Source organism: Alteromonas sp. V450, from assembly GCF_001885075.1.
In the GTDB taxonomy this organism is placed as follows: Bacteria; Pseudomonadota; Gammaproteobacteria; order Enterobacterales; family Alteromonadaceae; genus Alteromonas.
On the sequence record NZ_MODU01000004.1, the window covers coordinates 173,015 to 288,357 of the forward strand.

Genomic DNA, 115,343 nt, shown 5'->3' on the forward strand with positions numbered 1-115,343 from the left:
GGGCAGTCAACGAAATGACACTGTCCACCGTAGCGTTCAATAAGCGCTATTTTACTCTGGGCGGTAGACTTAGGCATGACAGCAACAAACGGCACACCAATCATTTTTGCAAAGTAAGCTTCAGACACGGCCGTACTGCCTGATGATGCCTCTACCACAGTCGTTCCTTCTATAATTTTTCCATTACACAGGGCATACAGAAAAAGGGAGCGAGCCAAGCGGTGTTTCAAGCTGCCCGTGGGGTGAGTGCTTTCATCTTTTAGATAGATGTCGATACCTTGAAATGCTATTTGCTCAAGCTTTATCAGGTGGGTGTCTGCAGAGCGCTGATAATCTGCATTAATGGTATTGATCGCTTTTGAAACCCAGCTTTTCATAACACTACTCTCTTTTAATTAAATTTTGGGCAATTACTTAAAAATGCGCGCTGCAGTTAAAGTTCAGGGGGGCTGTCTTCTCTAAACACCGGAAAAAGAATATCAGTACGATATGAGTAATAGATTCTATTATTCCACTATATGGCTATTTTTGTGCAATATAGTTTCGTTAACTGATTAAATTGTGCGGTTATTTTTCAGTATGGTGATGGCGCTGGAGTTTGAGAGATTAAAACTAATCCAAGGTTGTAACGACAAGGGCAAAAAGATAGCCGAAAGGAAGGTAACTTTTGGTAAGGTTCATTGCACCTAACGCTAAACAGACCCTAGCTATTGTTCAGTACAAAAAAGTTCAGGATCCTCATCTATATTGGTATCGTTAGCACAAGACTTCATTAAAAGGTAACCACATGAAAATTAGGGCGCTTTTCTTTGCCTCAGCTATTTTATCCGCGATATGCGTTTCCACGTTGGCTTATTCGAAAGAAGGGCAAATGCTAAAAGTTGCTACATTTAACGTCAGTATGGAAGCCACTAACTATAAAGCGTTGGGCATGAAGCCGAGCGAAAAAGTACTTCAGCATGTTTTGTCTACGGGCGAGCACCCTCAAGTTAAAAATATTGCTGAAATTATTCAGCGTGTTAACCCTGATATTTTATTGCTCAATGAGTTTGATTACATTGCAGATAAACGCAAAGGGGTAGAGGCTTTTATAGAAAACTACCTCAATATTTCGCAACAAGGGCTTGAACCGGTTGACTACCCTTACACGTACGTAGCGCCAGTAAACACCGGCGAACCGACCACCTTCGACTTAGACAACAACGGTAAAGCAGAAGGTTTTGGTGGCGATGCCTATGGGTTTGGATTATATCCAGGACAATACGGCATGGCGCTACTTTCAAAATATCCTATTGATGTGGATAGTATCCGTACCTTTCAGAAATTCAAATGGCACCATATGCCTCATCCCCAAGTACCTATTATTCCTGATGAAAGTGGCAGTGTGGACAATGGCACCCCTTGGTACGATGTAAATGAATGGGAGGCATTGAGGTTAAGCTCGAAGTCTCACTGGGACGTACCAATCAAAGTGGGTGATAAGATAGTACATGTGTTAGCCATGCACCCAACGCCACCGAATTTTGATGGAAACGAAGACAGGAACGGTAAGCGCAATTATGATGAAATAAGGCTGATGGCGGATTACCTTTCTCCTGACAAAGGCGAATATATCTATGATGACACGGGTGAGAAAGTTAGCCTATCAAACAATACGCGCTTTGTGCTTGTAGGCGATTTTAATGCTGCCGATATCGGAGACAAACACAGAGAAGGTGTAATAGAACAGCTTACTGAACACCCGCTTGTCAATAACGACACAATTCCAACAAGCGCAGGTGGCTCGGGTGCATCCGGCGCTGCGTTTAGCAAGCGTTTTACCGCTTATTGGGGCGCCAGAGCAGACTATGTTTTGCCCTCTCGATATGGGGTCGATGTACATGATGCAGGCGTTTTTTGGCCTGCTAAGACAAGTGACCTGTATCGATTAGTTAAAGACCGTGCCGCCAGCTCAGATCATAGGCTAGTCTGGGTAAGCTTGTCGCTAGAACAAGATAAATAAAGACCATTAAACGATTGCCCAGTATTTACTTGTTGTTTTATGTCACTTGGAGTGGCCGCTTCACGCGGCCTTATGTAGCCAAATTTAGTCTAACTGGGATTATCGGTTTTGATCTGACACCGAATTAAATATTGTGAAGTAGGCAACTACCGCTAAATTAGCGATAAACCAAAGGTCTTTAATAACAAACTGCCCTAATCGGTTAACGATGGTGGCACTGTTAAAGGTATCAGGCACAGTAAATAAAAACGTTTGAGTCATCAGAAATACGGATAAACAAGCCATTCCACTCGTAATGATCATTGGCTTGTTCTTAGTGTAAATACCTACGCCCAAAACAAGCGCAAAAAAGACATCAAAACCTCCAATAACATTCGACGCTCCCTGTACACTGAACACAGCATATAGCCACGACATAAACGGCGATGTTTCAACCAGCCCTACAATTGCATTAGCTTCAAACTCAAAAAACTTCATGCCTCCTATCCATAGTAAGACCATGGCTACAGGAGCAAAGTTAAGGTAAGTCAGCTGTTTGTGCGAAAGTTTGTCGCGATAAAACAAGAACAGAAAAAGCGGTAATACTGCAAAGTACTTGATGATGCCTTGACCACTGCCAATAATCGGGAAGCCGCCTAAATCGGCCATCCATCGCGTTGGTGATAACAATGTAAGTAATGGAATGGCCGTAACAAAAATGGCATATAGTGTTACTATTTTTGATGAAACAAGGTTAAAGCGCGCTGCAATGGTCAGTAACGGCAGTAACAGAAACGCGATACCAACAAAGGCACCAAGTTTACTCTCGCTCAGCAAAGCGCCCAACGAGTAAAAGTCAAATGTAGTGATTAACGCACTGGGGTTTGCACCCAGTAAAAACGTTTGGCCAAGAACTGCAAAGCTAAAAGTGAGCAATGCTGTAACCATGTTGTCGGTTTGGTTTAATGTCATAAAGTGTCCGTAACTACTGCTGGTTCTGCGAAGTGTATGTAGAGACCCGCCATGGCATAAATAAAATTTCAAAGATTTTAAAAATGTTCACAGTTAGGTGAGACCCTCACGCGAAGGGTTACCGACACAATGAGAACTTATCTAATAGCCGTTGTCTTAAGTAACTTAGGTCAAAAATAGCGAGGGCTTCAAACACTGCAGCCTTCAAGTAGTCGCGTGTGAAAAGTATCAATAGCAGAGAGATAAATATGAAACAAGCAAGCAGTAGAGCACAGAAGCGTTTTAAGAACTGGTCAATAGTTGGCATGTGTGCAGCCTTGTCTGCTTGTGGTGCTCAGCCTCTAAAACCTATTGATGAGCAAATCGCGAGCGCTGAAAACGTTAAAAAACTAGAGCAAGTTGTTGATACCTCTTTGCCTTTGGTACAGCAGGCCTATTCCATTGAGTCTGAAAAAGTGTGCGATAAACACGGTGGTAACTGGAAGAAAGTAGGCCGACAGCAGGCGTACGCTTGTGTGCTACCAGCAAACGATGCCGGTAATGCGTGTAACGACAGCAGCGAGTGCGACGTGGCTTGTGTTACGGAAAGCAATAATATGGAAGCGGGAGAAAAGGCGCGCGGCGTGTGTTTAGAAAGTACGGACTTATTCGGCTGTAGAGCCTATGTGTCTAACGGCGTTGTGGAGCATACCTTGTGTGTTGACTAAGAGGTTGCTTAGCAAACGAATGTTGAATGAAGCGCACGCCATCGGCAATGCGCTATACAACAAAGCGGGTTAATTAACGTTCGGGAAGTCGAGTCTGTCCACTGCGCTCGCCGTTTCATTGCATTCACCTAATAGGTGAAGCCTATCTTCGTTTTGGTGTGTATCTATCTCGATATAGCCTGTTTGGCAATAATCTGTCTCATTCAATTTTTCATCAAGCAATGTGTAGAGTTGCTCAGTCATTCTATCACTGCTATCAGAAGATTTTTGTGATGAGCCTCCTCGGCTTTCTTGCCCTCCACGGCCGCCACGACCACCACCATCACCGCCTTGACCGCGGCCGCCTCTGCCGCCGCCACCTCTAGCGCCTTCTCGCGGTTTCATTAGAGGAATGCTAAACGCGAAGAGCTTAGTACCATCTTGCTTGATCTGTGTTTCAAAGAATATCTCATCCATGTCTAAAGGTGGCGGCCTATGAGCACACGCACTGACAATTAAAGAAGTTGTAATTATTAAAAGTGTTTTTTTCATTTTATTTTACGCTTATATGAACCACGTCATTTTGAGACTCAAAGGTCTTTTAAGTTGCAGTTGCCAGTGTAAGTTTTACGTAAAGTAATAATGCGCCGTAAAAATGTTTACCGTTTTACCGATGCGCTAATTGTGCAACACTTGCGTATTCATATTTTAAATCACTTATATCAGCAATTTGCTTATTTACAGGGATAGGTTTCATGCTTTCCAACATCATTCGCTTTGCGAAAAACATCGTCGTGTCGTTAATTGCAATCTTTGTGTGTTTTGGTGTGCTCGACTTCTTGTGGCTTGGCGTTATTGCGGATGGCTGGTATCAAAGTGAAATGGCTCCTCTGCTTAGAAGTCAATTTATTACGTGGCCTTGGGTAGTGTTTTATTTAATGTATGGATGCGTAGTGTTTGTACTTGCCGTGGTAGCGAACAGAGAGAAGTCGTTACTTTATGCTGGGATCGATGGCGCGCTTCTAGGGTTGGCCAGTTATGGCGCCTACAACTTAACGGCGTACAGCATTATTGAAGGTTTTACTTTGTTTATCATGTTGATTGATTGGGCGTGGGGTACGTGCCTAACCAGCGCTAGCGCCATGGCCGGCTGGTTAGGGTTTCAACTGGTTAAGGGAAAGAGTAGCGAATAATGCGCTTTAACACGCTACCGTACTGTTTTAAAAAGCCGCCAGTGTTGTAGTGCATGCCGTGTTCTTTGAATACGGCTTCTACCTTTGGGGCCATTTCTCTGTAGCGCTTAGCAGGGATATCTGGGAACAGGTGATGCTCAATTTGAAAGCTTAAATGCCCGGTAAGCACGTGAAACAGGTTTCCGCCCTTAATGTTCGAAGAGCCCAGCGCTTGTCGGTAGTACCATTGCCCTTGGGTTTCATTAACACAGTCTTCTTCTTTAAACGTTTCCACATCACCAGTGAAATGGCCGCAAAAGATAATGGTAGATGTCCATAAATTGCGCAGCAAGTTGGCAACAAGGTTACCTGAAAGTACCCATAAAAATAACGGCCCAGCTAACAAAGGAAATAGTACATAGTCTTTTACTAATTGACGCGCCCCTTTGCTGAAAAAGCGCTTCTTAAGCTCGCTATGGGTAACTTGGTTCTTACGGTTGGCCTTCTTTTTTCCAAAAAAGACCCGTTCAGCGGCCATTTCGTGATACGACACTCCCCACTGAAACATCACGCTAAGTACGATATAAGTTGCAAATTGCCATAGGTTTTTTATACGCCATCTAAAATCGTTAGACAGGCGAAGCAATCCGTAGCCGAAGTCTCTGTCTTTGCCGATAATGTTGGTATAGGTGTGATGCTCGTAATTATGAACACGATTCCAACTCGCACCATCACAGGCAATATCCCACTCATAACCCTTCGAATTGATATGTTTGTCGTTCATCCAATCGTACTGGCCGTGCATCACGTTGTGGCCTATTTCCATATTATCGAGTATTTTAGCCGTAGCTAAACTCAATACACCGGCAACCCAGAGCAGCGGTTGAATGAACCCCAACATTAAAAGTATCCGTCCGCTCCACTCGCAAATTCGCTGAATGAGAATAATACGTCGAATATACGCCGCATCTTCAGCACCCACTTTTCGTTTAATGTCAGCTTTAATTTCATCAAGCTGGGCGGCAAGTAGCTCGTAGTTAGGTTTCTTTTCTGTGCTCATAGCCTCAATTAGTTGAGTATTATGAGTTTCACACTTCGGTAAGTGCGCTTGTTCGATGGCTTCTTCACGGTGTTGTTTGTCTATTGCAACACTGGTGTTCATAGTTGGATCTCCACATCGGTAACGGCTTGTGATACACACAGTTGAATAAGTTGCTCTGCGCTATCTGAAAGTTCGCCAGTACGGGTATCTCTTACCACGCCCCTTTTCTTAACACATTGGCACTGGTGACAAATCCCCATTCCACATCCGTAGGTCACGGGTTGTTTTGCTTGTTGAAGCTGTGAAAGCAGGGTTTGCTGATTGTCGATAGCCAAAGATTGGCCATTGTGAACCAAAGAGAAGGTTTCGTTTTTGGTAAGGCTGGTGTTGCTCACCACAGGAAGCGCAGCGAAGTGCTCGCTCGAAATAGGCGCATTAATCGTTTTTGCATAGCTTTCAACTTGCTCGAACATGGCATGTGGACCACATACTAACCAGTGCGCATCAGCAAAGTAAGACAAATGGGCTTCTACGTCTCCATCTGTTTGCTTAGTTAAAACATCATAGGTGAAGCTTTCACAGCGTTTACTGAAGGCAGATAGCTCGTTAAGCAATACGTGTTCATTGGGCTTGGCAAAATGAAGCAAATGCACCGCTTTTTGATTTATCTGCTTACTGTTAATAGCATCGTCAAGCATGGCAATGAAAGGAGTAATGCCTGAGCCGCCCGCTATCATAAGTAGGGGCTTTTGCGTTTCAGGCCATACAAACTCTCCCATGGGGGCTGAAATATTTACCCATTGATTAGCCACACAGGTATGTAGGTAAGGGGTTAGCGCGCCTCGGGCTTTTACCTTTGTGACCAAGCGAATCTGCTTGTCTCTTTGGTGGCTATTAGCACCACTTGCTATGGTAAATACGCGGGTGGTGAGCCTACCATTTATTTCTACGGTTAATGCGATATGTTGCCCTGCAATATGCGTAGGCCAAGAGCTCTCCGGTCTGAGTAAAACCTCCAACATATCTGCGCTTAGTTTTTTTACTGCCACAACCTTGGCTCTGAAATACCCATCGCGCCACGCGGGTTTAATTTGCTGCATCAATACCTCCCAGTAGCCCTTCCAAGAGCCATGGTGGAGTATGCGATCAGTTAATTTATCGAGTAATAGTTTCAATGTAGAAATCACACCTGTATTTCGTCGGAATATCTTAAATACAAAAAGGATGAAAATGTTTTAGCTTACACTTGTACGCTAAATCAGCGAACAAGTGTAAGCTTAATTTTTTCTGCGTCAAGAGGGGAGGCGGGAAATTTGGGTTAACGTCGTCGAAATGCAACGCTACTTTTGTGAAAAATGCAAAAGTGCTTTGTTAAAAGTACGGGTTCTAACCCAGCTTTAGGGCCTTATATTTACCGTTATCGAAACGTGTAAATTGCAAGATTAAAGTTTAAAGGACCGTATTATGAAACTATTCGAACCCATATCGTTGGCTGGGAAAACGCTGAATAATCGAATTGTTATGCCGCCAATGACCCGTTCCCGCTCAACACAGCCAGGAGATGTGCCCAACGCATTAATGGCTAAATATTACGCACAGCGCGCAAGTGCAGGGCTTATTGTTAGTGAAGGCACGCAAATATCGGCACTAGGTAAAGGATATGCGTGGACACCGGGTATTTATACCAAGGCGCAAATCGATGGCTGGAAGTTGGTAACAGATAAAGTGCATGAAGCGGGTGGTGTGATGTTTGCGCAACTTTGGCACGTGGGCCGCGTATCCCATCCTTCAAATACCGAAGGGCAGCAGCCAATTAGCGCATCGGCAATTCAAGCAAAAGGCGTAAAGGTGTTCGTTGATGAAGGCGGCGACCCTGGCTTTGTTGAATCAGTCATGCCTCGCGAAATGAACATTGAAGATATAAAAGCCGTGGTAGAAGAGTATCGCGCTGCGGCGCGTAATGCCGTAGATGCTGGATTTGATGGTATTGAATTGCATTCGGCTAATGGTTACCTGCTTAACCAGTTTATTGATTCTCAAAGTAATGCAAGAACTGATGAATACGGCGGAAGTGTACAGAACCGTATTCGATTCTTGAAAGAAGTGGTGCAGGCTGTGTCTGAGGAAATTGGCACTGATAAAGTCGGTGTGCGTGTAGCGCCCCTGACAACATTAAACGGGACCGTCGACGACAATCCCGAAGAGACTTATCTTGCGATTGCTTCCATGCTTAATAGTTTCAAGATTGGCTATATGCATATTGCTGAAGCCGACTGGGATGATGCGCCGCAAATGCCAATATCATTTAAGCAGGCGATTCGTGAAGCCTTTAGCGGCTTGCTCATTTACGCCGGAAAGTACGATACAGCGCGTGCGGAAAAAGCGCTGACAGAAGGGTGGGCAGATATGATTGGTTTTGGTCGGCCTTTTGTGGCAAACCCAGATTTACCCTATAGGTTAGCGAACAATGTACCGCTGAATGAGCACAACCCCGATACGTTATTTGGCGGTGCTGAGAAAGGCTATACGGATTACCCGTTTATTAAATAGTTTTATAGTTGATTTGATGTAATAAGACCGCGTTGAGCATTAAAGGGGCATCGCCCCTCTAATGCGTTTTCGCTGACATGATGTTGGTTAACATTAACTGTTAATGCGTTTTTAAGCGCGCTTAGAAGTGACGGTTTCTATATAGCCAAGTAGCGATACCACTTCCCGCAATAAGCATTGAGGTTGCTAGCCATAGTTTTGAAATAGGTGCTCCGTCGGGGCATTGCAGCGCCATGGTTGCGCCGGCTAAATTTTGACAGTCAAACAGTTGCCCCAATGCAAGCACTAGCAAGCCAAGCAATACACCGATAACAGCATAAGACAAATTATTAAACGACATACTTTTCCTTTAGATTTTCCCTTTGACGTTTACAAGGTTTCTACCGTGTCCTAGTGCACACTTATGGAAAGCATGATTGCGTTAGAATAGTGCAATAGGTATTGGCACCGCACGCATGCAACCGTGCATAAGTTTATTCTTATGGCCTTTAATGCCATAACCAATGCTTAGGGTAAGCAGTTGAACTGCAAAAATGTTTACTTCGTCTTTACTGGTTGAAAAGCACACGTTGTGCCAAGTGAATTGAGCTTCGCAATATTTGCGCCAACCCCTATCAAAATTCCTTCAAATTCGGTACTATCCGCGGTCTTAAATTTTTAACGAAATAAGCGGACTATGTTTGAAATAAACCCCGTTATGAATGCGATAAAAGATATCCGCGAGCGCACTGAAGCGCTTAGGGGGTATCTTTGACTTTGATGCAAAGTCAGAGCGTTTAGAAGAAGTTAGCCGAGAGTTAGAAAGTCCTGACGTTTGGAACGAGCCAGACAGAGCGCAGGCCCTTGGCAAAGAAAAAGTGGCCCTGGAGCAAATCGTAGAGACGATCCACAAGCTCGATCAGGGAACTGAAGACGTTGAAGGTCTCGTTGAATTGGCCGTTGAAGCCGAAGATGAAGATACCTTCGTTGAGGCCCAAAGTGAACTTGATGGCTTAATTGAGCAACTAGAAGTGCTTGAGTTTCGTCGCATGTTTTCTGGCCCTAACGACGAAAACGACTGCTATATTGATATTCAGTCAGGCTCTGGTGGTACAGAAGCGCAAGATTGGGCCAATATGCTGCTGCGCATGTATTTGCGTTGGGGCGAAGCGCATGGTTTTAAAACGGAACTTATTGAGGTATCAGACGGTGATGTAGCCGGGATTAAAAGTGCAACTTTGCGTATTCAGGGCGAATATGCATTTGGCTGGCTACGCACAGAAACAGGCGTACACCGCTTAGTACGTAAATCGCCGTTTGACTCGGGCAACCGCCGTCATACGTCGTTTTCATCTGCGTTTGTATACCCTGAAATTGATGACGACATCGATATTGAAATTAACCCGTCTGATCTACGTATAGACACCTATCGCGCATCGGGCGCGGGTGGTCAGCACGTAAACAGAACAGATTCAGCGGTACGTATTACCCATGAACCTACGGGCATTGTGGTGCAGTGTCAGAACGACCGCTCGCAGCACAAAAACAAAGATCAGGCGATGAAGCAGTTAAAAGCCAAACTTTATGAGTTTGAACTGCAAAAACAAAACGCCGAAAAACAAGCGATGGAAGACAGCAAGTCTGATATCGGCTGGGGAAGCCAAATACGCTCTTACGTTTTGGACGACTCTCGCATTAAAGATTTGCGCACCGGCGTGGAAACACGCAACACTCAAGCCGTGCTAGATGGCGACTTGGACAAATTTATTGAAGCCAGCCTGAAATCTGGGCTGTAAACCGAACAACGAAGTGAAAGGTTATGACTGACCAACAAACAGACGATAACAAATTGATTGCAGAGCGCCGTGCTAAGCTAAGCGCTATTCGCGAGCAGTGCCGTGCAAACGGTTTCCCAAACAGCTTCCGTCGCGAAAACTATGCGGATGAGCTTCAAGCTAAGTTCGGTGAATTCGACAAAGAAACGCTACAAGAGCAGGGTAACAAAGTAAGCATCGCTGGCCGTATTATGGCAAAGCGTGGCCCTTTCATGCTGCTTCAAGATATGACTGGTCGTATTCAGGCATATGCAGATAAAGACACGCAAAAAGCCCTTAAAGCAAAATATGGTGCACTAGATATTGGTGACATTATTGGCGTGGCGGGTGACCTGCATAAGTCAGGTAAAGGCGACCTTTACGTGAACATGGAGCGATACGAGTTGCTAACCAAAGCACTTCGTCCATTGCCAGAAAAATTCCACGGTTTGAGTGACCAGGAAACGAAATATCGCCAGCGCTACGTTGATTTGATCACAAGTGAACAAACGCGCAAGACGTTCATGATCCGTAGCAAGATTGTAAACGGTATTCGCAATTACCTTACCGAACGTGACTACCTTGAAGTAGAAACGCCAATGCTACAGGTTATTCCTGGTGGCGCGACGGCGAAGCCGTTTGTGACTCACCACAATGCGTTAGATATCGATATGTACCTGCGTATTGCACCTGAGCTTTACCTTAAGCGCCTAGTGGTTGGTGGTTTTGAGCGTGTATTCGAAATTAACCGTAACTTCCGTAACGAAGGCTTATCAACCCGTCACAACCCAGAGTTTACTATGCTTGAGTTCTACCAAGCGTATGCAGACTACAACGACCTGATGAATCTTACAGAAGATATGCTGCGTACGCTGGCAGAAGATATTCTTGGTACAAGCATTATCAAAAACACAACTAAAGACGCTGAAGGTAACGTGACGTCTGAAGTTGAATACGATTTTGGTAAGCCGTTTGACCGCTTAAGCATGGGCGAAGCTATTCTTAAGTACTGGCCAGAAGCTAACGAAGAAGCTATTCGCGACCCAGAGGCGAACCTTGACGCGCTCAAAGCAATGGCAAAACAGCTTCACATTAAAGAGCCTGAGGTTGATGGTATATGGGGTGCGGGTAAGTATCTTTGCGAAATCTTTGAAGCAACAGCGGAAGAGAAGCTTATCCAACCTACGTTCATTACAGAATATCCGTGGGAAGTATCGCCGCTTGCGCGCCGTAACGACAACAACCCATTCATTACAGACCGCTTCGAGTTCTTTGTAGGTGGACGTGAATTAGCGAATGGCTTTAGCGAGCTTAACGATCCAGAAGATCAAGCGGAACGTTTTGCAAAGCAGGTTGAAGAAAAAGACGCTGGCGACGATGAAGCCATGCACTTTGACGATGATTACATCCGCGCCCTCGAATATGGCTTACCGCCAACAGCGGGTGAAGGTATCGGAATCGACCGTCTAGCTATGCTATTTACCGATAGCTCAACAATTAAAGACGTTATCTTGTTCCCACACATGAAGCCTCAGGCGCCAAAAGACGCGCAAGAAGCGGGTGAACAAGAGTAATCTTAAGCCTAAAATAGCGTGATTTAGGTGCTCGACGCAGTTAACGCTTCAGCGCCTTAACACGCTTTACTAAAAGGGTATTCTCGGGAACGACAATACCCTTTTTTGTTGCCATATCGACAATGTAACCGTTGATGGCGTCTATTTCTGTTTGCCTACCGTGGGCTACATCCTGATGCATACTTGAGTAGTTTTCTCCGGTCGCCTTAGCTACAGACAGCACATTTTCATGAACAGTTTGTGCGTCAACGTTGATACCGCAAGCGTTGGCAACAATACTAAACTCCTCACACAGCGCTTCTCTGACAGATGCAAATTGTGCATCGGCAATATGTTTGTTCTTTATATTATTAAGCGCGGTCAACGGATTGATAACAGCATTGATTGAGAGTTTAGCCCACAATGCTGAAAGAATATCTTGGCGGTATTCAAAGGGGGGGAGAACGCCATTAAGTAGAGTGACGACCTTGTGGCAAGTTGCGGCAGTTATCCCTTTATTGGGAGCGCCAATCTGCGTCTTGCCAAGGCCGGTATAAATTACTTCGTAGTCACCGTTACCTTCATTTTTTTTATAGGCACCATGGCTTGTTGTAGCCACAAGTAAAGGATAATCCTTAGGCAGTATATTTTCTGCAATTTCTAACCCCCCCATGCCATTATGTAGAAGTACGACCGTGGGTTTATTGCGCAGATATGGAAGCCAAGATGTCAGGGCTTCAGCCAGTTGATATACCTTTAATGGGATCACCACAACATCATCGCTACTAGGATAGCATGGGCGTGGTTTGGCGTTAGCGAGCAATAAAGGCTCTCCATTTAACCAATAACCCTTTCGCGGCGCCGAAGAGACGTTTCTGGGGTAGAGCGCGTAGTTAACGCCGTGCTTTTGAGCACCCATTGCAATTAAGCTACCAATGGCGCCACCGCCTACTATATGGAGAGTGGTTTTCAATGCTAGTTCACATCTTTTGATTCATTTGAGCAGGTAAAACGAGAAGGAAGCGTGGGCCAAGCCAAGTGTTCAGGCGATAACATTGACGCAACCCATTCGTCCACTAAATTATTGTCAAATAATTCGCCGCTGGTAGGCAACGCGTTTACTGAAATAACACCGTTAGAAAGCGGAATGATAAGTTTTAACGCATGTAAGTAAAGCCTGTCTGCGCGCGCACCACCGTACAACTCATCACCTAATATAGGTGCGCCAACGCTTTTAAGCGCAACGCGTATTTGATGTGTTTTGCCGCTACGAGGCTTAACAATAAACCCTCGAATTCCTGGTATGGCTGACTGACTGAAAAACTGCGTGATCGCTGGGCTGTCAGTTGTTTTTAATAGAATTCGCTGACCGCCTCGTCGGTTCTTCATATCGCCAATCACACTGCCTTGTTTCTTTTTAGGTTTTTGAGCACTCAGTGCAAGATAATACTTATTTACTTTTCGGCTCGCGAAAAGCTCCCCAATTTCACTTGCAATCGAAGGTTTTTTAGCAAGGCACAGACAGCCCGATGTACCTGTATCTAGTCTGTGGCACAAATGCAGTTTCTCAACGTTCAGCTGTTTTTTTAGTAACGTCACTATTCCTGCACCCGACTGTTCTATCTCGCCGTCGCTAGCAGCACTGTCCTCGTCATGCATAGCCAAGCCTACAGGTTTGTTGACGATAACGAGGTCGCTGTTTTCAAATACTATAGGAATATCTTGCACTAGCTGTTTTCTAACTCAATTATTGCTTCTTCATAGTCAAGTTCCTCAACAGCGTCAATGATAGCGGTTCGTTTTGCATCAGTAAGCGCCAGCGCATCTAACCATTCATCTAACGTTTCCTGAGCGATGAACTCGCTGGCTTTAAGCGCAGTCATAAGCTGCTTTCTTGCGTGTTGTGCAGCCGCCGCATTTGAGGGTTGCGAGGAAGAAGCTACTTCTTCTGTACTATTGACTAGCGAGTCTACTTCACTCAATGTTTGATTTAACACCGATAAAAAAGAGGGATATTCTTCGGCGACTTGCTGTTCATTTCGAAAGCCGCTTTCGATAGGTTTGCTGGCCTCGTGCAGTGCAAATAGTCCCAAATTCCCCGTTACCCCCTTTAGTGTATGCACCAAAGAATAGGCGTCGTTAAACGCATGCTTAGCTACGAGCGCTTGAAGATCTGCATCTAGTGTGCGGTACTCATTTGCAAACTTTCTTAAAAGCTTAAACAAAAGCTCCCTATTACCGCTCAATTGCGACATGCCGAAATCGATATCCAATACTGTTGTTGACTGATTCATGCAAAAGTCCTTATAACCACGATTTTTGTCTTTGTCCGCCGATTTTTAATACGTTGATAGACATGCTGTTTGCAGTGTATTTCAGAAATACACAAATTAATACAATGTTAGCAAAGTCGGGACAAGTAAAGGGATAAAAAGTCTGATAACCTTCGTTACCTTAGTTAAATGAGGCGTGTCATTCCTCTGCCTTAGATTTTAAAGGATTCAACATGTCAGGAAAACTGACCTTTCGAGCGCTGGCTATTGCAGCATTGGCGACAATAATAACCTCTTGCCAAAGTGGAAGTTCGGTGGATAAACCGCTCGCTGAGCAAGCTATGCAGGGGCAGGACGAGGTGACAATACCTCATGAAAAATTTACGCTTGAAAATGGGCTAACCGTCATTCTTCACGACGATAATTCTGACCCTCTTGTGCATGTTGATGTTACTTATCACGTTGGCTCGGCAAGAGAGGAAGTTGGCAAGTCTGGGTTTGCTCACTTTTTTGAGCATATGATGTTTCAAGGTTCAAAGCATGTCGATGATGAGCAGCACTTTAAAATAATTACTGAGGCGGGTGGAAGCCTAAACGGAACGACAAATAGCGATAGAACAAATTACTATCAAACGGTCCCAGCAAATCAACTGGAAAAAGTGTTGTGGTTAGAATCCGATAGAATGGGTTATCTGCTTGAAGCAGTAGACCAAACCAAGTTTGAAAACCAGCGTGAAACCGTTAAAAATGAGCGCTCTCAACGCGTTGATAATCAGCCATATGGCTTACGTACCGAATTGATAGGTGAAGCGCTTTATCCTGAAGGCCACCCATATTCATGGATGACAATTGGCTACGTTGAAGATTTAGATCGCGTTAACGTTAATGATTTAAAAGCTTTTTTTAAGCGTTGGTATGGACCAAACAACGCAGTACTCACAATTGGTGGTGATATTGACGTTGCCCAAACCAAGCAGTGGGTAAAAAAGTATTTCGGTGACATCCCTTCAGGCCCAGAGGTTAAACAGCCTGTACCTAAACCTGTAACATTATCTGAAAATCGTTTTGTTACGTTGGAGGATAATGTTCACTTACCGCTGCTTCAAATTACCTATCCTACGTCTTACGCATTTCATGAAGATGAAGCGCCACTTGACGTACTCGCAGATATTTTGGGAGGTGGAAAAACATCTTTACTCTACAAAAACATGGTAAAGGAAGGGCTTGCTGTACAAGCGGCAGTGTCGCATCCATGCCGAGAACTGGCGTGTGAGTTTCAGATGGTTGCGCTGGCCAACCCTAGCAAAGTAACTTCGCTTGAAGTGTTAAATGCATCATTGGATAAAGCGTTAGAGGAATTTGAAGATAGGGGTGTAACAGCAGATGACTTGATTCGAACTAAAGCACAAATTGAGGCGCGGACGGTATTTGGCTTACAAAGCGTGGCAGGAAAAGTGTCAACGTTAGCCGCAAATCAAACGTTTCATCAGCAACCAGATTTAGTATCGGAAAATATTGCCCGTTACAATAATGTGACCGCTGAAGACGTGATGCGGGTTTACAGAAAGTATATTAAAAACGCAAATAAAGTGACATTGAGCGTTGTCCCTCATGGTCAGGCAAAACTTGCCGCAGCACAACAAAACTTCGATCGGCCCGTACGAAAAATCGACCATGATGCCGATACAGTGGATAAATTGACGAATGAAAATATCGCTTCAAGTTTTGATCGCTCTATCATGCCTGAGGCAGGTGACGTACCGGTAGTAACAGCCCCTGAATTTTGGGAAGCGTCGCTAGAGAACAACATTAAAGTGTTGGGTGTCACAACCAGTGAGACACCTACCGTTACAATAATGCTCGGTATGGATGGTGGTATTTTGTTAGAAGATATGGACAAAGCTGGAACCGCATATCTTACCGCGCTTATGATGAACGAAACCACCAAGCAGTTTGCCAATGAAGCGCTCGCAAATGAACTGGCAAAACTAGGCAGTTCAGTCAGTATCTCGAGTGCTGGGCGCTACACGCAAATCTATGTTTCAACATTAACCAAGAACCTTGACGAAACCCTTGCCATCGTTAAGGAGAAAATGTTTAACCCTGCATTTAAGCAAGAAGATTTCAATCGAATGAAGGAAAGGGTTTTACAAAGCTTGCAGCAGCAAACAAAAACGCCGTCTTACATGGCTCGCAGGGCCAGGGACTTAATACTATTTGGTGCCAACAATCGTGTTAGTCTTCCTGATGAAGGTACGCTGCAGACAGTTCAGAATATTACATTGGAAGATGTTAAACGCTTTTACAAACGTTTTTACAACCCATCAAAAGCTAATATTGTTGTTGTTGGGAACCTGCCAAAAAGTGCTATGCTCGAAAAGATGGCATTTTTAGCGCAATGGCAAGGTATTGAATATTCAACACACGATTATACAGCGTTTCCAACCTATGATGAAAATGCTATTTACCTTGTCGATAACCCAGATGCTGTGCAGTCTATCGTGCATCTTGTATCGCTCAGTTTGCCCTTTGATGCAACGGGTGAACAGTTCAAAGCTCGTCTAATGAACTTCCCACTAGGGGGCGCTTTCAATAGCCGTATAAATTTGAATTTAAGGGAAGATAAAGGCATAACTTATGGGGCAAATAGTGCATTCATTGGTGGGAAAAGCATAGGTTGGTTTGAAGTTAGTACGGATTTAACAGCAGAGAATACGGCTGAAGGTATTACGGAGATATTACGCGAAATAAACGCATATAAAACGAAAGGTATGACCGAAGGCGAGCTTCAATTTCTTCGTAACGCTTATACACTTAGCGATGCCCTTAAATTCGAAACGCCTGGCAGTAAGGCACGTTTTTTACGCCAACTCATAAGCTATGATTTAGATAGAAACTACAGAACTGAACAGTTGCGTATCATTAATCAAATTACTAGCGCTGAGCTAAATAGAATTGCGGATATACATTTGAACCCGGACAAACTGCAGATTATTGTGGTAGGCGATAAAGAAAAGCTATTACCTCAGTTGAACGCGTTATCAATGCCAATTGTCGAGTTGTCAGTAGAGAGCAATACGCGTAAAACGTTAAACTGAAAAATTAAAATTTGTTGAATTAACACTTATGCCCCCCATAACAGGGGGTAATATTGACATAACGGATCACCATTTTGACTGTAGACCCATCCCGTTTTGATGCGCGCATTGCTGCGCTTAAGTCACCTGAGTTTCTCGCTGCGCTAAAAAATATCAAGCGAGGTGTCGAGCGCGAAGCCCTTCGTATAAATCCAAACGGTACGTTGGCACAAACGCCTCACCCTAAACCACTGGGCTCTGCATTAACCCATGATTCAATTACCACAGATTTTTCTGAATCATTGCTAGAGTTTATTACGCCGCCGGAAGATAGTGCTGCAAAAACCATTTCTCAGTTAAAAGATATTCATAAATTCGTTATCGATAATATTGGCGATGAACAAATATGGCCATTGAGCATGCCTTGTTTCATCGATGATGAAGCAGATATTCCTATCGCTTATTTTGGCGAATCAAACGTGGGCAAAATGAAGCGTGTCTATCGAATCGGGCTAAAAAACCGTTACGGTAGTATGATGCAGGCAATTGCAGGCGTGCATTTTAACTTTTCCTTTCCAGATTCCTTCTGGAAGCTGTGGGCAGAGTTAAACGGAAAAGCGCATTCAAACGAGCAAATATCTGCTGACTACTTCGGGTTAATCCGTAATTACCGCAGGCTGTGTTGGCTTATCCCATATCTTTACGGTGCGTCACCAGCACTGTGCGGCTCGTTCTTAAAAGGAAAACAGCACGCATTGCCATTTCAAAAGGTAGGTAAAGGTACGGTATATATGCCGTATGCTACATCGCTGCGGATGAGCGATTTGGGTTACACCAGTGCGGAGCAATCGTCACTTAAGATTTGCTACAATCAGCTGGACAATTACGTAAAACTATTACGCGACGCAATGAACACCCCCTCTTCGCGTTTTAGTCAGTTTGCTGCCGGTGATGAAGGAAACTATCAACAGCTTAGTCGCAATATTATTCAAATTGAAAACGAGTTGTACTCGCCGGTACGTCCTAAGCAACCAACCAAGTCAATGGAAAAGCCAACTGACGCTTTAGTCAGGCGCGGAATTAGCTATATCGAAGTGCGAGCACTTGATGTCAATCCGTTCTCGGCAATAGGAATCTCACAGACCCAGTTTGACTTCTTAGATGTTTTCTTAGTAGCGTGCTTGCTAATGCCAAGTGCAGAGCTTGATGAAGCGCAGCTTAAAGAAGCTAAAGAGAACATGAACAAAGTGGTGCTAGAGGGGCGAAACCCTGATTTGCTGCTGCAAAACAGTGGTAAAGATATTTCACTTCCCCATTGGTGTGAATCGCTATTTGAGTTTTTTGCAAAAGCCGCTGAGTTACTCGACTTGGCCAATGGTACGTCGCGCTATTCGCAAGCGGTGAAAGTCGAAGCTGAAAAAGTGGCAGATCCGGCGCTGACTCCATCAGGTAAACTACTCGCTACCTTGCTAGAAAATGACAAAGATAATGGTGTGTTGGGCTTAGAACTGGCACAAGCTTATCAAGCTGAAATGAAGTCTTTTAAATACACTGATACCGATGCTACTGGATTTGCTGCCCAAGCTGAGGCGTCGTTTGCGGCTCAAAAAGAAATAGAAGCTGCTGATGTGAAAGACTTTGATACATTCATTCGTGATTACTTTTCTGAAGCCCCAGCAAAAAAAAATGCCTGACATAGGTCAGGCATCGAAAGGTTCCAGGGAAACACACATTTTGCTAGAACATTAGTTAAGACAAGTTATGAACCAAAAGTTCAAAAAATTGGTTGTTTTTTTATCAACGCTCATCGTTCTTTTTCCACTGTTTATCGCTGGATGTGCAACTACGCCTCCTAAAGACATCAGTAATCTGTGTGAAATATTCTACGAAAAGGACGATTGGTATGATGCAGCCGCTGATGCCCGAGACAAATGGGGGGTGCCCATACATGTTCCCATGGCGATGATGTATCAAGAAAGCTCTTTTCGTCACGATGCGCTTCCACCGCGTGATTATGTTTTCTTCGGACTTATTCCTTGGGGGCGCGTGAGTTCAGCGTACGGTTATTCACAAGCAAAAACACCTACGTGGTCTGATTACATGAGGGAAACGGATAACGACGGTGCAGATCGCGATGACTTCGAGGACGCTATCGACTTTATGGGCTGGTTTATTTATAAATCTCAGAAAGTGAATGGTGTCTCTAAATGGGATGCTTACGCACAGTATTTAAATTATCACGAAGGTTGGGGAGGCTATAAGCGTCGCAGCTATGACAGAAAGCCGTGGTTAAAGAAAGTGGCATCAAAGGTAAAAGCCCGTTCATTGCGTTATGCCACACAGCTAAAAACCTGTGAAGAAGATCTTCAGAAAGGTTGGTTTATGAAGCTCTTCAGTTGAATTACCTAAAACCAGTAAAAGCGACAATATTGTCGCTTTTTTTGTGCAGGTGAAAATTGAATGGTTACCAATTCGCATAGGTGCTCGCCATCTTAGTGAGCGAGTTTAAAATGTCCGTACTCTTTGTTGTGTCACATTTATTTATAACTACTATATATGCAGTAACGTGCCGTGATTAGAAGCATTCAAAGTCCAGCTGGCGGGAGAGTTAACTATGCAGACTGACAAAAAATAGGGCAGAAATAAAAAAAAGGGATAGACGGGCGTCTATCCCTCAGCGACGCTAAGCCAAGACCGTTTTTTTACCCAACGTCGAACAGGCATTTGTAGATTATTGTAAATGAGAATGATTTGCAATACATTTTTTGGGTTTTTATGCCCATGTCTTTATCTTTGTATTTTTCCTATACTTTTTCAGAGAAGGGAGAAACTAATGAAATCAAACAAGTTCAGTGCACACGGGGAGGTGCAAGCAATATATGTTTCTGAGCTGCAGATCCTTTCTATTAATCTTACCGGGCCTTTTAATCTCGAGTTTATGACAAAGTATGAGCGGGTTGTTGGCGAAACACGAAAACAGATTGATGTTCCCTGCTGGGGAAGTTTGGTTAATGTTTACGGTTTGGCGTTGGCACCAATGGAGGCAACAGACAGAGGCCACGAGATAGTGCAAAAAGCAATGGCGCTTGGACTTGCGGCTACGGCTGTTATTTTACATGAAAGTGAAGGCGCAGCGATGCAAAGAAAGTTTTGGTCACGTATTTATGCTGGCTCTGGCTTACCTTTCGAGTACTTTAGCTCAACACACGAAGCAAATGAGTGGTTAAAAGAGCATATTCTGACAAGTATGCAGTCTCGTGGTTTCACTTCATCGTCGTGGACAACTCCGTAACGTAGCGGTTATAAAACGCGGATTATTGACCTGGATCAAGTTCGCTTATTTATGTCAGAAGGTGCTTTAATAATATTGATCTGGATCACAGGGCGCACTGCAAAACTCCTCTATCTTTTAAGAAGTTCTAGAGGAGATTAATTATGTTGTGGTCAATGATAAAAGACCCCGTCGTTTGGGGATCACTATTAGGTATCGGCATTATCATCGCAATGATGGTGTATTACACTTATTTGTTTATGCACAATAGTGCGGACGATACAAAGTAGGCCGAATTTGTACTTCAGCGCTTATTATTTTGAAGCGGAACGTCAACAAGCACTAATAGCGCTGCTTGGCCACCGTATTCAAGGGGCGCTTGATGAAACGCACGTACATGTGGGTGCTGAACTAAGTAGTGGGGCAGGGCGGCTTTTAAAACGCCCTGACCAAAGCCGTGCATCACACAAACGCAGTCAATCAGGTCTTTTCTTGCCGTGTGAATAAGTGCGGCAAGCTCGGCTTTTGCCATCTCGCGAGTGAGGCCGTGTAAATCTAACGTCATTTCTGGCGAATAGTCGCCGCGGCGCAACTGTTTCAATATATGCGTCGACTCACCTTCCTGGCAAAAGCGCATGGGGCCTTCTTGCGGCAGCGCTGCCTGATACATATCAGAAAAGTCGAAGCTTGCCGCTAATTGCTTGCTGTGTTTTAAGTGTTTACCTTTACCCTGCTGCGACTTTTTAAATAATTCAACTTTCTTATCGGGCTCAACTTTATCTTGTGATAAGAGCGTCACTCCCTGCATTGCATCGGCAAATGAAAAGGTGTCTTCCTCAGTATCCGTAGACGTGTTTCCATTGCGCGCACCTTCCTTTATCGCCTTGTTTGTATGACGATTGGGTTCAGAAAGTTGCTTCTTTAATGCTTTGAGTTCTTTTTTAAAGGTTTTCATCAACGATAGCTTGGGTTAATACACTCGAATTTACCGATTCAAAACGCCTAAATTATAACGAATAGAAAGATTCGGTACGTAGTTAATTATGTGAATCGGTATGAAGTTTGGGTATGATACCAGCTTTAAAATTTTTGATGTACCCAAACGCCATGACCGATAAGTTTTACCTTGAAGAAGCCATTGAAGATCTGCATACCCTGTTAGATATGACACGATGGGCAACCAGCCGTTTTAACGATGCGGCTTTGTATTTTGGTCATGGCACTGACAACGCGTGGGACGAAGCGACAAGCCTAGTTATGCAAGCCTTACATTTGCCTCACCCTATACTAGAGCAAGTGGGCGATAGTGTAATGGCGTCGCGCTTAACGAAAAGCGAGCGAGAGAAGATTGCAGAGCTTGTTTTGAAACGCGTGCAGACGCGCATGCCATTGCCTTACATCACTAATGAAGCATGGTTCTGCGGTATGCCGTTTTACGTAGACGAGCGCGTGCTTATTCCTCGTTCACCGTTTGCTGAACTCATTCAAAACGAATTTGCGCCTTTTGTAGAATCATCGCCAAACACTATTCTCGACATGTGCACAGGCGGTGCGTGTATCGCTATTGCACTTGCTCATGCGTATCCTGAAGCACAGGTGGACGCGGTAGATATTAGCACAGATGCCTTGGAAGTGGCTGACATTAATATTCAGGAGCATGGTCTAAGCCACCGTGTGTATCCAATCCAGTCAGATCTGTTTTCTAGCCTAGAAGGGCAGAAGTACGACCTGATAGTGTCTAATCCGCCTTATGTTGACGCGGAAGACATGGCTGACCTGCCAGAAGAATATCACCACGAGCCTGAGCTTGCCCTTGCAGCAGGTGAAGATGGTTTGGAACTGGTTGATATCATGCTTAAAGAGGCGCCAACTTACCTTAATGATGGCGGTTGGTTATTCGTAGAAGTAGGGAATAGTGAAGTGCATATGAGCGAAAGGTTCCCTGGCTTAGAAGTCATTTGGCTTGAGTTTGAAAATGGCGGCTCAGGTATTTTCGCCGTTCAAAAAGACACATTAGTACAGTATTTTAGTAGTAAGGATTAACAGTTAATTATGTCAGGTAACAGCTTCGGAAAACTTTTCACTGTAACCACGTTTGGTGAAAGCCACGGCATTGCAATTGGCGGTGTGGTAGACGGTTGCCCTCCAGGACTTGAGATCACAGAAGAAGATCTTCAGGTTGATTTAGACAGACGCAAACCAGGCACTTCGCGCTATACCACAGCGCGAAGAGAGGACGATGAAGTACAGATTTTATCTGGCGTATTTGAAGGCAAAACAACCGGCACTAGCATTGGTTTATTGATTAAAAATAAAGATCAGCGAAGCCAAGATTACGGCAATATCAAGGACCGCTTTCGTCCAGGCCACGCTGACTATACCTACGATCAAAAGTACGGTAGCCGTGATTACCGCGGTGGTGGGCGTTCATCAGCCCGTGAAACGGCTATTCGTGTAGCTGCAGGTGGTATTGCGAAAAAGTACCTCAAAGAAGTGCACGGCATTGAAGTGTTAGGCTATTTGTCTCAGCTTGGCCCGGTAACGGTAGATAAAGTTGACCATAGTGTAACTAACACTAACCCGTTCTTCTGCCCAGATGAGTCTAAGTTAGATGCGCTAGACGAGTACATGCGTGACCTTAAAAAATCTGGTGACAGCATTGGCGCAAAAGTATCGGTGGTAGCGAAGAACGTGCCCGTAGGCCTTGGTGAGCCGGTTTTTGATAGGCTAGATGCTGAAATTGCCCACGCCATGATGGGTATTAATGCTGTAAAGGGCGTAGAAATTGGTGACGGTTTTGATGTAATCAACCAAAAAGGCAGTGAGCACCGCGATACATTGACTCCTGACGGCTTCACCTCTAATCATGCAGGTGGCGTGCTAGGCGGTATTTCTACCGGACAGGATATTGAAGTGCACATGGCGCTTAAGCCGACCTCGAGTATTTCGGTGCCGGGTAAAACTATCAATAAAGACAATAAAGAAATTGATATCGTCACCAAAGGTCGCCACGACCCGTGTGTGGGTATTCGTGCTGTTCCAATTGCCGAAGCCATGCTGGCGCTGGTATTGATGGATCATCTGCTGCGTCACCGCGCGCAAAATGCCGGTGTGGTATCGACCACCAAACCTATTGCGGGTCAGGCATAGCGTTTATAATCCTAACGCCGCATTCTAACGACCACCACATTCACGTGGTTTACAAATACGCGCGGCACTAAAAACATGTTGCGCCAATGAATTTTACTATTCGCCACTACCCGTTTTGCGCTAGTGGCGTTTTTGCATATGGAGATGTGAATTGTCACCAAATGGCCTAAACGACGCCAAAAGCACTTCGGCGAGTCCGGCAAGCGGCAAAACCGGTCTTTTTATTCTTGCTATTACCTACTGGCTTTACTTCGGCCAGCTTGGCGTACTTGTGCCTTATTTAGGTATTTTTCTTGATGGACGGGGGTTTTCCTCTGCCGAGATTGGTGAACTCTTTGCGGTTATAACGCTAGCGCGTATTTTAGGCCCTGGCCTGTGGGCTGGCGTGGCCGATAAAACCGGTAATGCCATCGGCGTAATGCGTTTGGGCTGCTTACTTACCGTACTGACTTTTAGTTCGGTATTTTACTTCACCAGTTTTTGGGGGCTTACGCTGGCTTTCGGATTAATGATGATGTTCTGGACTGCGGTGTTGCCTCAGCTTGAAGTTATCACCATGAATACAGTGGCGAAAACCAAGGCCACCTATGGGCAGGTAAGGCTATGGGGGAGCGTTGGCTTTATTTGTTTGACGGTAGGTGTGGGTAAAGCCCTAGATATTTTTTCTACCGATACGCCAGTGCACGCCAGTATTGGCGTACTCGCGTTACTGTTCATCAGTACCTTGTTCATACGTGCACCCAAAGAAGCTGCACCTGAATCGTCTACCGCGGGCAGTATTTGGAAATACGCCAAACAAAAACCTTTTGCCATCTTTATATTCGCTTCAGCGTGTTTGCAAATTAGCTTTGGTGCGTATTACGGATTTTTCGCCCTTTACATGCGCGACCTTGACTACAGCGGCCAACAAACCGGCATCTTTATCGCGCTTGGGGTACTTGCCGAGGTGGGGATATTTCTTATTGCCCGCAGGCTTATTAGTCAGTTTGGCGTATGGAATTTATTGTTCGTGAGCATCGCGCTGACAGGGCTTCGCTGGTATGTCATGGCGGCGTTTGCTGATACCTTTATGGTGATTGTGCTAAGTCAGCTTATTCATGCGTTAAGCTTTGGTTTAACCCATGCAGTATCGGTGCATTTTATCCACCAGTTCCTGCCGAAGGCGTATCAAAGCCGAGGGCAAGCGGTGTACATCAGTATAGCGTTTGGACTGGGCGGCGCATTTGGCAACTACATGGCAGGGCAGCAGTGGCAGCAAGGCACTAACGCCTATGAGACGTTCGTTACTGCAGCCGTTTTTGCAGCAATAGGTGCACTGTCATTGTTATTGTGTTCTAGAAAAGAAATGGAAAGTGCAAAGGCGGCTTAAAATTCGGTCTAAGAGTGACCGCAGGCTTATGCCTGCGGTGCACGTTTACACTCTGATATCACGTCAATACCATCATCACCATTGTCTTGCTCTAAGCGTACATCGAATTTCCAAAGCCTGTGCAGGTGGCGCATAACTTCATCTTTTGAATCGCCTAGCGGAATACCTCGCTGAGGAATATAGCGAAGAGTAAGCGAACGGTCGCCTCGCACATCAACGTTGTGTACCTGAATGTTAGGCTCTAAATTACTCAAATTGTATTGAGCTGACAGCTTCTCTTTAATAATTTGATAACCCATTTCGTCATGAATAGCGCTCACCGCAATAAAGGGTTTGGTGGTGTCATCTTCAAGGGCGAATAACTTAAAGTCCCGAATAACTTTAGGGGATAAAAACTGACTGATAAAACTTTCGTCTTTAAAGTTTTCCATGGCGAAATGCACGGTTTCCAGCCAGTCTTTTCCCGCAATACTTGGAAGATATTTATAGTCTTCTTCGGTGGGGGACTGACATACCCGTTTAATATCCATGAACATGGAAAAGCCTAACGCATACGGATTGATGCCAGAGTAATAAGGGCTGTTGTATTCTGGCTGCATGACAACGCTTGAATGACTGTGCAAAAACTCCATCATGAAGCGGTCGCTGACCAAACCCTCGTCATACATCTCATTGAGAATATGGTAATGCCAAAAACAGGCCCATCCTTCGTTCATCACTTGGGTTTGTTTTTGCGGATAAAAATACTGTGAAACTTTCCGTACAATACGCACAATTTCACGTTGCCAAGGTTCCAGTAAAGGTGCGTTTTTCTCAATAAAATAAAGCAGGTTTTCTTGCGGTTCTTGTGGAAAGCGAATTTTTTCTTTGTGTTTGCTATGCGGGCTATCGGGCAAGGTACGCCAAAGCTCATTCACTTGCGATTGCAGGTAGGCCTCGCGCTCTTCTTGTCTGTTTTTCTCTTCTTGTAACGAAATTTTCTGCGGGCGTTTGTATCGGTCAACGCCGTAATTCATTAGCGCGTGACACGAGTCGAGCATATTTTCGACCTCGTCATAGCCGTACTTCTGTTCACATTTAGCAATGTAGTTTTTAGCAAAGACAAGATAATCGATTATAGAGCTAGCATCAGTCCAGGTTTTAAATAAGTAGTTGCCTTTGAAAAACGAATTGTGGCCATAGCACGCATGAGCCATCACCAGCGCCTGCATAGTAATGGTGTTCTCTTCCATTAAATATGCAATGCAGGGGTCAGAGTTAATGACGATTTCGTAAGCCAGCCCCATTTGTCCACGGCGGTATTGTTGCTCAGTTTGAATAAACTTCTTGCCAAAGCTCCAGTGCGTGTAGTTAAGCGGCATGCCGATGCTGGCGTAAGCATCCATCATCTGCTCTGCGGTGATCACCTCAATTTGATTGGGATAAGTGTCTAACTTAAATTTTTTGGCGATGCGATCGATATGTTGCTCATACTCTTCTATAAGTGGAAACGTCCAGTCGGGCCCATCGCTTAATAAGTGGCGTTTTGATGTTTCAGGCTTGCTTTTTTCTTTTGCCATAGCGTCGGTTGTCATATTAGGCTCCTTGCTGCGCATCTTGTTCAGAGCGTTTGAATAGCTCTCTGAACACAGGGTAGATGTCGGCCTGTGTTTGTATGTGCTTACATACAAAGTTGTCGTGAGTGGCGGCCACTTTCTCGTATTCACGCCACAAACTTTGGTGCTGTCTTTCAGTTATTTCGATATAGGCATAATGACGGGTTGCTGGTAACAACTTAGCGGCAAGTAAGTCACGACATTGCGGCGAGTCATCAGCCCAGTTATCGCCATCTGAAGCCTGCGCCGCATAAATATTCCAATTCCCATCGCTATAGCGTTCTCGCACTACTTCATCCATCAGCTTTAATGCACTTGAAACAATAGTGCCGCCGGTTTCTTGAGAATAGAAAAACTCCTGCTCGTCTACTTCTTTCGCTTGGGTGTGATGGCGAATGTACACCACGTCTACGTTTTCATAGGTTCGCGTTAAGAAGAGATATAGCAAAATATAAAACCGTTTAGCCATGTCTTTGGTGGCTTGGTCCATAGAACCAGATACGTCCATTAAACAAAACATTACGGCTTTGCTTGAGGGAAGCGGACGCTTGTCATAGTTCTTAAAGCGCAAATCGAAAGTATCAATAAAAGGCACGCGGGCTATTTTGGCTTTAAGTGCTTCAATTTCTTCATTTAATGCATTTATGGCTAACGTATTGTCGTGCTTGTCTTCTATAAGCAGTGCAAGTTTTTCTTCAAGCTCTCTCAGTTTCTTTCTATCACTTCCGCTTAAGGCAATACGCCTTGCCACAGAGCCTTTGAGTGAGCGAACAATATCTAAATTACTTGGCACGCCATCGGTCTGATAACCTGCGCGATAGGTTTCGTATTGGGTGACTTTATCAAATTGATTTTTCTTTAGGTTGGGAAGCGCTAAATCTTCAAAAAGTAGGTCTAAATATTCGTCTTTGGATATAGAAAATACGAACTCATCTTGGCCTTCGCCTTCATTGCTAGCGTCGCCTTCGCCTGCGCCCTTGCCACCGCCACCTGGCGGTCTATCTATTTTATCACCCGCTGTGAATTGGTCGTTGCCGGGGTGGACAATATCTCTGCTGCCGCCGCGGCCGGTATGAAAAATCGGTTCAGAAATATCTTTGGCTGGAATGCTAATTTGCTCGCCAGAATCTAAATCGGTAACAGAACGTTTGCCCACTGCATCGGAAACAGCCCGTTTTATCTGCTGTTTGTAGCGCTTAATAAAGCGTTGGCGGTTTACCGTGCTTTTACCTTTGCTGTTTAACCTTCGGTCAATAAAATGCGCCATACACACCTGCTTGTTTTGTTGTGAACTACAAATACCGGTTTTAAAGCGCGCGAGCACGCGCCCTAAAACTACGTAGCTTGAGCGCTAAGACGCTTTGCGTACGCGAAGGTACCATTCACATAGCAACCTGACTTGTTTTTGCGTATATCCCTTCTCGGTCATACGATTTACAAAGTCATCGTGCTTTTTCTGCTCTTCAGCGGAGCCTTTGGTGTTGAACGAAATAACCGGCAGCAAATCTTCTGTGTTAGAAAACATTTTCTTCTCAATCACGGTGCGAAGTTTTTCGTAACTGGTCCATGCTGGGTTTTTGCCGCCGTTATTTGCACGGGCTCTCAAAACAAAGTTGACGATTTCGTTACGGAAATCCTTAGGATTACTGATGCCAGCAGGTTTCTCCGTTTTCTCTAACTCAGCATTCAGCGATGCTCTGTCAAAAAGTTGTCCGGTTTCAGGGTCGCGATACTCTTGGTCTTGGATCCAGAAATCAGCATAGGTGACATAGCGGTCAAACAGATTCTGACCGTATTCAGAATAGGACTCTAAGTAAGCCGTTTGAATCTCTTTACCAATGAACTCCACATAGCGAGGAATTAGGTAACCTTTTAAGAACTCCAAATACTTGTCGGCAGTTTCTTGAGGAAATTGCTCTCGTTCAATTTGACGTTCTAGAACATAAAACAGGTGTACAGGATTTGCCGCCACTTCTTGGTGATCGAAGTTAAACACGCGAGAAAGAATTTTAAAGGCAAAGCGGGTGGACAAACCCTCCATGCCTTCATCAACTCCGGCGTAATCTTTGTACTCCTGATAAGACTTGGCTTTCGGGTCGGTGTCTTTCAGGCTTTCGCCATCGTATACGCGCATTTTAGAAAACATGCTGGAGTTTTCTGGTTCTTTTAAGCGCGACAATACGGTGAATTGTGCCAGACACTCTAATGTATCTGGTGCACAGGGGGCACCATTTAGCTCACTGCTATCCAACAATTTTTTGTAAATCTTAATCTCTTCACGTACTCGTAAACAGTACGGTACTTTGACAATATAAACACGATCTAGGAAGGCCTCGTTATTTTTATTGTTCCTGAACGATTGCCACTCAGATTCGTTTGAGTGTGCAAGTATAAGTCCATCGAAGGGAAGGGCAGAGAAGCCTTCTGTTGGGTTGTAGTTGCCCTCTTGTGTAGCGGTTAGTAGTGGATGCAGCACTTTAATCGGTGCTTTAAACATCTCTACAAATTCCATTAAGCCCTGATTGGCCTTGCACAGTGAGCCTGAATAGCTGTAAGCGTCAGGGTCGTTTTGTGCGTACTGCTCTAGGCGGCGAATGTCTACCTTACCAACGAGTGCAGAAATGTCTTGGTTGTTTTCGTCACCGGGTTCGGTTTTAGCGATACCCACCTGGTCGAGCACTGACGGATAAACGCGAACCACCTTAAACTGGGTAATATCGCCATTGAATTCATGCAGGCGTTTGCGTGCCCACGGAGACATGATGGTTTTTAAGTAGCGCTTAGGAATGCCGTACTCTTTTTGTAAAATGTCGCCATCTTCTTTGACATCAAACAGACAGAATGGATGGTCGTTAACAGGCGAGCCTTTCAGCATGTAAATAGGTACGTGCTGCATCAGTTCTTTAAGTCTCTCTGCCAGAGACGATTTACCGCCACCCACTGGGCCGAGCAAATAGAGAATTTGTTTCTTCTCTTCAAGACCTTGTGCAGCGTGTTTAAGGTAAGAAACGATTTGTTCTATGGCCTCTTCCATGCCATAGAATTCTGAAAAAGCTGGATAACGAGAAATAACGCGGTTTGAGAAAATGCGGCTTAGCGCCGGATCGTTGGCAGTGTCGATTAATTCAGGCTCACCAATAGCTTGTAGCAAACGTTCTGCTGCATTTGCATAAGCGGTTTGATCCTCTTTACAAATTTCAAGGAACTCCCCAATGGTGAACTCTTCTTGTTTTCGCTCTTCATAGCGACTTTGATAGTGTTCAAAAATACCCATGAATACCCCTTAAATACGGAACCCCGTAATTTCAGCTTAGTAGGTATTTGGGAAAACGATAGTAATTATTGTGTATAGTTTTTAATCTTTTCGTCTAATGAAAAATGCAACTTTAATAAGAATTTAGTGTCATTAAAGAGAACTAAAAAGCCCCACTATGAAGTGGGGCTTTTCTATGTGGCGCTTTGCGCTGTTACAGGCGCAAAGCGCTATATTCTCGAGTTCTTGGCTTACGCAAAGTTGCTGTTTGCGAATTCCCAATTTACTAATGCCCAGAAATTTTCTAGGTATTTAGGGCGCGCGTTACGATAATCGATATAATAAGCGTGCTCCCAAAGGTCAACAGTTAGCACTGGCGTTAGATCATCACCAGAGATTGGCGTTTCAGCATTGCTGGTATTTACGATGTCTAGGCTGCCGTCAGCTGTTTTAACTAGCCATGTCCAGCTAGAGCCGAAGTTGTTTACTGCTTTGTCGTTGAACGCTGCTTGGAAGTCTGCAAATGAACCCCATTTTGCGTTGATCGCATCAGCTAGTGCGCCTGTTGGCTCGCCGCCGCCATTTGGACTAAGGCAATGCCAATAGAACGTGTGGTTCCATACTTGTGCTGCATTGTTGAAAACACCGCCTTCAGAAGATTTGATGATTTCTTCTAAGCTTTTGCTTTCCATTTCAGTACCTTCAACTAGGCCGTTAAGCTTAGTTACATAAGTAGCGTGGTGCTTGCCATAGTGATATTCAAGCGTTTCAGCGGAAATATGTGGTTCTAGTGCATTTTGTTCGTATGGTAATGCTGGTAATTCAAAAGCCATGACGGTCTCCATGTTGGTTTAGTTTGTAGTCTAAAGCGCACTTATTTTCGCCTGTTCAATAAGTGCGTTGCAACGTGTTTTTAACGCAATTACTTTAGATGTTTGAGCATATATCAATAGTGGGGACAAAGTCCTATAACTCAATGACAAAATTATGAATTATTTTTCAAAACTCAGTTTGTACAAGCCCAATGTATAAAGTTCTACAGGTAAATAGCAATTCAGTGAACGAAAAGATCAATTTAGCGAAGGGTAACTACTTTGGAATTTGTGATACCCTCTACCTTGATAAATCATTCATGCATTCCCATATTAACGGGAATACATTTTTGTGCTCAGAGGAATCAAATGGATAATACTGAAAATCAATCGACGCTAGATAGAATTAAGCAGCAAATCGAAGAAAATCCCATTTTACTATATATGAAAGGCTCACCTAAACTTCCTAGCTGTGGCTTTTCTTCACAAGCATCACAAGCGTTGATGTCATGTGGCGAACCATTTGCGTATGTAGATATCCTGCAAAACCCTGATATTCGCGCCGAACTGCCGAAATACGCCAACTGGCCAACATTTCCGCAACTTTGGGTAGAAGGTGAGCTTGTGGGCGGTTGCGATATTATTATTGAAATGTTCCAACAGAATGAACTACAGCCGCTTATCAAAGAGACCGCTGCAAAGTACAAAGAAGCAGAATAAATTTCGCTTTCGCGAGTAAAATTGAATATTCGCAGAAACGATTTAAAAGCCGGCTTTTCGCCGGTTTTTTTCATCAGAAACCATCAAAAGTTCCGTGCTTTCATTCCCGTAAAACCTATATAGACAGGTCAGAAATAAAAATCCTCTATGGTCTGAAAAAATATTTTAATTTTGTCAAAAAAGGTTTGTTTTTTAATATCTTGCGTTCTATAAAAAACGTCATCTGACCGCAGATGAGTCAGTGTTGAAGGTATAAAATAACAATCTCTCAGTTCACTTTAACGTGTGTAAAAATCACTAATAGAGCGCGAGAGAAAATCCGGGAAATCACCATGAATACAACCTTGTCTTTATTGACTAAAAACGTGCGTGGCGTATTAGCTGCATCAGCCGCGTTTTCAGTAATGGCCGCTGCACCCGTTTATGCACAAGAAGCAGACGAAAGTGCAAAAGCGGAAGATTTTGAACAAATCGCTGTCGTTGGTTCACGCGCAGCACCACGTTCGGTAGCGGACTCAGCAGTTCCAATCGATATTATTTCTGACGAAGAGTTTAAGCAGCAGGGTGCCACAGATATGGTATCTATGATGCAAACTGTCGTTCCGTCTTTTAACGTAAATGACCAGCCCATCAATGATGCTTCAACGCTTGTGCGTCCAGCCAACCTGCGTGGCATGGCTTCCGACCACACATTAGTACTTGTAAATGGTAAGCGTCGTCACCGCTCTGCGGTTATCACTTTCTTGGGCGGCGGTCTGTCAGACGGGGCTCAAGGGCCTGACATTTCTGTAATTCCAGCAGCCGCACTTAAGCAAGTAGAAGTACTTCGTGATGGCGCAGCAGCGCAATATGGATCAGATGCTATTGCGGGTGTAATTAACTTCGTACTTAATGATGCGTCGGAAGGCGGTACATTCGAAGCTCGTTACGGTTCTTATTACGAAGGTGACGGCGATATGATTCAGCTGTCGGGTAACGTGGGCTTGCCACTGTCTGACAAGGGGTTTATCAACCTGTCAGCAGAGTATCGAACCGCAGATGATACTTCTCGTAGTATACAGCGCGCCGATGCCGCAGACCTTATCGCTGCGGGCAACACAGCAGTAGCAGACCCTGCGCAAATCTGGGGATCGCCAGAAATTAAGCACGACATAAAACTTTTTGCTAACTTGGGTTTAGAGCTTTCCGACAGCGCAGAAGCTTATTTGTTTGGTAACTTTGCAGAGCGTGAAGTTGAGGGTGGTTTCTATTTCCGTAATCCGCATACACGTAGTGGTGTTTATGCGGATCCTGATGGCAATTTGCTCGTAGGTGATTTAACTGGCGATATGTCAGGCAACTGCCCGACCAATATCAATGTTGGTGACAACGTTCTAGAGAACCCAATCTATATCAATCAAGTGCAAAATAACCCGGATTGTTTCGCGTTTAACGAAATTCTGCCAGGTGGTTTCACGCCACGCTTTGGTGGTACGGTCACCGACATGTCTCTTGTATTTGGTACCCAAGGCGAGTTGGACAACGATATTACCTATGATGTAAGTCTGAACCTTGGCCAAAACGAAGTTGATTTTGCCATAAGCAATACAATTAACCCGTCGCTAGGTCCAGAAACGCCATTCGAGTTTAGCCCAGGTCGTTACACTCAATCTGAGCAAACCCTCGATATTGATTTCACAAAACCTTTTGATGTTGGCTTGTATGAGCCACTGTTCGTGGCAACAGGTTTTCAATACCGCAATGAGAGTTATGAGAGCTTTGCAGGTGATACTGCCTCTTATGAAATAGGTCCGCTGGCGACACAAGGCTTTGGCATTGGCTCAAATGGTTTCCCTGGCTTAGCGGCCAATAGCCAAGGTCGTGTGTCCCGCAACAATATCGCGCTGTATATAGATGCAGAAGCATACATCACTGAAAACTTCATGTTAGCGGGTGCGCTACGTTATGAAGATTTCTCTGATTTTGGAGATACAACGAAAGGTAAAATTGCTTTCCGTTGGCAAGCGCTTGAGAACATTGCGTTTCGTGGTGCGTTCTCGACCGGCTTTAAAGCGCCTACACTTGGCCAGAGCAATGTGCGTAACGTTACAACAGCATTTGGTACTGGCGGCCAGCTAATAGACCGTGCAACGCTACCGCCGACTGACCCTGTGTCACAGCTTAAAGGTGGTGAGCAGCTGACTCCTGAAGAGTCAGAAAGTATTACGTTTGGTGTGGTTGCAGATTTCGATAATGGACTATTTATCACTGCCGACTACTATAACATTGAGTTGACAGACCGCATCAGTACAGCGTCGGGAATTGCGTTAACTGAAGATGATATCGCAACGCTTCTTGAGCAAGGCGTTAATGATGCGTCAAGTTTCTCTGAAATAAGCTTTTTCACCAACGATTTTGATACAACAACGGAAGGCCTCGATGTTGTTGCAAACTACGCAATGGATATGATGGGCGGTGAGACTAAATTTTCATTAGCCTACAACTGGACTTCAACAGAAGTAGACAGAGCGTCTGACAATATCTCTGATTTCCGTATTCGCATGTTGGAAGACAACCTACCTGCAGTGCGCTATAGCGCTACGGCTAATCATACTAATGGCGATTGGCGTTTCTTAGCGCGCATGAACTACTTTGGAAGTATCTTCGAAGATCACTTAGATTCAGCGCTGCCTATAGAAAAAGTAGGCTCTGAAATTACGTTTGATTTCGAAGTTGCGTATAACGTTTCAGAACAGTTCACGGTTACGGTTGGTGCGAAAAACGCGTTTGATGAATACCCTGATGAAAACAATACTGATGCAGGTGGCATTACCTATGCGCAGATTGCTGGTTCAGCGTATCCAACAACATCACCAATCGGTATTAATGGTGGTTTTTATTACCTAAGAGGTGTTTACACTTTTTAATCGCTTTTACTAGCGAGACCAACTTTCACAAATGTTTCGAAGTGTAGGGGGAGTGTATGCTCCCCTTTTATTTTTACGCTGTGACGATCAATTAAGTGAAAAGTAGCAATAAAACAGGCATTATTTGCCTACCGTAATTAATTATTAACACGCACTGATTATTATTATGACGAAAAAGTCGACAGTAGCAGAAACCTTCGTAAGATATCGCGCTAAGCTAATGCGTGCGGTGGGTTCTATTGTTGGTGCCGACGACATTGAGGACATCGTCCAAGAAGCTTTTATAAAAAGCTACGAAGCAGAATTAAAACAAGAAATTCAATATGAGCGGACATACATGCTCAAAACAGCGCGTAATTTAGCGCTGAACCATGTTGCGAAAGCAGAAAATAAAAACAAGCAGCCGCTCGATGACATGGACCTTCTGCCCTATGAACTTGTAGGGTACAGTTTAGAGAAAAATGTAGAGAGTAAAGAGCGCTTTATCCATTTTTGCCGAGCGACAGATACACTGTCTGCCGATGTAAAGCGCGTGTTCTTACTCAAGAAAGTGTACGGCATGCGGCAAAAAGAAATTGCAGAGCTCGTGGGACTTAGCGAGAGTACTGTAGAGAAGCATGTCGCAAAAGGATTAATGATGTGCTCCAAATATTTAGCGGAGCTTTCATCGGACAGTGCCCCTTCCAGTGTCACTGCTACCGCGACTCAGGACATAAGTAGTAGTTAACATGAATAATATTCGCCAATTTTCCAGCAAAGAAGATATCCAAGAGCACGCCTGCCTCTGGATAAGCCGCATTGATCGCGGCTTAAACGGTGACGAAAAAGTAGCATTAGACACATGGCTGAGAGAAAGTAATGCGCACCGCCAAGCATTGTTAGATGCTGCCAGTTTGTGGGACGATATGTCGGTGCTCAATGAATTAAGCGGCCTGTTTCCACAACCATCAGCTCGTCATGCTTCTAAAAAGCGTGGCCTAGCCAAAAACGTAGTATGGGGCATGGCCGCCACTTTCTTAGTAATGGCCGTAGCGGTTGGTATTGTTGTACAGCGCACATGGTTAGATAATGCGTCTCAGTTTGCTACTGTGAATCAAAAAGTACAAACAGGCGTAGGTGAGCAAAAAAATGTCACGTTGGCCGATGGTTCGAAACTCCACTTAAACACCAATTCGTTAGTCACAGTAGATTTTTCTTCAACGTCACGAAATATCGTTTTGTTGAAAGGCGAAGCGCATTTCGAAGTAGCGCACGACACAGCGCGTCCTTTTTCTGTCACGGCAGGAAACAACACGGTAACTGCGGTAGGTACAGCGTTTAATCTACAATATGTTGACGACAATGCTTTTGAACTTGTTGTCACTGAAGGAAAAGTGCTAGTTAAAGACCGTTTTAGAGCTACATCATCGAACGAGTCGTTGTTTGGAAAGCGCCCAGTTACGGAAGAAGGGTTGCTGATGTTCGCGGGAGAAAAAGCCACAGTCCTCGGTAAAGTGGAAGCACGTGAAAGCATGTCGCAAAATGAAATCGATGACGATTTAGCCTGGCAGCAGGGGATGATTGTTTTCAAAGGCGAGCCATTGGAGTCTGTACTTATCGAGATTGGCAGATACACGCCGGTGCGTTTTCATATTTCAGATGATAACCTGCGAAAACGCAGAGTTGCGGGCTATTTCAAAGTGGGCGATATAGATGGCTTGCTATCGGCGCTAGAAAGTAGTTTTAGCATCAAACACGAAAAAGTGACCGACACAAGTATTGAGCTAAGCGCAAAGAAAGGTTAAATATTCTTTGAAAGAAAAGCGATGTTCACTAATCGTTATTGGCATCAATATATTTAATGTGACAATATAATTAAAATAATAAGCACATTGATTTTAATCTTGCACGACGGCTATTTTGCGATAATTAAGCAATTGAAAAAAGCGATAAAAAGACTGAATACTTTTGAGTATTCGGTTCGTTTGGTCTTGCATAAAATTGCGTTCAAGCCTCCTTGCTCCTCAATCGTGTCGCCGTTGAACCTCGTCTCAAGCGTCTGCCTGCTTTTGATTACGACGCAATCAATTTTTGCACAAGAGGATGACCGCTCCGCTGTTGACCGCGTGCAGCAGTCAGGGCCCGACGCTTTTAGTTTTTCTATACCTGCACAAAACGCAAATGAAGCGTTAACCGAACTGGCTAAACAAGCTAATACCACACTTCTGTTTCCTTTCGATTTGGCAAAAAAAGTAACGACTAATGCGTTAAGCGGCACTTTTACGTTGAGTGAAGCCCTGGTTCAGCTGCTAAAGGGCACTGAGCTGGCAGTGGTAACCGATGAAAGTGGTACGTTAAGTATTCGGTCTCGCGATTCATTAGTAACGAAGAACATTCAGATTGATACCAAGGAAAAAAAGGCTGAGGAAGGGGCGAATGGACTAGAAAAAATTGCTGTTGTTGGTACGCGCAACACGCCTCGAAGCGCAGTAGATTCAGCCGTTCCATTAGATGTTATTGGTGCTGACTCGTTGAATTCACAAGGCAACAGCGATGTAATATCAATGTTAAGCGTGATGGTTCCTTCACTCAATGTTAATGATCAGCCAATAAACGATGCGAGTAGTTTAGTGAGGCCAGCAAACCTTCGGGGGATGTCATCTGATCACACGTTACTGTTGTTGAATGGTAAACGACGTCACCGCTCTGCCGTTATAACGTTTTTAGGTGGCGGGTTATCAGATGGTGCACAGGGGCCAGATATCTCGGTTATCCCTGCATATGCATTGAAACAGGTAGAGGTGCTTAGGGATGGGGCAGCAGCACAATATGGGTCAGATGCGATAGCCGGTGTAATCAACTTTGCACTTAAAGATGCCCGTGAAGGAGGAAGTGTCGCCCTAAAAGTCGGTGGTTACAGCGAAGGCGATGGTGAACTGTTACAACTTCAGCTCAACAGAGGCTTCGCGATAGGACAACAAGGCTTTTTGAACGCAACCGCGGAATATCGACAACAAAACGGCACGTCGCGCTCTGTGCAGCGTGATGATGCTTCAGACCTCATCGTTCAGGGAAATAGCTTCATTGCTTCACCGGCTCAAATCTGGGGAGCACTTGACGTAAACGAAGACATAAAGCTAGCGCTCAACGCAGGTATTGATATTTCGACAACGTCTCATTTTTATAGCTTTGCGACAGCGGCTAGACGAGAAATAAACGGCGGGTTTTATTTTCGAAATCCACAAACCCGGGAAGGGGTGTTTAGCCGAACCGATCCAAATACCAATGAGCGTCGCCTTATAGTCGCTGACCTAGATGGGATAGATAATGGTATCACCTGCCCGCCAATAACCTTATCGAGCGAAAATGTATTAGAAAACGAAAACTATCTGCTTATCGCTGACAATACGACAGCGCTTGGAGCAAATTGCTTTGCCTTTAATGAATGGTTCCCAGGTGGGTTTACGCCTCGATTTGGTGGGACCATTACGGACGCCTCCATTGCGATGGGATTGAAGTACGAATTACCTCAAGGCTGGGCGATGGACATTAGTACAATGCTTGGGTACAGCGATATAGAATATACTATCTCAAGTACAGTAAACCCTTCGCTCGGCCCACAAACACCCACAGCCTTCTCGCCAGGTGGCGTTTCACAAGTTGAGCGGACCCTGAATTTAGACTTTACCAAACTTATTCAAACCATTTTCGACGACCCAGTGAGTATTGCTGTGGGAGGGGAGTGGCGAAAAGAGACCTATTTCCAAAAAGCGGGTGATGAAGCCTCATATATCGCAGGCCCATTCGCACTTGAGCCTCCAATTGGTTTAAGCCAAGGTTTTTCGATTGGCTCGAATGGTTTTCCAGGCTACCAACCGCAGTCTGCCGGTCACTGGAGTCGCAGTAATTGGGCTTTTTACGCTGATTTGGAATTTTATGTTAACGATGCGTGGCAAATGGGGTTAGCAACACGGTTAGAGCATTTCAGTGACTTCGGATCAACGTTCGATGGTAAGCTCAGCACCCGTTACAAACTCAATGACACGTTTGCTTTGCGGGGCTCGGTAAATACAGGTTTTAAAGCGCCAACCGTGGGGCAAAGCAACGTGATAAACGTAACGACAGCCTATGGCCTTAACGGCTTGGAAGATCAAGCTACGCTGCCGCCAACCGATCTTATCTCGCTTCAGCTTGGCGCTACGCCGCTTACTCCTGAAGAATCTGTAAATTTCAGCGTAGGTGTGGTTATGCAAACCAGCGAGAACTTCTTTGCTACGCTCGATTACTTTAATATCCGTCTTTCTGATCGCATAAGTACAACATCAGCTATTTCTTTAACCGATGACGACGTAAACGCGCTTGTTGCTCAGGGCCGCCCCGATGCGGCTAGATACAATTCAGCTAAATACTTTACTAATGATTTTGACACTAAAACACAAGGTGTCGATTTAGTGGTTAATTACAATTTCGTCTTTAATGACTGGTCAAATGCTTTACTTGTTGCCTATAACTGGACAGACACGCAAGTAGAGCGCGTTACTCTTTACCCAATCAACGGCGAAATTGAACTTCAGCCTAACCTCACTGAGGCGAGAATACGAATGCTGGAAGACAATCTTCCTGCCCATCGAGGCAGCATTACGCTTGAACAATCCAAAGATGAGTGGGTATTTACTTGGCGACTAAATTATTACGGAAAATTTTATGAAGACCACCTTGATGCTTCAGCAGGCCTAGATATTTATGGTAGTGCACTTACTACCTTTGATGCCCAATTAGCTTGGGCCGTATCACCAGACATTCAGCTTACGTTAGGCGCGCAAAACTTATTCGATGCATTGCCGCAGGAAAATCCATTTCGAGGAGAGGTTGGTGCGCTGTATCCTCCGACGTCCCCCGGCGGTATAAATGGTGCGTTCTACTATGCCGGCATAGCATACACGTTTGAATAGCAGACGGTGTTAAGACGTTATTTTAACGAGAACGTAGACCAATCGAGGTCGTAATATACAAAAGCGTAGAGTGATATGTGACTATAGGTATAGAGGAGTTTGGAAAATACTGCTTAGCCTACATCTTTGAAAAGTGATTCATCAATGATGGTTTGGTCGATGATTTGTTGCGCCATATTTATGCACTTACCGCACTGAGAGCCAAGCTCTAAATGTTGACGTAACTCACGCATATTGCCCACGCCGTTTTCTTCAACCGCCGCGCGAATGCTTTTATCAGTAACGCCATAGCACATACAAACAAACATCAAACGTACTCCAAATGAATCTGTAAATGATAATAATTGTTATTCTTCACTTTAGCAAGAAGATAATGACATTTTTCATACACTATTTTCGTAGGGAAAGTGAACAGAGTGGCTGCCTAATTGCCGGTCGTTGGTAGGAGGAGTAAAAAATAACGTTGTTTATCATTGTTATTTCCGCGTTCGTACCTATTTACACGGAAGAATTAATTCAATCAAAGCGGTTACGCAATGTAATTGCTTCTATTATTACAATCCAAAATATAAATGGAGAGACTCATGAGTGTATTAGTTGGCCGTCCAGCCCCTGATTTTACTGCTGCTGCGGTACTTGGTAGTGGTGAAATTGTAGATGCTTTCACCCTAAGCGAAGCTATCAAGGGCAAAAAAGCTGTTGTTTTCTTTTACCCACTAGACTTTACTTTTGTATGCCCATCAGAGCTTATTGCTTTTGATAAACGTTTTGATGAGTTTAAGAAGCGTGGTGTTGAAGTTATCGGCGTTTCAATCGACTCTCAATTTTCACACAATGCGTGGAGAAATACGCCAGTAAACCAAGGTGGCATTGGTCCGGTTAAGTACACTCTTGTTGCTGACGTTAAGCACGATATTTGTCAAGCGTACGATGTTGAGCACCCAGAAGATGGCGTTGCGTTCCGTGGCTCGTTTCTAATCGACGAAGAAGGCATGGTACGTCACCAAGTAATTAACGACCTTCCATTAGGCCGCAACGTTGACGAAATGCTACGCATGGTAGACGCACTAGCATTCCACCAAGAGCATGGCGAAGTATGCCCAGCGGGTTGGACTGAAGGTAAAGCGGGTATGGATGCGTCGCCAGAAGGTGTTGCTAAGTACCTATCTGAAGAAGCAGACAAACTATAAGCTAAACGGCTTAAAGGTTAAAAAAAACAGCGCCTTTTGGCGCTGTTTCTGTTTGGTGGACGAGACAATTATTCTTGATTTTCTACAGGCCATCCGCCCAACGCTTTATAACGGTTTACCATATAACAAAATAGCTCTGTGGTTTTTTGGGCGTCATATAGCGCACTGTGCGCCTCACTTTGGTCAAACGCGATCCCCGCTGCACGGCATGCTTTTACCAAAACCGTTTGGCCTAAGGCGAGGCCAGCAAGGCTGGTGGTGTCAAAAGAAACGAACGGATGAAAAGGCGTGCGTTTTATATTGCAGCGCTCTATTGCGGCATTAACGAAGCTTTGGTCGAATGTAGCGTTGTGGGCGACGATAACAGAACGTTGGCAGTCTGCGTCTTTCTGTGCTTTGCGAATGCCCTTGCACAAATCTTTCATCGCATCGCTTTCTTGAATGGCTCCGCGCAGCGCGCAATTAGGATCAATGCCGTTAAATTCTAACGCGGCTGGCTCTAAGTTAGCACCTTCAAAAGGTTCAATATGATAGTGAAAAGTTTGATCAGGATGAAGTATACCGTTTTCATCCATTTTAACCGTTACCGCTGCTAATTCTAACAGGGCGTCAGTGCCTGCATTAAATCCGGCTGTTTCAACGTCGATAACAACGGGAAAATAACCTCGAAAGCGCTGGCAAAGAAGGGGCGGGTTGGCAGACATAAACACTCTTGTAAGACTTAATTGCGTAAATTGGCTGGTGACGTAAGTGCGTACCAACCTGCGAAGCATATTGCGTTGGTGAATTATCGCAAGGATAACTTTGAGTTGCCAGTTTCAATTTAAAAACGCTACAGTGTGAAAGTAATAAAGAATGATCTTCAAATGGTATAAAGCGCTAAACTTTTCTACAATTTGGACGATACTAAGCATAGAAAGCGCATAGAATTGGATGAATTCATTGGTACGTTTTATTTGAATGCGTTCGATTCATTGCGCTTGGTGAGCGAGAGCGCATTTGCTGCTTTGTTCGTGTTGGTCTGACTTTCGTAATGGTATTGCTATGACGTCAAAATTTAAATTTGTCGCCTTATTGGGCTTGTTGGGTGTGTTTTCATCCCATGCTGCCATGCGGCAATATTCCGCATCGGTGGAAACCTCGATTTGGCGTATTGATACAGACACGCGACTACAATGTACTCTAAATCATGAATTACCAGGCTATGGCGAGGCACTGTTCACGAGCATGGCGTCAAAACAGCTCAATATGGAATTTGAGCTGGATATGCATTTGTTGCCTAACAAATTTGATGTAGCCGCAGTGTACTCTGTTCCGCCTAAATGGATGCCAGGCGTTGCCCCTAAAACCATTGCTGACATGTCTCTTCGTAAACAATACGACGGCGACTTACCGCAAGATGCGGCTTGGACCATGCTATCTGAATTAGAGAAAGGCTTTTGGCCCACTATTTATTATCAAGACTGGTACAATAAATACGACAAAGTCAGTGTAGCATTAAACGCAAGCAACTTTTCAGGGGTATACCAAGACTTTGTTAAGTGCGTTTCAAATTTATTGCCGTTTAGTTTTGAAGACATCGCCTACACCGTGCTGTCATATCAAAACAATAGCACTCAGTTAACTAAATACTCGCAGAAACGGTTAACAATGATAGGCGAGTATTTAAAAGAGGACAGTGAGCTGGAGCTTGTACTTCTTGACGGTTACACCGACAGCTACGGCGGGCGCTACAATAACGAACAGTTGTCTATTCGTCGGGCCAACGAAGTGAAAAGCTATTTGACTACGCTTGGTGTACCTGAAGACAGGATCCAGCTTACGGGTCATGGAGAAAAACGTCATATTGCGCCTAATGACACAAGAGAGAATCGTGCCCAAAACCGGCGAGTGGTAGTACGACTGTCAAAATCTTAGGCGCGAATGAACGCGCCTGATGTACGGAAATAATGCACTGCCGGTTAATGTTGATTATCACGCCACGTTAATACTGGCACTAAGTGATCGGTGAAAACACCGTCAGCATGCACAACATTTTCAAGTAATTCCAATACTTGCTCACCAGTCATACCGCTTGGCAACGCATCCTCACGGTATGTGTAGGGGTGGATTGTTAGCTTATTTTGATGGGCGTATTGAACCCATTTCGCTGCTTTTGTTTCTCCTTTAGTCATTGCTACAACATCGAATAGGTGGCCTAACCAAGGCCCTATGCCGTCGGCATACAATGCAACTTGCTCCATTCCTTCTTGTGTTCGCAACCAGTTGTAATCCGTGTCGCTTTCGCCCCAGTCGTTTTCGCCAATCAGCATTACTACTTTTCCTTTATAGCCAAGGATTTCGCGAATTCGCTTAACTTCGTTAAAATCGAAGCATTGCAGGTAGCTATTGCCGCGCTCTCCACCAAATCCGTAAGTATTCATTGTATCGATAACGATTTTGCTTGAATCGATACCCTCTTTTATGTGAAAAGCGGGGGATTTAACTTCAGGGTAAACGCCTACTGATGCACCGAATTGGCGGTTTAGCTCACTGATTAATTCGAAATGTTCTGCTAATGTAGCTACCTTAAAGTTAGCATTTTTACCGCGATATCTATTTTTAAATACTTGGTTTCCATCACTATCTGCACGTTCGTGAACCTGCAGCTTATGCAGTTCTTCAAGGGTGAAGTCACGGGCGTAAAAGCGTCCGTCATTTCGGTGACGGGTTGGAAAAACATCCTCTACGTTGGTCACTGTTTCTAAGTGGATGTCATGTAGTACAACGGGTATGTCGTCTTTCGTGATAACAACGTCTTGTTCGATAAAGTCAGGGCGCAGAGAAAAAGCAAGCGTTGCTGCCTCAAGGGTGTGCTCGGGCAAATAGCCTGACGCGCCACGATGAGCGATAACGGTAAACTGCATATTATCATTGGCGTTTAGAATATCGCTCGTTGCTGCCGCTTCTCTATTTGAAGCTGTGGCAGGAAAAATAACGCCTGACAGTGCTACAAGCAACGCTAGTAGAATGGGCATCAGCTGAGCTTCTTGTTTTATGCGTGGCTTCTGACTACAGGCTATATCGCCTGTAGATTTACTTTGCTCGTTTTGTGAAAAAATTAAGCAATGACGCTGCATATTATGGCACTCCATGTGGTTTTTATTGGCTGTTTTTCTAAACCGTTTTTTAATGTTCATTTAGGCACTCTATGCGCCAAAAAGCCTGACGTGTAGTAACGTGTTATGTTTTGATTAAAGCGAAATGCTCTTGTTTTGTATAAGCTCTATTGCATAGCCATCAGGGTCGCGAACAAAAGCAATGACCGTGGAGCCGCCTTTTACTGGCCCAGGCTTACGATACACATCTGCGCCGTTTGCTTCTAAGTTTTCACAAAACTGATAGATATCATCGACCTCCACAGCAATATGACCATAAGCATTACCTTTATCGTAGGTGTTGTCGCCCCAATTATAGGTAAGTTCTAATACGGTGCTGTCTGTTTCATCGCCATATCCCACAAAAGCCAACGTATATTCGTACTCTTTATTTTCAGACTGACGAAGAAGGCGCATGCCCATAAGTGTTGTATAAAAATGAAGAGAGGCCTCTAAGTTTTCAACTCGAAGCATGGTGTGAAGCATTCGCATAACAATTTCCCATTTGAGCCATCGGAATTACGTGATGGCACACAGCATTTAAGATTGCATGTTGTATATGACTTTTTGTAAACACAAACAACACGCACTAATGATAATTAGGAAATGTTAACGCTTTAAGACAGTTTTACAATTCTAGTTAAACGTACTATGCGGACTGGTATCAATAGCCCCATAGGCCAATATTATCAATTTTAAGACGTCGAGGTTGGCTCAATAGGTACACCACCATGTTGCCTAAGTCTTCATTTTGAATCAGGCCATTGTCCACTTTCTCTGTTTCTGCTTTCTGAGACTGGATCAGTGCAGGATTTAGGGAATGAACGTGAATACCGTAGGGGCGAACCTCTTCTTGCAACGCTTTTCCAAGCCCCACCATCGCAAATTTTGATGCACAGTAAACGCCTGCATTGGCATAGCCGTTCAATGCCGCCTGTGAGGCGATATTGATAATGTAGCCTTCCTTGTTGTTGATCATGTGAGGCACGACCTCTTTACACAAGAGGAAGGCCCCTTTTACGTTAGTATCCATAACTTCGTCCCAGTCTTCTTCGGACGTTTCCCAAATAAGGGTTTCCTTACCAAAGCCACTGTTATTAATTAGGACGTGTAATTCGCCAAACGTATCTTTGACTTTTCTAACAAAACTGGCGACATCAGCGCTTTTCGATACATCACAGACTTGGCCAATGATATTGCCTGGGAATAGAACGTCGAACTGCTTTATAGTCTGCTTGACCGCAGTTTCAGTGCGCCCACAAATGGCCACGTTCATTCCAGCTTCTAGTAGGAAGCGAGCGAGAGTTTTACCTAGCCCTTTTCCGCCTCCAGTAACTATGGCTGTTTTACCTGCTAACGCATACGTGTCTGTCATAATTTGAACCTATAGCAAAAAAGTAAGGTTAACCCAGCTTTCAAGTGCCTTGAACAAACATACGTATTCAGCTCCTCAAAAAAAAGTTTTGTAAAAAAGTTGTGTTTTGGTTAAAAAATAAACTGAAAACTAGTGGACATTACGCTTAATAACCTGTACCTTTCGCACCGCTCTAGATATGTTATTTGCTTTACCTATTACTGCGCTGTACCTCTTTTTTAAATCCTTCAAATTGAAGTTTTATATAGATATACAACTGCTTTACTAGCTTGGAGATGTCTATAGCTATTCGGTGGTTTTCCACCATCACATCAATTTTTTAAAAGGTTTTTATTATGTCTAATTCTGTAAACGGTACAGTTAAGTGGTTCAACGAAGAAAAAGGTTTTGGTTTCATCACGCCTGAAGCTGGCGGCAAAGACGTATTTGTACACTTCCGTTCAATTGCTTCTGACGGTTTCAAAACGTTGAAAGAAGGCCAAGAAGTTAGCTTCGAAGTTGAACAAGGCCAAAAAGGCCCACAAGCTGCTAACGTAGTAGTTCGATAAGACCTCTAAGCTTATCTAGGGTCATTTTCTTATCTGAAGTGACCTTATAAAAGACGGGCTCTTTCTGAAACTTAGTGTTCACGCAAGAGCCTACTTATCGTTTTTCGATTTCTTTACCCAACCTGCGAGGAATTCAAAACAAACAACATTAATAAAGAAGTATTTACTATGCAATTTCAAGATTCTATCTCTACCTTTAATAGCGCCATGTCAGGTGCGTTAATTTCCAATATCTCCATAAATAAAACAACCGTTGCTTTTAAACATGCGAATACGTATCGGCATGTAGAGCTGCCATCAAGGCAAGAGGCGAAGCGATTTGTTGCCCGGCTTATTCAGGCTCAATAAAACGTAAGCATTTTGGACTAGCAGGGCCGAGGGTAGGCAGAGTACTGATAAGCATTGGCCAGCACGAGATGCACTGACCAATGTTGATGATTACTAACGTGTAACTACTGTTTAGCTTTTAAGTCAACGTCCGAATCGGCAAGCAAATATATACTTGCTGCGTAGGCTGCAATGTTTTGCGCAAGTTCATCGGGGTCAATTTTATCGAGGGTATCATCCGGCGTATGGTGAAGATCAAAGTAATCTCTACCGTTTTGATTTAACCTAATCGTTGGTACGCCTTTCGCTGCTAGCGGAATAATGTCAGGGCCGCCGCCAGCAATGTCTGAACCGCCACGCACTATACCTAGCGGTGATAAAATCTTCGCGATTTCATCGACTAGCACAGTCGCTTCGGGATTCACATTTGACACAAGTTGCCAGATTGTTTGCGCGCCGAAGTCAGACTCTGTGGCCAGTACGTGGTTTCCAAGGTTCTTTTCGTGTTGTTTAGCGTAAGCAAAGGCACCTAATAAGCCCACTTCCTCAGCGCCAAACATGACCACACGAATGGTGCGTTTTGGGCGCTCTGGTAAAGAAGCAATTAACGCAGCGGCTGCCGTGGTAATAGCAACGCCTGCGCCGTCATCAACTGCACCCGTTCCTAAATCCCAGCTGTCTAGGTGACCGCCAATAAGGATAATTTCTTCGGGCTTTTCACTGCCAACTAAATCCAGTATTACGTTGCCGCTGTTTACTTCGCCTTTCCATTTCGATTCAGAGTGAAGCGACAATGACAGCGGTTTACCTAAGTTATGTAGACGTCGTAAATGGTCTGCGTCAGGGTTTGAGATAGCGACTACGGGGATATCTGCCCAATTATCGCCGTCTGAGCTCATCATGCCTGAGTGAGGGAAACGATGAGAGTCTGAGCCTACTGATCGCACGACCAGCGCTTCAGCGCCGCCGCGTTGCGCATGTTGCCAACCAATACGGCGACGTTGGTTCGCTTGACCATAGCCTGCACCTGTTTGGCTTTTAACCATGGCGTCGCCGTCTACAAATGCAATTTTGCCTTTAAGGGCACCATCTTTAACTGCGGTTAGCGCGTGAATATCTCTGAAATAAACGATGTCTGCATTGATCTCGCTTTCAGAAGGCGCCGCGCCGCCAAGGGCTGTACCATAAAGTGGTTGGGCATAAGGCGCCGTGAGTGAAATGTGTAGGTGGCCTCTATCCCAAAATGGCATAGTGAATTCTTCTATGCTGACTTTATCAAAACCCAGGCGCTCACCTAACTCAGCGCCCCAATCCCTAGCTCGTTTTTCAGCTTCAGAGCCGCCTAGGCGAGGGCCAACCTCTGTGGTAAGCGACTCAACGATGCTATAGCCTAAGTCACTTTTCAGGGCTTGTTGCATTAACGCTTCTGCATTTTTCTTTTGCTTGTCAGTAATAGGTGAGGTGTTGGCAAACACGCCAAAGCTGCATGCACTCACTAATGCACCAAACGCCAGTGTTCTAGCGATAGTATTTAATCGGGACATGTGTTCTCCATGGATTATTTTTATATTTCTATTTGATTTGCGCGAGCAAAACGCTAACTCCACCATCATAGCCAATTTGATTGCCCCTTTCGAGGCAAACCACAAGCGTAAGTTGTGTGTTAGTCGCAAAATCGTTTGTGTGAGTAAGTGAATGGAATTAAAAAAAGGAGCGTAATGGCTCCTCTGTAAAGATGTTCTATTTGCGTTTCTTCTTAAGTGCTAACTTTTGCTTTTTCTCTTGCTCTTTCAGCACTTCGTTAATAAAGCTCTTTCTACCAAACTCACGAGTGATAACACACTTGTTTAAGTCGAAACCGCGGGCAGGGCAGTATTCTCTACCGTACAAGATAATCTGTAGATGCAGGTCGTTCCATCTTTCTCTAGGGAACAAGCGTTTTGCGTCACGCTCTGTCTGCTCTACGCTTTTTCCGTTCGATAAACCCCAGCGGTACATTAAACGGTGAATATGAGTATCTACCGGGAAAGCAGGAATGCCAAAGCCTTGAGACATAACCACAGCGGCAGTCTTGTGACCAACGGCAGGCATGGCTTCCAGCGCTTCAAAGTTTGCAGGCACTTCACCGTTGTGTTGTTTAATGATCATGTCAGACAAATGCCAAATGCCTTTTGACTTCATGGGGGATAAACCACAAGGGCGGATAATGTCTTGAATTTCTTCAATACTCATCAATACCATGTCGTAAGGGTTATCTGCACGAGCGAATAGCTTTGGCGTAATCTGATTAACGCGCTCATCGGTACATTGAGCCGACAATAGAACCGCAATGAGTAAGGTATAGGGGTCTTTGTGATCTAAAAAGATAGGAATTTCTGGATAAAGGTCATCTAATATCCGCATTATTTCTTTTACTTTTTCCTGCTTAGAAAGCGGCTTGGCCGGCTTAACTACATCATTCATTTCTCAATACTTTTTTTGTTTTGCATGTTTTAGCGTTTAGCTTTCAGCTGTCACGCGAACCCGTTCAGCTTTCACCGCAGGCGACGTCTGCTTAGCGGCTAACTTCGCATCTATACTGTTTTTGATGGCAATGAGAAGACCCATGCCTAAAAAGGCACCCGGTGGCAAGATCGCAAGCAAAAATGGGGTTTCAGTGTTAAATAGCGAAATAGTCCAGTTTGCGGCAATTGGACCGAACAGCCTATCGGCCCCTGCTAACAACGTACCTGCACCCAATATTTCACGCATACCACCTAAAATAACCAGCACCGCGGTAAAGCCTAGTCCCATCATAAGCCCATCGTAAGCTGAAGCGAGCGGCCCATTTTTCGACGCAAAGGCCTCTGCGCGGCCTATAATGGCACAGTTAGTTACAATCAGCGGAATGAAAATACCTAGTGCTAAATAAAGGTCGTAGGTGTAAGCATTCATTAATAGTTGAACAATGGTAACGAATGCAGCGATGATCATAACAAAAACGGGAATGCGTATTTCGTTTCTAACCACATTTCGAACGAGTGAAACGGTAACGTTACTGCCGATTAATACCAACATGGTAGCGAGGCCTAACCCAAGACCATTGATAAAGGTTGCGGTAACAGCCAATAGCGGGCATAAACCTAACAGTTGGACCAGTGCTGGATTGTTCTTCCAAAGCCCTTGTAAAGACAGGTCGCGAAAGTCAGTCACACTATAGCTCCTCTACACTATGAGGTTGAGCCTCATTTACATTAACGGCATCAATCGTTTCAACAGACTTTGTATTTGCGCAGGTGTTAGGTGCATCGAAAAGCATAGACTGGTTGGCCTGTGCATAGAGCAATGCTTCACGAACTGCACTTACGACCGCTCTTGGCGTGATGGTAGCGCCAGTAAACTGATCAAACTCGCCGCCGTCTTTTTTAACCTGCCACGGCGCCAAATTATCGGGTGAAAAAGACTTTCCACTAAATGTTGTTATCCAGTTGCTTACAGCAAGCTCTATTTTGTCGCCCAACCCAGGGGTTTCTTTGTGTTCGATAACGCGCACACCAAGCACGTTCATAGTGGTTGTTCTAGCTTGTGGCGTGCTTTTGCTATCACTGCTGAGCGGACCAGTGTTTGCACTTTGGAGTACATCGCCGCGACTCGCTGCACTGACTTCAACACCCACAACAATATCAATATCTCCGCTGTATCCATCTGGAGCAGTAGCCTCTAACACTAATGCGCTGGGTCTGCCGTTTAACGTCGCACGATATATTTTGTGGGCTTTTTTGTTGCCAAGTTCAGGTGCATTGACCTCTGTGCAGTTGGCGTAAAGGGCATTGTCGTGGAATTCGCTAGGCACGACTTCATTAAGCACGCTTAGCAGCTTTTGCTGCTTTTGTTGCTCAATTTTGTCTTGGGTACCAAAAAACGTAAGCGCGATTAATGCTGTGGTAACAACGGCAAACGCACCTAACATGAGGCCGTTTTTGGCCAGGCTTTCTTTCATCATTAGTGTTTACCTCGACCTTTAACGTTTTTGCCGTACACGCGAGGACGGGTATAGTAATCAATCAAAGGTACCGCCATGTTCATAATGATAACCGCAAACGCTACAGCATCAGGGTACCCACCAAAGGTACGGATGATTACCACCCAAAAGCCAATTGCCGCACCAAAAATTATGCGGCCTTTTGGTGTTGTTGACGCTGAAACTGGGTCGGTGGCGATAAAAAAGGCGCCTACCATTACTGCACCGTTAAATAAATGAAATAGCGGAGAAGCATAGTAATCTGCATTTACCAGATGAAGCAATGCCGCACAAACAAATACGCTCAGCAGCATGCCGCCTGGGATGTGCCAGTTAATAACGCGGGTTTTCCATAGGTAGAGACCACCGAGTAAATAAGCAAAACTCACTATGCCCCATCCTGCACCGGCGGCTTCGAATATACCGCCATCGAAGATTGGCTTAGCCAATGACTCTGAGTAAGTTACGCCTTGCGTGAGGTCGGTTTTCAATGTGTCTAACGGTGTAGCCATGGTTACACCATCGGCAATGGTTTTGAGTTGAGTGACATCGTATCCACTGGTAGTAAAACCTGTAAAGATGAGTGAAACCGAATCTAAAAAGCTTGGCGTGATGCTAGCGTGAGTCGCGGGAGGCAGCCATAGGCTCATCGCTGCAGGGAATGAAATAAGCAGCACTACGTAAGCAATCATGGCTGGGTTGAAAATATTAAAGCCAAGTCCACCGTAAACTTGTTTAGCTACCGCAATGGCGAAGAAAACGCCTGTCACCGTCATCCACCAAGGCAGGGTAGGTGGAATACTAATAGCAATTAATAAGCCTGTTAAAACCGCACTGTAATCTGTAAGGGTGCGTTCAATAGGGCGCTTTCTTAAATATAAAATAACCCCTTCAATAACGAGTGCACTTACTACCGCAATAACTGCTTGAATCAGCATGCCCCAGCCAAAGAAAAAAGATTGAGCTATCATGCCTGGTATCATGGCGTAAATGACCATGCGCATGACCTGTCCGGTATCGCGTTTAACCCGTTGGTGTGGTGAACTCGATAAACTTAACTTCATTCTGACCCTTTCTCTTGTTCAGCTGCCGCTTTCTTTGCTTTAGCCTTAGCGACTGCAGCGGCAATGCGTGCTCTCTTTTCATCTTGCTCGGTAGGTTGAGAAGAGGTTTGCACACTTGTGGCTTGCGCTGCATTGGGAGACGATTCACTCTGCTCAGATGCTTTACTGCTTTCCTGTTCAGTAGTATCTGTTGACGTCGCTAAATCACCATTACCTTTTTGAGCAAGTTTCTTTGCTTTCGCCTTTGCTACGGCAGCGGCAATGCGTGCTTTTTTCTCATCCGCTGGGCTCAAATTACTATCTGAATCTTCTGCATTAGTACTTAAAGCACTATTGTTTTGATGGCTGACGCTAGAAGTGCTGGCTTCTTTTGGCGAGTTAACGTTTTGCTCCTTAGCGTCAGCTTCACTGGAATGGTTAGACCCGTACTCTTTATGCGAAGCGGCCTTTTTAGCTTTCGCTTTCGCTACCGCCGCCGCGATCCTAGCTTGCTTTTCATCTAGCTGCTCTTTGGACTGACTGTCTGGTTGCTCATCTAATTGAGTTGGCGCGCCTTGCTCTGAAACTGACTTGTCAGGCTGCCCGCCTTCGCTATTTTTAGCTGCTTTTTGCGCTTTAGCCTTAGCGACTGCCGCGGCAATACGCGCTTTTTTCTGCGCTTCAGCGTTTAGCTCTGAATTAGTTTCAGGATCGGGAAGTTCAGCTTGCTTTTCGCCTTGAGAGCCTGCAGGCTTTTCTGCTGAAGATGCCTCAGACTGGCTGGCTTGCGCGGCTTTTTTGGCTTTTGCTCTTGCTATAGCGGCAGCAACTTTAGCTTTTTTCTCATCTTCTGGTGATGATGACTGATTACTTGGCTGGTCTGTGGTTGATGGTTCGGCAGCGCTTTCATCTTGCGTTTCGTTTTGAGCTTGTGCGGCTTTCTTCGCTTTTGCTCTTGCGATTGCTGCAGCAACCTTTGCCTTTTTGTCATCTTCTGGCGATGACGGATGTTCAACTTGCTTATCCGCACTTTCAAGTTGAGCTTCATTCTGGGCTTGTGCGGCTTTCTTGGCCTTTGCTCTTGCAATTGCGGCGGCTACCTGTGCTTTTTTATCATTGGTAGCATTATTTGGTTCGTCGGCATTAGCTGGCTTGCTGTCAGCATTCGCATTGGCCTGCATGGCCGCTTTCTTCGCTTTCGCACGCGCAAGCGCCGCCGCTACTTTGTCTTTAGCTTCAGTTGCGCCAGAATCAACAGCGTTATTTGCATTTTCAGCTGCCACAGCATTTTGCTCTTTGGCTTTGTTGGCAGCTAATCGTGCTTCTTTTGCTTTTCTATGTTTTGCTTCGCGCTCAAGTTTTTCGCGCTCTAAACGCTCTTTACGTGCCTCAAAACGCTGCTTGGCCTTCTCAGCCTTGTTCTTTTCATCACGCTGAATGCGTATTTCAGATTTAGCTTGGCGGTAGTAATGCACCAGTGGGATCTCACTGGGGCAAACGTAAGCACATGCACCGCACTCTATACAGTCGAAAAGGTCGTATTCTTCGGCTTTATCGTATTCTTTTGCTTTGGCGTGCCAAAATATTTGTTGGGGAAGTAATGACGCAGGGCATGCGTCGGCGCATGCGCTACAGCGAATGCAGGGGCGTTCTGCATTGTCGTCTACCAGCTCTTTTTTTGCTGGAACCAGCAAACAGTTTGTGGTTTTAACCACGGGGATTGAAGCGTCTGATAACGTAAAACCCATCATAGGCCCGCCCATAATCACTTTGGGTGCTTTCTGTTTTTTCGGGTTGTAGTTTGCTTCATCCAATAGGTGAGAGACCGGCGTACCCAACAACGCTCTGAAATTGCTAGGTGATTCAACGGCTTCACCAGTTACGGTAACAATGCGTTCTATGAGTGGCTTACCATGTAAAATGGCATCTGCGATAGCATAGCAGGTACCCACGTTAAACATCATCACGCCTACGTCAGCGGGTAATCCGTTTCTTGGCACTTCTCGGCCAGTCAGTACCTGAATCAGCTGTTTTTCGCCGCCGGCAGGGTATTTAGTTTCAACGCTAACAACCCGGTAATCGTGCTTATCCTGACAAGCAATATTAAGTGCCTCAAAAGCTTCGGGCTTGTTGTCTTCAACGGCCACCACAATGGCTTTTGGCCCGATAAGGTGAGTAAGAATGTCTAGACCCTGGCGTATTTGCCAGGCGTGCTCACGCATCAATCGGTCATCAGACGTGATATAGGGTTCACACTCAATGCCGTTGAGAATAAGGAATTCGACGGGTTTGGACGTAGAGGTTTTTATATGGGTAGGAAAACCGGCACCACCCATTCCAGAAATACCAGCTTGGCAAATGGCTTCAATAAGTTTGTTTTTATCAAGCTCGCTGTAGTTAGCGATAGGTGACAGGTCGCACCATGTGTCTTTACCGTCAGGGCGTATTGAAATACACATTTCTGTTAGGCCGCTGGGGTGTGCCACAACATGTGGCGCAATCGCAACAACCTCACCCGAAGTTGGCGCATGGACTGGCACAGAAAAAGGCGATGAGCTTTGCGAAAGAATTTGGCCTTTCAATACGAAATCGCCAACTTCTACGCAGCAAATACCGTCTGAGCCAATGTGCTGTCTTAAAGGAACAATCAATAAATCGGGTAACGACGGTTTCTTTATTACTGATGTATTAGAAAGCGATTTCTTATCGTCGGGATGTACACCACCTGGAAATGAGTACATCTTTCCCGTTTCAAGGGTTTCTATAATTGAATCAAAACTTGGATACATCACAATTACGACACCATTTTGATGGGGATATCACCTTTAGGCGATGATTCAAAATCCCAGTTCCATGAAGAAGTGGTTTGTGCAATTGGTACCATGTCGATACAGTCGACAGGGCAGGGATCTACACATAGGTCGCAGCCCGTACATTCATCAGTTATGACCGTGTGCATATGTTTGGCTGCACCTAGAATGGCGTCTACAGGGCAGGCCTGGATACATTTCGTACAGCCGATGCATTCGTCTTCGCGTATGAACGCAACTTTTTTAACGTCTTCTTCACCGTGAGCTGCATCAAGGGGTTTAGGTTCAACCCCCATCAAGTCTGCGAGTTTTTTAATCGTTGCCTCGCCACCAGGTGGGCACTTATTAATATCGTCACCTTCCGCAATTGCCTCTGCATAAGGCTTGCAGCCCGGGTATCCGCATTGGCCACACTGCGTTTGGGGTAGTACAGCATCAATTTGTTCAACAAGCGGGTCGCCTTCAACTTTAAAACGGATGCTTGCGTAGCCTAAAACGAAACCAAAAATAAGCGCAAGGGCGCCAATGGCAATGACAGCGAATATAATAGCGGTAGATATCGTCATTACACTTTCACCAGTCCACTAAAGCCCATAAATGCGAGAGACATGAGTCCGGCGGTTATCATTGCAATTGACGCACCTTTAAAGGATACAGGTACATCAGCAGCAGCTAAACGCTCACGCATAGCCGCAAATAACACCAGTACCAGAGAGAAACCCACCGCTGCGCCGAAACCATAAATAAGGCTCTGCATGAAATTATGTTGTTCGGTAAGGTTTAATAGCGCTACACCAAGTACTGCGCAATTGGTTGTGATAAGAGGGAGAAATATGCCTAACAGTCTATATAAAGTAGGGCTTGTTTTGTGCACGACCATTTCTGTGAACTGAACTACTACCGCGATAACGAGAATAAAGGCCAGTGTTCTAAGGTAGCCTATGCCAAGTGGAGCAAGTAAATAGGTTTCAACTAAGTAGCTTGACGCTGATGCAAGAGTCAGTACAAATGTGGTGGCCATAGACATACCCATGGCGGTTTCTAATTTTCCAGAAACGCCCATAAACGGACATAAGCCGAGAAATTTAACCAACACAAAGTTGTTAACCAGTACTGTACCAATCAATAGCAGTAAAAATTCAGTCATGAATAACGCAATTCCTTCGAGGAATTTTGACGGACAATGCCCGCGAATTAAAAAGAAAAACAGATTAGGTCTATTATCCCTTTTTAGAACGGGTTTAACAACTTGATTGAATTAGGGTTATTTAATGTCTAAACGCGTTGTTTTAGGAATTAAAATAGAATGATATGGGTGAGGCGATTATGAGCCAACTAAGTGGCTCCCCCTCCCCGACTCGAACGGGGGACCTGCGGATTAACAGTCCGTCGCTCTAACCAACTGAGCTAAGGGGGACCTGTGCTTCAACGGAGGCGAATATTAAAGACGTACTTGGGAACTGTCAACAACATAAATGAAATATTTGTGCTGACTGCGCAAAAAATAGCTTTTTACGGCTTTTATGTTCATTTTGTCGTCAATGCTGAGAAAGTGATGGTTAATAACTGCACATTTTTGCTTTCAAGCAGATAAATTGGCTCACCTTTATTGATTATGTGTGGTGATGTTGCGTGTGGTTTGTATATCCCATATAAAAGAAAATATATAACAAAAAAGAATAAAAAATTACTTCCCAACTGGTAGTATATACAGTGTTTAATAAATCTGTAACCTGTACCTGAGGATTAAAAGGTTAGTCACCACTTACCTGCCGAGAATTTAATCGAGCACAAAATCACGCCGAATATGGTCTAGCGTTAGTTATCCACTAAATCTGTGGATAACTATGTTGATAGCTTAGAATCGCGATGTGTTTTTGTCAGATCAGGTACAGGGCGATCGAAACGGATACCTCGTGCTTTCGATTAATATTCTATTGAATACAAGTGTTTAGGTCTGTTTTTGTGATCGCATTTTAAGATCGAAATAGATCGGTTGAACAAAAAGTAGCTTGTGTGTTAATTCAACGAATGAATAAATGCTATTCAATGAAATCCATCTTATTTGTCAATGATTTACAATTCATTAACAAGGGTGGTGATCTTAAAGCCACTATATTGTAAAACGCATGAGCGTGTATCAGTCGATATAACGTGGCAGTAAAAGTGAAATGTTATAGAAATTAAACTGTCACGCGTTTATTCATTTGTAAGTGATTCTGTACTACCCAAAAAGTATTGCTTTTAAAGAGTTGCGAATAAATGTGTGCGACGTTGGTTTTTTTTGCTAGAAAACACGCAAATTTTTTAGTCCCTCTTATGCTTTGTTTTGTTTATCGAATATGCGTAGCTAATTAACGTGCACTCTTTTACACTTACGCGCCATGGTTGGGGGGATTTCATTTTGCCGGAGCTCAAGTGACAAAAACAAACGCTAAGCCACGTACTTCTGACTTATTGGAAGGAGATATAAGTACTACGTTAAAGCGTATGACTATTCCTATGATATTGGGAATGGTAATGATGATGAGTTTTGGACTTATTGATACCTTTTTCGTGAGCTTGTTGGGCACCGATCCGTTAGCTGCTATTAGCTTTACTTTTCCAGTTACCTTTACCGTTATCAGTTTGAACATTGGTTTAGGTATTGGCACATCAGCAATTATTGGCAAATTGCAGGGCAGCAAAGAAATAACTAAGTCTCAGCATTATGCTACCGGCTCCTTAATGCTGTCTTTTTTGCTGGTGGGAGCGTTAGCAATAATTGGCTTTTTTACCATAGAGCCCGTGTTCAAGTTGCTTAACGCAACCGACAATCTAATGCCATACATTTCTGATTATATGGGGCTGTGGTACTTGTCGAGCATTTTTCTTGCTATGCCGATGGTGGGCAATAGTGTATTGCGTGCCTGTGGCGATACTCGCACACCCAGTATTGTTATGGCGGCGGGAGGCGGCCTAAACGCTTTGCTTGATCCCATTTTTATTTTCGGCCTTGGGCCCATTCCGGCGATGGGAATAAAAGGTGCGGCGCTGGCAACCTTTATAGCGTGGATTGTAGGTGCATTATGGATTCTATATATCTTATCTATTCGCCGAAAGCTTATGTTGCCTCGACTGCTGACACTCGCTGAGCTGCGTGATAGCAGCCGTGAAATCCTAAAAATAGGGCTGCCTGCGGCGGGGGCGAATATGCTGACCCCTGTTGCCGGTGGGGTAATGACTGCCGTCGTTGCTGGATACGGCGCTGAAGCGGTTGCAGCGTGGGGAGTGGGTAACAGAATGGAGTCTATTGCTAGTATTGTCGTGTTAGCCCTATCTATGACATTACCCCCTTTTATTAGCCAAAACGTTGGAGCAGGGCAGGTAGAACGGGTAAAGAAAGCGTATTCGCTCACATTGAAGTTTGTTCTTGTATGGCAGTTCGCTATTTTTCTTGTCATGTGGGCACTGTCTAGCTGGATAGCTGTTGCCTTTGCTAATGAAGCAGAGGTAAGCGTGTTAATACAGCTGTTTTTGATGATTGTGCCGCTGGGTTATGGCATGCAGGGCATAATTATTCTGACCAACTCATCGTTAAACGCCATGCATCGACCCATGACGGCGTTAACGTTGAGTGTCATCCGCTTATTTGTTTTCTTCGTACCTATCAGCGTTACGGCGAGTTTTCTTTTTGAGTTAAAAGGCTTATTTGCAGGAACGGTTATTGCCAATATAGCGATGGCGTGTGTTTCATTAGTTGTTTTTAAGCGTGCAATAACTCAATTTGAACAAGATAAAGAAGCGCCTGAGCACGGCTAACGTTAACGCGGCTAAACAAGGTTACCTGTTTGCACTGTCGATAATTCGACCGCAAGCAAACTATACAGCAACAAGCTACAGAAAAAGTTAAGTAAAGGTTAAGTAAATGAGTAGAGGGTTTGAGCTTCATTCTAAATACAAGCCAGCAGGCGATCAGCCAAAAGCCATAGAAGCTTTGGTGGATGGCCTGGAAAGTGGCCTGGCCGGCCAAACACTACTGGGTGTTACAGGCTCGGGTAAAACCTTTACCATGGCTAATGTCATTAAAGAAGTACAAAGACCAACACTTATTCTTGCGCACAACAAAACCTTAGCGGCTCAGCTTTACGGTGAGATGAAAGAGTTCTTTCCCAATAATGCCGTAGAGTACTTCGTTTCATATTACGATTATTATCAGCCAGAAGCTTATGTACCAAGCACCGATACTTTCATTGAGAAAGACGCGTCAATTAATGATCACATTGAGCAAATGCGACTATCCGCCACTAAAGCTCTAATGGAACGCCGCGACGTTGTAATTGTAGCTAGTGTTTCTGCAATTTATGGCTTAGGTGACCCTGAATCCTATATGAAAATGCTGCTGCATCTTCGTCAGGGCGACACCATGGACCAACGTGATATTTTGCGTCGTCTTGCTGAGTTGCAGTATAAGCGCAACGATCTAGCGTTCGAACGGGGTACATTTCGCGTTCGTGGCGATGTTATAGATATTTTTCCTGCAGATTCTGAAAAGCAGGCCGTAAGGGTTGAGCTGTTTGACGATGAAATAGATAAAATTAGCCTGTTCGATCCGCTAACGGGGGCTGTCGATAAGTCAGTTATTCGAGCAACGGTTTTTCCTAAAACGCATTATGTAACCCCGCGAGAGAAAATTCTCAATGCCATTGAGCATATTAAAGATGAACTAGGCGATCGCAAAAAGCAGCTCCAAGAGGCGAATAAGCTGATTGAAGAGCAGCGTATTTCACAGCGCACTCAGTTCGATATCGAAATGATGATGGAGCTTGGCTATTGTTCGGGGATCGAAAATTACTCTCGCTATCTTTCAGGAAGAGCACCGGGCGAACCACCTCCCACCTTATTGGATTACTTTCCAGCAGACGGTTTGATGTTTATCGATGAATCGCATGTTACTGTTTCTCAAGTAGGGGCTATGTATCGCGGGGATCGCTCTAGAAAAGAGACCTTGGTGGAATTTGGGTTTAGGCTGCCGTCGGCGTTAGATAATCGTCCGCTTAAGTTTGAAGAATTTGAACAGATTTGCCCCCAAACCATCTATGTTTCTGCCACACCGGGTGACTATGAGTTAAAGAAAACTGACGGTGAAATAGTTGAGCAAGTTGTGCGTCCGACAGGTCTTCTAGACCCTGTTATTGAAGTTCGCCCAGTAGCGACTCAGGTTGATGATGTGCTGTCTGAAATACAAAAGCGGGTAGAACTTGACGAACGAGTACTTATTACTACCTTAACCAAGCGTATGGCTGAAGATTTAAGCGAGTATTTAAATGAGCACGGCGTTAAAGTTCGTTACCTGCATTCGGATATCGATACCGTAGAGCGAATTGAAATAATCCGAGACTTGCGGTTGGGTAAATTCGACGTGTTAGTTGGTATTAACCTGTTGCGTGAAGGTTTAGACATGCCGGAAGTGTCGCTGGTGGCGATTTTAGATGCTGATAAAGAAGGCTTCTTGCGCGCAGAACGTTCGTTAATCCAGACTATTGGTAGAGCCGCGCGTCACGTGAATGGTAAAGCTATTTTGTACGCTGACAGTATTACCAAGTCGATGAAAAAAGCGATGGATGAGACTGAACGTCGTCGTGAGAAGCAAATGGCGCATAACGAGGCAAACGGTATTACGCCAATGCGACTCAATAAGCCTATTACCGACATTATGGACTTAGGCGACTCCGCACACCCTGCGTCAGGTAAGGTCAGACTTCGCAAAGTCGAAGAGAAGAAAAAACAGCAGAAAACTGCCAGTGCAACAGAGTTAATGGATCAAATTACCGAGCTTGAAAAGCAGATGTTCGAATATGCTCGCGAGCTAGAATTTGAAAAAGCAGCGTCGTTACGTGACGATATTGAAGCACTTAGAAAGCAAGTTGTCACGCTTTCGTAAGTAGGTAACAAGGGGCTGTTTCTAAACTGAAATGGTCAGGTTTGCCCTTACATGAACCATTGCTATAAATTTGTTGGCGCTATCCACGCTATTCCGACGTATATACATTGTCAAAAGTATTGGTTTTTAAACGCAAAATTGAGACGAAAAGCCGAAAAATCTCGTTGTAATAGCGAGAATTAATGCATATAGTGCTTGATAGAGTATCAATAACTATACCTATAATTCAGGTGCTAATATGCTTAACCGTCTTCAGGAGTCTGATATTAAGCTACTCCGCGTTTTTTACGCGGTGGCCAGTTGTAATGGTTTCACGGCAGCAGAGCCAGTACTGCGCATGCAAAGACCGAATATCAGTGCTGCTATAAAAAAATTAGAAGAACGTTTAGACCTTGTACTTTGTCATCGAGGCCGTGGTGGTTTTCAAATGACAAAAGAGGGAGAGGTCGTTTTCCAAGAAACAAAACGCATTTTTAATGCGTTCGACAACTTTGTATTCAATTTAAAATCTCTTCATGACGACTATTCAGGTCATATTACGCTTGTACTAATGGCGGGGTTGCCGCTTTCAATGCATATGGCGGTTAGTAAAGCTGTCAAAAGTACGATGAAGAAATTTGACGACATACATGTCAATATTCAAACGCGTTTGTACAACGAAGTAGAACACGTAGCGTTATCTGGTGAGTGTCATCTTGTCGTGTCTACTTACGATATGGTTAAACCAGAATCGGTAACTTTTCATCCGGTAGGACACAAAATCGAGGGACGCCTTTATTGCGCTCCTACACATCCGCTTGCAAAGTATCGCGATACTGATTTACCCAGCGATGTCAAAATTGGTGATTATCCAGCAATTGGAATTTCCGGTTTGTCTTCAGCGAATTACATTGAAGAGGAAACGCGATTGTCTATACAGACATTCTCAGACTCATTTGACGCTGCCATGTCGGCCATTATGACGGGTGAATACGTAGGTCTACTTCCTGACTACATGGCAAAAGAACAAGGTGCTGCATTGGGCTTGGTGCCAATTGCTAAGGGAAGTTTGTTTAATTTCACACATGAACTCTTTGTGATGAATGGAAAAAACACCCGTTTAAACCCCGTCTTGCGACATTGTATAAAAGAGCTCAGCTATTTTATTTCTGAAAGTCAAAAATAGATTTATCAACGCACACAGTAAAACAGTACCGCTTGTTTTGGCGTGCTTACAGAAGCACGCGAAACAAGTGTTTTTTTATAGTAACAGGTAGCGGTCAGCGCAACATTTATTCGTACTCTAGTGGGTCGGTAGCTCCGTTTTCTTTAAATGCCTCTAAGCGTTCTTCACACGCACCGCATTTTCCGCACGCTTTTTCTCTGCCGTTGTAACAAGTCCACGTTTGGCCATAATCCAGCCCCATAGACAGGCCATCGGTCAATATAGCGGTTTTGCTGTCGTCGATATAAGGAGTCATAATGGTGACAGGTGTGTAATTCGCGATACCGCACACATCATTCATTTTATGGACAAACTCTGGACGACAATCCGGATAAATAGCGTGGTCACCAGAATGTGCACCGTAGTAAACTTCGTTTGCATCTAAGCTCACAGCATATCCGACGGCCAGTGAAAGCAAAATCATGTTGCGATTTGGAACCACAGTTTGCTTCATGCTTGGCTCTTCGTAGTGGCCTTCTGGAACGTCGATATCTGACGTCAGGGCAGAGCCGCCTATAAGGGTATTTATCGCGCTAATATCAACAATTTTGTGAGGCACATTAAGCGACTTACATACGTTTGCCGCATAATCGAGCTCTTTCTTATGGCGCTGACCGTAATTAAAGCTTAAAGCGTGGACTTTCTTGCCGGCTTTCAGCGCTTTGTGCAGAACAGTGAAGGAGTCCATGCCTCCTGAATATATAACAACAACGTTTTCTGACATAGTTTTCGAAGATTTAAGAAATTATGCCCGAATTTTATGTGATCCTTGGTAAAATCCCAACATACAATCGTAAAAGGGTGTCAAATTGTCTGTAATGTCCACATTAAACATCAATGAGATGTTTGAAACTATTCAAGGTGAAGGTGCTCACACAGGTATTCCTTCTATCTTTGTTCGTCTACAGGGCTGCCCTGTAGGGTGTCCATGGTGTGATACCAAACATACATGGGAAATTAACCCTGAACTCAGTGTGTCGCCCCAAGCGGTGATAACCAAAGGCGAAGAATCTGAAACTTACTTCATTTCAAGTGAAGAGGCGCTGCTAAGCGAGTTCAAGCAACAAGGTTATGTAGCAAAGCATGTGGTTATTACTGGCGGTGAGCCATGTATGTATGATTTACGTCCGCTGACGAGCCTTCTTCACGACAAAGGATATACAACACAGATTGAGACTAGCGGTACCTTTGAAGTGCTTTGCGATGTGCGCACCTACGTGACAGTATCTCCTAAAATAAATATGAAAGGCGGATATGACGTCTTAGTGAGCGCGCTTGAACGAGCCAATGAAATTAAGCATCCCATCGCTATGCAAAAGCATATTGACGAGCTTGATGCGCTTCTTGCTAATGTATCGTCTCTAGATGGGAAACAGGTTTGTTTACAACCAATTAGCCAGCAAAAGAGAGCAACAGAGCTTGCAGTGCGTACTTGTATTGAACGTAACTGGCGGCTATCTTTACAAACACACAAGTACATTGGCATTGAATAATGTCTTCACACATCAAGTTATACTAGGGACAACATAAATGGTGAAAAGAGGGTTTTGGATTTTCATAATGCTTGTGTTTGCGAAGCATGCCAGTGGTGCGCTTTGGACAATCACCTACCCACGTCCCCTTGATGAAACTGATGAAAGGACACAGTACCCTGTTGCGCTTCTCAAGCTGGCCTTGGACAAAACCGGAGTTAACTACGAACTAAAGCCATCAGATAGAATTTTGCTCACGGGTAAAGCAATGCGTCAGCTGCGCGAGAACCGAGAAGTAAACATCGTGTGGAGTATGACTGACAGTCAAAGGGAAAAAGAGTTAACGCCCATACGTATCCCCATTGCAAAAGGCCTTATTGGTTTGCGGGTTTTCGCCGTCAGTACAGATAAAAAATCAAAGTTTGACAATTTACTCTCGCTCAATGACATGCGCAGGTTAGTGCCCATTCAAGGCGAGGAGTGGCCCGACACCAAAATTTTACAGGCAAATGGTTTTAATGTGTTTACGGTTCCAGATTATCGCGAAGCGTATGCGATGATTATTCAAGGGAAAGGGGACTTTTTTCCGCGCTCTGTAATGGAAATAAACGCTGAGTTACAAGCTCAGGGCTCTTCTAAAGGTTTACATCTAGAGGAAAATTTTGCGTTGTATTACCCGACTGCCATGTATTATTTTGTTAGTGCTAGTAACAAAATTCTCGCAAATTTAATAGAAACAGGTCTTAAGAGAGCCATAGACGATGGTTCGTTTGAAGCACTCTTTCAATCTACCTATTCTCCAATATTAGCATCGTTAGACATTGACGAGCGCAAAATCTTTACATTGGAAAATCCTTTACTCCCTATTGAAACGCCTTTAAATAACGAAAAGCTTTGGTACAAGCCCGAATTAGATTAAAAAAACGCGGCTGGCGCCGCGTTTATTGCAAGTTTTACTAAATAAACTACGCTTCTCCAGCGTGAACTCCTTTCATTGAGCGGCCTGAAGGGTCTGCGTTATTTTTAAAGCTCTCGTCCCATTCAAGGGCTTCAGCGGTACTACATGCAATAGATTTACCGCCCGGTACACAGCGGGCTGCGCTTTCTTGCGGGAAATAGCTCTCAAATATCGTGCGGTAGTAGTAGCCTTCTTTGGTGTCTGGCGTATTTACTGGGAAGCGGAACTCCGCTGTTGCTAGCTGCTGGTCGCTAACTTCGTTTTCAACGAAGTCGCGAATTGAGTCGATCCACGAATAACCTACGCCGTCACCAAACTGTTCTTTCTGACGCCATAATACTTCTGCTGGAAGGGTTTCGCCGTTATCAAATGCTTTACGAAGGATCCACTTCTCCATTTTTCCGTCTAGACACATTTTGTCTTGCGGGTTCAAGCGCATGGCTACGTCAATGAAGTTCTTATCTAAGAAAGGAACACGGGCTTCTACACCCCATGCTGACGTGGCCTTGTTAGCACGCGCACAGTCAAACATGTGAAGGCGATCTAACTTTCGAACCGTTTCTTCATGGAATTCCTTGGCGTTTGGCGCTTTATGGAAATACAGGTAACCACCAAAAATTTCATCAGAACCTTCACCCGAAAGCACCATTTTAATGCCCATCGCTTTAATCTTTCGGGTCATTAAGTACATGGGCGTAGCGGCGCGAATTGTCGTTGTGTCGTAGGTTTCCAAGTGGTAGATAACATCACGGATGGCATCTAAACCTTCTTGAATAGTGAAGTGAATTTCATGGTGCACGGTGCCAATCATGTCGGCCACTTTCTTCGCTGCCTTAAGATCTGGAGCACCTTCAAGACCTACTGCAAAACTGTGCAGACGAGGCCACCACGCATCAGTTTTATCTTCATCTTCAACGCGCTTTGCAACATATTGCGCAGCTACAGCTGAAACGAGTGATGAGTCTAAGCCGCCAGATAACAATACGGCGTATGGAACGTCAGACATCATATGAGACTTAACCGCTTTTTCAAAAGCAACACGAAGCTCGTCTAGATCACTTGAGTTGTCTTTAACGTTATCGTATTCCATCCAGTCACGTTTGTAGTACTTGGTGATTTTACCTTCTTTGCTCCACAGATAGTGGCCAGGAGGAAACTCACTAATTGTTTTACATACGCCTGCTAACGCTTTCATTTCAGATGAAACATAGAAGTTACCGTGTTCGTCATAACCCGTGTAAAGCGGAATAATGCCAATGTGGTCACGGGCAATCAGGTAAGCGTCCTGTTCTTCATCATAAAGAATAAACGCGAACATGCCTTCTAGGTCATCAATAAAGTCGATGCCTTTTTGCTGGAATAGAGGAAGGATAACTTCGCAATCTGAACGCGTTTTAAATGGATACGGTTCATCCAACTCAGCAGCTAGCTGCTTGTGATTGTAAATCTCGCCGTTTACAGCAAGGATTTGTTTATCGTTTTGACTGATAAGCGGCTGTGCCCCTGTATCAACGTCGACAATCGCCAATCTTTCGTGACAAAGAATGGTATTGTCATTGTTCCAGATACCCGACCAGTCAGGGCCACGGTGGCGCAAAAGTTTTGATAAATCGAGGGCTTGGGTTCTGAGTTCAGACACATCGGTTTTGATATCAAGGATACCGAAAATACCACACATATAACGGATTCTCTCTGTTCACTTGTTGAAAAAAATAGAAATTTTTCTGTCGGTACTCGCGTACGAGTGGGCGAAGGTTTGTTGTTATTCTTATTCGCGTGCCCCTGAATGTGCCAGTCTGACAGGAAAATGCAAGCACATTATGATGAGAAAATGGAAATTCTTATTCCATTTATATCAAAATAGCCATTTATTAACATTTTTATCCTATTTCAGGCGCATGATCCTTATGGTTACCCGGGAGTATGAGTTTTCCCTAATAGAAAACAGTGGTTCAGCTACTGGTTTCACGGCCTGTAAAATAACAAAAAAGGCCTCATAAAGAGGCCCTCATTTCCCGTAGCGTAATAAAAAAACGGGTTATTCGCTTTTTGCGTTGCGTTGGAATTCGCTCGTTTCATTCCAATTTGGCCAAGCATCAGCGTTAGCAACGCCCACACCCACATCAAACAGCATTTGCGTATCTTGCACAATTCCGCTCAAATCCCAGTCGTCACGATACTGATCGCATACTTGGTGATAGCAGCCCGTAACAATAACGTTCATGCGTTTTCTGTACTTAGCTGTCGCTTCATCTGCTGGCTCGTTACCGCCTTCTGCATAGAGTGCTGGTACACCTTGTTTGGCAAAGCTGAAGTGATCAGAGCGATAATAGTAACCGGCCTCAGGTCTGTCTTCCTGTGTAAGTGTGCGGCCTTGCTTTTCTGCTGCGGCTTTAAGGTAGTCTTCCATTTCCGACTTACCCATGCCCACAACCGCTACGTTCTTTGTTTTACCTAAGACGTTCATTGCGTCCATATTGATGTTAGCAACGGTGTCTTCAATTGGAATAACAGGGTTGCTCGCATAAAATTTACTGCCTAATAACCCTTGCTCTTCCGCAGTAACGACTAAAAACGATACCGAACGTTTAGGCGCTGGTGTAAGCTGAGAATAGGCTTTCGCCATGGCTATCATTGCCGCCGTTCCCGTAGCGTTATCGTGTGCACCGTTATAAATTTGATCGCCTTCTTTGGTTTCGTCCTTACCCAAGTGGTCCCAATGTGCCGTGTAGATAACGTGTTCATCAGGAAGCGCTGAGCCAGGTACCGTGGCAATTACGTTGTTACTTTCTGATTTTTTGAACGAGTTGTTAACCGTAACTGACGCCTTTATGTTCATCGCCTTGTTATAAGGGCCTTGCATGGCTTTGGCTTTTTCTGCGTCAAAATCAAGACCTGCATCTGCAAATACTTTTTTGGCTGCGTCTAGCGTAAGCCAGCCTTCAACGGCAACACGGCTCGCACCCTTATCGGCACTTACAAGGCCGTATTGTGGGCCACTCCAGCTGTTTGCTACAACAGACCAACCGTAAGACGCCGGCGCGGTCTCGTGAACAATAATAGCCCCAGCTGCACCTTGACGGCTCGCTTCTTCATATTTGTAGCTCCAACGGCCGTAATACGTCATCGTTGTGCCCTGAAACTTGCCGCTTTCTGGGTTTTCAAAACCAGGATCATTAATCAAAATAACGGCTGTTTTCCCTGTTAGGTCAAGTCCTTCATAGTCGTTCCAATTGTATTCCGGTGCATTAACACCATAGCCGACAAAAACCAATTCTGAATTTTGTAGCGTAACTTCTTCAACTTCTCTTTTTGAGGAGGCAACCATATCTTCTTTATAAGCAAAGCTATTGTCGCCAATTTTCATGGTCATATCTGGATCAGCAGTAATTTCCATAAGCGCTACTTTTTGTAAAAAGCTATCGCCATTACCGGGCTTGAGTCCTGCTTTAGTGAATTCATTGACCAAGTATTCAATCGTTTTCTTTTCACCTTCAGTTGTCGGTAATCTACCCTCAAACTCATCTGAAGAGAGTATCTTCAAAGGTTCTCGAATATCTGCATCGGAAATACTATTATAAACGTCGTCAAAATTAGATTTTACCGGCATTTCTTTTGACGCCGATTGGCTTTGTGAGGTGCTGTCGTTGTTAGGAGTGCAAGCACTTACGCCTAAAAGGGTAGGTACAATAAGTGGCAAAAACATTTTTTTCATTGTTGGTCTCTGTTTGCTCTACAATACGCCCCCAGTATAGAGAAAACCCCACAACGAACCAATAGTTGATATGCAATCAGACGCTATTCCCTTCTCGAAAGAGTATCTCGAAGGTCACGCAAGCCCTCCGGTTATAAACCTGCTGACTCGTGTAGACTTAATCAATAGCCCATTATTTCCTTCGGTGCCCGATTTGAATAGGGTTTTACGCCGATATTGTGATAACTGGGATGGTCCTGAGTTTAAAGCTCAACGATTATTTTTATCAACGGAAACACGTTACTATGAAACGATCATCCGCCAGGACAACGTTGTGCCAACGAGAGAGAACAACTGGCACGATTTGTTTAATGCGCTAATCTGGGCTCAATTTCCAAAAGCAAAACGGCGCTTGAACGAGCTGCATGTGATAGATATTGAGCAATGCGGGGTGAGCCCTAGGACGCAAAGACGAAATCGCTTAACACATTTTGATGAATGTGGCGTGGTTTTGGCGGTTGAATCGCCATCCAATGATTTGCCTGATGATGAAAAACAGGCCTACATTGCTTTTCAAGAGCGCTTTTTAGCAAAACTTGCTCATCACAAATGGCATGACGTATTTCTAAATGAACGAGAAGTATGGGGAAATAAGGTTACGCCATTTGTTTTTGGTCACGCCAATTTGGAGATGATGCTAAACCCTTTTATAGGGTTAACGGGTAAGTGGTTAGCGGTTGTTGTTCCGTCGGGTTTTTCTGAACTTTCATGGTGGGAGCAACGCAAAGCGGTTGATATGGCTTTAGTAAATAGGATTTCAGCACTTGATGACTTCCTTTGTGCACCAATCCTAAAACCTATACCACTCCTTGGTGTGCCCGGATGGCACCGCGAAGCACAAACGCTTTGTTTTTATAACAATGTTGAGTATTTTCGTCCCGTAAACGCAAAGGCGAAGCCGTCTTTGCAGCTGCCACTTTTTGAATAAAATCAATGATTATCGCCAATAAAAAAGCACCCTATAGGTGCTTTCATTGGGTTTGGTATAAACACTACATCACGAGGAGAATAACGAGCCACAGTGTGTAAATAATCGCGTAGGGTGCTGCGGCAATAATTGCCGATTTTTTACGTGAAAACGATGTCCACTTTGAAATACCTAGGGTGGCGAGTAAGATTCCCCAAAAAAGCTCTAACCTGATTGCCTGAGAAAAGCCATACCATGAAGAGTCCAGTGGTACGCCAAGGATGAAACTGAGAGACGTTGGCGCCATAATTGATGGCGATACTTGATGATCTCCATTGAATAATAGAAGCGCGACACCTACCAGACTGGTCAATACGTATGGCATAGATATCCACCATGCAAACCCATACCAGTCGGTGAATCCGAAAACATGGCTATCGTCAGAACGTGTTGATAAGTTCAAATAAACGGCATAAATCGCATTTATGATGATAAGCACAAAGAAAGCGCCAATCATCTGAGACCATAGTAACGTGTCGCGAGTAAAAAAGGCTCGCATCTGTTCTTCTTCTGCGGGACTCATGTCTCCCTGTGTCGCAATATTGATGTTTGCGAACCACTCAATATCAACAAAGCTTACGTAAAGGTATTGCGAGGCTAGCGTAACCCCCATAACGATAATAAAGGGCATCCAGCTCCAGTTGTTATGCTCTCCTACTGCTTTAAACACGCTGCTAGGTTTGAAAAAGATGTCATTACATGCTTGAAAGGGGTTTGATACAGGTGTGTGCATCCATTGCTCCGCTTTTTTTAGTTAATGTTATTGTAGCGATAGATTACTCAGTCATGTTTTGTATGTACAGAACAAGTTACTGATTAGTTTTTGATGCTATGGCGACCTTTCGGGTGACATATGTAAACGCAAAGAAAAGAGGGAGTTGACATTCCCTCCACGGTGAAATTTAAAGATAAGAGACTTTTAGCAGCGAAAGTACAATGGTGCTGTAGACTATTGAGATAGGAAGTCCGATTTTAATAAAATGCGAAAATTTATAATTCGCTGCATTAAAGACAAGTAAATTAGTTTGATAACCGAAAGGTGAAATAAAACTAGCGCTAGCTGCAAATGCGACTGCCAAGGCGAATGGCATAAGCGGCGCGCCTATTATTTGAACCAACCCGTAGGCAAAAGGGAACATTAGGGCAGCTGCTGCATTGTTGGTTACAAATTCTGTCAACAAAAGTGTTAATAAGTAAATGACCACTAACGCAATAAACCAGTCCGTGCCAGACAATAACGGCATCAATGCGTTCGTTGTGGTATGGATAACACCAGAATTTTCCAGTGCGGTGGCCAAGCTTAACGCACCTACAATTACAACAATCAGATTCAGTGGTAAATTTCGTTTCATCTCCCCATTTGACGTAACGTTTACGCCAATAAGCACAGCGGCTAAGAAAAGCAGCCCTATAGCCAATGAAATGACGTTAGTAGCAGCGAGTAACACTGTAGTAAGAAAGCCGCCGAGGGTTATCCATTCTTGCCTGTTCGTTAAAGGTCGGGCAATTTTCTGCTCTGACAAAATAAAAAAGTTTTTATTTAAATTTTGACGGGTTGCAAAATCAGGCCCGGTGGCAAGAAGTAAAAAGTCTCCTGCCTGAAGCTTTATTTCGCCTAACTTTCCTGACAGTTGCTCTCCGTCGCGGCGAATGGCGACAACGGCGGCATCAAATAGGGCTCTAAAACCAAGTTTTTTTATAGTTTGCCCGATAACTTGCGCGCGATTAGCAACGACCACCTCAGTTAGACTTTCACGCAGCACACCGTCTGTCTCGGCAAACATGCTCAGCCCTTTTATGTGGCTAAGATTATCAAGTTTCTGAACGTTGCCAGAAAAGATCAGTTTGTCATTTTCCAGAATAACTAAGTCAGGCCCAACAGGAGATATCAGATTCCCATTGCGTATCACCTCCACCAAAAAGAGTTCGGGTAAATTGCGTAAGTGGTTTTGCTCTACAGTTTTGCCTATGAGTTCTGAACCTGATTCCACTTCGGCTTCAACCATATACTCGTGATAATTATTACTTTTATTGCCAATGTGGGGCAGCAAAGGAAGTAATAAGAACATGAGTAAACCACAGCTTAAACCCGCTACGGTGCCGTAAAGTGTGAAGTCAAAAAAGTTGAACCCTGGATGCCCATGTTCTTGTAAAAAGCTGTCTACAATTAAGTTGGTAGACGTTCCAATTAAGGTTACTGTACCACCTAAAATAGCAGCATATGAGAGCGGTATCAGCAATCGAGAGGCTGGGTGGTACTGGTTTTGCTTAATGGGCCCAATAAGGCTTGCCACAATAGCAGTATTGTTTAATAGCGCAGATGATATAAAGGTTAGCGAAAACAAGCGCCAATAGGATTGCGTAAAGTTTGCACTGACTAATTTCCTTCCCAAGCGTTTTATAAGCGCTGTTTTATCGATTGCACTACTTACCAAAAGTAACAAAACAAGGGTGATAAGCCCCTTGTTTGTTAAATTTAGTAAGATGTCATCAAGTGACAACTGCTGGGTAACCAGTAATACTAACACCGCACCAGAAAACACAGTGGAAGGGCGCTGATTGGTAAATATCAGCGCGCATATCGTACCGGCAAATACTGCCAGTACGATAAACTGGGTCACATCCATATTGCTCCAGTCCTGCTTAAAGTTTGCTGATATCCACAGAGTTCCAATGCGGGAAGTGCTTGCGTACTAGTGCATTGAATTCAAGTTCGAACTCAGAGAAGTTAGGTGATGTATGCTGTGCATCGCCTGCAATTTCATCAATGATCATACCAGCACCGACCGTACCGTTGCTAAGTCGATCGATTACAATGAATGAACCGGTAGGGCGGTTGCGCTTATACGGGTCGCATGCAACAGGCTGAGTAAACTTAACGTCTACAACACCAATCTCGTTAAGATTAAGGTGCATAGCATCTGTTTCTTCAAGCGTGTTCACATCAATTTGATTATCGATATGAGCAACAACCCCTGGTGTCGATTTAGTCGCAAACTTGAACAAGTATTGCTTGTTCGGCATTAGCGGCTCTTCGCTCATCCACACAAGGTGTGTTTTGAACTGCGTGTTAAGCAATGGCAAGTTATCAGACTTAACAATCATGTCGCCACGAGAGATGTCAATTTCGTCTTCTAACGTTAGCGTTACCGCCTGAGGTACATAAGCACGCTCTTGATCGCCTTCAAAGGTAACGACTTGCTTAATTTTTGATTTCTTGCCAGAAGGAAGTGCCGTTACCTCATCACCTGGTGCAACTTGACCAGATACCACGGTACCCGCAAAGCCACGAAAATCTAGGTTAGGGCGGTTAACGTATTGCACAGGAAAGCGGAAATCTTCCAGGTTGTCGTCTTCACCAATTTCAATGTTTTCCAACATTTCCATTAGTGGCGTACCGTCAAACCAAGGGGTCTTTTCGCTCTTGCCTACTACGTTGTCGCCTTCAAGTGCTGAAATAGGTACGAACTGAATATCAGGAATATCAAGCTGCTCAGCAAATTTCAGGTAGTCTTCCTGAATTTGCTTGTACACTTCTTCTGAATAGTCCATCAAGTCCATTTTGTTGATAGCAACAATAACGTGTTTGATACCTAGAAGAGAAACCAGGAACGAGTGACGTTTCGTTTGAACCTTAACGCCGCCGCGAGCATCAACAAGAATAATAGCGAGGTCGCACGTTGACGCACCGGTTACCATGTTACGGGTGTACTGCTCGTGCCCCGGAGTATCTGCGATAATGAACTTACGCTTGTCAGTAGAAAAGTAGCGGTATGCTACGTCGATAGTAATCCCTTGCTCACGCTCAGACTGAAGACCGTCTACTAGAAGGGCAAGGTCAACTTTCTCGCCGGTAGTGCCCACTTTTTTACTGTCTTTAGTGATAGCTGCAAGTTGGTCTTCATAAATCATTTTTGAATCGTGAAGCAGGCGGCCAATTAGGGTACTTTTACCGTCGTCTACGCTTCCGCATGTAAGGAAACGTAGCATGTCTTTCTTTTCGTGTTGTTCTAGGTAAGACAGAATGTCCTGTCTTAATAATTCGTTTTCATTGTTCATGTTATGCGCTCACAAGGAAAAAGGGGTTTAACACAGACTCTTTTTGGTTGTACGTAAGAGCGTCAGCGTTGTCATCTAATGGATTTTCAGGGTCAAGTACCGTTACGTTCGCGCCAGCCGCTAATGCGACGGCGTGTGCTGCACCGGTATCCCATTCAGATGTTGGGCCTAAACGAGGGTAAAGATGTGCTTCCCCCTCAGCCACTAAGCAAAGCTTTAGTGAGCTGCCCATTGCTACAAGCTCGGTTTCACCTTTAAGCTGTGCTAATAAATTTTGTATTTCAGGGCTTTGGTGAGAGCGGCTGCCGACGATTTTCCACACTTCAGCACCATTGTGCTTGCGCGCAGAAATAGCCGTAAATTCGCCGTTCACTTCGGTCCACGCACCTTCACCAACAATACCTACATAGCTTTTGTTGAGTGCTGGTGCATAAACCACACCCATGGTCGGTTTACCGTTTTCGATAAGTGCAATATTTACCGTAAACTCACCGTTTTTCTTAATAAACTCTTTAGTGCCGTCTAGCGGGTCTACTAGCCAGTACGAAGACCACGTTTTGCGCTCTTCCCATGAAATATCTGCTGACTCTTCAGAAAGAATTGGCAGGTCAGATTCAGCTTCAAGGGCGTTAACAATTACGTTATGTGCGGCAAGGTCAGCTTCTGTTAGCGGGCTGGTATCTTGCTTTTCATAAATGGCGAAGTCTTTCTCGTAAATGGCCATGATCTTATCGCCTGCTTCTTTGGCGATAGCTAACACTTTTTGTGCAAGACTATTTAAAGGCTGTGTCATTACACCAATCCCTTTTCTTGAAGCAAAGCATACAAACGCTCAGCGGTCTGCTCTGCTGGTTCATCCTGATAGGTTAAGTGGACTTCTGGCGCTTCAGGTGCTTCATAGGCTGAATCAATACCAGTGAAGTCCTTAATTTCACCGCTACGCGCTTTCTTGTATAGCCCTTTCGGGTCGCGTTTCTCACACACTTCAAGAGGTGTATCGACAAACACTTCTACAAACTCTCCGTCTTCCATTAAGCCGCGGCAATAATCGCGGTCGACTTTGAAAGGCGAGATAAAAGCGGTAAGTACTATGGTGCCGGCATCGACAAACAGTTTAGCGACTTCGCTAATGCGACGAATGTTCTCAACGCGATCTTTGTCGCTAAAACCTAAGTCGCCACACAGACCGTGACGCACGTTGTCGCCGTCAAGCAGATAGGTGTGCTTGTTCTGCTCGTGAAGCTTTTTCTCAAGCAGGTTGGCTAATGTCGATTTACCAGAGCCGCTTAAACCCGTTAGCCAAAATACGCGAGGCGTTTGACCAAGCTTTTCAGAGCGGGTGGTCTTGTTTACTTCGTGTTTATGCCAAACAACGTTGTCGGTGGCCATTAGAAGTACCCTTCCATTTTCTTCTTCTCCATAGAGCCTGCGCTGTCATGGTCGATAACTCGGCCCTGGCGTTCAGACGTCTTGGTAAGCAGCATTTCTTGAATAACTTCAGGTAGGGTTGCAGCTTCTGACTCTACCGCACCAGTGAGTGGGTAACAGCCAAGTGTACGGAAACGTACAGAGCGCATCTCTGGTACTTCACCTTCTTCTAACGGCATACGGTCGTCGTCAACCATAATAAGAATACCGTCACGCTCAACGACAGGGCGAGGCTTAGAAAGGTAAAGTTGCGGAATATCGATGTTTTCTAGGTAGATGTATTGCCAGATATCTAGCTCAGTCCAGTTAGACATTGGAAATACGCGAATGCTTTCGCCTTTGTTAACTTGAGAGTTATAGATATTCCAAAGCTCTGGGCGCTGGTTTTTAGGGTCCCAGCGATGGTTGCTGTCGCGGAATGAGTAAACACGTTCTTTAGCACGTGATTTTTCTTCGTCGCGTCGAGCGCCACCAAACGCAGCATCAAACTTGTATTTGTTCAATGCTTGCTTAAGCGCTTGAGTTTTCATGATATCAGTATGTTTTGCTGAGCCGTGGCTAAATGGGCCAACGCCAGCTTCTACACCCTCTTCATTGATATGAACAAGCAAATCGAAACCGTGTTTCTTAGCTTGTTCATCACGAAACTTAATCATTTCGCCAAATTTCCACGTGGTATCTACGTGCAATAGTGGGAAAGGAATTTTGCCGGGCGCGAATGCTTTGCGGGCAAGGTGAAGCAGAACAGAAGAGTCTTTTCCTACGGAGTAAAGCATTACTGGGTTTTCAAACTCAGCTGCCACTTCGCGGAAAATTTGAATGCTCTCGGCTTCAAGTTGTTTCAAATGCGTCACAGACGGGATACTAGCAGTCATTTTGAAATCCGAATTTTATGTTATATGCAAAAAAGTTATATGTGGGTTATTTTTCTGCATAGAACGATAACATATTTAAATTCAAATGTAGTATGCAATTTTGCTATTTAAAATGCCTATCTTATTCCATTAAATGAAACTGTGATGCATTTGAAGAATAAGCCAATTTTTTCAAGGGCTATAAAAAGAAAAAAGCTCTGTTTTAAAACCTAAACAGAGCTTTTTTTCATTATTGTTTTGAATGTTTCTTTGCCTACTTGTCCTTTAATTTCATTCGGAAAGCATCGAACGTATCGACTACACCTTCTCTTGGTGTGCCTGATTTACTTAATATCATGATGGTCAAACTTGATAAGATAAATCCAGGTACGATTTCGTACATCCAGTCACCGAGCTTTTGCCCGCCGATTTCGATAGGAAGGTAAATCCACAATAGCACCGTAACTGCACCTACAATCATTCCACCAAGCGCTGCGCGGCGCGTCATTTCGCGCTTAAACAAGCTAAATAAAACGAGCGGTCCAAATGCTGCTCCGAAACCTGCCCAGGCGTTACTTACTAGCGTTAAAATTGTGCTGTCCCTATCATAAGCGAGATAGATTGCAACAAGTGCGACCGCTACTACGCTTACACGGCCTGCAACAACGAGCTCGCCATCAGAAGCGTCGCGACGAAGGAATGCCTGATAAAAGTCACTGGTAAGGGAACTGGACGTCACCAAAAGCTGAGAAGAAATCGTACTCATGATCGCCGCTAAAATTGCCGCCAATAGGAATCCACCAACCAGCGGGTGGAATAAAATTTGAGACAGATAGATAAATACGGTTTCAGGATCGATTTCGTTACCGTTACCTGTCACGTAGGCCAGTCCAAAAAGCCCTGTCATCAATGCACCAATTATCGACACAACCATCCAGCTCATACCGATGTTACGGGCAGTTGGTATATCTTTAACAGAACGTATTGCCATAAAACGCACAATGATATGAGGCTGACCAAAATAACCTAGGCCCCATGACATCAGTGAAACAATGCCAATTACGCTTAGTGCTTCATTGGTAGACGCATCCATAAATGCATCGAAAAGCGCCGGATTAATCGTGTCTAGTGCGTTAATAGAAGCGCCAATCCCACCCAATTCAATAATGACAACGGCAGGAACCATAATAAGTGACACAAACATGATGCAGCCTTGCACGAAGTCGGTCATGCTTACGGCCATGAACCCACCAACTAAGGTGTAGGCTACAACGACACCCGCTGTAACGTATAAGCCCGTTTCGTAAGTTAATCCAAATGAGGTTTCAAATAGCTTTCCACCGGCTACAACGCCTGATGATGTGTAAAGTGTAAAGAAAACAACGATAACCACAGAAGCGATAACTCTTAGCAAGCGAGAGTTATCGGCAAACCGGTTTTCAAAATAGTCGGGGAGAGTAATGGAGTTGTTAGCGACCTCAGTATAAACACGAAGACGCGGAGCAACCAGCATGTAATTGGCAAGTGCCCCGAGTACCAGGCCAACTGCAATCCAGCCTGCAGATAAACCCGAAACATACATCGCACCTGGTAAGCCCATGAGCATCCAGCCACTCATGTCTGATGCGCCTGCCGACAGTGCAGTAACTGCGGGGCCTAATTGGCGGCCGCCAAGCATGTAGCCTTCTACGTTAGTATCTGTCTGCCGATAAGCGAAAAGACCGATCCCCAACATTACAACAAAATACAAATCCAAAGAGATTATCGTGCCAGTTGCCATATACATTCCCTATCTTTTTTCTTTCATGCTAACACCTCTGACACAGACTCTCTATGTCAGTTGGCGACCTTGCACAATTTCTATACGATGGACTGTAAATAAAGTTTTGTAATGATGAATGTTTGTCTCTGTTAATGTTTTGCCGCATTTTGAAAAAAAAACGGCCGCAAGCGGCCGTAACGATGGGTGCTAAATTAGCACTACAGGAGTCTATTTAACTTACATCAAGCTGAAAATTGTATTCGCTCAGTAATAGCTTGTTTCATATCAGATAAATCGGCGTCTTTATTTCCAACAATCATGATATTCGCATGCTGCATTTTAATACTCTGTCCATGAAATTGTTGGTCTTCAAATTCGTTAGGCACCGAAATATCACCCCGTTGAGGAACAACAAACACAGACATTTTTCCCTGAGGCGTATCGACAATAAGATGGAGGCTTCTAACCGTGCTCAAGTGACAGTAATTGGCGACCTCTATACCGTCTAGCATTTCATTGAAACTGCCGCCGAAGCTCGCTAACTTGGCGTTTACCATATTCAAATCAACCGGAAGTAGTGAATGAGCGTGCTCCATTTCCGCATACTGCATGTGCGCTAGTGCCTGTCCGCCAATACTAAGCGGTTGGTGGTACCACATGGTAAGGCCAATGCCTACAGTAAACGCAACCGAAGCCGCCATGGCAAGGTACCAGCGACTTCTGCGCTTGTAGCGATTAAATTCGTCTGTCGACTGTTGCCAAATAAGCTTGCTGGCTAGGTCTTCTGGTACATCAACTTTTAGCGCTTGTTTTAACTGCTTGTCTAACTGCTTTTGCTCATTCCAGAAACTGCGTTTACCTTCGTCCGATTTAGCCGCTTCTAGAACGTCACTGTCAGTCGTGTCTGGATCGGCGTAGATTCGACGCCTAAATTCTAACTCATCCATTTATACGACCTCTCTGTTCATTTTGTTTCTCTAATGCTTCTTTCAACTGGTTTCTCGCTCTAAATAAGCGAGTCATAACCGTGTTTTTGTTGAGTCCTAATTGATTGGCAATTTCTTCACCGCTGAAGCCAAAAATTAGTTGAAGGATGAGTGGCTCGCGATATTCCACACTCAATCCACCTAACAGTCGCTGTAGTTCCCTGTCTTTCAGGTCGCCGTCTGCATGTTGGGTGTCATCTTGTATATGACAATCGTCAATATCAACCGTATCAAATTGCTTACGCTCAAAGCGACGGGCATTTTCACGGCGAAGAATGGTAATTAGCCATGACTTGGCCGCTTTTTCATCATTGAGGGCGTCCAACGAGCGCCAAGCACGCAAAAACGTTTCCTGCACGACATCCTCGGCAATGCTCTGGTCTTTTATAAGCCAGAATGCATAGCGGTAAATGTCGGCGTGGAATGCCTTTACCAGTGCTTCATATCTTTGGTGTTTTGCTTTCATATCCGATAAGACCTGACCATTACCGGATTTATTTCGCCCAAACATAAAAAAATCCAAGAGTTAATTTTTTTTCACTATGGCATAAAAAACGCGTCATTTCGTTAGACGAAAGACGCGTTTCGGCAATAATGCTAGGTGCCGTTGCCCCCGCATGTGCTTAAAACGTTAATAGGCCTGAGTGATCAGAGCATGTAATCAAGCTTTCTAGACATTTTTCTGAGAAGCAATCCAAGCATTAATGTTTTCTTCTAGAATCGACAGTGGAACCGGACCGTATTTGAGCACCTCATCATGGAAGCCTTTCCAATCAAACTTGTCGCCAAGTTCAGCTTGGGCGTATTCTCTAAGCTCCATGATCTTAAGTTTACCAATCATATAGGCTGTAGCCTGACCGGGCATGGCAATATAGCGTTCAATGGCTTTTTGCGCGTCATATTGTGGATTTGGCGTGTTCTCTATGAGGTAGTTCACCGCCTCTTCGCGAGTCCATTTCTTCGCATGAATACCCGTATCCACAACAAGTCTGCATGCTCGCCAAAGCTCCATGGCTAGGCGGCCGAAATCAGAGTAAGGGTCCTTATAAAAGCCCATGTCTTTCGCAAGTTCTTCAGTATAAAGGCCCCAGCCTTCCGTGTATGCGGTAAAGCTCAAGAACTTCTGAAACTGAGGCACACCTTCCAGTTCTTGTGCAATCGCACGCTGCATGTGGTGTCCTGGTATTCCCTCGTGATATGCCAGCGCCTCTAGCTGATAAGTTGGCATCGCTTTCATATCATAAAGATTTGCGTAATAGATTCCTGGGCGGCTGCCATCTTGTGCAGGACTTTGATAAAACGCTTTGCCTGCAGACTGTTCGCGAAATGCTTCAACGCGTTTAACAATCATGGGCGCCTCAGGAAGAATACCAAAGTACTCTGGGATCGCATCTCGCATTTCATCTATGGCTGTTTTCGCCATATCTAAATATTGCTGACGACCTTCATCGTTTGAAGGTAGATAGAATTGCTCGTCTTCCCGCATGAAAACAAAAAACTCTTGAAGCGTGCCGTCAAAATTTACTTGTTTCATGATGTCGCGCATCGCATTGTGTATACGCTCTACATTATCTAAGCCTATTTGATGGACTTCTTCAGCGGAGAGATCTGTAGTCGTAAACCAGTTAAGGCGATTTTGATACCACTCGCCACCATTGGGCAAACGCCATACGCCGTCTCCTTCGGGTGAAATTTCGCGCTGATGAGCGAGTTCTTGGATTAACGTTTCATACGCAGGCAGAACAGAGGTGACTAATGCTGCTTTAGCTTCACCTAATAATGTCGTTTTTTCCGCTTCTGTAATATCAAGGTTGTTCACCTTTGACTGAAAATCTTCCCAGATAGTAGACGGTGTTTCGCTTGAATCAAATGGTGCGCCGGTAATCACATTTTTTGATGCATCAATCATTTGATCATAAGCCCAAGCGGGTGGAAATACGCCGGCTTTTTCGCGAACTTTCATTTGTTCGATAACTTGATCAAAGTACGTACGTACATTGTCTAGTCGTCCAATATACGCCTGAGCATCTTCTTTACTCTTTACACTGTGAATGTTGATAAGGAAACTAGGCACTTGCGTATGTGCGGCACGAAACTGATGCACAATATAACGGTGATGTCTAAATTTATCGTTAGCCAGATCGCGTTCAATGCCCAGTTTATAAAGGCGCAAGCTTAACTTTTCTTGTTCACTTAACTTTGTGGTGTCGAAACTATTAAGCTTTTCAAGACGATTTTTAGCAATGGCAACGCGAGCGTCGGCTTCTTCATCACTGATGTCATCCCATTTATCGTAGTCCCACTTTTTACCGAGGTAACTTTGGAACAGGGGAGAGCGCTTAAGATCCTCTTCAAAAGTACGTTCAAAAAACGCATTCAAGCGCTCAGATTCAGACTGTCCAGCGGGCTGTTCCGTTTTAATAGGCTCTGGCGCTGTGTTAGATGTTTCACTTGCTGGCGAGCAAGCGGTTAACGTAGTAATGGCCAACGCTATCGGCGTTAGCTTCAATAGTGTTTTCTTCATATTATTCCCTGTCGCGTTTAGTTGGTATTTTTATAAGCTAAAGTCTTCAAGGTCGCTAAACCTTTAAGAGGACGATAAGGCCCGTAGCCTCGACTGTTTATTGGATACAAACATTGTTGTAAAGAAACCCTCGCCACCTTTATTTAGTAAGTGCAAGGGCCTTCATTACGTAAATTTCGTTGTATTAGCAAATGAAATGCGTTTTATGAAGCAGGATATAAGTTAGATAACGTGTGTTTGCTTCCAGTGCTTTTCTGCTTCCATTCGTTGCGAGCAAGCTTTATTTCCGATGAAAGTTTTTCTAAAGCCTCCGTCATTTGCTTAGATTGGTGGTTCGCATCAGTTTTTCTGGCTGAGAACCGCAGTGCATAGAGCGCATTAACACTGCCGTTGATCCCTTCAAACTGCGAAAGTTGCGCTTTACCCAAAGTTAATGCGGCTATCCACTGTTTAAGCACGGGCGTAAGTGAGCTTGTGTCTTTTGCCTTTATTACTGACATTAGGTTTTGGAACTGTGCTTTTTCATCCCACTGAGCATAGGCGTGGAGGCGCTGTGCAGAACCGGTTTTGTTAGTGATCCCAGGCCCCATCATCTGAAACTGCTTGAGCTTTCTGTAAGTAAATAGCCATCCCGCAAGTGCAATAACGAACAGCGCAAATAGTGCACCAGTTATCATCCAATTAAGCTGGGTATTTTCGTCAGTATTGACTTTACCTGAAGCGCTGTCTAATGGTTTACCCTCATTGCTAGCACTAGCGTTAGGCTGTGTTGCAGTGGACGGAATATCGTTTTGAATATCTTCACTGCTTGCACTACTGGCTGATGGAGTGTTTAGCATATTCGGAGTATTGGCATTATTTGCGCCAGACGCTGGCGCTACCGTAATTGAACGAGCGGGAATAGTGGCATACTCAGTTTGCTGAGTAAGCGTATTAAACCAAGGGATAGTAATTTCAGGTAAGACAAAGTTACCTGGCTGCGTTGGAATAATAGCCAATGATGTTTGGCGCTGTGAAATTAAGCTCTGGTCTTTTTCAACTGTCGTTGTGTTTGATTGATCTGGATACAGTTTAAAGTTTGGCGGATAAAACTCAGGAATATCCGGAAGCTGCTCTTCCACAACGCCCAGTGCCGTCAGCGTGACAATACGTGTTACGGGCTCGCCGGCTACAAAACTATCACCTTGAGGCCATTCTTCATCCACTCTTACCATTTCAGAAGGCAGCCATGGATAATCAATTCCCTGAGGAATAGGCTTGATATTCACCGTAATATCAGGCCCAACCCGATTAATTTGCTGGGTACGGTTAAAGAAGCCAAAACGTTGGTTAGTATTGGCAGCCATCACTTCGCCAGTGAAGATGGGGCCTCTTAGCGTAAATTCACCAGACGCTTGCGGTACAACAGCAAATTGACGCTCTATAATCTGATACCTTCTACCATTTACGATATCTGTATACTGTCTGTCATCACCAAGTTGAGTAATTTCCGCATTTTGCATTTCTGGCGCTTGTAGACTACCGCGCTCAATATTGCTAGAAAGAAACAGCTTAACCGTGTACAGCAGCTGTTGATTTAAATAAGCCTCTTTCAAGTCGATATCCGTCGTAACAAAATAGTCTCTTGCCACGTTGCTTTGTTCTTGAACCGGAATAACTTTCACCTCAATAGGCTTGGTCGATTTCCCTTCAATGGTTAACGCGGGAATAGTGAACGTGCCCTCCTTGCGAGGAAATAACGTAGTGGTCCAAACGGTAGTGCGCTTGGTGTCGAAATTAATGATTGACGTTTGGCTACTTACCGATGTTCTGCCGACAACAAAATCTTTAAGCAGGGGAGAGCTGTCAAAGGCATCTCTGTCTGCACTGCCGTCTGCAGTAACGGTTAAGCGAATGGCTTCGTCGACCATAACAGGGTTTCTATCGATGGTCGCTTCTACCGAGTTTACATCGGCATAGGTTGCCGCGCTTACTAGTAGAGTTAGTAAAAAAACTATACGTGTAGACTGTAATAAGGCTCTCATCTACCAATCACTCCGGTTTGAAGGCATACGTTGACGCTTACGTTTTTGTGCTTCTAATTGCATTTTTCGTTTCAGTAAGAATGCAGGGTCGTCTGGCACGCGACGCATTAAACTCTCCATTCGCTGAAGCTCTTCTTTTTCTGCGTCGGTAAGCTCGGTTTCTTGACCTTGCATAGCCTGTGCTTCTTGCTCTGCTGGTTGTTCATCTTCTTGTGCTTGCGCGCTGTCACCTTGTTCAGACTCTTCCTGTTCTGCATTTTGCTGCTGAGAGTCTGATGACTCGTTCTGACTGTTCATCTCGGAATCATCAGGCTGTTGTGAGTTATCTCCGCTATTTTGCTGTTCATCGTTAGCTTGGCTTTGGTCAGACTGTTGACCCTCATTATCGTCTTGCTGACCACTCTGGTCGTTTGAACCTTCCTGATTGTTTTGGTCTTCTGATTGCTTATTGTCATCAGAGTTATCAGAGTCATCAGAGTTATCAGAGCTATCTTGGCCATTATTCTGCGAGTCACTCTGTTCGCCATCATCACCCTTTTCGCTTTGGTTTTGCTCCTGATTTTGCTGTTGCTGCTGTTGAAGCAAATCCTCGACAATCTTTTTATTGGTTCTTGCATCGTTAAAGTCGGGGGCTTCATTTAACGCCTGCTCATATTTCTTAATAGCATCTTCAAGCTTGCCGAGTTTTGCCAGTGCATTACCTTGGTTGTAAAGGCTCTCGGGACCAGGAATGCTTTTGAAGGCATTTAATGCACCTTCGTAGTCACCTGATTTATAAAGTGATGATGCTTTCCAAGTGTCGTCATTAAACTGATTAACGGCGTCTTTGTATTTACCTCTTTGGTAGCTGTTTAATGCTTCCTGATTGTCGTTCATAAATGGCGTTTGCCACCATGAAAGTGAGTCGGGTTTGTTTGCCGTCTCCTTTGCGACCTGAGCTCCAGTGACGACCGAAGGCTCAGCATCCTGCAAGGCATGAGCGTTCTTCATCACAGTGGGGCTAATAAGACCAACGAATACAATAAATACTAATCCGCGTTTGAAGGCGAAGGCGGCAAACGGAAGAAGTATAAGCAGCAAGTAAGGGCCAACTTCTTTCCACTGGTCTCCTTGTAAATTACTCTCTTCTTCGTTCTCTTCGCTGTCGCTTTTATCCAGCAGAGATACCGAAGCGAGGGCATTAATGTCGGTGTCGTTGGCTGTAAAAGATTCAAAGCGTCCGCCGCTCGCTTTAACCACACCTTTCACTGCGTCTTCATTTAACTTGGGAATAACGATGCTGCCGGTGAAGTCTTTCAAGAGCTCGCCGCTTTGCTGGCGAATAGGGGCGCCTTCAGATGTCCCAACGGTAAGTGCATTTACTGTAAAAGGAATAGAAGCCACATACTCTTGAAGCTCTTGTTGTTGCTCTAACTCTATGCCATCAGTTATCCAGTAAATCATGCCTGAGTTATATCCGGCATTAGTAAGTAGTTCAGACGCACTTTCTATACCTAGCAGAGGGTCGCTGCCTGGCACGGGCATAATTTCCGGTGACAGGCTTGGGATTAGGGTTGTGATATTTCCTGCGTCTTCGGTTAAGGGGCTAATGACAAACGCATCGCCAGCGTAAGCAACCAAGCCCATTTCACCTTCACCAATAGCGTTAACGAGATCTATGGCTTTATATTTGGCGCGCGTGAGCCGGTCTGGCGTCATATCGGTAGCGCGCATTGAAAGCGACATATCTACAACGATAACGTGCCCTACTTTTAACTGGTAAACCGGCTGCGGCAGGCGTTCCCACGTTGGGCCAGCGAGTGCTATCACACTTACAATCCACACAAAAGCAAGCATCCACATTGGTGGTTTTGTGCCCATTTCACTTTTTCCAATCACCATGTATTGATATAGGTGTGCAGGGATCACAGATTGCCAGCCCGATTGTTTAGCCGTGGTTTTTCTAATTAAAAGCACAAGCAACATCAAGGGAGCGAGCGCGATAAACCATTCGGGGCGTAAAAAATGAAATTGATTTAAGAAGTCGAATTCCATTATTTCGTCTCCCTATTTATTTGAGCTGCTTGGGCCGCTTGTATTGCATTAGCGGAATTCGGGTGCTGCGCGGACAAATTAATTCGTCTTTGTGTGAAGTAGCGAAATGTTGATAAAAGAACCGCGAACAATGCCCATAGTGCTGACAACAGTATCGCCGCACTAAGGGGATAGTAAAACAGTGCGCTTAATGGACGCATTTTACGCGTTTCACCTTCAATAGGCTCAAGGGCGTCAAGTTGTTGATAAATAGCCTGAAGTTCCTGGGCATTTCGAGCCCTAAAATATTGGCCGCCAGTGCTAGTCGCAATGTCGGTTAACATGCCTTCATCAAGTTCTTGCGATGGGTTTATTTGTCGGCTGCCGAAAAAGCTTTGGATCAGCATTTTATCTGCGCCTACGCCAATAGTGTAAACCTTCACACCCTTGCTAATTGCCAACTCTTTAGCCTGCTCGGGTGTAATATTTCCTGCAGTATTTTGCCCATCGGTAAGAAGAATTAAAACGTTGTTAGACTCTTCCCGTTCGTCAAAGCGCTTAACCGCTAAACCTATCGCATCGCCTATGGCCGTTTGTTCGCCAACCAATCCAATGACAGCTTCACTGAGAAGTGTAGAAACCGTATCTCTGTCATAGGTGAGCGGCGCTTGAACGTAGGCGGTATCGGCAAATAAGATAAGGCCAATTCTGTCGCCTACGCGACGTTGAATAAAGTCATAAACCACCGACTTCGTCATGGTTAAACGGTTAACTTGTCGGCCGTTTAGCTGCATGTCATCTATCTTCATACTGCCCGATAAGTCTACCGCTAACATCATTTCCCGACCTTCGTTCGGTATACTAACAGGCTCTCCTAACCATTGAGGGCGCGCGGCAGCCGTTACGAGCAGCAGCCATATCAAGCTACTTATCACTAGCGGAATTTTGGTTTGTTTCAACTGGGTTTGCTCTGACACATCGCCAGGTCGCAAACTTGGAACCCGCAATGCAGCCATGGGCATGTCTTGTGCTTTTTTAGAAAGCAGGCGTACGATAATAGGCAAGGGCAGTACAAAAAAGACCCACCACCAAGCAAAGTTAAGCATGATGCGGCTCCTTGGCTTGTTTATCATGAGAGCTGCCATTGTTTAGACCGCCACCATTCACACCGCCTTTAGCCCCCTTGTTTTTTGGCAGTTTGGCTTTTGAAAGCCACTTTTTTACCGCCCCTTTGCAGGTTTCAAAATCATTTGGGTTGGGGGTGGCTTGATAAACAGTGCTTACTAACAAACCTAAATCACTTTCAAGTTTGCTATCACTACTTTTCAATGCAGAGGTTAAGAACGCTTGCCACTGTTTACCGTATAACCCTGCTACCTGCTGAGTTGGGTAATAGCTCATAGCCGTGCGTTTTAGAATTGAGTTTAACGCCACCGGCCAATTACCTTGTTGTGCTGAAACCGATTCAAGTAAGGCTAGAGCTTGCTTACGCGCCTTGTTATGACGTAGGTGAGCAGTGATCGCTTTATACAGGCAAAATAGAGCAAGTAAGACTACTGCGATAGCGACCCACCATCCCCAATCTAATGGCCAAATGTTGACCTCTGTAGGTACGTGTATGTCGCGCAGTTGAGCAAGTGGGTCTTGCTGCTGAGGGGGCACTGGCATTTGGTTTGCCGGTGGCATCGATTGAGCAGCTGATTTTGTGTAACTAGATAGAAAGTTTGATAAAAAATGGGTTGAAAGAATACTGCTATACATTAATAAAGCTCCAACCGTTGTTCTTGCTGCATACTCTGAAGCTGTTCATCTAAAGGAAGGCCCGCTGAAACGCTGAATCGAGCGATATTGCTTTTGCGCAAGGTGTTGTTTATCGCGCTGTTGTGTTCGCTGCGCCACTTTTGATACTGCTGTTGCTCGGTATTGTCGCCTAACACCCAGCGTTGTTGGTTTTGTCCATCAGACACGCTGACGGTTTGTAATGAAGTGGTTTGTGGCAAGGCGTGTTCTATCGGGTCGTTAATTACGATGGCCCTCACTTCACAGTGTCGTGTTAGGTGACTTAAATGCTGAATAGCTTGGGTACTTAAATGCTGAAAGTCTGACACGAGATAAACCAGGCTCCCCGGCCTTGCTAATCGTCTTGCCCTAGCGCACGCATCGGCAAAAGCTTGTTCGTCTTTGACTTTGTCCGGCTTAGACTGCGCGCTCTGTTCGTGCAATGCCATAAGTTCATGACACACGTGCAGCACGGCTTTTTTTCGGGTAAGCGGTTTAATTTCTTTGTGCTGTTGCTGGTTAAATACCAGTGCGCCAACCTTGTCACCACGAGCGGCAGCAGACCAGCTAATCAATGAAGATACGTGCGCGGCTTGTACTGCTTTAGTAAGCAGTTGCGTGCCAAATGCCATTGAGGGTAGGTAGTCACAGAATAGAAAAACCGGGCGCTCTCGCTCTTCCCGATACACTTTAGTGTGAGTTTTACCCGTGCGCGCAGTAACGCGCCAATCGATAGCGCGAATATCATCACCAGGCTGATAATGACGGGCCTCATCAAACTCCATGCCCCGGCCTTTGTGCTTAGTGAGATAACTCCCTGCAAGTTTAGCTTGTGGCATACGTTTCGGCGCTAGGCTAAAAAGCTTAGCTAACTGCTGATAGCGAAGTAGCTCCGCGGTAGACAGTGACACCCCGTTACTTTGCAGCTTGTCTAGTTGCGCTTGTACATTCACCATAACTTAAGGAACTGCGACAGTTGCAACTATTTTGTCAAGTACGTCGTTAATCGTTACGCCTTCAGCTTCGGCTTGATATGACAGAATAATGCGATGGCGAAGTACGTTGTGCACCACAGCTTGTATATCATCTGGGCCTACAAAATCTCTGCCGCTAAGCCATGCGTGAGCGCGAGCACAGCGATCTAAGCTGATGGTTGCACGTGGGCTTGTTCCCATTGCTATCCATTGGCCTAATTCTGCGTCAAAATTTGCAGGCTGTCGTGTAGCCATAATTAGCTGAACTAAATACTGTTCTAACTCAGGCGCCATATACAAAGACAACGCTTCTTTACGCGATGTGAAAATATCGTCTTGTGTGAGCGTAGGTGGCGTAACAGGTGGTTCTGAAAGCGCTTCACCTCGGGTCAAACGCAATATTTCTAGCTCTGTCTCGGCACCGGGGTAGTCGATATCCACGTGCATTAAGAACCGGTCTAGCTGTGCTTCAGGGAGTGGATAAGTTCCTTCTTGCTCTAGCGGGTTTTGCGTTGCCATTACTAAAAATAGCGGAGGAAGAGGGTAGGTTTTACTGCCCACCGTAATTTGACGTTCTGCCATGGCTTCAAGCAGGGCTGACTGTACTTTCGCAGGTGCACGGTTGATTTCGTCGGCTAGCACTAAGTTGTGAAAAAGCGGCCCTTTCTGAAAAACAAACTCACCGGTCTCGGGACGGTATATGTCTGTTCCGGTTAAATCGGCAGGCAAAAGGTCTGGGGTAAATTGCACGCGATGGAAGTCTCCGTCAATACCGTTAGCAAGTGCATTGATTGCGCGTGTTTTTGCAAGCCCTGGAGGACCTTCTACCAGAAGGTGTCCGTCAGCCAAAAGCGCGATAAGAAGGCTTTTGGTTAACGCATGTTGTCCAATAATTTGCTGATCTAAATAAGCATGTAACTGCTGAAATTGCGCTGCTGCCATATTGCAAAATTTCCGTTTGTGTTCTCGTTATCAGGAAGTGTCATTAAAACGAATGCGCCTATGAATTCTTAAAAAAGTGATCGCTTAGCTAAAAAGTGAACTACTCATCAATACAAATAGCGACTACCCGTCACAATGACACAAAACAGACTTTCATTTCCATATAAGGTTCATTCTATCTTTCTTCAAGTCGTCAAACAGCAATAAAAATAAGATATGTGATGGGGCACTCATCGTGGTGGCGTTAATTCGGTACGGAGTGAAGACGCGAATTCAAGGAGAAAGGCAAACTTTAGTTTCATTTATATTGCCCTTAATCCTGCATTATTTGCTATTTTGTTCATTGTTTGTAAAAATCGGGTTTATTACAGGTCAGACCACTTCGTGAGGTAAGCTCAAACAGAGGGTGGTCATTAATTTAGGTGCATTATGGCAACAAAACAATCAGTTACTACCCGAGAGGGTGATCGCATCGCCATTGTCGCGGGGTTGCGTACTCCGTTTGCGAAGATGGCTACATATTTCCACGGTGTTCCGGCTGTTGATCTAGGTAAAATGGTCGTAAACGAACTTCTCGTTCGCCATGGTGTTCAAAAAGAGTGGGTTGATCAAGTTGTCTACGGTCAGGTAGTGCAAATGCCTGAAGCGCCAAACATTGCGCGCGAGATTGTGCTTGGTACAGGCATGAATATCCATACCGACGCTTACAGCGTATCTCGTGCATGTGCTACAAGCTTTCAGTCAGCGGTAAATATCGCTGAAAGCATGATGGCAGGTACGGTACAGGTGGGTATCGCTGGTGGTGCAGATTCAACGTCAGTGTCACCTATCGGTGTATCGAAGAACCTTGCGCGCGCGCTGGTAGATTTACAGAAAACCAAAACGTTGGGTCAAAAGCTAAACATCTTCAAGCGTTTAAGCCTAAAAGACTTAGCGCCAGTACCTCCTGCAGTCGCTGAGTACTCTACAGGTTTGTCGATGGGGCAAACAGCAGAGCAGATGGCAAAAACACATCAAATTTCTCGCGAAGAGCAAGACAAGCTTGCACATCGCTCGCACAGCCTGGCCGCTGAAAGCTGGGAAGCAGGTAAGCTGTCTAGTGAAGTGATGACTGCTTACGCAGAACCGTACAAAGGAGCGCTTGAGCGCGATAACAACGTACGCTTCGATTCTAAGCTTGAAGGCTACGCGAAACTTCGCCCAGTATTTGATAAAAAATACGGCTCGGTAACAGCGGCAAACGCCACACCGCTTACCGACGGCGCTTCTGCCGTGCTGATGATGACAGAAAGCCGAGCGAAAGAACTAGGCTATACGCCGCTGGGTTACATCAAGAGCTACGCGTTCTCGGCAATCGACGTGTGGGAAGACATGCTAATGGGGCCGTCGTATGCGACACCTATTGCGCTAGACCGCGCAGGCATGACGTTAACTGACTTAACGCTAATTGAAATGCACGAAGCGTTTGCAGCGCAAACCTTGGCAAACGTTAAGATGTTCGCAAGTGACAAGTTCGCTAAAGAGAAACTTGGCCGCGACAAAGCGACGGGCGAAATTGACATGGACAAGTTCAACGTAATGGGTAGTTCAATTGCCTATGGTCACCCGTTTGCTGCAACGGGTACTCGCATGATCACGCAAATGCTTAACGAACTAAATCGTCGTGGCGGTGGTACAGGCTTATTGACAGCATGTGCTGCGGGTGGTCTTGGTGCCGCAATGATTGTGGAGACAGAATAATATGAGTCAGGAACAAGAAATGACAAATGAAGTTCAGCCAACATCAGGCGCATTTACATTAACCAAGCAAGACAATGGTGTTGCTATTCTTAGCATGGACGTACCTGGCGAGAGCATGAATACGCTTAAAGCTGAGTTTGGCGATGAAATTTCTGCCATGCTTGACGATATAGAGCGCGACAGCAGCATCAAAGGTGTAGTACTCACAAGCGGCAAGCCAAGCTCATTTGTAGCGGGTGCCGATATCACCATGCTAGCAGCTTGCAAAACCGCTGAAGACGCCACAACTATCGCCGCTGGCGGCCAAGCTATTTTCGATAGAATTGAAAACATGAAGGCGACCTTTGTTGCGGCTATCCATGGCCCAGCGTTAGGCGGTGGTTTAGAGCTTGCGCTTGCATGTCACTATCGCGTATGTACCGATTCACCTAGTACTCAGGTAGGTCTACCGGAAGTGCAGCTTGGCTTGTTGCCGGGCAGCGGTGGTACACAGCGCCTTCCTCGCTTAATTGGTGTTCAGCAAGCGATGAAGATGATGCTTACTGGTTCACCTGCACGCGCTAAACAAGCTAAAAAGTACGGCATTGTTGATGAAGTGGTGCCACACAGCGTGCTTTTGAAGGTTGCTGAACAGTTTGCGCTTAAACGCAAACCAGAACGTGAAGCGCCGCAAAAGAGCGTTATGGACAAAGTGTTAGAGAAAACCGGCCCAGGCCGAAACATGATGTTCAAAAAAGCGCGGGAAGCGACGTTTGCAAAAACCAAAGGTAATTATCCAGCGCCAGGTTACATTATTGATGTTATTGAAACGGGCATGAACGAAGGGATGAAAGCGGGGCTTAAAGCCGAAGCTGAAGCCTTTGGTAAGCTAGTGATGACGCCGGAATCTTTCCAGTTACGTCAGATTTTCTTCGCTACCACAGAAATGAAGAAAGAAAACGGCGTTGAAGGTGTGAAACCTGAAAAAATGAAGAAAGTAGGTGTACTTGGTGGCGGTTTAATGGGCGGTGGTATTGCCTATGTAACGTCGACCAAAGCAGGTGTACCCGTACGTATTAAAGACGTGCGTGCTGAAGGCATCGCCAACGCGATGAAATATAGCTATGACATCTTAAACAAAAAAGTGAAGAAGCGTTTCATGCGTAACAGCGAAATGCAGAAGCAGTTAGCGCTTCTTACCGGTACGCTTGATTACAGCGGTTACCAGGATGCTGATATCGTGGTTGAGGCGGTTTTCGAAGATTTAGATCTTAAGCAAAAAATGGTGGCGGATATTGAAGAAAACTGCAAAGAAAGCACGATTTTCGCGTCTAACACCTCGTCTATTCCTATTACGCAAATTGCAGCTAAAGCAGCACGTCCTGAAAACGTGATTGGTCTGCATTATTTCTCGCCAGTAGACAAAATGCCTTTGGCCGAAGTTATTGCTCACGACAAAACGTCTGATCAAGTCATCTCATCAACGGTAGAGTTTGCTAAGAAGCAAGGCAAAACGCCGGTTGTTGTTAAAGACGGTGCGGGTTTCTATGTAAACCGTATTTTAGCGCCTTACATGAATGAAGCAGCAAACCTTATTCTTGACGGTGAGCCTATCGAGCATATCGACAAGTCACTGGTTAAGTTTGGCTTCCCTGTAGGCCCAGTGAAACTGCTTGATGAAGTGGGTATTGATGTTGGCACTAAGATCATCCCATTCCTTGTAGAGGCGTTCGGCGAGCGCTTCACTGCGCCTAGTGCTTTCGATAAAGTGCTTGCAGACGGCAGAAAAGGTAAAAAGAACCAGAAAGGGTTTTATTCTTACGAAGGCAAAAAGCCAGGTAAAGAAGTGGACGAGTCAATCTACGAACTACTGGGTCTTTCACCTTCTGCCAAACTAAGCGAAAAGGAAGTAGCGGAACGCTGTGTATTAATGATGCTTAACGAAGCGGCACGCTGTTTAGATGAAGGCGTTATTCGCAATGCACGCGACGGCGACATTGGCGCTATCTTCGGTATTGGCTTCCCTCCATTCTTAGGCGGTCCATTCCGCTATATGGATACGCTAGGAATTAAACATCTTGTTGCTCGTTTAAATCATTATGCTACTGCTGTAGGTGATAAATTCGCACCTGCGGACGTGTTAGTAAACATGGCTGAAAACGATCAAAAGTTTTATAATTAAGTTTATAAAGTGTTAAAAAACCGGGCTCTGCCCGGTTTTTTTATATCTATTACGTATTTTTGCTGGTTTATTATTCTATTTTGGGTAGAATTCGCGGCGTTTTGAGAAGTTGTTGTGTCAAATATTTGGCATATTTATTAAACACTTTCTGTGTATTTATTGTACTTTCGAGTGTTTGGTTTACATTCAACAAATAGCAGGGGAACGAATGTTATCACTGATGCTTTTAAGCGTGTTTTCATCACTTTATTTTTATGTGGAGTCGTTTAAGTGGGGAATGAATGCAAAGAAGTGGGCGATAGCAGGCTTTGTTCTTGGTCCAATTTTGTTGCCCATGTTCTCAATATCACGTCACATCCACTGGCGCAATGCGGTGGGGTTTAACAACCTTTATTTCACGGCGTAGTGAGGACAGGTAGTTAGCGAAACAGGCAAAAAAAAAGAGAGCAATGCTCTCTCTTTGGAAACTGTTTAGCGCTTATTAAAAGCCCCACATACCGAAACCGTTATTACCTGATTTAGGCTTTTCTACGTTAGTTTCAGTCGCTACTTCTTTTTTAGTTTCAGGAGCTTGTTTTGCGCCTTCTTGAGCGTCTGCAACAACTGGAGTGGCTGTAGATAGTACTAGTGCAACTGCGTACTCTTTTAACATTTTAATTTCCTCTGATATTTTTAAACGAACAAACAAAACCGATCGATTAATTATTTGGTAAATCGGCATAGAGGTTATAGCGAGATGTGTGCCAAATATGAAAAATCTATAAAAAACAGTGGCTTATGATTTGTTGAAAGCTAGTGCGCTAAAAAAATGACACTTAAGTCTAATAAACCTTAGTAGTAAGGGAATGAGATTGCCGCTAAGAGGTAAAAAGTGTCAAAATTAGCACGCTAAACAGCAGGACTTAGCATTGCTTCATCATTACCCCAATTATTTATTTATCTAAAGTGTGTTAGCGATAGTGACGAGTAACAAGAAAATTGACGAAGAAATTTTCCAAGCAATCAAGATAAAGCGGGCTAGAACTCAATTTTTAATAATATGCGGATTGGTATTATGGTCGATTTTCTCAGCGCCACGTTTTGTGAAAAAGTATTAAGCTGTAACTATCTCCATGAGCGCTGGCAGGCTCACAAATTAGGCTGATTTAAAATGGTGTGTAATTGATGATTTTCGTTAAGAAGTTTTTCAAAGCGCTCGGCATTTAAGGGGCGGCTATACAAGAACCCTTGTAACATTTCGCAGTCGTAGCGACGTAAAATGTCAAGCTGAGACTCTTCTTCTACACCTTCAGCCACTACTTTAAGCCCTAAGTTGTGGGCAATATTAATTATTGCCGCGACCATATGCCTGTCGACATTACTGTTGGCGATATCGCTAATGAAGGCCCGATCAATTTTTAGCGTGTTGAGCGGGAATCGCTTTAAATAGGCCAAAGAAGAGTAACCTGTTCCGAAGTCGTCAAGCGCCAGATGAATGCCTCTTTCTCGAAGCCTTTTCATCATTTGAAGGGCATTTTCCGGGCTTTCCATCAACGTCCCTTCAGTTATTTCGCACTCTAAATGCAAGGGCGATAACCCCACTTCATTGAGGATAGCGTTAATTCTATCGTCTAAATCAGGTAGCTCGAATTGCTTGGCCGATATATTAACGGCCACTCTGCCGGTAAATAGACCTTCCTGCACCCACCGCTTGGTGTCTAAGCATGCTTTTCGTAAAACTTGTTCGCCAATTTCGATGATTTGCCCTGTTTGCTCCGCCAGTGGAATAAATTGTCCCGGGCTAACAATGCCTTTCGTGGGGTGCACAAAGCGAACTAAGGCCTCCATGCTGGTTAATTTACCTGACGTAATATCTACCTTTGGCTGGTAATAAACAGTGAACAAGTCATCTTTGATCCCTTGCCTAATAAGATTTTCTATTTGCAGTTGTCTAACCGCATTTTGGTTCATTTCGCCACTGAAGAATTGATAGCTATTGCCGCCGTTATTCTTAGCAAAATACATAGCGGTATCTGCATTCTTAAGTAGCTCTTGTGGCGAGTTACCGTCGTCAGGGTAAAACGCGATCCCGACACTTGCGCCCAACACAAATTCTTGTTTATTGATAATAAATGGGCGAGACAATGTATCGAGCAAACTTTGCGCGTGGTGAGTGACAGTGTGAATATCTGCGGTGTCTTCCATTAAAATACTAAACTCATCACCGCCTAGACGATAGCAGGTCGCAATTCGGCCGGTTATGCGCTGTAGGCGCTTTGCTATCTGCTTAATTAAAATATCGCCCGTTTGATGGCCCAATGAATCATTAATCTTTTTGAAATTATCCATATCTAAACACAATAATGCGTGTCTTGTGTCTTTACGGACCAGATTTTGGTGGCTTGCTTGGAAGAATGAACGATTGGGCAACTCAGTCAGAGGGTCGACATTGGCAAGCTTAAGCAGTTCCTTTTCTGTATTTTTTCTCGAAGTAATATCGCTGAATACGCCAACGAAGTGGCTGATTTTACCGTCTTCGTCATACACCGCATCTATATTTAGCTCCATTTCGTAGCGTTCACCGTTTACCCTTACGCTCTCCACTTCCCCAGACCAGTTTCCCTTCGCCTTGAGGGTTTTCTTGATTTCAGCCGTGAAGGCGTCTGGGTATAAATGAAAGTGCATGTAGCTAGCGAGGGCTTGGTCTCTCGTCTCGCCGGTATAACTGCAGTATGCGTTATTTACGCTTATAAACTTAAACAGCGTATTGGTAATAAATACACCTTCCGAAATATTTTCAATTGAGCGCTTAAATAAATTAAGTTGCTCTTCTGCCAGCTTTAAATGTTGAATGTTTTTTAGCGTACCTGTCATCCGAATAGGCTGATTGTTCTGGTCTCGCTCAACCACTTTTCCGCGGTCTAAAATCCAAATCCATTGGTTGTTAAATGTTTTAGCCCTATAGGTTAATTCATAAAACTCATTTTTCCCTTCAAGGTGTTCTCGCAGAGACTGCTTAACCCGTTCAATATCGTTAGGGTGAATATTTGATTGATACGCGCCGGCGGTTCGAATGTCATCTTGTGGAAAGTCAAGCGTGCCCCAGGTGTTCGACCTGTAGACTTGGCCTTTATATACGTCCCAGTCCCATAATTCGTCGCCTGAACTCCAAAGTGTCAGCTTCAAACGTTCTTCAGAGTCTTTAATAACCCGTTGATTCGCCTTGCGCAGCTGATATTGGCGGGCCATAAAGCCAAAAATAGCAAAGGCAACCAGCCCGTAAAAAATAAGTGCCACGGTATGTAGCCAAGGGGGGCGTGCCACGTGAATATCAAGCACTCTGCTTGGAGACCAGGCTTTACCGGGCTCCTTTGCCTGAACTTCAAAAGTATAGTTACCGAACGAAACGTTATTGAATTTGGCGGTGTTTTCTTTCTCTAGAAACGTCCATTCATCATCAAAGCCAGTAAGTTTATATCGATATGCTACCTGCTGAGGATATACTGAATTTACTAAGCCGAAAGAGATGCTAAAACGCGACTCGTCGTAATTAAGCTGCTTTTGCTGCGCGTAGGTAATGTTTTCTGTTGAAAAGTAAGGCTTAAGTCTGTCTTGAGATACCTTCGCGTATGTATGATGGGTGCCGAAAATACTAAATTGGGACAGCTGAGGCTGAAGCGTAGCCTTATTTTGCGTAGATTGCACAGACAGCGATTTAGTAATTTTGTTAAAGCCCCGTGTTCCTCCGAAGTAAATGGTGCCGTCACTGGTTGCTAACACTGCGCCTTCTCCGAGGGAGTTATAGCTTAAGTCAGCATTGAGGATAGTATCTTCTTCGGTTAACGAGGGAAGTCGGATTTGATGCAGACCGGATGTGTCTGAATACCAAATGCTATTATCGATGCCTATGGTGGAGGTGATGTACCCATGCTTGTCGTTTCTAAGCTGTTTGTTTTCAACGTTAAGCGTTTCTTTATTTATTTGAATCACACCGTCGGAGCGCGAGGTTAGCCAGTAAGCATCATGGGTTTCGTAAACGCCATAAACGATAGAGTTAAGGCCTGAATCGCTATCAAGTCGCTTAACAACTTTCTCTTCTGAAAGTGAATATACATAAAGTGTTTTATCATCTCTCAACCACAGTCTATTAAGTCTATCGGTGTAAATCGGTAGCACAGTGTTTGCGATTTGAGAGGAATCAAGAGCGCGAATACGTTTTTCCACATCACTAACAAATACATTTGAATAGTCAACACCAAACGTTCCTTTTTGGTTAAGCCATATCCAAATGTAGTTGTCGTCTTGGTGGATGTTGTCAATGAACTCGCCGTCAAAAAAGCTAGCAACGATTTCCGCTTCGTTTGATTTAACTTTTATGGCCTTGAGGCCGTCTGATGTAGCGAGCCAAATGACATCGTATTTGTCGATGGTAAGATCCCAGAACGTTACGTCAGAACCCACTGAAGCGGGCAAATCAAAAAAGGTTATTTCGCCAGAGGCTTTTTCAAGTTTACCTAGTCCTCTTTGTTGAGACACAATAAACAGGTCTCCAGCAGATGACTCTCCAAAACCCCAAATAGTTGAGTAGTTGTCCTCATGTTTTCTGGGTGAATTATACACAGGTTGAAAGTGCACCTTGGCGTATTCTGGGTGGTATCTGAATGCGCCCTGTCTAAATGTGCCGGCCCATACTACGCCTGAGCGATCTTGAATAACTTTTATAACGATGGCAGCAGGAAGGCCTGTTGCATCGTAGGTATCAGAATTTAAGTGAAGTATTTTTCGCGCTTTATCGTTGCTAAGGGTTTCTACGTCGTTGATAACGTAAAGGCCCGATGTTGAACCTACCCAAAGCTCGTTATCGACGCGTTCTAAAGACAAAACATTAACGGGCTGATTACTTTCTTCAGCATTTATACTGACGTTACCTACTAAGCGTCCGCTAGGCGATATGCCTTTTATTCCGTCGCTGGTCGCCAGCCAATAAACATCATTAATGACTTCGATATCGTGAAGGGCTCTAACGTTTACCAAGATGTTCCAAGGGTTTGGTTCAGAGAGCCTTAGTGTCTTGCCATTCTCCTTGTCGATAACTATCGCACCAAACTCATTCGAGCCGACCCACGTTTTGTCTTTTTCGTCAAAGATGACCTTAATAAGGCTTTCTTCATTAAATAGTTGAGTAACAACAGAAACGACTTCACTTTTTTTATCTAATTTGTAGAGGAATTTTCTGTCTGCAAAAAGAATATGACCATCAGTACTCTCAGATATTGCGGTGATATGTTCAGTCTTAATCACTGAATTTCCACGGTTAAAAACTTTAAAATTGTCAGAGAGAGGTTGGTATTTTGCTAATCCCGCGTGAGTCCCCACCCATAACGTGCCGTCAGAGGATACAAACAATGTTTGAATAAACCCTGCTGGAATAGAGTTAGGGTCGATATCAGAAGGGTGATACTTTTTAATATCTTCGTAGCCCGAGTAACGATTCAGGCCGTTTGAGGTGGCTAGCCAAATATATCCCATACCGTCCTCGACAATGTCTAAGACAGTGGCATCCGATAATCCGTGTCGCTTATTGACTTCAGCAAAGTGAAGATCGGATATTTCAATCGCTTGTGTAGGTCGGAAAAATCCACCTGACAACAGCAACACAACGATCGATATTGAGACTATTAGGGTTGAGCGCACCTATACACCTTAGCAAACGCTATTTATAATTTTTGTATGTCCTAGTAGCATCCCTTACAACTAGCTTCTCAAATATGCCGAATAAAATCTGCGGCTACAAGGACTTTTTAGGATATTCAAAATGATGGAGTATTAAATGAACAAAATTATTACTACTTTGCTTTTGCAGTATCGGCGGCAGATGGTAAATCTTTATAGACTTGGGTGATTTAGTTGTCTGAAGTGTTTAAAGCCCAGACGATGTTGATTTTTGCTGTACGAATTGTGTAGCGGAAGCGCATTGTGGTCGAGGCGCGCCGAATGTGGTTTGGTAATCAAAATAAGTAGGGCAGAACAAGGAACAACACGCTCTAGTAATAAGGAATTTGCTGTTTAAAATCAGATATACTGCTTATCATTCTCTTTTTGCGCATTTCGATACCGTCAAATTTTCCTTTTGAGTACAGTATGAGTTCACCGCAGCGCTCTCGTTTAGCTAACTGATCTGCGTAATGCTGTATATCTTCAAATGTTAAACTTCGAATACATTGCGCTAATAATGTATTTCTATTAAACGCTAAGTCCTGCGTACCCAGACTCACCCATAAGCGCTGTGATTTCATTGACAGTGTGAGGTCCCTTTCCTCCAATTGTTTCACTAAATTTTGCTGTATTGTAGGCCAATAAAAACGATAAAATTCTATCTCATTAAGCTGTTCGTATAAAAACGTCGTCATTGCTTCTAGCAATTGTTTAGGTCCAGCTAGCGGGCTTTGAATGTAAAATGCCATGCCGGGGTGCTGATTGTGAGGAACATAGCCCGTGCCGACTATATATCCTAACTGCTGTTCGGTACGCAGTGCATTAAAAAAAGGTGCCGCTAGCATTTGTTCCAACACCATACACAAGGCAGTGTCGTTTTGACTTGCTGAGGGAGCCTGAAGGTAAAGAACGACAGCCGCATCATCATGCTCGCAATTTACCTCATGATAGAGAGATTCTCCGACAGGGAGCTTCGACACTGCCCGCGATAATGGCGCGCCTCCTTTCCTTGCACACGCCGTTTTTAATGTTTCGCAGAACGTATTCGCTTCGTCACTTGTCCAGTTGCCATGCATGAACGCTTCAACAAAATAGCGTTCAAAAGCGGACTCTTTCAATGCAATTAACTGCGAGTAAGTGACATTTTCTATCACGTCTAAGAGCTCTACGGGCGCCTGTGTGTTGCGCTGGATCAACACGCTCAGTCTTGAAAAAAGCCGATTTGTTGGTTTGTTCAATAGTGAGTTGTGTAAGCTTTGAATCTGAAGTGAACGATGATGTTCAAACGCTTTTAGGTCTGGCGTGTAGTTAAATACGGCATCAAGAAGCTGGCTTGCCAGTAAAGGCTGTTGATTGGTAAAACCGCGAGTGTGAAGCGTGAATCCAGCTTGATGTCCATAGATTCGATAATGAAGGCCAGCTATTTCTGCTCGATAATACTTTGCCTGAAGATAATCATTCAGTGCTCCTAGCCATATGCGCTTCGCTGCTACCGCCGCTAATGAATTCGAAAAGTCTTTTGTATCAAAAGAAATGTAAATGTCACCCTTGGGACTATGAAACTGTTGATCTTGCGCAAACCAGAACCTGAAGTCACCGCTATCCATCAGCTTGTTCGGAACGTTAAACCCAGATTCAGGCAAAACAAGATGATATTCTTTACCTAAATACGGATTGGGTGGAGGGAGCGATAGGGCTTCAATAAATTGAGGTTTACGAAGCTGTTCAACGAACTGACTGTCTAGTTTTTGTACGTCATATTCCGCCGCGTAGAAGGCGCAGACTTTTGTCGTTTTAACGTCTTTCGAAATGATCTTCAGGCGCATATTTTCGGGAGAGAAGTAACCTAATGCACTTTTTAATACATACTCGTCATAGTCACCGATTGTCGAGCGCAAAAGCGGCATTTCTTCAGGCGAAAAAATGAATTGATGCTGCGCGTACTCAGTGACCAAGCTCAAGGCTTTTACATTTTCTTCGTATTCTAATGCTAACGCGTTTAACTGCGCTTTTTCTTGAAACCGCCACTGTTCACTCGTGGCATTTTTTATAAGTGCGATGTAGCTAAACAAGGCCTCTATTATTCTCTCTTTGTTCTCTAATCCTTTTTGAGTAAGCTGAAAGCTCACATTAAAGTCTTTAAATTTATCCCCTTCAATTCCGGAGCCTGCTATTAAATTTAGTGCCCAGTCCTGCTGTTTGAGGTAGGCGAGAAGGCTTCCTTCTCCTTCATCCCCAATGAGGTGGCTGATGTAGTTTAAGGGCTTGGTTTTGTAATTGTTTTGTAATGCAGGGAGTGAAAATGTCACGATCATGCGTTTCGCTGATTGTAACGGATTTATATTAATCTGTATTTGAAGCTGTTCTTGTGTGTAAAGAGGTGGCCAGTTGTCGTCTGCAAGCTCACCCTCGTGCAGAGAGCCAAAACACTGAGCCGCAAGAGCGCGTAGTTGTTCGAAAGGCATTGGGCTAGCTATGCAAAGACACATATTTTTCGCGCAGTAGAATGTGCCGTGCATCTCTCGTAAACGCCCTTTAAGTTGCTCGATACTGTGTTGAGAAAACGTGTCGCTGTTTCCAACTGAAAACTTCGAAAATGGGTGAGCTGGGTTACATGTTTCTTTGTGAATTTGATAGAGTCTGCGCAGATCGTCTTTTCTTTTGAATTCGAATTCTGCGTTGATGCTTTGTATTTCGTTTTGTAGCGCTTCTTTTTTAAATAATGGCTGACGGAGCATATCTGCAAAAGCTGGGAGTGCTTGTGCTAGAGCGTCACCGCGGCAGTTAAAATGATAATTAGCATACTCTGTGCCTGTCCAAGCATTTATGCTTCCGCCTTGCTGCTCTATAAACCCGTTAATAGCATTGGGCTTTGGCAAATGTCTGCTGCCCATAAAAAGCGTATGTTCTAACAGGTGGGCTAAGCCTTGGCAGTCTTTAGGATCGTAAAAGTGCCCAGCACGCACTGCCATAGAGACAAACGATTCATTTGCATTTGGTGTATGGCATAGCAAAATTCGCAAGCCATTTTGAAGCGTTACTTGGCTTGCCGTTTCGAAATTAATAGTGTTACTCACATGTTCTCATTTTTTGTATGAGCACCTTACTTCTTTGGTACCGGTAAAGCTGTAATTTGCAAAACTTTAAATAAAGTACAAATATTTTCAATATTCTCTGTTTAGCGCTAGGCGTAGATACTGCTCTCTGATATCTTTGATACCACGTTATTAATACTATGCGCAATGTCATGTCAGGTCAAAGTAGCAACGACGACATCTACCTTTTTATCATGCGGCACGGTGAAGCCGAGGCGCCACAAATTGATGATAAGCGTAGACAATTAACAACGCTGGGAAGAGAGCAGTCCAAAAAAGCTGCGAGCTGGTTAAGAGAACACTATTGTTCAAGCGGAACCGTCGATTTGGCATTGGTGAGTCCTTATAGCAGAGCGCGTCAAACGCATGATATGGTCTCGCTGGACATCGTTTCTGACAGAATTGAGATTGACGAAGAATTTATTCCAAGTGGTTTGCCCAAAGTAGCAAGCGACTATATAGACGCCATCATTCACAATGCTGTTAATACAAAAAAACCAATCAAGCGTCTACTCGTAGTTAGTCACATGCCATTAGTGAGTTATTTGGTTGATGAGCTTTGTCAATCGTATACGACCAGTCTATTTTCTACTGCTTCAATTGCTGTAATTAAGTATTCCCTCAATGATCATAAAGGCAAATTAATTACGCATTATCAAGGTTTATAATCCCACCGTAGCATAATCGTCATTTGTTCAAATTTTGTGTTAAGTAAGTCGCTGCTTTGCCGATAACCGATTTGAGAGTGTCATCGTTTATTCTATTAAAAGGTTGGGTAATGGACAGTAAATCTATTCCTGAACTCCTTAAGCGCTCGTTGCAATCGCATATGGCGGAAGCAGATTTGCGCGAAGATGAGGAGACGCAGGATATCATTGCAAAGTTGTCTGTATTGTCTGACAAGGTCGCCAAAGCTAAAGCGTTGGCACTGGCTAATCGCGCACAGCGCCTTGCAGATGAAACGAAAGGTTAAGGCTTATTCTAGGTTTGTATCTCTAGGAGGAACGTAGTATTCAGGCATTACGCGAACCGTTTTTATCATATTTTCAGAGATATCAACGATTTCAAGAGGGTAGCCTGCAAGGCGAACGCTCACCTTGTTTTCTGGAATTTCTTCAAGATATTCTAGCAAAAGACCGTTGAGGGTTTTTGGCCCTTCAATCGGTAAATTCCAGTTCATTTCCTTATTGAGTTCTCTAACGTTAGCACTTCCGTCAACCAAAACAGAGCCATCTTGCTGAACGTGGGCTTCTTTACTGTGATCAGGAACCATGCTCGTGGTAAAGTCACCGATAATTTCTTCAAGGATATCCTCAAGAGTTACAAGGCCCATAATGTCGCCGTATTCATCTACAACAAGAGCAATGCGTTCTTTCTCTGCTTGAAACTTATACATCAACGTGTGCAAGGGCGTTGACTCTGGGGTGTAGTATATTTCTCTTACCGCACGCAAGAGGCTAGATTTTGTAAACTGATCTTTTGACAGTAAGCGAAGCGCATCACGCACATGGACAAACCCCACTGCATCGTCAATGCTGTCGCGATACAACAAGACTCTGGTATGTTGTGCATGCGTTAACGCTTTTTGAATTTTTTTCCAATCATCATTAATGTCGATAGCAAAAATTTCGGCCCTTGGTACCATGATGTCTTCGGCGGTAACGCTTTCAAGATCCAGTATACTTACAAGCATATCTTGGTGCTTTTTAGGGATCATAGTGCCTGCCTCGAAAACCACAGTGCGAAGTTCTTCTCGGCTAAGAGAGTCATCACTACCGTTTGCAGGACTAATTCGAAGCAGTGCTAAAATACCATTGGTTATTCCATTTATTGCTGCCACAAAAGGATAAAGTAACGTTAATAGCGGTAGAAGAATAAGTGAACTTGGAAACGCAATTTTTTCTGGATATAGTGCGGCAAGCGTTTTTGGCGTCACTTCTGCAAATATAAGTAGCACAAGGGTCAAACCAAATGTGGCAGCAAACAAGCCCCAATAATCTCCAAACAACCGTATACAAAGAATTGTAGCCAGCGAGGATGCCGCAATATTCACCAGGTTGTTGCCTATGAGGATTAGGCCAATAAGGCGGTCTGGTCGGTCGAGTAGTTTAGCTACGCGAATAGCAGAACGGTTACCTTCACCTTGAAGATGCTTGAGCCGATAACGGTTTATCGACATCATGCCTGTTTCAGAACTAGAAAAATACGCAGAAAGTAATATGAGTACGCCGAGTGCAATGAACAGCGTACTCGTTGATATGTCGTCCAATTAGGGGGCCCTGTTTATAACTAGGCTTCAAATGTATTGATTTGAAGAGCTGGTTTCAAGAGGAAAATGCCTTATCGGTCAATTTAAAGGAAAAACAACCAATGAAAATACAACTCTCGCGCTTTTTCAGTGATTACAATATCAGCTCTCTCACCAACTTACTGCCAAAATAAGCGAGAGAGAGTAATACAACGCCCAACACTGTCATGGCTATTACCTGCTTGCCTCGCCAGCCGCGCAGTTTTTGACCTACAACAAGCGTAAGGAAGACAACGAGCGCTGATGCTGAAAGAACCGTTTTATGTGCATACGTTTTATTTAGCATATCATCTAGGAAAACAAATCCGCTAAGAAGCGAAACCGACAGCAAACACGTTCCTGCGAGTAATAATTTGAAAAGAATATTTTCGACCAGCATAAGGGGCGGAAGTGAGGAGTGAAGCAATGTCGCTCCTTTTTGTTTTAGGCGGTAGGTTATGTACGACATTTGAAGTGCGTATAAAAACGCTATAACCAATGTGCAATATGCAAAAAGAGACAAACTAATATGTACCACTAACCCAGGCTGCAGTTCGATGTGCATTATGTACGATACGGGAATTAAATGCGATGCTAACACGGCCATTGCAGCAAAACCAAAAACAACAGGAAGCAGAATGAGGTTGGGGATCGATCGAGCAAAAATAAGCATTGATACGGTGATGATCCAAGACACCAAAGATAACACATTTGTTATGCTCATATCTTGCCCTGGCGAAACAATTATCACGTTGATTAGAAATGCTATATGCGCCAACGCCCCGATACTTGCCAAAGATAGACCGAGGCGCTTATTCGGGCCGTCTTGATGTACGAATTTGCCAATAAGTACTGCCGCAGCCAATGCGTAGAGTAAAGCAGCAGAAATGGCGAAAAGGGTGTTCATGATGTGTCCTGTAATAGGTTGGTGATGTCTTCACCGACAGAGTCGGTATTGATACTGCAACTTGCGAGTAAATTCAACCATCTCCTTGATTTTGTTTGTTTCACACCCACTTTTAGTGTGGGTATTGACTGGTGGGGACCCAATGAGTGCATCACATGCGCGTCGATAATTGTCTACGTTGCCTCGACAGTTCTTTGCGCAGAAGTTTAAAAATTTAACCGCAATTGTGGGTACGTTACCGTTCGCTTTTACGTTACAATGCGGGCATTACGTCTGAAATAAAAAGAAGTTTCATACTATGTTTGAGAATTTATCAGAACGCTTAGGCCAGACATTACGAAATGTCAGCGGTAAAGGGCGTCTTACTGAAGACAATATTAAAGAAACGCTACGCGAAGTGCGTATGGCGCTACTTGAAGCCGACGTTGCGCTTCCGGTAGTAAAAGCGTTTGTTGCGCAGGTAAAAGAGCGTGCAGTTGGTACCGAAGTTACCAAGAGCCTCAAGCCTGGCCAAGTATTTATTAAAATCGTACAGTCTGAGCTAGAGTCTGTGATGGGGGAGGCGAATGAAAAGCTGAACCTTGCAGCTCAACCTCCAGCTGTTGTGCTTATGGCGGGCTTACAAGGTGCGGGTAAAACCACGTCTGTAGGTAAACTTGCCAAATACTTAACCGAGCGCGAGAAGAAGAAAGTGATGGTAGTGAGTGCCGACGTATACCGTCCGGCCGCCATCAAGCAGCTTGAAACACTCGCCGGTGAAGTGAATGTAGCTTTCCATCCGTCAACGATTTTACAAAAGCCCATTGATATCGTTAACGACGCTATTGTTGAAGCGAAGAAAAATTTCTTTGATGTACTACTTGTAGATACCGCGGGTCGTTTGCATGTCGATAACGACATGATGGACGAAATTAAAGAACTTCACGCTGCAGTTAAGCCAATTGAAACCCTGTTCGTGGTTGACGCTATGACAGGTCAGGACGCTGCGAATACCGCAAAAGCGTTTAACGATGCACTGCCTTTAACGGGTGTCATTCTTACTAAAGCAGATGGTGACGCACGAGGTGGTGCTGCGCTATCGGTTCGTCACATCACAGGTAAACCCATCAAGTTTATCGGTATGGGCGAAAAAGTGGATGCACTTGAGCCTTTCCACCCTGAGCGTATTGCGTCTCGTATCTTAGGTATGGGCGACGTACTTAGCCTTATCGAAGAAGTTGAGCGTAAGGTTGATAAGTCGAAAGCGGAAAAGCTGGCCAAGAAAGTACAGAAAGGAAAAGGCTTCGACCTGCAAGATTTTAAAGATCAGCTCGAGCAAATGAAGAACATGGGCGGCATGATGGGAATGCTTGATAAACTGCCTGGCATGGGCGGTATGTCTGATAAAATTAAAGATCAGGCGAACGACAAGCAGTTCAATCAAATGGAAGCCATCATTAATTCAATGACGCCCGCTGAACGTGCGCGCCCAGATATGATTAAAGGATCGCGTAAGCGCCGTATAGCAGCCGGCTCAGGTACGCAAATTCAAGACGTAAACCGTTTACTTAAGCAGTTTACGCAAATGCAGAAAATGATGAAGAAGATGTCTGGCGGCGGCATGAAGAAGATGATGCGTCAGATGAAAGGCATGATGCCTCCGGGGGGCGGTTTTGGTGGTCCAGGCGGCCCAGGTGGATTCGGCGGTCCTGGCGGATTTGGCGGAGGCGGCGGCTTCCCACCACGTTAAGGTTATCGCATAATTTCATAACGCTAAAAAACCTCAATCGCAGCAATGCATTGAGGTTTTTTTATTTTTTTGCATCCGTTGTCACTCATCAATCGTTTGGCTTGTTGATTAGGACGTGAGCAGTACTTATCGCATTGCGCGGCTAAGCAACGTCTCTTCACTAAACAACAAGTACGGAGATGAAGATGGAATTCAATAAAACATCACAACAAAAATTAAAACTTTCACTATTAGCTTCAGCAATGGTGTTCGCACTTAGTGCCTGCGATGGAGATGACGGAAAAGATGGGGTGAACGGTGCTGATGGTGCAGATGGTGCACCTGGACAAGACGGTGCACCAGGTCAAAATGGATCCCCAGGCTTCGCGTCTGCAACTTTCTTAGTCGCAAATAATGGCGAGAACAACCGCAATACGGTTACTTCGATAGACCAAAACGCAAATGTGTTATCCACGGTAACCACAGGAGCCAATGAGGGGATTGTATTCACGCATAGCGGAAGTCTGGTACAAGCCGGCGACAGTGATTTACCGTTGTTAAGAACGCTTTGTAATTTTGAAGCTCAAGCTGACTATATGATGAGTGCAGGGCACGAGATAACAGGTGCAACTACGGGGCTTGTTAACCCTAAAGGTATCGCTTTTGCTGAAGATGCTGGCTTGGTCATGATTGCTGACTTTAACGGTCAAAAGGTAAGTGTTTTCGGCAGCCAAGCGGCAGGAAATGTAGCCCCTATTGCAGAAATAATGACGTCTGCCAAACCATGGGATTTGGCCTACGACGAACAAAGCGACAGATTGTTTGTGGCACTGACCGATGGAACGCTCTCGGTTTACGATAATATCGCTGGTTCTGATTTTGTGCCCACAGTTATGCGTTCAGTGGTGCCTTCAGATGCAGACGGAAATCAGATATCGATTAATCTGCACGGCATCGTTTACGAGCCCATGTCTAATCGTATGGTGTTATCCGACGTAGGTGACGCTGCTATCGCCGATGATGGTCAAATTTTTGTTTTGGAAAATGTTTCATCAGCTGATGGCGCTGTCGTACCAAGTAGAGTGATTGGCGGCGCATCGACTCAGCTTGGTAATCCAGTAGACATTGTCCTAACGGGTTCAGACCTTCGAGTAGCGGAAAAGTCTAATGACGCAATCTTGGTGTTCTCAAATATATTCAATGGTGCTAGTGGCGATGTTGCGCCAACGCTATCAACACCTTCGGTAAAACCAGAGTCGTTGGCTGAGTTAACTCAGCTGAACGAGATGAAAGATGCATCGGACGATGGCATAACTACCATGCCAATCAAAGGCCTTTCGGTATCGAGCAATCCATCAAACAACGGTGAGACTACCGGGCAAGTAGCACAATACAGCGCTGTACTATCTAGTGAGCTAAGCACCTTTGATGCCGGTATGAGCATCGAGAGTGCCGCTTTTACCGCTAGCGGTGATGGTGTCATCACCTTCGATGATGTTGAAACCTCGACGGGTGGTTTACTTGTGGTTAATCGTCTCAAAGGCTCGAGAGACGGTATGATGTATAGCGATAGTTTCGACCACACGATTGTAGGTAGTGAAACAGGTTTGATTGCGCCTAAGGGTCTAGACATCGCTTCAGAAGCCGGTGTGGTATTCGTGGCAGATGTTAACGAAGCGACTCCCGCCGTTCGCGTGTTTTCGCCTTGTGCGTCGGGCAACGTTGCGCCTTTATTAACACTTGAAGCCGCTAACGGTGCTCGCCCTTGGGATGTGGACTACGACCCATCAACTGATAGTGCGTATTTGGCGTTGACCAATGGGTCGGTTGCTGTGTTTGAAGAGGTTCTGCGTCAAATGGAAAGCGGTGAAACCGTCATTACGGGCGAAGACAGGCTAATTGTTCCTGCAAGTGGTGGGGAAGCATTTGTAGCGCCAACCAATATTCACGGCATAGACTATGATAGCCAAAGCGATAGCTTGGTCATATCTGATGTAGGTAGCGCAGCAGACGCTACCGACGGCAAACTCTATGTAATTCCAGGCGCAGGTAGTGCTGATGGCATAACTGATGTATCCGTGAATATTGCAGGACCGAACTCGATGTTGGGTAATCCGGTAGACTTGATGCTTAGCAATGGTCATGTATATGTTGCTGAAAAATCAAACGGTATGATCCTTCGCTTTGATAACATTTTAAATTCAGCCTCGGGCGATATCTCGCCTACTTTCAGCATGATGTATCCCGCGCCTGAGTCGGTGAATGTGTTAACGATAAAGTAGGAAAGGTAGTGACAATTGGGACGCTTTTAAAGCGTCCCCTTTCTAATAACGAAATCTGCAAATTTAACCCGTTCTTCTTGTTGGCGTAATTTGTCTATTTCGGCGGTAGAGCGGTAAATTCCCCACTTAGGGCGAACAAAGTCATCGCTAGACACCCCTCGCCACATGTCTATATTTGTCTCATTGACGTCGACAACAATTGCGCTATCACGAAGCCGCGTTATTTGCATCATGAAGCTGCCTTCTTCGGCGAATGTGGCTTGTACAAATACTTTCACCCATTCATCGGCAATGTCATTGAAGTTTGTTCGTATCAAATAAACGTCACTCGTACTAGAACCGTTAGTATTAAAGCCCACACTGTGCCTTACTTGAAGTTCTTTACCAGAACTATCTTTTTCAACAGCGGAAAGTGTAATGACTGGCTGATCGTCGTTGCCGTTAGTGTTGTCATCAGTATCGTTTCGCGCTTTAAGCTGAAAGAAATGACTAAACTTACGGGTTAACGACATCTCACTTGAAATGTGGAAATACCACTCAAACTGCATGGTCTCACCCTCAAAGCCAAGCAGGTTATTATCGCTCTTGTCATACGTTTTAATTTCGTTGCGCTGACGGTCGGATTGAACGCCCTTATTGAAATCTTCATCGCGATGGGCCAGAAACACAAAATGTGGTCCCACGATACTATCTGTTTCTTCTAGAATATGTGCTGTATCAGTGTGATCGCCTGCAAATAAATCTGGGGCTTCTATACTCCCTTCGCCTAACACGCGTTCTATTGATGCATAGGTTTCGCTTGCGCTGTCTGTTCCTGTAGCAATAAGCGTTACTTCAGAAGTAACGGTAAATGCTTCTTGCTCAGCGGGGTCTTCATTTTTATCTCCATCACCTTGCGAGTCAGGTAATGGAACCGCTTCAGGCGGCGCCGGGCTTGTGGTGCTACCGCCACATGCAGATATGGCTGTAATCACCAAAGCAATTAAGAAGAAGTACAAAAGCACTTTCAGGGTTTCATGTAGGATGTTTTCGTTTTTATTATTTGAAGACACGGTTTATGCCAATTGTTTTTAATTGGTTAATAAGATGTTTTAAAATTGGTTAACCAGCAAGTGTAAGAAATGATCTGTTGCAAAAATAATGTCGGCGTATCGTTTTTCGATGTGACGTGTGACAAATTCTATTTAGAACAAACGATAGAAATTTTTGACCTCAACAGCACGCTTTATAACCAACAAATGACTGCACATCTGTGCAAATTCGTGAATTCATAATACACTGACGGGCTACATCGTGCGCATGTGCTCGCTTTCTTTTAGGTATGCAACTTTTACCCTATCAAAGCAGGTACAGTTTTGTGCTGTGTGAGCGTTCACCCGGCAGAGTTATTGATACAGGAACACTATGGCAGGCTTAAAACGTATTATTCTTATCGACACGCATTTACCAGGCGTGGTCGAGCTAAAGCTTGATGGACACACCAATATTTGTGGTACCAATGCATCAGGGAAAACCACGCTTCAACGACTTATTCCCGTGTTTTACGGCGAGTATCCTAGCCGCGTGGTACCGGCAACCCGTGACAGCTTTGAACGCTGGTACTTGCCTCGTTTATCTAGCTTTATCATCTATGAATACACGCGTGCCGAAGGTGATCTATGCCAAGCAGTGTTAAGTTCAAACGGTACGGGCGTTAATTATCGTTTAATTGGCAAGCCATTTGAAATCAGTGACTACTTAATAGAGCAAAAGAACGGCAAACACGCCAGTGTAAGCAGCGCCGAGCTTGCACGCGCCATGAAGCGCAACAACATATTGGTTACGAGCTTACTTAATACGAAAGACTTCCGCGCCATCATTCAAAACGATCACGGTGTGCTTAACCAGAGTAACAATGCCCGTGAGCTATTAGGCTACGCCAAAATCTTTAGCCTTTGCGAACCGTCGAAACACATGCGCCACATCGAGAAACTGGCTAAAGCGGTTCACTCGAAAGAAGGCAAGATGGAAACCATCAAGGCCATGATTGCCGCCATTTTAGAAGAGGATGGCGTTACGCCACCTACTTCAGGCTTAAGCCGCCACCGCGTTGATGACTGGATTAAAGAATGTCACTTAATTAAACAATTCGACAAAATTCGCCCTGAGTTTTCTAAACTCGAACAAGCTGACATGGCGCTAACCACAACAGAGCAAGTGCTTGCTAACCTTAAGCATAGCTTCGAGCTTGATAAGACCTACTTGGCTGCGCGGGTTGAAACAACAAAGAATGAACTGGATGAGAATAGCTTCCAGCGCAAACAAACGGACAGCGAGTGGGGTGATACCCGTGATCACCTAAACCAGGTTATTTCATCTGCTCGCGCAGATGTTGAGAAGTTCACCAGTGAACTTGATACGGTTGAGCGTGAATTCGATAAGTGGCAAGACGACAATATTGAGCAGCTTAAAGAAGACGTCGCCAATTTGTCGCAGTGGCAAAATGAAAAGGCCATGGCCGATAGTCGCTATGTACTGCTTACTGAAAAACACCAAGATATTGAGTCGGCCTACAACAAGCGCTTGGCTGAGCTAGGTGAAAAGCTGTCAATCACTTTAGAAGAAATGTCAGCCGCACGCCAAGAAGCCGCAGAGAATAAAGCTGAGCAGCAGCAGAGCGAGCGTGAAGCATTAAGTCGTATTCAGAGCGACTACAATAGCCAGCTAAGCGCGCTTCAGAACGATTACCAAAATAGTTTGAATGAGTTAAAGGTAGCTGAAGCTGAACTGAAAGCTTCACTTAACAATGCAGGCTACAACGAATTTGAACAATCTCAGCTAGATATTCTTGATGCGGCCATAAAAGAAGCATCGATTAATGAAGATGCAGCGCGGGGTGAGCTGCGACAAGCGCAGCAGGCGCACAGCAAATCAGTTGAGTTTCGCAAAGAGTGTTCTAATGCGTTAGATAAAGCGCGCAACGCCTTTCAACAAGAAGAAAAAGCGGTTAACAAAATTAATGCGCTTCTTTACCCTGGCGAAGGCTCGCTACTTGAGTTCTTGCGTGCCAATGTCGATGACTGGGAGTTATCGTTAGGTAAAGTTGTGCGCCCTGAGCTACTAGAGCGCACTGATTTAGCGCCTGTTATGGCAAAAGATGCACAAGGCGACAGCGATACCTTTATGGGCGTTAAGTTAGCACTTACTGAACTTGATACCCCAGACTATGCTTGTACCGAACAAGCCCTTAAGCAGCAACTGCAAGAAGCTGAAATTCGTCAAGCCGCTGCCCTTGCTGCGCAGAACGAATGCGAACAGCGCTTGGCGAAAGCGAACGAAGATGTGCGCAACGCCGAGCTTGTGGTTACCCAAAAAGACAACGCCGTTAAAAGTGCCGAAGCCAGCCGTAAACGCGCACAGCAAGACCGCGATACGGTACTTAGTGAATATCAGCAGGCGCTTTCTGCACGTAAGCAAAAAGCCAAAACTAAGCTTGAAGCGAACCAGCAGTCGCAAAAGCAAGCGAAGGCGCAGTTTGAGCTTAGTCGTGACGAAATCAAAGATCAGCAGCGCGAAGCGGAAACCGAACACAAATTTCACTGGCAGCAGCTCATCGCTGACAGTGAAGCACGTATATCTCAACTTGATAGCGACATGCGTAAGGCGAAAGACAATGCTGCCCAAGACCGCAAAGATATGCAGGATTGGCTAGAAAGCGAATTGAGCAATCGCGGTGTGGATGTTGATGAAATAGGTCTGCTTAAAAAGCAAATCAATAAGCTTAAAGAAGACATTACGCGCACTGAAACCCACCGTCATAAAGTAGCCGACTACGAGCGTTGGTACACTAACGTATTTACCAAGCAAAAAGTGGTATGGCAGGAGGGCTTGTCTAAGTCGCGTAAGCTATTGGGTGAATCTGAGCGTAACTTAGCCAGCAAACAAGCAACCTATAAAGCGAACCGCGAACAGCTTCAAGAGCAGCACGGACAGCTTGAAACTACGCTTAAAACTGCCAGTGAGCACCTGGAACAGGTTAAAACCTTAAGTAAATCTCTGGCCAAGCTTACGCTTCAAGCGGGTGATGAAACGGCTGAAATTAAGCACGACGATGTAAGTATTGGTCAGCGTATCTCAGAAGTGCAAAGCCAGCTTCAAGAGCGCGAAAACTTGCTAAGCGATATTCGCGCCTATGTAGAGCGGTTCGATCAGCTTATTGCCGCGCAAGCGGGCACAGGGCTATCTGATACGTGGGAGCGCGCCCGTGAAGAGTGTGCAACGCTGAACGCCCACGGCGTGAAGAGCTTTGATCACCGCCGTATGGTGTCGCATTTAGCACAGCTTCTAAACGTGATTGTCCCGCAGAAGCTACAGGGCTTGCGTGAGCAAGGCCGTATCTTTGGCGCCGATCTTTCGCAATACTACTTTGTACTTGCCGATATCGATAAACGCATTGTGTCGCAAAGCCGCCGTATTACCCAAGAGGTCGACGGCGACCTTTCTCTTGATGGTGTATCAGACTCGGCTGTTAAAATTCGCTCACGCATTAGTGAACTTGAATTCTGGCCTGAACTTGAGCAATTCAGAAAGCTCTATGAGCACTGGATGGAAGAGGGGGCTAACGAGTTACCAGAGGAAGAGTACGGTCAAAGTATGCGCCGGGTTCTTGATATTCTTGGCCGTGCAGCGCTTACGGGCGGTATTAGCAAGCTACTTGATATCGAACTTCACCTACGTGAAGGTAAAAGTGACCTTGTTATTCGTACCGACCGCCAGCTTAACGAGTCATCAAGCCACGGTATGGCCTACCTAATCTTGTGTAAATTCTTACTCGCTTTCACACGTCTGCTGCGCGGCGATGCCGACGCCACAGTGCATTGGCCTATCGATGAACTAGGTACACTTCACCAAAACAACGTGAAGAAAATCTTTGAAGCGTGTCAAAACAATAATATTAGTGTAGTTGGCGCATTCCCTAACCCTGAATCAGAAGTATTGACGCTGTTTGAAAACCGCTACTTGATAGATAAGGTAACCCGCCAACTGCAGGTGGTTCAGCCCAAAGCAAGCGCTATAGGGGCGCGCATTAAACAGAAAAAAGAAGCAGAAAAGAACGGTGAAGTAGCAGGTGAGGAGACATCAGCATGATGACAGAACAAGGCCGTGTACTGAGTGCACTTTTACAAGGCACGTTTATTTGTCAGGTGACCGATGAAGAGGCGTGGCGTTTTCTTAAATCAAGAGACAATGCTGCTCAGTTAGAACCTCATTTAGCGTTATTAAATCGTACATTATCGACCACCGCTGAAGGTGACGTATTCTTTGCCAGCTTTCTCACCATTGGTGAAAACGAGCGCAAAGTGCTTACACAGCAGTTCCAAGATACAGCATCTAACCTAGTGCCTCTGGTAGAGTGGTTGCTGCTGGTTCAGCAAGCTAATGAATCTGATATGCCCATTACCATGGGTAGCGCGATTCGATTGAACGAGCTGCAAACTACCATTGAAGATACGCCCGCCTATGCTGAGCAGCTAGAAAAAATTTCGCGCTATCGCATGTTTGGCTCTACCAGCGTGAATTTGGATGGTCAGCTAAAGCAGGTGTTTAAACGCTTAACTGAAATGGGTTATCTGATTAAGCCAAACCCAGATAAACAGATTTATTTGGGCACAGGCAAAATTGAACACCTTTACGAAATGCTACGCTTTATTGATGAAACTGAAGCGCTGAGCTTATCTGAGCAGGCGGAGGCCGCTATTTCGCAAGGTAGCTTGATATGAGCCAGGTGTTAATTCAGGCAGGGACTAAATTATTGAACGCATTGGGTCGTCACAGCGACCTCATCATGCAGGCGTACATTAATGGTTCTGTAAAAGAGCGCGATCACAGCCCAAAGGTATTAGAACAGCTTGTTCAACTAGGCGTGTTGTGGCGCCCGGAAGCGCAAAGCGAGCTGCGTTTGAAAAGCGCGGTAAGAACGCTTTTAGAGGGGAGTTTACAAGACGAGCGCAACCGGACTATCAACGCCAATATTGGTGCGTCGCTGGCAAGCCTTAAAACCCTAACCGAGCACTATAAAGAAGCCCTTCACTACAACAAATATAATGAAGCGGCAGCCCACATGGGCGATTTAACCGAGCATGTCTATCAGCTTTCAGAATCGTTGAGTAATAGCGTGCGTGTTATGTTTGGCCGTATTAACAATGAGTTTGGCTACGTGTCTTCGGTTGAAGCTAAAATTCGCGAAAATGAGCTAGCGCAAGGACAGGTAACCGACTTACTTGCCCAGCTTGAGTGTTTCCGCTTCGATGAGTTAAGTGAACTGGCAGGTTCTAACCGTGAACTTCGTCACTTGCTGGTAGTGTCCCTGCAGCAGCGCTTTGCCAAGGCCGCACAGGAGTTATCAGTAGTACAGGCACGCTTATTAGACTTGTTGGGTCGGTTTAGAGAGTTCCAAGGTCGAACACGCTTACTCAAAGGCTTCTTGCTACACATGGAGCAGCAGCCTGATTTTGCGCCAGGCAACTACGCTAACCTGACTAACGTACCTGTTCTGTTTAATCAATCGGACGCGATTATTGCCAATGCAGCGCCTGATGTTAACAACGTTGAGCATGAAGCCGATTATCAGAATATTGTGGCGTCGTTAACCCACGTACACAAACGTCAGACTAAGCACGAAGACACGAAACCGGTCGACATTGATGTGACTGAGCAATCGACCCTGTCGCTTGAGAAAGATCCATTGCAGCAAGCGGTAGAAGCGTATTTCTGTGAAGTTATCGATTCCGGTCAGCCTAAAACGGCGCTGGATTACTTTGAAGAACACGCCTTAGACTTTGACCCTGAAGTGTGGATTTATCAGGTGATCGGGGGGTATCAAGCCTTGAACGATGAAGATAAGCAGTTTTTTGCATTAGAATCCCATGGTAATAACGATAAAGTCTATACGGGTAATTTCTATATAAACGATATCACCTTGGGCTTGCGTTAACGGGTCTTTTTAATTTTTACTATAAGCTACAAATTGGGTCTGGCCCACGTGTACAAAGGTGTGCCAGACTTTTATCCTACTTTAGCGGTTTAAACTCATCCCTCTTTTCTACCTATTAATCACTGGTATTCTAATCAATTTTTTGCCATTTTTTGCGATATGTGACACTTGGAACCTGTTGAAAAAGACCTATAATGCAATAGGTGTTTACACTTATTTAACATTGTGAACTAAAAGCTTCATCGCTGCGTAATGTTACCGTCAATTCTGCGGTCTACATTGTTGGTCCTGTTAAGCCTTGGAACCAAAGTAAAGGTTTACAGGTCCTATTGCAGTTAATCAGCGGCTAAAGTGTTTTCGATGTTTAATAGCGCAATGTAGACACAGAAGATTATCGCTACTGCTAGGATGCAGAGCATGTTGTGGTACTGCCGCGTACAGTACGAAGAGGAAAAGTGTTATGCAATTATCAGAACAACAAAGTTTTAACCAAGCCCTTATCAAGCTTTCAGTTTTACTTTATCAAGTCGACGGAATGGTTACGCTGTCTGAACAAGACTACCTGAATACAATGGTTGAGTCGCTGGACTGGCAAAGTCCGATTTGCCGTGAAGCTTTTCTAAACGATACTATTTATCAAACCCGAAAGGCCATTGACACCGGCGATGCTATTAGTTTCTTACGTAGCTTAAAGCACGATCTGTCGTTCGATGCCGAGAAAACGTTAGAGGTTGCAATGGCGATAACGGGTGTTGATGGCGAGCGAAGCGAGGAAGAAACCGAGCTTCTATCATTACTTACCCATAAATTACTCGCCAAGGCATTAGTTTCGGGCAAAGATACACTGCAATAATTGCTTCTAATTTCCATAAGCCTACACGTTACCCATGCCAAGTATTACTTATAAAGCAGCATATGCATGTGCTGCTTCCCTCGCGCTGTTCTGGCTAAGTGGTTGTCATTCGTCGCACAGTCCGCAGTTCAGCGCCAGTGCACAGGCTTTTCCTGTGGGAGTACAGCCTTTCGATAATTACTTAGGTGACGTTGAAAGTTACCTGCAGGAACATAGAACGTTTATTTCAAACAAAAAAGCCAAAGAATTATTCATGAATATGCCGTTTGAATGCGGCACGCAATTCCGCGATATTGGCGTTTTGCTAGTTCATGGGTTAGGCGACTCACCTTACTTTTTTCGAGATATTGCCAACGCCATGTGCAATGAAGGTATTCACGTAAGAACCATCTTGTTGCCGGGCCACGGCTCAAAACCCGGAGACATGCTAAACGTTACTTATCAGCAGTGGCAGACAGAAACGAATCATCACATACGGCTATTT

General features: G+C 44.6%; 93 protein-coding genes and 1 tRNA gene (2 of these 94 running past the window's edge). 41 read left to right on the forward strand and 53 right to left on the reverse strand.

Annotated elements, in window-relative coordinates; translation table 11 throughout:
- On the reverse strand, positions 1 to 377 hold the 5' end (the start) of the coding sequence (locus BK026_RS00805) for a PLP-dependent cysteine synthase family protein (protein WP_071814093.1). It extends 700 nt beyond the left edge of the window; only the first 377 of its 1,077 coding nucleotides appear in the window; it begins with the start codon at positions 375 to 377; the stop codon falls past the left edge of the window.
- Between the two features lie 410 nt (positions 378 to 787).
- On the opposite strand from BK026_RS00805, the gene BK026_RS00810 reads away from it, so the two are divergent.
- The gene (locus BK026_RS00810) at positions 788 to 2,002 is read left to right on the forward strand and encodes an endonuclease/exonuclease/phosphatase family protein (protein WP_071814094.1); all 1,215 of its coding nucleotides are present in this window, start codon (positions 788 to 790) and stop codon (positions 2,000 to 2,002) included.
- A 99-nt stretch (positions 2,003 to 2,101) separates the two neighbouring features.
- Here BK026_RS00810 and BK026_RS00815 read toward each other — a convergent pair whose 3' ends face one another.
- Entirely contained in the window at positions 2,102 to 2,953 is an 852-nt protein-coding gene (locus BK026_RS00815; protein WP_071814095.1) for a DUF417 family protein, read from the reverse strand.
- Between the two features lie 248 nt (positions 2,954 to 3,201).
- On the opposite strand from BK026_RS00815, the gene BK026_RS00820 reads away from it, so the two are divergent.
- Positions 3,202 to 3,660 (forward strand): hypothetical protein, encoded by a 459-nt coding sequence (locus BK026_RS00820; protein ID WP_071814096.1) that lies wholly within the window; start codon positions 3,202 to 3,204, stop codon positions 3,658 to 3,660.
- A 69-nt stretch (positions 3,661 to 3,729) separates the two neighbouring features.
- On the opposite strand, the gene BK026_RS00825 is transcribed toward BK026_RS00820, so the two are convergent.
- A complete protein-coding gene (locus BK026_RS00825; protein ID WP_256253550.1) occupies positions 3,730 to 4,191 on the reverse strand; it encodes a hypothetical protein in 462 nt (153 codons plus the stop codon).
- A gap of 203 nt (positions 4,192 to 4,394) precedes the next feature.
- Here BK026_RS00825 and BK026_RS00830 point away from each other — a divergent pair, with 203 nt between their 5' ends.
- Entirely contained in the window at positions 4,395 to 4,832 is a 438-nt protein-coding gene (locus tag BK026_RS00830; RefSeq protein ID WP_071814097.1) for a DUF2177 family protein, read from the forward strand.
- Here BK026_RS00830 and BK026_RS00835 read toward each other — a convergent pair.
- Positions 4,810 to 5,871 carry an acyl-CoA desaturase gene (locus tag BK026_RS00835; protein WP_071817414.1) on the reverse strand — a complete coding sequence of 354 codons (1,062 nt, stop codon included), beginning with the start codon at positions 5,869 to 5,871 and terminating at the stop codon, positions 4,810 to 4,812. The two genes, BK026_RS00830 and BK026_RS00835, sit on opposite strands and share 23 nt — an antisense overlap.
- A gap of 98 nt (positions 5,872 to 5,969) precedes the next feature.
- Positions 5,970 to 7,028 carry a flavin reductase family protein gene (locus BK026_RS00840; RefSeq protein ID WP_256253551.1) on the reverse strand — a complete coding sequence of 353 codons (1,059 nt, stop codon included), beginning with the start codon at positions 7,026 to 7,028 and terminating at the stop codon, positions 5,970 to 5,972.
- A gap of 289 nt (positions 7,029 to 7,317) precedes the next feature.
- Between BK026_RS00840 and BK026_RS00845 the strand changes: the two genes are divergently transcribed.
- On the forward strand, positions 7,318 to 8,403 hold the full coding sequence (locus BK026_RS00845; RefSeq protein ID WP_071814099.1) for an alkene reductase: 1,086 nt from the start codon (positions 7,318 to 7,320) through the stop codon (positions 8,401 to 8,403).
- A 121-nt stretch (positions 8,404 to 8,524) separates the two neighbouring features.
- Here BK026_RS00845 and BK026_RS00850 read toward each other — a convergent pair whose 3' ends face one another.
- The gene (locus BK026_RS00850) at positions 8,525 to 8,743 is read right to left on the reverse strand and encodes a hypothetical protein (protein ID WP_071814100.1); all 219 of its coding nucleotides are present in this window, start codon (positions 8,741 to 8,743) and stop codon (positions 8,525 to 8,527) included.
- A gap of 336 nt (positions 8,744 to 9,079) precedes the next feature.
- Here BK026_RS00850 and prfB point away from each other — a divergent pair.
- Both prfB and lysS read left to right on the forward strand, forming a co-directional pair.
- A protein-coding gene (gene prfB / locus BK026_RS00855; protein WP_143142065.1) for a peptide chain release factor 2 occupies positions 9,080 to 10,178 on the forward strand; the annotation gives its coding sequence in 2 pieces (ribosomal slippage) (positions 9,080 to 9,154 and positions 9,156 to 10,178; 1,098 coding nt in all).
- A 23-nt stretch (positions 10,179 to 10,201) separates the two neighbouring features.
- Positions 10,202 to 11,770: a lysine--tRNA ligase gene (gene lysS, locus BK026_RS00860; RefSeq protein ID WP_071814102.1), complete on the forward strand. Its 1,569-nt coding sequence runs from the start codon at positions 10,202 to 10,204 to the stop codon at positions 11,768 to 11,770.
- Between the two features lie 40 nt (positions 11,771 to 11,810).
- Here the strand turns inward: lysS and BK026_RS00865 are convergent, their stop codons facing one another.
- The 3 genes from BK026_RS00865 to BK026_RS00875 are packed head-to-tail and all read right to left on the reverse strand — an operon-like array spanning position 11,811 to position 14,043.
- Positions 11,811 to 12,668: a ketopantoate reductase family protein gene (locus BK026_RS00865; protein WP_071817415.1), complete on the reverse strand. Its 858-nt coding sequence runs from the start codon at positions 12,666 to 12,668 to the stop codon at positions 11,811 to 11,813.
- A 56-nt stretch (positions 12,669 to 12,724) separates the two neighbouring features.
- Positions 12,725 to 13,477, reverse strand: coding sequence for a pseudouridine synthase (locus BK026_RS00870; protein WP_071814103.1), 753 nt, complete (start codon positions 13,475 to 13,477; stop codon positions 12,725 to 12,727).
- The gene (locus BK026_RS00875; protein ID WP_071814104.1) at positions 13,477 to 14,043 is read right to left on the reverse strand and encodes an Hpt domain-containing protein; all 567 of its coding nucleotides are present in this window, start codon (positions 14,041 to 14,043) and stop codon (positions 13,477 to 13,479) included. Before BK026_RS00875 ends, BK026_RS00870 begins: the two co-directional genes overlap by 1 nt.
- 212 nt (positions 14,044 to 14,255) lie before the next feature.
- Between BK026_RS00875 and BK026_RS00880 the strand changes: the two genes are divergently transcribed.
- From BK026_RS00880 to BK026_RS19455, 5 genes are all read left to right on the forward strand, one after another.
- The gene (locus BK026_RS00880; protein WP_071814105.1) at positions 14,256 to 17,120 is read left to right on the forward strand and encodes a pitrilysin family protein; all 2,865 of its coding nucleotides are present in this window, start codon (positions 14,256 to 14,258) and stop codon (positions 17,118 to 17,120) included.
- A gap of 74 nt (positions 17,121 to 17,194) precedes the next feature.
- The gene (gshA, locus tag BK026_RS00885; protein ID WP_083574953.1) at positions 17,195 to 18,793 is read left to right on the forward strand and encodes a glutamate--cysteine ligase; all 1,599 of its coding nucleotides are present in this window, start codon (positions 17,195 to 17,197) and stop codon (positions 18,791 to 18,793) included.
- Positions 18,794 to 18,860: 67 nt separating this feature from the next.
- Positions 18,861 to 19,499: a hypothetical protein gene (locus BK026_RS00890; RefSeq protein ID WP_071814107.1), complete on the forward strand. Its 639-nt coding sequence runs from the start codon at positions 18,861 to 18,863 to the stop codon at positions 19,497 to 19,499.
- Positions 19,500 to 19,932: 433 nt separating this feature from the next.
- A complete protein-coding gene (locus BK026_RS00895; RefSeq protein ID WP_071814108.1) occupies positions 19,933 to 20,391 on the forward strand; it encodes a hypothetical protein in 459 nt (152 codons plus the stop codon).
- Positions 20,392 to 20,534: 143 nt separating this feature from the next.
- Positions 20,535 to 20,660, forward strand: a complete 126-nt coding sequence (locus BK026_RS19455) for a DUF3149 domain-containing protein (protein WP_143142066.1) — start codon at positions 20,535 to 20,537, stop codon at positions 20,658 to 20,660.
- A 14-nt stretch (positions 20,661 to 20,674) separates the two neighbouring features.
- On the opposite strand, the gene smrB is transcribed toward BK026_RS19455, so the two are convergent.
- Positions 20,675 to 21,325, reverse strand: a complete 651-nt coding sequence (gene smrB / locus BK026_RS00900; protein ID WP_071814109.1) for an endonuclease SmrB — start codon at positions 21,323 to 21,325, stop codon at positions 20,675 to 20,677.
- Between the two features lie 152 nt (positions 21,326 to 21,477).
- Here smrB and prmB point away from each other — a divergent pair, with 152 nt between their 5' ends.
- From prmB to BK026_RS00915, 3 genes are all read left to right on the forward strand, one after another.
- Positions 21,478 to 22,413 carry a 50S ribosomal protein L3 N(5)-glutamine methyltransferase gene (gene prmB, locus BK026_RS00905; RefSeq protein ID WP_071817416.1) on the forward strand — a complete coding sequence of 312 codons (936 nt, stop codon included), beginning with the start codon at positions 21,478 to 21,480 and terminating at the stop codon, positions 22,411 to 22,413.
- Positions 22,414 to 22,422: 9 nt separating this feature from the next.
- The gene (gene aroC, locus BK026_RS00910) at positions 22,423 to 23,520 is read left to right on the forward strand and encodes a chorismate synthase (RefSeq protein ID WP_071814110.1); all 1,098 of its coding nucleotides are present in this window, start codon (positions 22,423 to 22,425) and stop codon (positions 23,518 to 23,520) included.
- 151 nt (positions 23,521 to 23,671) lie between these two features.
- Positions 23,672 to 24,889 carry an MFS transporter gene (locus tag BK026_RS00915; RefSeq protein WP_071814111.1) on the forward strand — a complete coding sequence of 406 codons (1,218 nt, stop codon included), beginning with the start codon at positions 23,672 to 23,674 and terminating at the stop codon, positions 24,887 to 24,889.
- Positions 24,890 to 24,915: 26 nt separating this feature from the next.
- Here BK026_RS00915 and BK026_RS00920 read toward each other — a convergent pair whose 3' ends face one another.
- The 4 genes from BK026_RS00920 to sodB all read right to left on the reverse strand — a co-directional run bounded on the left by BK026_RS00920 (position 24,916) and on the right by sodB (position 30,570).
- Positions 24,916 to 26,463, reverse strand: a complete 1,548-nt coding sequence (locus BK026_RS00920; protein WP_071814112.1) for a SpoVR family protein — start codon at positions 26,461 to 26,463, stop codon at positions 24,916 to 24,918.
- Position 26,464: 1 nt separating this feature from the next.
- A complete protein-coding gene (locus BK026_RS00925) occupies positions 26,465 to 27,751 on the reverse strand; it encodes a YeaH/YhbH family protein (protein WP_071817417.1) in 1,287 nt (428 codons plus the stop codon).
- Between the two features lie 84 nt (positions 27,752 to 27,835).
- Entirely contained in the window at positions 27,836 to 29,758 is a 1,923-nt protein-coding gene (locus tag BK026_RS00930) for a PrkA family serine protein kinase (protein WP_071814113.1), read from the reverse strand.
- A gap of 230 nt (positions 29,759 to 29,988) precedes the next feature.
- The gene (sodB, locus tag BK026_RS00935; protein WP_071814114.1) at positions 29,989 to 30,570 is read right to left on the reverse strand and encodes a superoxide dismutase [Fe]; all 582 of its coding nucleotides are present in this window, start codon (positions 30,568 to 30,570) and stop codon (positions 29,989 to 29,991) included.
- A 348-nt stretch (positions 30,571 to 30,918) separates the two neighbouring features.
- Here sodB and BK026_RS00940 point away from each other — a divergent pair, with 348 nt between their 5' ends.
- The 5 genes from BK026_RS00940 (at position 30,919) to BK026_RS00960 (ending at position 39,106) form a co-directional block, all read left to right on the forward strand.
- Positions 30,919 to 31,269: a Grx4 family monothiol glutaredoxin gene (locus tag BK026_RS00940; RefSeq protein ID WP_014948765.1), complete on the forward strand. Its 351-nt coding sequence runs from the start codon at positions 30,919 to 30,921 to the stop codon at positions 31,267 to 31,269.
- 332 nt (positions 31,270 to 31,601) lie between these two features.
- The gene (locus tag BK026_RS00945; protein ID WP_071814115.1) at positions 31,602 to 34,175 is read left to right on the forward strand and encodes a TonB-dependent siderophore receptor; all 2,574 of its coding nucleotides are present in this window, start codon (positions 31,602 to 31,604) and stop codon (positions 34,173 to 34,175) included.
- A gap of 166 nt (positions 34,176 to 34,341) precedes the next feature.
- Positions 34,342 to 34,902, forward strand: coding sequence for an RNA polymerase sigma factor (locus BK026_RS00950; protein WP_143142067.1), 561 nt, complete (start codon positions 34,342 to 34,344; stop codon positions 34,900 to 34,902).
- A gap of 1 nt (position 34,903) precedes the next feature.
- The gene (locus tag BK026_RS00955) at positions 34,904 to 35,959 is read left to right on the forward strand and encodes a FecR family protein (RefSeq protein WP_071814117.1); all 1,056 of its coding nucleotides are present in this window, start codon (positions 34,904 to 34,906) and stop codon (positions 35,957 to 35,959) included.
- Positions 35,960 to 36,280: 321 nt separating this feature from the next.
- A complete protein-coding gene (locus tag BK026_RS00960; RefSeq protein ID WP_256253922.1) occupies positions 36,281 to 39,106 on the forward strand; it encodes a TonB-dependent receptor in 2,826 nt (941 codons plus the stop codon).
- Between the two features lie 113 nt (positions 39,107 to 39,219).
- Here the strand turns inward: BK026_RS00960 and BK026_RS00965 are convergent, their stop codons facing one another.
- The gene (locus BK026_RS00965; RefSeq protein ID WP_025254510.1) at positions 39,220 to 39,414 is read right to left on the reverse strand and encodes a bacterioferritin-associated ferredoxin; all 195 of its coding nucleotides are present in this window, start codon (positions 39,412 to 39,414) and stop codon (positions 39,220 to 39,222) included.
- A 276-nt stretch (positions 39,415 to 39,690) separates the two neighbouring features.
- Here BK026_RS00965 and BK026_RS00970 point away from each other — a divergent pair, with 276 nt between their 5' ends.
- Positions 39,691 to 40,296, forward strand: coding sequence for a peroxiredoxin (locus BK026_RS00970; protein WP_071814118.1), 606 nt, complete (start codon positions 39,691 to 39,693; stop codon positions 40,294 to 40,296).
- A 68-nt stretch (positions 40,297 to 40,364) separates the two neighbouring features.
- Here the strand turns inward: BK026_RS00970 and rnt are convergent, their stop codons facing one another.
- Positions 40,365 to 41,000 (reverse strand): ribonuclease T, encoded by a 636-nt coding sequence (gene rnt, locus BK026_RS00975; RefSeq protein WP_071814119.1) that lies wholly within the window; start codon positions 40,998 to 41,000, stop codon positions 40,365 to 40,367.
- Positions 41,001 to 41,340: 340 nt separating this feature from the next.
- On the opposite strand from rnt, the gene BK026_RS00980 reads away from it, so the two are divergent.
- Positions 41,341 to 42,213: an OmpA family protein gene (locus BK026_RS00980; protein WP_071817419.1), complete on the forward strand. Its 873-nt coding sequence runs from the start codon at positions 41,341 to 41,343 to the stop codon at positions 42,211 to 42,213.
- A gap of 44 nt (positions 42,214 to 42,257) precedes the next feature.
- On the opposite strand, the gene glpQ is transcribed toward BK026_RS00980, so the two are convergent.
- The 3 genes from glpQ to BK026_RS00995 all read right to left on the reverse strand — a co-directional run bounded on the left by glpQ (position 42,258) and on the right by BK026_RS00995 (position 44,808).
- Positions 42,258 to 43,415 (reverse strand): glycerophosphodiester phosphodiesterase, encoded by a 1,158-nt coding sequence (gene glpQ / locus BK026_RS00985; RefSeq protein WP_071817420.1) that lies wholly within the window; start codon positions 43,413 to 43,415, stop codon positions 42,258 to 42,260.
- Positions 43,416 to 43,529: 114 nt separating this feature from the next.
- The gene (gene gloA / locus BK026_RS00990) at positions 43,530 to 43,925 is read right to left on the reverse strand and encodes a lactoylglutathione lyase (RefSeq protein WP_071814120.1); all 396 of its coding nucleotides are present in this window, start codon (positions 43,923 to 43,925) and stop codon (positions 43,530 to 43,532) included.
- Positions 43,926 to 44,097: 172 nt separating this feature from the next.
- Positions 44,098 to 44,808, reverse strand: a complete 711-nt coding sequence (locus BK026_RS00995; protein ID WP_071814121.1) for an SDR family oxidoreductase — start codon at positions 44,806 to 44,808, stop codon at positions 44,098 to 44,100.
- 335 nt (positions 44,809 to 45,143) lie between these two features.
- Between BK026_RS00995 and BK026_RS01000 the strand changes: the two genes are divergently transcribed.
- Both BK026_RS01000 and BK026_RS01005 read left to right on the forward strand, forming a co-directional pair.
- On the forward strand, positions 45,144 to 45,356 hold the full coding sequence (locus BK026_RS01000) for a cold-shock protein (protein ID WP_014948776.1): 213 nt from the start codon (positions 45,144 to 45,146) through the stop codon (positions 45,354 to 45,356).
- 168 nt (positions 45,357 to 45,524) lie between these two features.
- Complete coding sequence (locus BK026_RS01005; RefSeq protein WP_071814122.1) at positions 45,525 to 45,704, forward strand: hypothetical protein; 180 nt, start codon at positions 45,525 to 45,527, stop codon at positions 45,702 to 45,704.
- 104 nt (positions 45,705 to 45,808) lie between these two features.
- Here BK026_RS01005 and BK026_RS01010 read toward each other — a convergent pair whose 3' ends face one another.
- The 9 genes from BK026_RS01010 to BK026_RS01050 form a co-directional block, all read right to left on the reverse strand.
- On the reverse strand, positions 45,809 to 47,227 hold the full coding sequence (locus BK026_RS01010; RefSeq protein WP_071817421.1) for a M20/M25/M40 family metallo-hydrolase: 1,419 nt from the start codon (positions 47,225 to 47,227) through the stop codon (positions 45,809 to 45,811).
- Positions 47,228 to 47,423: 196 nt separating this feature from the next.
- Complete coding sequence (gene nth, locus BK026_RS01015; protein WP_071814123.1) at positions 47,424 to 48,146, reverse strand: endonuclease III; 723 nt, start codon at positions 48,144 to 48,146, stop codon at positions 47,424 to 47,426.
- 36 nt (positions 48,147 to 48,182) lie between these two features.
- The gene (locus tag BK026_RS01020; RefSeq protein ID WP_071814124.1) at positions 48,183 to 48,875 is read right to left on the reverse strand and encodes an electron transport complex subunit E; all 693 of its coding nucleotides are present in this window, start codon (positions 48,873 to 48,875) and stop codon (positions 48,183 to 48,185) included.
- A gap of 1 nt (position 48,876) precedes the next feature.
- Positions 48,877 to 49,665 (reverse strand): RnfABCDGE type electron transport complex subunit G, encoded by a 789-nt coding sequence (locus tag BK026_RS01025; RefSeq protein ID WP_071814125.1) that lies wholly within the window; start codon positions 49,663 to 49,665, stop codon positions 48,877 to 48,879.
- Positions 49,665 to 50,747 (reverse strand): electron transport complex subunit RsxD, encoded by a 1,083-nt coding sequence (rsxD, locus tag BK026_RS01030; RefSeq protein ID WP_071814126.1) that lies wholly within the window; start codon positions 50,745 to 50,747, stop codon positions 49,665 to 49,667. The genes BK026_RS01025 and rsxD overlap by 1 nt, the downstream gene beginning before the upstream one ends.
- Positions 50,744 to 53,515 (reverse strand): electron transport complex subunit RsxC, encoded by a 2,772-nt coding sequence (gene rsxC, locus BK026_RS01035; protein WP_071814127.1) that lies wholly within the window; start codon positions 53,513 to 53,515, stop codon positions 50,744 to 50,746. Before rsxC ends, rsxD begins: the two co-directional genes overlap by 4 nt.
- Before the next feature lie 5 nt (positions 53,516 to 53,520).
- Entirely contained in the window at positions 53,521 to 54,102 is a 582-nt protein-coding gene (rsxB, locus tag BK026_RS01040; RefSeq protein ID WP_071814128.1) for an electron transport complex subunit RsxB, read from the reverse strand.
- Complete coding sequence (rsxA, locus tag BK026_RS01045; protein WP_014975993.1) at positions 54,102 to 54,683, reverse strand: electron transport complex subunit RsxA; 582 nt, start codon at positions 54,681 to 54,683, stop codon at positions 54,102 to 54,104. The genes rsxB and rsxA overlap by 1 nt, the downstream gene beginning before the upstream one ends.
- Positions 54,684 to 54,876: 193 nt before the next feature.
- A tRNA-Asn gene (locus BK026_RS01050) sits at positions 54,877 to 54,953 on the reverse strand.
- A 1,001-nt stretch (positions 54,954 to 55,954) separates the two neighbouring features.
- Between BK026_RS01050 and BK026_RS01055 the strand changes: the two genes are divergently transcribed.
- The 3 genes from BK026_RS01055 (at position 55,955) to BK026_RS01065 (ending at position 60,624) form a co-directional block, all read left to right on the forward strand.
- Entirely contained in the window at positions 55,955 to 57,337 is a 1,383-nt protein-coding gene (locus tag BK026_RS01055; RefSeq protein WP_071817422.1) for an MATE family efflux transporter, read from the forward strand.
- Positions 57,338 to 57,443: 106 nt separating this feature from the next.
- On the forward strand, positions 57,444 to 59,459 hold the full coding sequence (uvrB, locus tag BK026_RS01060; RefSeq protein WP_071814129.1) for an excinuclease ABC subunit UvrB: 2,016 nt from the start codon (positions 57,444 to 57,446) through the stop codon (positions 59,457 to 59,459).
- 238 nt (positions 59,460 to 59,697) lie between these two features.
- Positions 59,698 to 60,624, forward strand: coding sequence for a LysR family transcriptional regulator (locus tag BK026_RS01065; protein WP_071814130.1), 927 nt, complete (start codon positions 59,698 to 59,700; stop codon positions 60,622 to 60,624).
- Between the two features lie 106 nt (positions 60,625 to 60,730).
- On the opposite strand, the gene queC is transcribed toward BK026_RS01065, so the two are convergent.
- Positions 60,731 to 61,387, reverse strand: coding sequence for a 7-cyano-7-deazaguanine synthase QueC (gene queC, locus BK026_RS01070; protein WP_071814131.1), 657 nt, complete (start codon positions 61,385 to 61,387; stop codon positions 60,731 to 60,733).
- A 94-nt stretch (positions 61,388 to 61,481) separates the two neighbouring features.
- Between queC and queE the strand changes: the two genes are divergently transcribed.
- Both queE and BK026_RS01080 read left to right on the forward strand, forming a co-directional pair.
- Positions 61,482 to 62,156, forward strand: a complete 675-nt coding sequence (gene queE / locus BK026_RS01075) for a 7-carboxy-7-deazaguanine synthase QueE (RefSeq protein ID WP_071814132.1) — start codon at positions 61,482 to 61,484, stop codon at positions 62,154 to 62,156.
- A gap of 67 nt (positions 62,157 to 62,223) precedes the next feature.
- Positions 62,224 to 63,054: a transporter substrate-binding domain-containing protein gene (locus tag BK026_RS01080; protein ID WP_256253564.1), complete on the forward strand. Its 831-nt coding sequence runs from the start codon at positions 62,224 to 62,226 to the stop codon at positions 63,052 to 63,054.
- Between the two features lie 46 nt (positions 63,055 to 63,100).
- Here BK026_RS01080 and asnB read toward each other — a convergent pair whose 3' ends face one another.
- On the reverse strand, positions 63,101 to 64,771 hold the full coding sequence (gene asnB, locus BK026_RS01085; protein WP_071814134.1) for an asparagine synthase B: 1,671 nt from the start codon (positions 64,769 to 64,771) through the stop codon (positions 63,101 to 63,103).
- A 360-nt stretch (positions 64,772 to 65,131) separates the two neighbouring features.
- Entirely contained in the window at positions 65,132 to 66,808 is a 1,677-nt protein-coding gene (locus tag BK026_RS01090) for a M28 family metallopeptidase (protein ID WP_071814135.1), read from the reverse strand.
- 70 nt (positions 66,809 to 66,878) lie between these two features.
- Between BK026_RS01090 and BK026_RS01095 the strand changes: the two genes are divergently transcribed.
- On the forward strand, positions 66,879 to 67,775 hold the full coding sequence (locus BK026_RS01095; RefSeq protein ID WP_071814136.1) for a DUF3025 domain-containing protein: 897 nt from the start codon (positions 66,879 to 66,881) through the stop codon (positions 67,773 to 67,775).
- 64 nt (positions 67,776 to 67,839) lie between these two features.
- Here the strand turns inward: BK026_RS01095 and BK026_RS01100 are convergent, their stop codons facing one another.
- From BK026_RS01100 to BK026_RS01175, 16 genes are all read right to left on the reverse strand, one after another.
- Positions 67,840 to 68,547: a YIP1 family protein gene (locus BK026_RS01100; protein WP_071814137.1), complete on the reverse strand. Its 708-nt coding sequence runs from the start codon at positions 68,545 to 68,547 to the stop codon at positions 67,840 to 67,842.
- A gap of 169 nt (positions 68,548 to 68,716) precedes the next feature.
- A complete protein-coding gene (locus BK026_RS01105; RefSeq protein ID WP_071814138.1) occupies positions 68,717 to 70,441 on the reverse strand; it encodes an SLC13 family permease in 1,725 nt (574 codons plus the stop codon).
- A gap of 16 nt (positions 70,442 to 70,457) precedes the next feature.
- Positions 70,458 to 71,873 carry a sulfate adenylyltransferase subunit CysN gene (gene cysN, locus BK026_RS01110; protein ID WP_071814139.1) on the reverse strand — a complete coding sequence of 472 codons (1,416 nt, stop codon included), beginning with the start codon at positions 71,871 to 71,873 and terminating at the stop codon, positions 70,458 to 70,460.
- Position 71,874: 1 nt separating this feature from the next.
- A complete protein-coding gene (cysQ, locus tag BK026_RS01115; RefSeq protein WP_071814140.1) occupies positions 71,875 to 72,666 on the reverse strand; it encodes a 3'(2'),5'-bisphosphate nucleotidase CysQ in 792 nt (263 codons plus the stop codon).
- The gene (gene cysC, locus BK026_RS01120) at positions 72,666 to 73,262 is read right to left on the reverse strand and encodes an adenylyl-sulfate kinase (protein WP_071814141.1); all 597 of its coding nucleotides are present in this window, start codon (positions 73,260 to 73,262) and stop codon (positions 72,666 to 72,668) included. Before cysC ends, cysQ begins: the two co-directional genes overlap by 1 nt.
- Positions 73,262 to 74,176, reverse strand: coding sequence for a sulfate adenylyltransferase subunit CysD (gene cysD / locus BK026_RS01125; RefSeq protein WP_014976001.1), 915 nt, complete (start codon positions 74,174 to 74,176; stop codon positions 73,262 to 73,264). Before cysD ends, cysC begins: the two co-directional genes overlap by 1 nt.
- Positions 74,177 to 74,429: 253 nt before the next feature.
- On the reverse strand, positions 74,430 to 75,935 hold the full coding sequence (gene putP, locus BK026_RS01130) for a sodium/proline symporter PutP (RefSeq protein ID WP_071817423.1): 1,506 nt from the start codon (positions 75,933 to 75,935) through the stop codon (positions 74,430 to 74,432).
- Positions 75,936 to 76,159: 224 nt separating this feature from the next.
- A complete protein-coding gene (locus BK026_RS01135) occupies positions 76,160 to 76,864 on the reverse strand; it encodes a DUF3379 family protein (RefSeq protein ID WP_071814142.1) in 705 nt (234 codons plus the stop codon).
- Entirely contained in the window at positions 76,857 to 77,414 is a 558-nt protein-coding gene (locus BK026_RS01140; protein ID WP_071814143.1) for a sigma-70 family RNA polymerase sigma factor, read from the reverse strand. The genes BK026_RS01135 and BK026_RS01140 overlap by 8 nt, the downstream gene beginning before the upstream one ends.
- 159 nt (positions 77,415 to 77,573) lie before the next feature.
- Complete coding sequence (locus BK026_RS01145) at positions 77,574 to 79,427, reverse strand: DUF885 family protein (RefSeq protein ID WP_071814144.1); 1,854 nt, start codon at positions 79,425 to 79,427, stop codon at positions 77,574 to 77,576.
- A gap of 203 nt (positions 79,428 to 79,630) precedes the next feature.
- The gene (locus tag BK026_RS01150) at positions 79,631 to 81,451 is read right to left on the reverse strand and encodes a BatD family protein (protein ID WP_071814145.1); all 1,821 of its coding nucleotides are present in this window, start codon (positions 81,449 to 81,451) and stop codon (positions 79,631 to 79,633) included.
- Positions 81,452 to 83,485 (reverse strand): VWA domain-containing protein, encoded by a 2,034-nt coding sequence (locus tag BK026_RS01155; RefSeq protein ID WP_071814146.1) that lies wholly within the window; start codon positions 83,483 to 83,485, stop codon positions 81,452 to 81,454.
- Positions 83,485 to 84,570, reverse strand: a complete 1,086-nt coding sequence (locus BK026_RS01160; protein ID WP_071814147.1) for a VWA domain-containing protein — start codon at positions 84,568 to 84,570, stop codon at positions 83,485 to 83,487. Before BK026_RS01160 ends, BK026_RS01155 begins: the two co-directional genes overlap by 1 nt.
- On the reverse strand, positions 84,563 to 85,225 hold the full coding sequence (locus BK026_RS01165; RefSeq protein WP_071814148.1) for a DUF4381 domain-containing protein: 663 nt from the start codon (positions 85,223 to 85,225) through the stop codon (positions 84,563 to 84,565). Before BK026_RS01165 ends, BK026_RS01160 begins: the two co-directional genes overlap by 8 nt.
- On the reverse strand, positions 85,225 to 86,199 hold the full coding sequence (locus BK026_RS01170) for a DUF58 domain-containing protein (RefSeq protein ID WP_071814149.1): 975 nt from the start codon (positions 86,197 to 86,199) through the stop codon (positions 85,225 to 85,227). The genes BK026_RS01165 and BK026_RS01170 overlap by 1 nt, the downstream gene beginning before the upstream one ends.
- A 3-nt stretch (positions 86,200 to 86,202) precedes the next feature.
- Complete coding sequence (locus BK026_RS01175; protein WP_014948808.1) at positions 86,203 to 87,159, reverse strand: MoxR family ATPase; 957 nt, start codon at positions 87,157 to 87,159, stop codon at positions 86,203 to 86,205.
- 429 nt (positions 87,160 to 87,588) lie between these two features.
- Between BK026_RS01175 and fadI the strand changes: the two genes are divergently transcribed.
- The 3 genes from fadI to BK026_RS01190 all read left to right on the forward strand — a co-directional run bounded on the left by fadI (position 87,589) and on the right by BK026_RS01190 (position 91,466).
- The gene (gene fadI / locus BK026_RS01180; protein WP_071814150.1) at positions 87,589 to 88,899 is read left to right on the forward strand and encodes an acetyl-CoA C-acyltransferase FadI; all 1,311 of its coding nucleotides are present in this window, start codon (positions 87,589 to 87,591) and stop codon (positions 88,897 to 88,899) included.
- 19 nt (positions 88,900 to 88,918) lie between these two features.
- The gene (fadJ, locus tag BK026_RS01185; RefSeq protein WP_071817424.1) at positions 88,919 to 91,060 is read left to right on the forward strand and encodes a fatty acid oxidation complex subunit alpha FadJ; all 2,142 of its coding nucleotides are present in this window, start codon (positions 88,919 to 88,921) and stop codon (positions 91,058 to 91,060) included.
- A gap of 208 nt (positions 91,061 to 91,268) precedes the next feature.
- On the forward strand, positions 91,269 to 91,466 hold the full coding sequence (locus BK026_RS01190; protein WP_071814151.1) for a hypothetical protein: 198 nt from the start codon (positions 91,269 to 91,271) through the stop codon (positions 91,464 to 91,466).
- Positions 91,467 to 91,541: 75 nt separating this feature from the next.
- Here BK026_RS01190 and BK026_RS19585 read toward each other — a convergent pair whose 3' ends face one another.
- The 3 genes from BK026_RS19585 to BK026_RS01205 all read right to left on the reverse strand — a co-directional run bounded on the left by BK026_RS19585 (position 91,542) and on the right by BK026_RS01205 (position 99,831).
- Positions 91,542 to 91,712: a hypothetical protein gene (locus BK026_RS19585; RefSeq protein WP_177247866.1), complete on the reverse strand. Its 171-nt coding sequence runs from the start codon at positions 91,710 to 91,712 to the stop codon at positions 91,542 to 91,544.
- 476 nt (positions 91,713 to 92,188) lie between these two features.
- Complete coding sequence (locus tag BK026_RS01200) at positions 92,189 to 96,733, reverse strand: EAL domain-containing protein (protein WP_071814153.1); 4,545 nt, start codon at positions 96,731 to 96,733, stop codon at positions 92,189 to 92,191.
- A 350-nt stretch (positions 96,734 to 97,083) separates the two neighbouring features.
- Entirely contained in the window at positions 97,084 to 99,831 is a 2,748-nt protein-coding gene (locus BK026_RS01205) for an insulinase family protein (protein ID WP_071814154.1), read from the reverse strand.
- 170 nt (positions 99,832 to 100,001) lie between these two features.
- Between BK026_RS01205 and sixA the strand changes: the two genes are divergently transcribed.
- Entirely contained in the window at positions 100,002 to 100,517 is a 516-nt protein-coding gene (sixA, locus tag BK026_RS01210) for a phosphohistidine phosphatase SixA (protein WP_256253575.1), read from the forward strand.
- A 110-nt stretch (positions 100,518 to 100,627) separates the two neighbouring features.
- Positions 100,628 to 100,822 (forward strand): hypothetical protein, encoded by a 195-nt coding sequence (locus BK026_RS01215; RefSeq protein ID WP_071814156.1) that lies wholly within the window; start codon positions 100,628 to 100,630, stop codon positions 100,820 to 100,822.
- A gap of 3 nt (positions 100,823 to 100,825) precedes the next feature.
- On the opposite strand, the gene BK026_RS01220 is transcribed toward BK026_RS01215, so the two are convergent.
- Together BK026_RS01220 and BK026_RS01225 are read right to left on the reverse strand one after the other, a co-directional pair.
- Positions 100,826 to 102,118, reverse strand: coding sequence for an HlyC/CorC family transporter (locus BK026_RS01220; protein WP_071814157.1), 1,293 nt, complete (start codon positions 102,116 to 102,118; stop codon positions 100,826 to 100,828).
- A 133-nt stretch (positions 102,119 to 102,251) separates the two neighbouring features.
- Complete coding sequence (locus BK026_RS01225; RefSeq protein WP_071814158.1) at positions 102,252 to 103,043, reverse strand: inner membrane protein YpjD; 792 nt, start codon at positions 103,041 to 103,043, stop codon at positions 102,252 to 102,254.
- 298 nt (positions 103,044 to 103,341) lie between these two features.
- Here BK026_RS01225 and ffh point away from each other — a divergent pair, with 298 nt between their 5' ends.
- Entirely contained in the window at positions 103,342 to 104,772 is a 1,431-nt protein-coding gene (gene ffh / locus BK026_RS01230; protein WP_071814159.1) for a signal recognition particle protein, read from the forward strand.
- A 185-nt stretch (positions 104,773 to 104,957) separates the two neighbouring features.
- Complete coding sequence (locus BK026_RS01235; protein ID WP_071814160.1) at positions 104,958 to 107,033, forward strand: YncE family protein; 2,076 nt, start codon at positions 104,958 to 104,960, stop codon at positions 107,031 to 107,033.
- A gap of 26 nt (positions 107,034 to 107,059) precedes the next feature.
- On the opposite strand, the gene BK026_RS01240 is transcribed toward BK026_RS01235, so the two are convergent.
- A complete protein-coding gene (locus BK026_RS01240) occupies positions 107,060 to 108,085 on the reverse strand; it encodes a hypothetical protein (RefSeq protein WP_256253580.1) in 1,026 nt (341 codons plus the stop codon).
- 352 nt (positions 108,086 to 108,437) lie between these two features.
- On the opposite strand from BK026_RS01240, the gene BK026_RS01245 reads away from it, so the two are divergent.
- The 5 genes from BK026_RS01245 to BK026_RS01265 form a co-directional block, all read left to right on the forward strand.
- Positions 108,438 to 112,160 (forward strand): ATP-binding protein, encoded by a 3,723-nt coding sequence (locus BK026_RS01245; RefSeq protein WP_071814161.1) that lies wholly within the window; start codon positions 108,438 to 108,440, stop codon positions 112,158 to 112,160.
- Entirely contained in the window at positions 112,157 to 112,792 is a 636-nt protein-coding gene (locus BK026_RS01250) for a hypothetical protein (protein WP_071814162.1), read from the forward strand. The genes BK026_RS01245 and BK026_RS01250 overlap by 4 nt, the downstream gene beginning before the upstream one ends.
- Complete coding sequence (locus BK026_RS01255) at positions 112,789 to 114,006, forward strand: phosphoenolpyruvate carboxylase (protein ID WP_071814163.1); 1,218 nt, start codon at positions 112,789 to 112,791, stop codon at positions 114,004 to 114,006. The genes BK026_RS01250 and BK026_RS01255 overlap by 4 nt, the downstream gene beginning before the upstream one ends.
- A gap of 460 nt (positions 114,007 to 114,466) precedes the next feature.
- On the forward strand, positions 114,467 to 114,859 hold the full coding sequence (locus BK026_RS01260; protein ID WP_071814164.1) for a TerB family tellurite resistance protein: 393 nt from the start codon (positions 114,467 to 114,469) through the stop codon (positions 114,857 to 114,859).
- Between the two features lie 34 nt (positions 114,860 to 114,893).
- Positions 114,894 to 115,343, forward strand: partial view of a carboxylesterase gene (locus BK026_RS01265; protein WP_071814165.1) — the 5' portion only. Its footprint extends 807 nt past the window's final position; the window shows 450 of its 1,257 coding nt (coding positions 1-450); the start codon lies at positions 114,894 to 114,896; its stop codon lies beyond the right edge, outside the window.

What these genes read in the sequence shown, in the direction of transcription:
- BK026_RS01175 (WP_014948808.1), bottom strand. Translation starts at nt 87,159, where the DNA reads ATGGCAGCAGCGCAATTTCAGCAGTTACATGCTTATTTAGATCAGCAA.
- BK026_RS01245 (WP_071814161.1), top strand. Translation starts at nt 108,438, where the DNA reads ATGGCAGGCTTAAAACGTATTATTCTTATCGACACGCATTTACCAGGC.
- BK026_RS00845 (WP_071814099.1), top strand. Translation starts at nt 7,318, where the DNA reads ATGAAACTATTCGAACCCATATCGTTGGCTGGGAAAACGCTGAATAAT.
- BK026_RS00835 (WP_071817414.1), bottom strand. Translation starts at nt 5,871, where the DNA reads ATGAGCACAGAAAAGAAACCTAACTACGAGCTACTTGCCGCCCAGCTT.
- queC (WP_071814131.1), bottom strand. Translation starts at nt 61,387, where the DNA reads ATGTCAGAAAACGTTGTTGTTATATATTCAGGAGGCATGGACTCCTTC.
- BK026_RS01095 (WP_071814136.1), top strand. Translation starts at nt 66,879, where the DNA reads ATGCAATCAGACGCTATTCCCTTCTCGAAAGAGTATCTCGAAGGTCAC.
- BK026_RS01145 (WP_071814144.1), bottom strand. Translation starts at nt 79,427, where the DNA reads ATGAAGAAAACACTATTGAAGCTAACGCCGATAGCGTTGGCCATTACT.
- BK026_RS00965 (WP_025254510.1), bottom strand. Translation starts at nt 39,414, where the DNA reads ATGTTTGTTTGTATGTGCTATGGCGTTACTGATAAAAGCATTCGCGCG.
- glpQ (WP_071817420.1), bottom strand. Translation starts at nt 43,415, where the DNA reads ATGCAGCGTCATTGCTTAATTTTTTCACAAAACGAGCAAAGTAAATCT.
- sodB (WP_071814114.1), bottom strand. Translation starts at nt 30,570, where the DNA reads ATGGCTTTTGAATTACCAGCATTACCATACGAACAAAATGCACTAGAA.
- putP (WP_071817423.1), bottom strand. Translation starts at nt 75,935, where the DNA reads ATGGCAACTGGCACGATAATCTCTTTGGATTTGTATTTTGTTGTAATG.
- cysN (WP_071814139.1), bottom strand. Translation starts at nt 71,873, where the DNA reads ATGAACAATGAAAACGAATTATTAAGACAGGACATTCTGTCTTACCTA.
- BK026_RS01170 (WP_071814149.1), bottom strand. Translation starts at nt 86,199, where the DNA reads ATGGTGAATGTACAAGCGCAACTAGACAAGCTGCAAAGTAACGGGGTG.
- BK026_RS19455 (WP_143142066.1), top strand. Translation starts at nt 20,535, where the DNA reads ATGTTGTGGTCAATGATAAAAGACCCCGTCGTTTGGGGATCACTATTA.
- rnt (WP_071814119.1), bottom strand. Translation starts at nt 41,000, where the DNA reads ATGTCTGCCAACCCGCCCCTTCTTTGCCAGCGCTTTCGAGGTTATTTT.
- BK026_RS01080 (WP_256253564.1), top strand. Translation starts at nt 62,224, where the DNA reads ATGCTTGTGTTTGCGAAGCATGCCAGTGGTGCGCTTTGGACAATCACC.
- BK026_RS01150 (WP_071814145.1), bottom strand. Translation starts at nt 81,451, where the DNA reads ATGAGAGCCTTATTACAGTCTACACGTATAGTTTTTTTACTAACTCTA.
- BK026_RS00890 (WP_071814107.1), top strand. Translation starts at nt 18,861, where the DNA reads ATGAACCAAAAGTTCAAAAAATTGGTTGTTTTTTTATCAACGCTCATC.
- BK026_RS01140 (WP_071814143.1), bottom strand. Translation starts at nt 77,414, where the DNA reads ATGTTTGGGCGAAATAAATCCGGTAATGGTCAGGTCTTATCGGATATG.
- BK026_RS01100 (WP_071814137.1), bottom strand. Translation starts at nt 68,547, where the DNA reads ATGCACACACCTGTATCAAACCCCTTTCAAGCATGTAATGACATCTTT.
- queE (WP_071814132.1), top strand. Translation starts at nt 61,482, where the DNA reads ATGTCCACATTAAACATCAATGAGATGTTTGAAACTATTCAAGGTGAA.
- gloA (WP_071814120.1), bottom strand. Translation starts at nt 43,925, where the DNA reads ATGCGAATGCTTCACACCATGCTTCGAGTTGAAAACTTAGAGGCCTCT.
- BK026_RS01025 (WP_071814125.1), bottom strand. Translation starts at nt 49,665, where the DNA reads ATGATGAAAGAAAGCCTGGCCAAAAACGGCCTCATGTTAGGTGCGTTT.
- BK026_RS01155 (WP_071814146.1), bottom strand. Translation starts at nt 83,485, where the DNA reads ATGGAATTCGACTTCTTAAATCAATTTCATTTTTTACGCCCCGAATGG.
- BK026_RS01255 (WP_071814163.1), top strand. Translation starts at nt 112,789, where the DNA reads ATGAGCCAGGTGTTAATTCAGGCAGGGACTAAATTATTGAACGCATTG.
- BK026_RS00970 (WP_071814118.1), top strand. Translation starts at nt 39,691, where the DNA reads ATGAGTGTATTAGTTGGCCGTCCAGCCCCTGATTTTACTGCTGCTGCG.
- BK026_RS01065 (WP_071814130.1), top strand. Translation starts at nt 59,698, where the DNA reads ATGCTTAACCGTCTTCAGGAGTCTGATATTAAGCTACTCCGCGTTTTT.
- BK026_RS00995 (WP_071814121.1), bottom strand. Translation starts at nt 44,808, where the DNA reads ATGACAGACACGTATGCGTTAGCAGGTAAAACAGCCATAGTTACTGGA.
- fadJ (WP_071817424.1), top strand. Translation starts at nt 88,919, where the DNA reads ATGACAAATGAAGTTCAGCCAACATCAGGCGCATTTACATTAACCAAG.
- BK026_RS00920 (WP_071814112.1), bottom strand. Translation starts at nt 26,463, where the DNA reads ATGACAACCGACGCTATGGCAAAAGAAAAAAGCAAGCCTGAAACATCA.
- BK026_RS00925 (WP_071817417.1), bottom strand. Translation starts at nt 27,751, where the DNA reads ATGGCGCATTTTATTGACCGAAGGTTAAACAGCAAAGGTAAAAGCACG.
- BK026_RS19585 (WP_177247866.1), bottom strand. Translation starts at nt 91,712, where the DNA reads ATGTTAAAAGAGTACGCAGTTGCACTAGTACTATCTACAGCCACTCCA.
- rsxC (WP_071814127.1), bottom strand. Translation starts at nt 53,515, where the DNA reads ATGTATCCAAGTTTTGATTCAATTATAGAAACCCTTGAAACGGGAAAG.
- rsxB (WP_071814128.1), bottom strand. Translation starts at nt 54,102, where the DNA reads ATGACGATATCTACCGCTATTATATTCGCTGTCATTGCCATTGGCGCC.
- BK026_RS00865 (WP_071817415.1), bottom strand. Translation starts at nt 12,668, where the DNA reads ATGGGTGCTCAAAAGCACGGCGTTAACTACGCGCTCTACCCCAGAAAC.
- rsxA (WP_014975993.1), bottom strand. Translation starts at nt 54,683, where the DNA reads ATGACTGAATTTTTACTGCTATTGATTGGTACAGTACTGGTTAACAAC.
- BK026_RS01250 (WP_071814162.1), top strand. Translation starts at nt 112,157, where the DNA reads ATGATGACAGAACAAGGCCGTGTACTGAGTGCACTTTTACAAGGCACG.
- aroC (WP_071814110.1), top strand. Translation starts at nt 22,423, where the DNA reads ATGTCAGGTAACAGCTTCGGAAAACTTTTCACTGTAACCACGTTTGGT.
- cysC (WP_071814141.1), bottom strand. Translation starts at nt 73,262, where the DNA reads ATGGCCACCGACAACGTTGTTTGGCATAAACACGAAGTAAACAAGACC.
- uvrB (WP_071814129.1), top strand. Translation starts at nt 57,444, where the DNA reads ATGAGTAGAGGGTTTGAGCTTCATTCTAAATACAAGCCAGCAGGCGAT.
- BK026_RS00880 (WP_071814105.1), top strand. Translation starts at nt 14,256, where the DNA reads ATGTCAGGAAAACTGACCTTTCGAGCGCTGGCTATTGCAGCATTGGCG.
- fadI (WP_071814150.1), top strand. Translation starts at nt 87,589, where the DNA reads ATGGCAACAAAACAATCAGTTACTACCCGAGAGGGTGATCGCATCGCC.
- nth (WP_071814123.1), bottom strand. Translation starts at nt 48,146, where the DNA reads ATGAATGATGTAGTTAAGCCGGCCAAGCCGCTTTCTAAGCAGGAAAAA.
- BK026_RS00945 (WP_071814115.1), top strand. Translation starts at nt 31,602, where the DNA reads ATGAATACAACCTTGTCTTTATTGACTAAAAACGTGCGTGGCGTATTA.
- BK026_RS00850 (WP_071814100.1), bottom strand. Translation starts at nt 8,743, where the DNA reads ATGTCGTTTAATAATTTGTCTTATGCTGTTATCGGTGTATTGCTTGGC.
- rsxD (WP_071814126.1), bottom strand. Translation starts at nt 50,747, where the DNA reads ATGAAGTTAAGTTTATCGAGTTCACCACACCAACGGGTTAAACGCGAT.
- BK026_RS01190 (WP_071814151.1), top strand. Translation starts at nt 91,269, where the DNA reads ATGTTATCACTGATGCTTTTAAGCGTGTTTTCATCACTTTATTTTTAT.
- BK026_RS01225 (WP_071814158.1), bottom strand. Translation starts at nt 103,043, where the DNA reads ATGAACACCCTTTTCGCCATTTCTGCTGCTTTACTCTACGCATTGGCT.
- prmB (WP_071817416.1), top strand. Translation starts at nt 21,478, where the DNA reads ATGACCGATAAGTTTTACCTTGAAGAAGCCATTGAAGATCTGCATACC.
- BK026_RS00940 (WP_014948765.1), top strand. Translation starts at nt 30,919, where the DNA reads ATGGATAATACTGAAAATCAATCGACGCTAGATAGAATTAAGCAGCAA.
- sixA (WP_256253575.1), top strand. Translation starts at nt 100,002, where the DNA reads ATGTCAGGTCAAAGTAGCAACGACGACATCTACCTTTTTATCATGCGG.
- BK026_RS01165 (WP_071814148.1), bottom strand. Translation starts at nt 85,225, where the DNA reads ATGTATAGCAGTATTCTTTCAACCCATTTTTTATCAAACTTTCTATCT.
- BK026_RS01215 (WP_071814156.1), top strand. Translation starts at nt 100,628, where the DNA reads ATGGACAGTAAATCTATTCCTGAACTCCTTAAGCGCTCGTTGCAATCG.
- BK026_RS00930 (WP_071814113.1), bottom strand. Translation starts at nt 29,758, where the DNA reads ATGGGTATTTTTGAACACTATCAAAGTCGCTATGAAGAGCGAAAACAA.
- BK026_RS01005 (WP_071814122.1), top strand. Translation starts at nt 45,525, where the DNA reads ATGCAATTTCAAGATTCTATCTCTACCTTTAATAGCGCCATGTCAGGT.
- BK026_RS01090 (WP_071814135.1), bottom strand. Translation starts at nt 66,808, where the DNA reads ATGAAAAAAATGTTTTTGCCACTTATTGTACCTACCCTTTTAGGCGTA.
- BK026_RS01000 (WP_014948776.1), top strand. Translation starts at nt 45,144, where the DNA reads ATGTCTAATTCTGTAAACGGTACAGTTAAGTGGTTCAACGAAGAAAAA.
- BK026_RS01010 (WP_071817421.1), bottom strand. Translation starts at nt 47,227, where the DNA reads ATGTCCCGATTAAATACTATCGCTAGAACACTGGCGTTTGGTGCATTA.
- BK026_RS00955 (WP_071814117.1), top strand. Translation starts at nt 34,904, where the DNA reads ATGAATAATATTCGCCAATTTTCCAGCAAAGAAGATATCCAAGAGCAC.
- ffh (WP_071814159.1), top strand. Translation starts at nt 103,342, where the DNA reads ATGTTTGAGAATTTATCAGAACGCTTAGGCCAGACATTACGAAATGTC.
- cysQ (WP_071814140.1), bottom strand. Translation starts at nt 72,666, where the DNA reads ATGACACAGCCTTTAAATAGTCTTGCACAAAAAGTGTTAGCTATCGCC.
- BK026_RS00830 (WP_071814097.1), top strand. Translation starts at nt 4,395, where the DNA reads ATGCTTTCCAACATCATTCGCTTTGCGAAAAACATCGTCGTGTCGTTA.
- lysS (WP_071814102.1), top strand. Translation starts at nt 10,202, where the DNA reads ATGACTGACCAACAAACAGACGATAACAAATTGATTGCAGAGCGCCGT.
- BK026_RS00875 (WP_071814104.1), bottom strand. Translation starts at nt 14,043, where the DNA reads ATGAATCAGTCAACAACAGTATTGGATATCGATTTCGGCATGTCGCAA.
- BK026_RS00810 (WP_071814094.1), top strand. Translation starts at nt 788, where the DNA reads ATGAAAATTAGGGCGCTTTTCTTTGCCTCAGCTATTTTATCCGCGATA.
- BK026_RS00895 (WP_071814108.1), top strand. Translation starts at nt 19,933, where the DNA reads ATGAAATCAAACAAGTTCAGTGCACACGGGGAGGTGCAAGCAATATAT.
- asnB (WP_071814134.1), bottom strand. Translation starts at nt 64,771, where the DNA reads ATGTGTGGTATTTTCGGTATCCTTGATATCAAAACCGATGTGTCTGAA.
- BK026_RS01105 (WP_071814138.1), bottom strand. Translation starts at nt 70,441, where the DNA reads ATGGATGTGACCCAGTTTATCGTACTGGCAGTATTTGCCGGTACGATA.
- smrB (WP_071814109.1), bottom strand. Translation starts at nt 21,325, where the DNA reads ATGAAAACCTTTAAAAAAGAACTCAAAGCATTAAAGAAGCAACTTTCT.
- BK026_RS00825 (WP_256253550.1), bottom strand. Translation starts at nt 4,191, where the DNA reads ATGAAAAAAACACTTTTAATAATTACAACTTCTTTAATTGTCAGTGCG.
- BK026_RS01135 (WP_071814142.1), bottom strand. Translation starts at nt 76,864, where the DNA reads ATGGATGAGTTAGAATTTAGGCGTCGAATCTACGCCGATCCAGACACG.
- BK026_RS00980 (WP_071817419.1), top strand. Translation starts at nt 41,341, where the DNA reads ATGACGTCAAAATTTAAATTTGTCGCCTTATTGGGCTTGTTGGGTGTG.
- BK026_RS01260 (WP_071814164.1), top strand. Translation starts at nt 114,467, where the DNA reads ATGCAATTATCAGAACAACAAAGTTTTAACCAAGCCCTTATCAAGCTT.
- BK026_RS01235 (WP_071814160.1), top strand. Translation starts at nt 104,958, where the DNA reads ATGGAATTCAATAAAACATCACAACAAAAATTAAAACTTTCACTATTA.
- BK026_RS00815 (WP_071814095.1), bottom strand. Translation starts at nt 2,953, where the DNA reads ATGACATTAAACCAAACCGACAACATGGTTACAGCATTGCTCACTTTT.
- BK026_RS00820 (WP_071814096.1), top strand. Translation starts at nt 3,202, where the DNA reads ATGAAACAAGCAAGCAGTAGAGCACAGAAGCGTTTTAAGAACTGGTCA.
- cysD (WP_014976001.1), bottom strand. Translation starts at nt 74,176, where the DNA reads ATGACTGCTAGTATCCCGTCTGTGACGCATTTGAAACAACTTGAAGCC.
- BK026_RS00950 (WP_143142067.1), top strand. Translation starts at nt 34,342, where the DNA reads ATGACGAAAAAGTCGACAGTAGCAGAAACCTTCGTAAGATATCGCGCT.
- BK026_RS01160 (WP_071814147.1), bottom strand. Translation starts at nt 84,570, where the DNA reads ATGCTTAACTTTGCTTGGTGGTGGGTCTTTTTTGTACTGCCCTTGCCT.